Here is a 115,343-nt window from a genome sequence, read left to right on the forward strand (position 1 = left end):
GGGATCTGCCGCTCCGCTCAATGACCAGCTCCGCGCCAGCCCCCGTCGCTCACACCGGCCAGATCGGCCAAACCAACCGCCCGAGTCTACTTCACGCTGGATAGAAGTTGGGGGCAACGTCACCCTCGATACCCGAACAAACACGGGTCGTCGTAGGACTTGATCCGAGGACCCGTAGCGATGCACGCATTGGCCGGTGCCTGTCACAAGTGCTCTCGGGTCGAGCCCGAGGGCGGACCGGTGGGTGTTTGAACCAAACTGCTTTGGGGATCCCCCTGATCGGGGAGGAGCGCATCGAGTTTGGCTCACTCCCGGTAAAGACCCAAAATCCACTTTTCACCTCCTTCCGAGGGAAGTGGGTGGCAATGCACAATGCCGGTTGGCCGCTGCCAACCCATTTGCAACGTTCAGCTACATTCTGAATCCGCCTGAAGCCGGACGATCGAGACACGACGATCCTCAAGCACCGAAGGGCTCATCAACGTGATAATGTTCAGTGATCTAGTATGTCGCGAACCCTTGCAGCCAAGTCCGCATAGGCAAAAGGCTTGGTTATCAACTCCACCCCGGCGTCCAACCGCCCGTGATGCACGATCGCATTGCGCGCATATCCTGTGGTGAACAATACCTTCAGGTCTGGACGCAACTTCTTCGCCTTGTCGGCCAGAACTGCCCCTGTCATGCCGTTGGGCAAAACCACATCGGTGAACAGGAGGTCAATCCGGTCTGTCTTTCGTTCGAGCAGACGCAGGGCCGCTGGTCCGTCGGCTGCTTCTAAAACGTTGTAGCCAAGGTCCTGTAGCATCTCGACCGAGAACTCTCGCACCTGGGGATCATCTTCGCAAACCAGGATTGTTTCACTGCCTTCCCCATCCGGGATCGTATGAACCACCGTCTCATCATCCAGGCTGCTCGTGCGCAGCAGACGTGGCAGGTAAATCTTGACGGTCGTGCCATGTCCAGGCTCTGAGTAAACCTTCACATGCCCGCCAGACTGTTTGACAAAACCATATACCATCGAGAGGCCGAGCCCTGTGCCCTTGCCGACCTCCTTGGTCGTAAAGAACGGCTCGAACACCCTTTGCAATGTCATCGCATCCATGCCGGTACCGGTGTCCGAAACGCAAAGCAGAACGTATTGCCCAGGCGAAACTTCAGCATTGTGCCCGGCGTAAGATCGGTCAATGTGGGTATTTGCGGTTTCGATAGTAAGCTTGCCGCCTTCAGGCATCGCGTCGCGAGCATTGACCGCGAGGTTGAGCAGCGCGTTCTCGAGCTGGTTCGCATCAACCTCGGTCCACCAGATACCCGAAGCTAGAACGGTCTCAAGTTCTATAATCTCTCCAAGGGTCCTATGAAGAAGCTCCGACATGCCTGCCACGAGCTTGTTGGGCTCTACTGGGGTTGGTGCGAGAGGCTGTCTCCGAGAGAATGCCAGCAACCTCTCGGTCAGCACCGCTGCTCGTTTCGCACCTGCCATGGCGTTCTCCGCAGAGCGGATCAGCCGTGGTTCATCCTGCGGTAGTCTGCGCATCAGGATATCCAGGTTTCCGGTAATGACCTGAAGGAGATTATTGAAGTCGTGAGCGACGCCACCCGTCAGTTGGCCAACGGTCTCCATTTTCTGAACCTGATGAAGCGCCTCTTGAGCCTGCCGAAGGTCGTCGGCGGCCTGCTTCTCGGCGCTGATGTCTCGTCCAACAGCGTGGATCAGTTGCTCGTCCGGAACGGCGATCCACGAGATCCATCGGTACGTGCCGTCCTTGTGCCTGTAGCGGTTCTCAAAGCGAAGTGTGGACAAACCATCTGCAAGGCGCCCGGCCTCAGCCTGTGTCTCGGCGAGATCGTCGGGATGGACCAAGTCGAAGAAACTGCTACCAAGCAGTTCGTCTTCCTTCCAACCTATCAAGGTTGTCCAAGCTGGGTTCACGGCCGAGATGATACCATCGAACTTTGCGACCAACATGATGTCGGTCGACAGTCGCCACATTCGGTCTCGATCTGCCGTCCGCTCCGCCACGAGCGCTTCAAGATTGGCGTTAAGGTTCTGAACGTTCGCAAAGAGTCGGGCGTTGTCCATCGCCGTGGCTGCCTGTGCGGCTAACCCGACCATCAACCGCTCTGCGCGCTCCGTGAAAACGCCCGTATTGCCGTGACCAAAGAACAACCCACCAATGACCTCGCCCGATCGGGACTTCACCGGAACAGCAAGATAGCTGCGGACCGGAAGGTGACCTGCTGGCATGCCATGGTGCGGAGCGTTTTGGCCGTAACGAGGATCTTTGAGAATGTCGTCCGACCGAACGATACCGACCCCATTGAAAGTGGGAGCAAAGACATGGGTTTTGCGTGGAAGAGGGTAAGAGGAAAAGGCCTCCCTTGGCGCGCCAGAAAGACTGTAGAGAGTATAGCGCTCGCCTTCCGCGTCCACGTGATTATAGAAGAACGCGCCGAACTGGGCTCCGATCATTTCCACGCCAGCGTCAACGACCTTTTGAACCAGTGCGTCAAGGTTCAGGTAGCCGGACACTTCAGCCGCCGTGGCGTTCAGAAGCTCAAGCGTGCGGGTTTGATCCTGGAGCGCTTGAGAAGCCGCGAGGGAGTCAGTGACGTCAAAGCCTTCAACGAAGATACCCGTGACGCGGCCGTCACCGTCCCTGAGTGGCTGGTACACAAAATCGAAAAACTTCTCTTCGTGACCAGAAGCGGTTTGCAGACGCACGGAAACAGCTTGGCCAACGTAAGGTTGGCCCGTTCTATAGACATCGTCCAGAAGTTCGAAAAAGCCTTGATCGTTTAGTTCCGGTAAGGCTTCGCGCACAGGTTGGCCGATCAAGTCCCTCCCTGGAAGCAGCTTTTGGTAGGCGGGGTTGACCAGCTCAAAAATATGTTTTGGGCCACGGAGCATCGCCATCATGCCTGGCGCCTGCTCAAACATCTCTTCCATACGCCTACGTTCATCCCGCTGGCGACGCTCAGCCAAAACTTTCTCGGTCGTTTCTGTCGCCGCGCAAAGCATGCCACCTATTCCGCCGGTCTCGTCTCGAATAGGCGTATATGAGAAGCTGAACCAAGCGTCCTCCAAGTATCCATTGCGACGCATGGGAATCAGCAGGTCTTCATGCCAACTCGCTTCCCCGGCCATTGTTTGGTCAACGAGCGGTTTGATCTGCTGCCAGATGTCAGACCAGACTTCCGCAAATGGCTTTCCAAGAGCATCGGGGTGCTTCGCGCCGAAAATTGGCGCATATTTGTCGTTGTAGAGGAAAACCAGGTCTTCCCCCCACGCTACGAACATAGCTTGCTGCGCATCAAGTATGAGCTGGGTGTACAGTTTCAGGGCTGCGGGCCAGACGTTTGGCGCGCCCAGCTTGGTTCGGCGCCAATCAAGTTCGCGCATGCGGGCGCGCAGTTCCCCATCACCCTCAAAAATGGTCAGCGAACTCTCGGCTAGATCTTTATGCACGCCGTGTCCTATTCGTTGATTTAGCCGACAGAGAAAGAAACAGAGAAAGAAAGAGAGCGGTCGTTCGTTCGGAACTGCGACGCGCCCACCATGCTCACCGAAGGGCCAGGCTGCTTGACCGTTCGTTGACCAATTGCGAAACCGCCGTCACTAACTGTTCAAGAGCGAAGGGCTTGTGCAACATAACGCTCCCCGGCACGCCTTGGGCAGACCATTCCGAGGCCTTGTCGCCGCTGCAGTAGATAAGCGGAATATCTGGCTCAAGCTCGCGCGCCCGATGCCCGACATCCCAGCCCGAGCGCGGGCCCGGCATGCGGATATCAGTCACGACGGCCACGATCTTGTCATGGTCTCGTTGGAGTCGATCTATGGCTACCGCCGCGTTGCTTGCCAATTCAACCGTGAACCCAGCGTCAGTAAGAGCATCTTCTAAAGCCATAGCGATCATGGCTTCATCTTCAACCAGCAGAATGCGGCTTTTTACTATTTGCAAAGCAGAACTCGAAAATCAGGCCCACCTCGAGAAGGCAGGCCTAGAACGTGGCACAGACTGTTTGGAACGCCAGTCTCGTAATCGGGTTCCGTCTCCGCCGTGAAAATCTACCCGTTCCCTGGCAGAAACTGACTACTGTGGCGCCAGCTTACAAGGGTGCCCTCTTCCTACCCCACATTGACCCCATCCTCGCCTTCCCCTATTTTGTACGAACTAGTTAGTTCGTACAGGGCCGCCGCCATGAAAACCTCCATTGCTACCGTCTCGATCAGCGGGGATCTGCGGGAGAAGCTGGAGGCGATTGCGGCGGCGGGATTTGATGGGGTCGAGATTTTCGAGAACGACTTTCTGGCCTTTGACCGGAGCCCGGCAGAGGTTCGGGCTATGGTGGCAGATCTGGGGCTGGAGATCACGCTGTTCCAGCCTTTTCGTGATTTCGAGGGGTTGCCGGAGCCGCAGCGGGGGCAGGCGTTTGACCGGGCGGAGCGCAAGTTTGACCTGATGGGGGAATTGGGGGCGCCGCTGATGCTGGTCTGTTCCAGCGTGGCGCCGGCGGCCTTGGGTGGGATCGACCGGGCGGCGGCGGATTTTCGGGACTTGGGGGAGCGGGCGGCCAAGCGCGGGCTGAAAGTGGGTTACGAGGCGCTGGCCTGGGGGCGGCATGTCAATGACCACCGCGACGCCTGGGAGGTGGTGCGGCGGGCCGACCATCCACAAGTGGGGCTGATCCTTGACAGTTTTCACAGCCTGTCGCGGCGGATCAGCCCGGACACGATCCGCTCGATCCCCGGCGACAAGATCTTCATCGTGCAACTGGCCGATGCCCCAGCGCTGGACATGGACCTGCTCTATTGGAGCCGGCACTTCCGCAACATGCCGGGGGAAGGCGATCTGCCGGTGGTGGATTTCACGCGCGCCGTCATCGCCACGGGATATTCGGGGCCGCTGTCGCTGGAAATCTTCAATGACCAGTTCCGGTCCGGCTCACCGCGCACCATTGCGATGGACGGGCATCGCTCGCTGATTTTCCTAATGGACCAGGTGCGCGCGGCGGAGCCGGCAATTGCCCCGCTGGTGCCCGCCCTGCCCCCACGGGTTTCGGTGAAAGGCGTGAGCTTCGTGGAATTCACGGCCGACGAGACGGAAGCGGACGCCCTGCGGGTGTTGCTGGGCAAACTTGGCTTTGCGCGCACGGGCAAGCACAGGAGCAAAAGCGTCGAGCGCTTCAGCCAGGGCGAGATCAATATCGTGGTCAATACCGAGCGCGAGGGGCTGGCCCATGCCGCCTATCTCACCCATGGCACATCGGCCTATGCGATGGGGCTCTTGGTGGCGGATGCCAAGGCGACGCTGGCGCGGGCAGAGGCGCTGGGGGCGCAGGCCTTTGCGCAGCGGGTGGGGCCGGGCGAACTCTCCATTCCCGCCGTGCGCGGGGTGGGCGGCGGGCTGATCTATTTCCTCGACGACCACTCCGACCTCAAGCGGGTGTGGGATGTCGAATTCGGGGCCGAGCCGGTTGCGGGCGGCACGGATGCCGGGCTGATCGGCTTCGACCATGTCGCGCAGACGATGAATTACGAGGAAATGCTGACCTGGATCCTGTTCTACCGCTCGATATTCCTGGTGGACAAGGGACCGATGGTGGACGTGGTCGACCCTTCGGGGCTGGTGCGCAGCCAGGTGATCGAGAACAGCGAGGGAACGTTGCGGCTGACGCTGAACGGGGCGGAGAGCCATCGCACGCTGGCAGGGCATTTCATCGCCGAGACCTTCGGGTCCAGCGTGCAGCACATCGCCTTTTCGAGCGCGGATATCTTTGCGACGGCGCGTGCGCTCAAGGCCAATGGGCTGGTATCGCTGCAGATTTCGCCCAACTACTATGCTGACCTGGCGGCGCGGCTGGGGCTGGATGGTGAGACCATCGCTGAGCTGGAAGAGTACAACATTCTCTATGACCGGGACGGGGGCGGGGAATTCTTCCAGCTCTATACGCCCAATTTCGGCGAGGGGTTCTTCTTCGAAATCGTGCAGCGCAAGGGGGACTATGCGGGATATGGAGCGGTCAATGCGCCCTTTCGCATTGCGGCGCAGAAGCGCTCGATCCGCCCTGCGACGATCCCGGCAAAATAGGTTTGCGGATCAGGCCTCGTTATCGGCGGGCCGGCGCGGGGCGGCCTGATATTCGACGCCCAGTTCCTTGAGGGCGCGCCAGACGACGCGGCAGGGCTGCGGGCGATGGCCGGGCACGATCAGATCGAAGCGGTCGGGAATGCCGGTGACGCGGCCCACCTCGAGCTTGGCACCAGTCTCGGAGACGTTGCGCACTATGCAGGGGACGGTAGAAAAGCCCATGGCGATGCTCGCATGGATGAGCGTATTGCGGCGGGGGGCGATCCGGCGTTCGAGCAGCAGGGGGGAGGTCGCAGGAGAGCGGGAGGAACTGAATGCCATGGCCAAAGCCTAGCGAGGCCCTGTTGCCGCGCGCTTAACGGGATCGGCACAAGTCGATGGATCGGGCATGCGGCCCGCGTAAACCATTTGACAAGGAACACACAGACAAGGCCAACGCCGCCCGTTAAGGTTTCGTCAACCATAGGGAGGCGGCCATGCGGGTACCCAAGGCAGGACAGGCGCTGGATGAGCGCCGCATCGTGCGCGAAGGCAAGCGATTGGCCGAGGCGATGCTGGCTGGCTATTCGGACCCGCCGTCGCTGACCCTGCCGGGATTGATGATATGGGCAGCCCTGATGCGCCAGCAGCTTCGCGGCGCGCTGAACAATCGCCCGGTCAGATACTAGGCGCAGCTAGGCCCGCATCGCCTGCCAGCACATCTGCGCAATCAATGCCCGCTCATCGCCTGACAGGGGCGCGGGATTGTAGCGCCGGCGCTTGAGGGCGTTGCGAATGGCACCGCGCATGAAGCTGGCAATCATGGTGGGCGAGCCGGCGCGGATTTCGCCCGACGCCTGCCCATCGCCGATCATCTCGATCGCGTAATCGACAAAGGCGCCGAAAATGGCCTTGGCGTCATCCAGGGTGATCAGCGGGTTGTTTTCCAGGTAGTCGAAAAGCCGCGCCCGCTGCGGATCAATCCAGATGAAGTCGATATATTCAGCGATATAGTGCTGCACCCGCTCGGCCGGGGTCTTGTCCGGATCGGGCGGAACTGACAGGCGCTCGGTCATTTGCTGAGCCATGCGGCCATAGACGCCACGCACCAGCGCTTCCTTGGAATCGAAATAATTGTAGAGCGAGCCGGTAGCGACGCCCGCCTCCTCGGCGATGGCCGCCATCGAGCATTGCAGACCGTTTTTCACGATCAGCCTCGAGGCCGCAGCGATGATGCGCTCACGCTTGTTGGGGACTACATCCATAAACTGAATGAACCTTCATTCACCTGTCATGTAGGAAAGCTACCTAGACCAGCATTCCGGCGCAAGTGGGAAAACTTACTAGCTCATTCGCTGGTTCAAAATAGTCCCGGAAGCCTCTGATTTTCCGGTTCATGTCGCAGGAGAGCGCTATGTCCGAACCCGTCACTTTCGTTCATTTGACAGACTTGCACGTGGGCGACCCCAATGTGCCCGACGACCACCTCTATTCCGACACCAATGCAACGCTGGCGAGCATCCTCGCCGATGTGAAAAAGCTGGTTCCCAACCGAAATTCATCGTGGCCAGCGGCGACCTAACCAATCGCGGCGACGAAGCGAGCTATGAGGCACTCAAGGCGATCTTTGCCGAAGCAGAGCTCAGCATGCCGGTGCTGTTTGCGCTGGGCAATCACGACAAGCGCGAGGGGTTTTATCCGGCGATGCTGGGTAAGAATGACCACGCCATGGCGCCCTATGACCATGCGCAGGTGATCGATGGCGTGCATGTCATCGTCATCGATACCTCAGTGCCCAACAAGGTCGGTGGTTCGTTCGAGCCAGGCCAGCTTGACTGGCTCAATGCCGAACTAGGCCAGCATGCCGACCTGCCCAAGCTTATGGTCATGCATCACGCGCCCTCACTCGACGCCGATCCATCGATGGAATGGGAATCGCTATCGATCGCCGACACCGAAGCGCTGCGCCAGGCCGTCGCCGGCAAGAATGTCATTGGCATGGTTTCGGGTCATATCCACTATGACCGCGTGTCCAACTGGTACGGCATTCCGGTTGTGGTCGGCATCGGCCATCACGGCCCGACCGACGTGCTGTGGCTGCATGAGGGCCTGCGCATGCTCGAAGGCGCGTCCTTTGCCATCGGCACGGTGCGCCCCTCCGGCATGACGATCACCTTCGCCCCGCTGCGCAAGGGCCCTAAGGAGTTGATGAGCTTCCGCTTCGCCGACTTCGCCGACCGGCTCAAGCAGTACGAAGCCAGCCAGGCCGTCGCGGCCGAGTAGCTATCCCTTATCGGGGCGCCTGTGCAGGCGCTCCCTCCCCCATATCCAACCTGGAGCATTGCGATGAACCGCAAGTCCTTCCTGCTGGGCGCCCTGGCGCTCGCCGTGTCGACCCCAGTGCTGGCCCAGATGGCGCCGGCCATCGACGAGCCCGTCACCATCACCTTCTACAACTACAATCTCGCCAGTGCCGGCCTCGGCGGGCAGGCCACGCAGAACCTGATCGATGAGTTCATGACGGCCAATCCCAACATTACCGTCGAGGGTGTGCCGTATTCCAGTGCCGACGGCAGCCGTATCCAGGCCGATCTCGCTGCCGGCCTGCCGGTTGACCTGGTGCAGACGGTGTTCAGCGATCTCGACTTCTCAGTGACCAATTTCGGCGCCCAGGCGCTTGAAGAGATCACCACCGACGGCGAACTGGCGGCGCATCTCGAAGGCATGCACCCCAATGGCACCCAACTCGGCGTGCTGAACGGCAAAACCTATGGTCTAGCGTACACGTTCTCGACGCCGGTGCTGTTCTACAATGCGGACCTGTTTACCGCTGCCGGTCTCGATCCCGACAACCCGCCCCAGACCTGGGCCGAGATCAAGACGTCGGCTCTCGCCATCGAGGAAAATACCGACGCCGAGGGTTTTACCGGCGGCATTACCGGTGCGGGCGCAGTGGATTGGCTGTTCCAGGGCGTGGTGCGCTCCAACAATGGCGAAGTGATCTCGCGTGACCGCGTGACGCTGAAGTTCGCCGAGCCGGAATCGGTCGAGGCGGTAAAGATGCTGCGCGATCTCTACGATGCCGGCGCCTATGAAAACTACGACTTCGCCAGCGCCATCGAAGGCATGGCATCGGGCAATCTGGGCATGTACCTGCAGACCAGCGCTCTCCAAGGGTCGCTGGTGTCCGGCGCCGAGGGCAATTACGAGCTTCGCGCCACGACCATGCCACGCTTTGGCGACAAGCCGACCCGCCCGAACAATTCGGGTTCGGCGCTGACCATTCACACCGCAGATCCGCTCAAGCAGCGTGCGGCCTGGGAGCTGATGAAGTTCCTGACCTCGGAATATGGCTACACCATCATCACCTCGCAGATCGGCTATTTGCCGCTGCGCCCGGCCATCGTCGATGATCCGGCCTATCTCAAGGACTGGATTGCCGAGCACCCGCTGGTCGCACCGAACCTTGAGCAGCTCGATCGCCTCGAACCATGGGATCCGATGCCCGGCCCGAACTATCGCCAGATCGGCAAGACCATGATGGACGCGGTGGAAATGGCGATCTTCGGCGGCGCGGATGTGGAAGCCACGCTGGCCGACGCCCAGGCCAATGCCCAGGCGCTGATGCCCTGATGTCCCGGGGGTCCGCCCCCAGGCGGACCCCCCAACCGTTTCGTGGAGCGAAACATGGCCATTGCCTCATCTGTCCCGGCTGTTCGCCGCCGAATTACCCAGCCGCGCTGGTCGCCCTGGCTTTATATGGCGCCGGCCATCCTAACCCTGGTAGTGTGGATCTATTGGCCGCTGGTCGATGCCTTCCGCCTCAGCTTTTTCCAGTGGAACATGCTGCCCACCTCGCCCCAGACCTTTGTGGGCTGGGACAATTACCAGCGCATCTTCGCGCTGCCCAAGTTTTGGCAGGCGTTGCGCAATACCGGCGTCTATGTGCTGGGCCTGTTGCCGTTGGCCGTGCTAATCCCGCTGGCGCTCGCCATCTACACCCATGACCTGTCGCCGCGCTGGCGCAATATCTATCGGGCGATCATCTTCGTGCCGATGATCATCGCTCCGGTGGTTGCTGCCGCCGTGTGGCGCTGGCTGCTCGACCCGAACTACGGCATGGTCAACATGCTGATCGAATGGTTCGGCGCCCAGCCGATCAAGTTCCTCGGCGACCCGCGCGTTGCCATCTGGACCATCATCGCCATTACCGGCTGGAAGCTGATCGGGTTTTCGACGCTGATCCTCAGCGCCGCCAATGCCAATATCAATCCCGCGCTGGTCGAGGCTGCCCGCATGGACGGCGCCAGCAAGTGGGAGATCATCCGCGATATCCGCCTGCCGCTACTGAGCTCGACCGTGCTGTTCCTGGTGATGATGACTATCCTCCTCGGGGCGCAGTGGAGCTTTGGCTATATCAATGTGCTGACCGGCGGCGGTCCGCTGGGCGCCACCACCAACATCTATTACCTGCTGTGGGATTTCGGCTTTTCGACCATGTCGGTCGGCTGGGGCTCGGCGGCGGCGGTGATCCTGTTCTTCGGCTTTGGCGTCCTGGCTTTCGTGCTGTTCCGCCTCATCGACAGGTATTCCTTCCATGACAACTGATGCAATCAAGGCGCCACTCACCCTGGCGCGTCCGCTCCGCCGCAAGGCCGCACAGGGTGTCGGGCTCAACAGCGCCGCCGGCCATCTGGTCATGGTCCTGCTCTCGATCGTCTGCCTGTTCCCGGTCTATTGGATGGTCGCGACTTCGCTGCGCCCGGCCAATGCCATCTTCGAGACCAGCATATGGCCGACGACGATGTCGCTCGAAAATTACACCTATGCGCTCGACAGCATTCCGATCCTGCGCATGCTGATCAACACGCTAGTGGTGTCGGTCCTGACCACTGTGGTGCAATTGGCTACCGGGCTGTTGGCCGCTTATGCCTTTGCCCGCTGGACTTTCCGGTTCGACAAGCTGGTCTATACCGCCGTAGCGCTGACCTGGCTGGTGCCGTTCCAAGTGGTGATGATCCCCAATTATCTGCTGATCGCGCAGATGGGGCTGCTCGACACCATTGCGGCGCTGATCCTGCCCAATTTCGCCTCGGCGCTGGCCATCCTGCTGCTGGCGCAGGCGATGCGCAGCTTTCCCAAGGAGGTGGTGGAGGCGGCCCGCATGGACGGCGCCCGTAGCTGGCGCATCCTGTGGGAGGTCATGACCCCGAACCTGCGCGGCACCATCGCCTCGCTGGCCATCCTCATCTTCATCTCGACCTGGAACGAGTATTTCTGGCCCCTGCTGCTGACCCGCACGGCGGAGAACAGCGTCATCCAGATCGGCATCCAGATGTTCATGACCTCGGAAGGCAATCAGTGGGGGCCGCTGATGGCTGCCTCGACGCTGGCCAGCCTGCCGGTTCTGGTCATCTACATCGTGCTGCAGCGCCAGGTCATCCAGTCCTTCATGAAATCGGGAATCCGCTGATGAACATTCATCTCAACCGTCACCTGCCGGTCAAAGGCACTTTCAACGTCCGCGACCTGGGCGGCTATGCGACGCCCTCGGGTGAAACGCGCTGGCGGCGCGTGCTGCGCGCCGATGGCCTGCACCGTCTCGATGACGAGGGCATGGGCGCGCTGGTGGCTGAAGGCGTCACCACGGTCATCGACCTGCGCCACCCCGGCGAGCTCGAAACCCAGCCCAACCCGTTTCACGCCAACCCGGCGGTGCGATACCACAATGTGTCGCTGTTTGACTCGCTGGCGCCGGCGCCGGCGCCCGGCCAGGATGTCCTGCTTGAACTCTACAAGCTGGCGCTCGACAACCGGCAGAGTGCCGTGGCCGAGGTGCTGACCATCATCGCAGAGGCCCGGGAGGGCACGGTGCTGTTCCACTGCACCGCCGGCAAGGACCGCACCGGCATCGTCTCGGCACTGCTGCTGGCAGTGGCCGGTGTCGAGGCCGCGCTGATCGTCGACGACTATGCTCTGACCGGGCCGATGATTGCCCCGATGGTCGAGGACATCATCGCCCATGCGGTCGCTCGCGGCGCCGACGTTGAAACCTTCCGTCCCATGCTGGCCGCCGACCCGACCACAATGCTGGCGACCATTGCCCATATCGAAACCAATTATGGCTCTGCCTCGGCCTATCTCGAACGCATCGGCATGGACGCCGCCGCCATCGAGCGCCTGCGCCAGCGCCTTGTGGGAGACATCTGATGGCCGACCTGGTTCTCAAGCATTTGAAGAAGACCTATGACGCCAAACAGGTGCTGCATGGCATCGACGTGACTATACCCGATGGCAGCTTTGTCGTCATGGTCGGCCCATCGGGCTGCGGCAAGTCCACACTGTTGCGCATGATCGCCGGGCTCGAAGACATCAATGAGGGGACACTGACCATTGGCGGCGTCACCATGAACGACATCGACCCGGCCGACCGGGGCTGCGCCATGGTTTTCCAGAACTATGCGCTCTACCCGCATATGAGTGTGCGCCAGAATATCGGCTATCCGCTCAAAATCGCGAAAATGCCGGGGGCCGAGCGCGAAAAGCGCATCGCCGAGGCAGCCGCCATCCTCAATCTGACCGACTATCTCGACCGCCGCCCGGCCCAGCTGTCCGGCGGACAGCGGCAGCGCGTGGCCATGGGCCGCGCCATTGTGCGCGAGCCTGAGGTGTTTCTGTTCGATGAGCCACTGTCCAATCTCGATGCCCTGCTGCGCGTGCAGATGCGTATCGAGATCAAACGGCTGCACAAGCGGCTCAGGGCCACGTCGATCTTCGTGACCCACGATCAAGTCGAGGCCATGACCCTGGCCGACGTGCTGATCGTGATGAATGCCGGCCGCATCGAGCAGGTGGGCACGCCGGCCGAGGTCTATCGCAAACCCGCTTCGGTGTTCGTTGCCGGCTTCATGGGATCGCCGGCGATGAATCTGATGGAAGCGACCATGTGCGCCGATGAGCAGGTCGCGCTGGACGTGGGCATGGGGCGCCCGATGCTGCGCCTTGCGGGGCTGGCTGAAGGCACGCCGCTGACCGTTGGCGTGCGCCCTGAGGCGATCACGCTTATGCCAGAAGGCGCAGACGGCCTGCAGGCGACTGTCGAACTGGTGGAGGAACTGGGCGGTTCGCGCATTGCCTATTGTGCGCTCAGAGGCAGTGAGATTGCAGTGGTGCTGCCGCCAGGCGACGAACCTTACGAAGGCCGGCAGGTGACACTGGGCTTTGAGCAGCGCGACCTGCACCTCTTCGACCGGATCACGGGGTTGCGGGTTGAGATCGAACCGAGCAAGGCGAAGAAACCGGTGCGCGCGAAAGCCGCTGCACATTAAGCCAAAGGCCGGGGCGGCGGCGTCCCGGCCTTGTCCATAAGCCGGAAATCCAACTCCCAACTAGCTTCTCAATGCTCTAGTGTCCCCGGGCGAGGAGGACGCATGCGCATATTGCTGGTGGAGGACAATGAGGACCTGGGCGAAGCCATCGAGAAACGGCTGCGCTCGGCCGGGCATTCAGTGGAATGGGTGCGCGACGGCGACGATGTGGTGCCCACGGCCGAGGCCGACCAGTTCGACGCGGTCGCGCTCGACCTGATGCTGCCCCATCGCGACGGCATCAGCCTGATCGCGGAGCTGCGCAAGCGCAAGTTCAACGCGCCGATCCTGGTTATCACGGCGCGCTCGGAAATCGACGACAAGGTCAGCCTGCTCGATCTTGGGGCCGATGATTACCTGGTCAAGCCCTTCGACCTGCGAGAGCTGGAGGCGCGGCTGCGGGCGCTGTTGCGGCGCACCGGCGGGCAGGCATCGAGCACCGTAAGCGTGGGCAATCTGGAACTGGATCTGGCCGGGCTCAATGCTGCGGTCGATGGCAAGGCGCTGGAGCTGGGGCGCCGCGAATTCCGGCTGCTGGAAATCCTGGTTGCCCATTCCGGCAAGGTGGTCGCCAAGGAGCGGCTGATGAACCAGCTTTTCAATTTCGACGAAAATGTCTCGGTCAATGCGCTGGAGCTGCACATCTCGCGGCTGCGCAAGAAGCTCGAACACGCCAATGTCGAGATCGGGACGGTGCGCGGCGTGGGTTATGTGGTGCGGGTCAACGAGTAGAGCGCGGTGAGCGGCACACGACAAAAATCGTTCTCCATCCGCCGCCGCATTTTTGCGCTCGCCATGGCGCTGCTGGTGCTGGCGTCGGTAGTGCTGATCGTGTTCATCCGCGACTATGCCGAACGCGCCTCGGACCGGGCCTTCGACCGGTTGCTGGCTGCGTCGGCGCTGACCATTGCCGGCGCGGTACAGGTGGAAAACGAGGCGGTGGTGGTGGAAATCCCCTTCGCCGCCTTTGCCATGTTTTCGGGGCAGGACCGGGTGTTCTACGCCGTGGAAGACCCCGATGCACGCACTGTGACGGGCTATGAGGACCTGGCCGGGCAGATGGACGAGACGGCGTCCGCCGAGCCGCGCTTTGCCGACGTGGTCTATCGCGGGGAAGTCGTGCGCGTCGCCAGCGTGGGGCGGCTGATTTCAACGCCGAGCGATACGGGCTGGGTCACCATCCATGTGGCCGAGACGCAGAACCAGCGCGAGGCGCTGTCCAATGAAATCCTCTCGAACGCGGTGTTACCGGTAATCGCGCTGACCATTCTTGCGGTGGGGCTGGTGTGGTTCGGCATTTCGCGCATGTTCGCGCCGCTGACCGAGCTGGAGCACGAATTGCGGGCGCGGGCGCCGGACGATCTCTCGCCCGTCACCGTGCCGGTGCCAGTGGAGGTGGATCATCTGGTATCGGCGCTCAATGGATTCATGGGACGACTTCGCAATGCCATGGGACGGGTCAGCGGGCTGGTGGCCGAAGCCGCGCATGAGGTGAGGACGCCGTTGGCCTCACTTCGGGCGCAGGCGGAAGTTGCCATGGACGAGCAGGATCCGGATGCCCTGCGGCAACGCGTGGGGCGCATCCATACCGGAGCGGTGCAGGCCAGCCAGCTGGTGAGCCAGTTGCTGATGGAAGCCACAATTTCCCATCGCATGGAAAACCGGGAGATCGAGACCACGACGCTGGCTGCGGTGATCGAGGATGTGCGCCAGCGGCTGGACCCGGACCAGGCGCAGCGGTTGCAGATCGATCTCAGCAGCGAGGCAGGCAATGCCCCCCTGCGCGGCGACCGGGTGGCGCTGCGCGAGATGATGCGCAATGTGGTGGACAATGCGCTGGTCTATTCGGAAGGGATGGTGGACATCGCCGGGCACGCGGAAAAGGGGAGCCTGGTGATGGAAATCAGCGACCGGGGACCGGGCATCGAAGAGACGGAAAAGGCCAGCGTGCTGGAGCGGTTCAAGCGCGGCAAGGCCAGTGGCGGCAAGACCGGCTCTGGACTGGGCCTGTCCATTGTGGCGCGCGTGGCCGAGGCGCATCGGGGCAAGCTGAGGCTTCTCGACCGGCCCGGCGGCGGGTTGACGGTGTCGATCACCCTTCCCCTGCCCCCGTCCCGGCGTAGCGGTGGCTCGCTGGGGACGATTGCCGCCCTGATCATAGCGAGCACCCTGCTGCTGCCCCCTGCCCCGACAGAGGCCGCAACCACGATCTATCCGGCCCCCGACGGCTCGGACGACACCGTTCTCAACATTCTGGGCACCACGGATACACCGCTATTCGTGCACTTCGTCGAGACGTTCCAGGCGCAGCGGACCGAGGTCACCGTTGTCTATGAGGAAACCGACTCACTGCCCCTTTTCGAAAATTTCCTCGCCGGCACGCTCAAAGTGACGCCAGACCTGCTGATCAGCTCGGCTTCTGACCTGCAATTGAAGCTGGCCAATGATGGGCATGCACTGGCCTATGACAGCCCCTGGCTAGCCGATCTCCCGGACTGGGCGCATTGGCGCAATGAGGTCTTCGGGTTCACCTTCGAGCCGGCGGTGATCATCTACAATCCCAAACTGATTGCCGATAGCGAGGTCCCGCGTACCCACCTGACGCTGGCTGAACTGCTGGAAACCCAGACGGAGCGCTTTCGCGGCAAGATTGCCACCTATGACATTGCCCTTTCGGGCGTGGGCTATCTTCTGGCGGCGCAGGACCAGACCATTTCCTCGACCTTCTGGCGGCTGGCCAGCGCCTTTGGAAGGGTCAATGCGCAGTTTTCCGGCTCCAGCCCTGCCATCCTCAATGGGGTTGCCGATGGAACGCTGGCGCTGGGGTATAATGTGCTGGGCTCCTATGCCTTTGCGCGCCAGGCCGAAGGATCGCCCATCGAGATTGTGGTGCCTGACGATTATGTGCTGGTGCTGACCCGCTCGATGCTGATCCCGCGCGATGCGCCAAATGCCGAACTGGCCAAGGCTTTTGTGGACTTTGCGCTGTCGCCCGCCGGGCAATCGGTCGCCTCAGGCCAGACCGCGCTCGGCTCGGTGGTGCCGGAGGGAAGCGGCGAATGGACCAGCGAGGCCATCGCTGCCCGGGGTCGCGGGGTGATCCAGCCCATTCCCCTTGGACCCGGTCTCCTTGTGGCGCTCGATACGCTGCGTCGACAGCGCTTCCTCGATACCTGGAAAGAGATTGTTTCGCCCAAGCCATGACCTAACGGCATGGGTCAGTGACCTGAAGAGAAGATTTTCGCCCAGCGCATGGCTGGGGTGAGCAATCCACCCCTACCGCCGGGACGGAGATGGGACCATCTATCGGTCATGGAAAGCGACCCGACTGACCGGGTTGCAGGAGAAGGATTGACCGATGAGCACCCCGCGCAAGAACAAGTTCTTTGCGACCCTCGACACTTTTGCCACCGTGTTCGGCAGCGCCGCTGCTGTGTCGGCGGCAGTTGAAGCAGGACGGGCGCCCAAGGCCAAGCATCTCGACAACCTGGGCATCGACCCGGTCGCGTTCCGCAACATCGGCAAGTTCTAGGCTCCGCTTTCGAGCGTCGACTGCCAAGGCGCGGGGCCCGAGGCCCCTCCCTCCCCCGACCCAGCGCCGACCTGCCGGTACGACAAGCCCGGCTGCCAGATCCCTCCCTGGCAGCCGGGCTTCATTGCATCCACAGGTTGGATCAGTCCTCGTCGGTGGCAAGCTGGCCGAGGACACCGCCCTTGCCGCGCAACCGCATGATCATGGGCAGGCCAACGGCGATGATGGCCACGACATAGAGCACGATGGAGATCGGCGACTGGACCAGAACCATCAGATCGCCCTGGCTGATGGCGAGGGCGCGGCGCAATTGCTGCTCGGCCATGGGGCCCAGGATCAGGCCTACGACCACGGGCGCGATGGGATAGCCGAAGCGGCGCAGCATATAGCCGAGAACGCCAAAGGCCAGCAGCAGCACCAGTTCGAAGGAAATGCGCACCGGCCCGAAACCCATGGACATGGCGCCATTGGCCCCCAGCGTTCCGAGCGTGGCGAAGGTCAGGATGCCTGCGTAGAGCCAGTGTTTGGGGATGGTCAGCAGCCGCACCCAGAGACCGATCAGCGGCAGGTTGAGCACCAGCAGCATGAAATTGGCGACGAGGAGGCTCGCAATCAGCGCCCAGACCAGCGGGGCATTGTTGGCGAACAAGAGCGGTCCGGGCTGGAGGCCGAACTGCTGGAAGCCGGCAAGCATGATGGCCGCGGTGGCGGTGGTCGGCAGGCCGAGGGTCAGCAGCGGCACCAGCGTGCCAGCGGCCGAAGCGTTGTTGGCGGCCTCGGGCCCTGCGACGCCTTCAATGGCGCCATGGCCGAATTCTTCCGGCTTTTTCGAGAAGCTCTTTTCAGCGCTATAAGACAGGAAGCTGGCAACGTCGGCGCCGCCGGCCGGCATGGCACCGATGGGAAAACCGATAAAGGTGCCGCGCAGCCAGGACGCCCAGCTCCGCTTCCAGTCCTCCAGGGTCATCCAGACCGAGCCCTTGACCGCCATGACCTCGGAATCAACCTGGCTGCGGTCGGAGGCCGTCTTAAGGGTCTCGCCAATGGCGAACAGGGCCACGGCAAGGGTGGTGACTTCGATACCGTCGAGCAGGTCCATGACGTTGAACGCGAGGCGCGTCTGCCCGGTCTGCAAATCGATGCCGATCAGGCCCAAGCCCAGGCCGATGAACAAAGCCGTCAGCCCGCGCAAGGCGCTGTCGCCAAAGGCGGCCGAGACAGTGACGAAGGCCAGCACCATTAGCGCGAAATAGTCCCAGGGGCCGAAGGCCAGGGCGAACTTGACGACAAAGGGGGCGATGAAGGCGAGGCCGAGCGTGGCGAGCAGGCCCGCAACGAAGGAGCCGATGGCAGCGGTGGCGAGGGCTGGGCCGCCCCTGCCCTTACGGGCCATCTTGTTGCCTTCGAGCGCGGTGACGATGGAAGCGCTCTCACCGGGCGTGTTGAGCAGGATGGAGGTGGTCGAACCACCATACATGCCGCCGTAATAGATGCCGGCGAACATGATGAGCGAGCCGGCCGGGTCGAGCTTGTAGGTGACGGGCAGCAGCAAGGCCACGGTCAGCGCCGGACCAATGCCGGGCAACACGCCTACGGCGGTTCCGAGAGTTACGCCGATCAGCGCGTAGATAAGATTGTGGACCTGAAGCGCAGCAAGCAGGCCCTGACCGAGCAGATCAAAGGTCTCCATCAGAAGCTCCCGGTCGTGAGCAGGCGCTCAATCGGCCCCGAGGGGAGCGAGAGTTGCAGGCCCTTGGCGAAGATGAACCAAACCGCAAAGGCGAACACCGCGCCGATTGGAAAGGTCTGCCACAGCGGGCCGCGGCCGAAACCCCTGGCAGTGAAGGCGAACAATACGCCCGTGGCAATAGAGAAGCCGGCGGTTGAAAGCAGCAGCATCTGCCCCAAAAGGCCACCAACGATCCAGAAGATCGGGGTGTAATTGTCCCGGCTACGCTCGGGGAAGCTGCCGCGGATGGCGGAGACGACAGTGCCGATGGCAAGCAGGACAAGCCCACTGGCAATGACATAGGGGAATACAGTGGGGCCGACACGCTGTTGCATCGGGGGCAAGCGCATCTGGCTGGTCTGCCAGAAGATGATTACGGCGATGCCGGCCAGGATGCCGGCAATGACAAGCGCCGCCCCATCGGGGCGACGCTCGCGGCTGGAGGAGCCAGTTGTCATTGGACCAGGCCAATGTCTTTCAGGATGGTCTCGGTCGCCGCCTTGTCGGCTTCCAGCTGGGCGGCAAAGGCCTCGCCGTCCAGATAGGTGTCGACCCAACCCTTGGTCTCGAGCGCCGTCTGCCAGGTGGCGGACTCGGCCATGGCTTTCACGTCAGCGGTGATGGTGGCCTTCTGCTCATCGGTGATGCCGGGAGCGGCCGCAACCATGCGCCAGTTCTGGACGGCGACATCGACACCGGCCTCCATCAGGGTCGGCGCATCGAAGCCCGGCACGCGGGTATCGGTCGAAACGGCCAGAAGACGCAATTCACCGGCCTCGATCTGCGACGCGAACTCGCTCACACCAGAGACGCCGACGGTCACCTGGCCGCCAAGAATGGCCGCGAGGGCCTCGCCACCGCCCGAATAGGCAATGTAGTTCACCTGAGTGGGATCGACACCCACGGCCTTGGCGATCAGGCCGGCCGCAATATGATCGACGCCACCGGCAGAACCACCGGCCCAGGCGACAGCACCCGTATCAGCCTTGAGTCTGGCCACAAGGTCATCGACCGACATGATGTCGGAACTTGCCGGCACGACCAGCGCCACCGCTTCACCGGTGAGGCGGGCAATGGGGGTAACATTGTCGAGGGTCACCGGCGACATATTGGTCAGGATGGCGCCAACCATCACATAACCACCGACGATCAGGGCGTTGGGATTGCCGTTTTCCTGGGTGGCGAACTGGGCCAGGCCAATCGTGCCACCGGCGCCGGGGACGTTGGTGACCTGCACATTGCCCGAAATGCCTTCACCCTGCAGGGCTTCCTGCATGGTACGGGCGGTCTGGTCCCAGCCGCCGCCAGGGCCGGCGGGGGCCATGATGGTGTAATCGGCCGCGAAGGCGGGAGCGGAAAGGGCGCCGGTTACCAGCGCCGCGAGAAGCAGCTTGTTCATAGATCCTCCCAAGAACATAGCGGACGTCGTTACGTCCGTAGGGAGAAGCTTAGGCTCGCTCCCTGTCACTGTCCTGTCAGGGGAAGGCTACGCCTCTCATCCATAAGTCGGCAAGACCAATCCCGGTCCGCCAATGGCCTCGAAACCCCCAACAGCAAGGGTTTGACGCTCATTGGGGGCTACGCTGAAAGGGATGCTGCGCCCCTCGAAGACGATCTCGCCGCTGAGTGTCCGGCCGGAGAGCCCTTCGATTTCACGCAACTTGCCAACGCGGTCGGTGATGAGTCGCAGTCCGGCAGGGAAGCGGCAGAGGAGGTCGCCGTTGCGGTGAATTTCGCTGAATTCGGCTGTGTTGAGGAGTTCGAAGGCGGTGCCGTCGACTGTCCGCGCATAGGCGGTTTCCCAGAGTTCGTAACGATGGGTGGCCGGCTTGGGGATGAGGCCGGTGAACCAGAGCGATCCGTCAGGACGCGGCAGGATGCCGGAGAGCCGCTCGATAAAGTCGAGGAGGCAGAGGATGGAGGGCGAGTATTTTTCGGTGAAGCCCGCTGCGCCGGTATAGGGGCTGAGCGTCTGCGGGAAGCGGTCTGCCGTGAACAGCGCCGAGAGGGCCGGCTGCATGATCCAGGTCAGTTCGACGTCGTGCCCGTGATGCTCGAAGGCATGCGGCGTGCGGATGAGGGTGAGGAAATTACTCGGTCCGTTCCAGCTATTGTGGCCGAAAGTGGGGTCAAAGCGCGGATCATCGAGCGCAATCGAGGTCAGCGGGAATTTGGCGAAGAATTTGCGCGTGTTGAGCAGGTAGCGGTCCAGCGCCTCGGCAAAGCTTTCGGCGTCACCGATCTCGCAGGCTAGGACCCGCAGCAGGTTGTCGGACTGGATGCGAACCATGCGGCCATTGCGGTCGCGATCATAGAAAAAGGCGTCATCGGGATCATAGCATTGCGCGTAGAGCGCGGCGCGGCTGGCCTCGGCCTTGTCGCGCCAGGCATTGCCGTCGCCGCCGAGATGATCAGCCATGGCGCCGAGATAGCTGCGCTGGCAGGCGACGTTGGCGGTGAGATCCGGCGCGATGAAGGGCAGGATGGGATTGTCCGGATCGTAGCGCGTCGGGTCGTTGGCAAAGGGGCTGTCGGGCACATGCCAGAAGCGCGAGGAGAGGTCATGCCCGGTGTCATAGGTTGAAAAGGCCTCGACGGCGCCGGTGCCCAGCGTGTCGCGGTGGCGGGCGAGCCAGGCGTCGTAGCGCGCCATGGCGCCGAACATCTCGCTCAGCCAATCAGCGTCGATCCGGTTGAGGCGGAAGTGGTTCCATACCGAGCGTGCCAGTGGGGTGACCAGCTGGATTTGGTTATAGGACGGGCCCTGCGAGGTAATCTTGTAGGGGAAGAGGCCATCGTCGCGCTGATAGCGGACAAAGGCAGAATAGGTCGCGGTCGTCACCGAGGGCAGGAAGCGGCTGAGCAATTCCGCATTGATGGTGCCGGTGCTTTCGAGCCAGCAGCCGTGGTAGATGCCGCCTTCGTGCAGGATCGGCGTATCATCGGCGGCTGGAGCAATACAGTCGAACAGTTCGCGCACCGCGTCGTAATAGCGGCTGGTCAGTTGCTTGGCGCTGGAGACGAAGCGCACGCCGGAGCGTTGCCATTCGGCCAGCAGCGCAGCATCTTCGGGCCTGGCAAGTGGGCCGACCTGTTCGGCCACATCGATGGCACGCAATTGCGCAAGCAGAGGATGGATCACGCAGAGGCCTCGATACGGAGGCCCTCGGCATTGAAGAAATGCGCGTCATCGGCCAGGAAGCTGAGGGTCACAGTGTCGCCGCGTTGGTGCTGGGCGTGGCCCGGCGCCTGGGCCATCAGCGTCTGGCCGCTGCCCAAGGCGACATAGACGAAAAGTTCGCTGCCCAGATATTCGACCAGGGTAATGGTGCCCTCCACGGCGACGTCGCCCGGTGCGTTGATCGCCAGGTGCTCGGGGCGGATGCCGACGGTGACGTCTCCTGCGGCATCGAGCTTTGCCGCGAGGTTGCCGACACCGGCGAGGTCGATCCCCTGCCCTGACGCAACGCCCTTGAGCAGGTTCATCTTGGGCGAGCCGATGAAGCTGGCGACGAAGAGATTACGCGGATTGTTGTAGAGCTCGAAGGGCGTGCCGACCTGTTCGAGATAGCCCTTGTTGAGCACGGCGATGCGCGTGGCCATGGTCATGGCCTCGGTCTGGTCGTGGGTCACATAAATCATGGTGGTACCCAGCCGGTTGTAAAGACTGGCCAGTTCGACACGCATCTGCACCCGCAATTCGGCATCGAGATTGGAGAGCGGTTCGTCGAACAGGAAAAGCTGCGGTTCGCGCACGATGGCCCGGCCAATCGCGACACGCTGCTTCTGCCCGCCCGAAAGCTGGCGCGGCTTGCGTTCCATCAATTCCCCGATCTGGAGGATGCGGGCGGCATCGGCGACACGGCGGTCGATTTCGTCCCGGGGCATGCGAAGATTGGAGAGGCCAAAGGCCAGGTTCTTGCGCACGCTCATATGCGGGTAGAGCGCATAGGACTGGAAGACCATCGAGAGGTTGCGCTGGCTGGCCGGCAGGTCGTTGACCACGCGATCGCCAATGGAAACCGTGCCATCGGTGATTTCCTCGAGCCCCGCGATCATGCGCAGCAGCGTGGACTTGCCGCAGCCCGATGGGCCGACCAGGACGAGGAACTCGCCGGACTGGACCTCCAGATCGATGCCATGAATGACCTCGAGACCGGCATAGGCCTTGCGAACTTCGGAAAGGGTAACAGATGCCATTTCGGTTGCTTCTTACTTGAGGCCGCTCATCGCGATTCCGCGGATGATGAGCCGCTGGAAGATGATGAAGAACAGGAGGATGGGCAGGATGGAGAGGATGGACATGGCGAACATGGGACCATACTGGCTGACGCCGTCAGTGCTGATGAAGCTGCGCAGCGCCAAGGGCACGGTGTAGTCGGCCATGTCGTTGAGATAGACCAGTGGCCCGAGGAAATCCTCCCAGGTCCAGATGAACGAGAAGATCGCCGCCGTCGCCATGGCGGGCAGGCTCAACGGCATGATGATGGCCCAGTAGATCTTGAAGGGCGAGCAGCCGTCGATCATCGCCGCCTCGTCCAGCTCGCGCGGCAATTGGCGGAAGAACTGGATCATGAGGAAAATGAAGAAGGCATCGCCGGCGAGGAATTTTGGCACGATCAGGGGCAGATAGCTGTCCACCCAGCCGAGGTTGAGGAACAGGATATACTGGGGGATCAGCACCACGTGATAGGGGATCATCAGTGTCATCATCATCAGGGCAAACCACATGGTCTTGCCGGTGAATTCCAGCCTGGCGAAAGCGTAGGCAGCAAAGGAACAGGAGATGACGTTGCCGATCACCGAGAGCACGGTGACCAAGGTGGAATTCCAGAAAAAGGTCGTGAAGCTGATTGGCAGGGCATTCCAGCCGTCAGAATAGTTGTCCCACTGGAACTCGCTCGGCCATAGGCCCAGGTCACCAAAGATTTGATTGTCGGGCTTGAGCGAGGCGGCAAACATCCAGATCAGGGGGTAGATCATGACCAACGAGGTCAGTGTGAGAAAGACGTGCTTGAGAATGCCGGCGCGGCGGGCGTGGCGGGCCTTTTCGGCGCGGTATGCGAGGGCGATCTCGGCGGTGGTCTGAGTGGTGGTGGGTATTGTGGAGGCGGTCATGGCTCAGCCCCTCTCGTTCTCGTAGTGGACCCAGTATTTCGAGGTCCAGAAGGCGATGGCGGTGAAGGCGGCGATGATCAGCAGCAGGACCCAGGCGAGCGCCGAGGCATAGCCCATGCGCAGGAAGCTGAAGGCCTCGTTGTAGAGATAGACGGTGAAGAACAAGAGGCTATCGAGTGGGGCGCCGGAGCCGCCGGAGATGATGAAGGCGCCCGAAAAGCTCTTGAAGGCTTCGATCATCTGCAGCACCAGATTGAAGAAAATGACCGGCGCCAGGAGCGGCACGGTGATGGCGAAGAACTTCTTCACCGGCCCGGCCGCGTCGATCTCGGCGGCTTCGTAGAGCTCCTGGGGGATGGCGCGAAGGCCCGCCAAAAAAATCAGCATGGGCGAACCAAACTGCCAGATGGCCAGTACGATCAGTGTCCAGAGCGAATATTTGGGGTCAGCCAGCCAATAGGGACCATCGGCGCCGAACAGGCGCAGGATGGAGTTGATGACGCCGTCATAGTTGAACAATTGGCGCCACAGAATGGCAACGGCGATGGAGCCGCCAAGGATGGAGGGCAGATAGAACAAAGCCCGATACCAGCCGATGGCGCGAATGCCCTTATCGAGCGCCATGGCAACGCCGAGGGCAAAGATGAGCTTGAGCGGTACCGACACGACCACGAAGGTGAAGGTGACTTGCAAAGCCTTGTAGAAGCGCTGGTCGAACTGGACCATGTAGGCAAAATTGTCGAGGCCGATCCATTCCGGCGGCCGCACGACATTGTACTTGGTGAAGCTGAGATAGAGCGAGGCCAGGATCGGCCCGATGGCCAGCAGGAAAAAACCGATGAGCCACGGCGAGAGAAAAGCATAGCCGGCAAAATTGCGGCGGAAGAAACGTTGCACGCGTGGCTCCAGTCTCAGGTCAGGACCCCTGGCGGGGAGTATAGCGGGATGCGGCACCTGCCGCGACCAAAAGGCAGGTGCCGCCTCGTCCCGGGGAGAAATCCGCCGCCCCACGGGAGGGAGAGCGACGGACCGGGTGTCAGGAAAGCGACATGACGTGCCGGGTGCAGCGCTTCCCCTGCCGATCGCATCACCAGCGGCAAACCCGCTGCTGGTGATGCAATGATTTAGGCTCGGGCGAGGATCGCCTGGGCCTGAGCCAGGAAGTCGCTGGCGACTTCGGGGATCGAACGCTCGCCGAGCAGGACGTTGACGGCAAGACGCTCAAACGTCTGTTCGACCTCGTTCGAGCCGCTTGGCGGCGGTGGCGGCAATACAGCCGTCTTGCCCTGGATCTTGTCGAAGAACTCGACCGAAAGGGCCTCGACTTCCGTCAGCTTGGGCTGAAGGGCAGCGCGCACATCGCTCTGGCTGGGTATGCCACGTTCCAGTCCCAACACCGCCGTCATGTCAAGATCGTTGACGAAGGCGCTCATATAGGCCGTTGCGGCCTCGGGGTTGGCGCTATCGCGGGTCAGGCAGACGAACTGGCTGGGCTGCACGATCGAACCGGGGATCATGTCGGGCGTGTTGGGGTACATGGCGGCGCCGAGCTTGTCCTGCATCAGGCTCTGCACGCCAACAAGCTGGTTGCTCCAGAGATAGGTCATGGCCGTCTTGCCGGTGACCACGCCCATCAATGCCAGATCGGAGACACCGGCAAGGCCAGCGCTTTCCGGCCCCGGAGGGGTGCCGCCGGCATTGCGGATTTTCTCCCAGGTCGCCCAGTATTCCTCGACGATTTCCTGGGTCGGGCCGTAGGTGCCGTCCTCGTTGAACAACATAGCGCCCTTCTGGCCGACGAAGTCGGAGAAGTTCTGGTAGTCGGCGGTATTGTCGTCGGTGCCGGCGACGCCGGTGGCTTGCTTGATCGCGGCGGCGAATTCGGCCAGCTCGTCATAGGTGTAGCCATAGGGGTCGAAATCGGTGCCGGGGACGATGCCGGCTTCCTCGAACAGGCGCGTATTGAACATGGCCATGTGGCTGTTGGCGCCGATGGACAGGGCATAGAATTTGCCGTCCACGGTGCCAGCGTCGATGGCGCTCTGGTCCATCCTGGAAATGTCGAGGCTCGAGCCAACATATTCGTCCAGCGGCACGATGGCGCCGTTGGCGATATATTCGAACAGCACGCCATAACCCTGCTGGATCACGTCGGGCATATTGCCGCCGGCGATCTGGGTGGTCAGCTTGGTGAAATAGTCCGCGAAGCCAAGGGTTTCGCCGGTGACATTGATGTCAGGATTCTTCTCATTGAAGATGTCGATGACGGCAAAGGTGCGCTTGTCGCGTTCCGGATTACCCCACCAGAAATGACGGATTTCGGCAGACTGCGCTAAGGCCGGTCGGCCCATGGCCGCCAGGGCCAGCACGGAGCCTGAGGCTCCCAGAAAAGTACGTCTCGTCAGTTTGCTCATTGTGTTCCTCCCAGAGCGCTTCTTCGTTTGGCGGTCCGTCGGGTCCTCAACCGACAGTCCGCCGTCCCTCTTGCTGACTTACGTACCTCTTTGTACGGGTCAGCAAAATTCATACCCTCCAGACCGCCTAGCCGCTGGCGGCCAAAGGGGTCTTGTGCGGCATGACGATCCGGCGCCGCGCAGGCGTCAGCCGCGCCAGGAGGGCGGCGCTCGGAAGCATGTCATGCCGGAAATAGCCCCAACTGGGGCCATAGCGATAAACGGTCATCCGGCGCTGGCCGGGATTGGTGCGGCGGGCCGAGCCGTGCATGATGGCGTCCACGAACATCAGCGCGTCGCCAGCCTTGAGGTGAACCTCGACGGCGCCGGCGATACCGTCCACCGAAGTCTGCTCGTCGCGCTTGTCGACATCCACAGTCTGGGGATGGCGCAGATTGGATTTGTGGCTGCCGGGGATGACCATGGTGGCGCCGTCACCCGGACCGATATCATTGAGGGCAATCAGCACATTGACCTGGCCGCAATGAAACCTGCCCGCGTGGAAGCGGTATTGAGTGCGGATGGTGCCGACATGACCGCCCGAATGCAGGCGCAGCGCCTGGCCGGGGCCACGCAGCGATGCGAAGCACTCGTCGATGAAGGCGGGGCCGTGGTGGCCGTCAAAGTTCTCGGGGTCGTCCGAGCCGATGAAGTGCACGGCCTTGGCGAACCAGGACGGATGATCGATCAGGTTCTCCCAGACCGGACCGGCCTCATAGACCTGCTGCAGGACGAGGCCTTCCTGGCGAGCCGGGTCGTTATAGAGGCGCACATTGTCGTGCCAGCCATCGCCGGTGAAATCCTGATGCTGGTCGAGCGTGACATTGCAGGCGGTCACCTCGGCGGGTGACAGCGCGCCGGGGATGACCAGAAAACCGTTAAGGTCGAACAGGTAGCGCTCGAGATCGGTGCAAGCTGCACCCGGCGCCGTACCGGTCACCATCCCTTCCTCCCGCACTCTCTCGCCCTCTACCTGGGCGATGTTGATGCGGTGCTGCTGGGAAGGATCGTCCCGCCAACCGCGACCGCACGGTTGAGATCATTTTGCGGGCAACTCAGAAGGTCGATACGAGCAACTGTCCGTTGGTTGGTTCGGTCAGACAGCAGACGTACCGCGTAGCTCACGCTTTACCACATACCCTGGCTGGGCCCATGGGGCCCATGACGTGTCTCCGGCCGTTCCTGAGAGGTTTACCCCACTCAGATTGAGCACAAGATTGTCTTATCTTCCATACAAGTCAATAGGGTAGAGCAGCCATGGCTCGGCCAGCGACCCCGCGATAGGGGCTGTCGTCAGCAAATCCGGATCGGGCCGGCTTCGCGGAGCTGTTGCTTAAGAGCCCGGCACCGCAGCAATTTATTGCGCGATGCCGGACAAGAACGCATTCGCACGCTTTGAGAACGCGCGCTCGCAATGCTAGGTGAGCGGCCATGAAAATCCTGGCGCGTATCTTGCCCCATATGGTGGCCGTGAGCCCCGCAGAGCGGCTGCGGGCAGCCATTGGCGCGTTCGTGGGCATTCTGGCGACGGCGGGCGTTACGGCGCTGGCGCTGGGACAGGGGCCGGCACTGCCGCTGCTGATGGCCCCGATCGGCGCGTCCGCAGTATTGCTGTTTGCGGTTCCGGCCAGTCCTCTCGCCCAGCCCTGGTCGATCCTCGTGGGCAATTGCCTGGCGGCACTTGTCGGGGTGACGTGCGCACTGCTGCTCGGTGGCACGCCGATTGCCGCGGCGCTGGCTGTCTCTATCAGCATCGGATTGATGTTGACCTTCAAATGCCTACATCCGCCCAGCGGCGCCGTGGCGTTGACGGCCGTCATCGGAGGACCTGCAATCCTCGAACTGGGCTATGGCTTCGTTGCCTGGCCAGTCGGGATCAATTCGTTGCTGCTGCTGCTCGCGGCGATGGCCTTCAACCGGCTGACCGGCAAGGACTATCCACACATGCCGGCGGCCAACCCGGTGGCGGAGAGCAAAGTGCTACCCTTTGCGCCCCGAGTGAGCCTGGGGATTTCCGTGGAAGACCTCAAGACGGTCATTCGCGAGCGGGACGAGGTGGTCAGCGTCGACCCGGCCGATATCGAGGACATGATCGAACGCGCGGCCCTGCTGGCCTTTTCGCGCCGCTCAGGCGGGATCACGGCAGGCATGGTGATGTCGCGCGACGTGGCGCGCGTGCAGCCGGGCACCTCGTTACGGATTGCACTGCGTAGCCTGCGGACGCATGGCGTCAAGGCGCTGCCGGTGGTCGATGCGGAAGGGCTTGTGGTGGGCATCCTCACCCAGACCGACCTGCTGGAAAAGGCCGAATGGGGGCCGGTGCATGCGTCTTCGGGCCTCGGGTGGCGGCTGCGCTCGATGTCCAATTCGGACAGACCGCTGCGCGGCAAGGTGCGAGACGTGATGACCAAGGACGTGGCGACCGTCACCGAAGCCATGCCGATTGCACTGGTGATGCGGCTGATGCTGGATTCGGGTCACCACCACCTGCCGGTTGCCGCCGATAATGGCGCGCTGCAGGGCATGGTGACCCAATCGGACCTCATTGCCGCGCTGTTCGGCAGCGACGCCTTCGAGCAGGCGCTGATCGCCTGAGACCCGGGCGCGCTTTCCCCCTAACGGGCGGGATTGACCAGCACCCTGCCCTTCACCTCGCCCTTGAGGATTTGCGCGGCTTTATGCGGCAGCGCTTCGAGCCCGACCTCCTCGACATTGTCACCATAGGCGCCGAAGTCGAAGATGCCGGCGAGGCGGGACCAGGCGGCCATACGCGCATCGAAGGGCTGCATAACGCTGTCTATACCGGCGAGTGTCACGCCGCGGAGCAGGAAGGGCAGCACATTGGTGTTGAGGTTGATCCCCGCCGCATTGCCCAGACTGGCAACGGCGCCGCCGTAGGCGATCTGGCGCAGCAGCTTGCCAAGAATATCGCCGCCCACACAGTCGATGGCAGCGGCAAAGCGGGCGGTTTCGAGCGGCTTGTCGGGCTGGGCCATGAATTCCGCGCGATCGATGACGCTGGCGGCACCGAGGGATAGCAGCATGTCGGCGTGCTGGGGCCGGCCGGAAAGCGCGGCCACGGTGTAGCCGAGGCGCTTTAGCATGGCCACCGTAATGGACCCAACGCCACCGGCGGCGCCGGTGACCAAGATATCGCCGCTTGATGGCTTGATGCCCTCGGCTTCCAACCGGTTGATGGCCAGCATGGCAGTGAGACCCGCCGTGCCCATGATCATGGCGTCGCGCGCCGTGAGGTTGACGGGCAAGGGCACCAGCCAGTCGGCCTTGACCCGGGCTCGCTGGGCATAGCCGCCCCAATGCGCCTCCCCGACGCGCCAGCCGGTAAGTACCACCGCATCACCCGAGCGGTAGCGGGAATCACTGCTGTCGAGCACCGTACCGGCGAAGTCGATACCCGCGACATGGGGATAGGTCCGGACCAGCCCGCCCTGCCCGGTGAGGCAAAGTCCATCCTTGTAGTTGAGGCCCGCCCAGGCCACGTCGACAGTGATGTCACCTTCAGGAAGGCGATCATCGGACAAGGACTGGACGGATGACGCGATGGTTCCGTCTTCGGCCTTTTCGGTGAGCAGGGCGCGAAAGGTCATGGGTTTTCTCCACTTGTGCCATCCAGGTGACAGCGACAGCATGGCGCAAAGCGGTGGCAGGCGAAAGGCTTACCCCGCCGCCTCGGTGGCCGCGATAGCGGCCATGTTGACGATGCCGCGCGAGGTCACGGTGGGCGCCAGGATATGCGCGGGTTTTGCCGTGCCCATCAGGATGGGGCCGATATGGAGGCCATTATTGAGCTCCTTGAGCAGGGTCATAGAGAGATTGGCGGCCTCCAGATTGGGGAAGATCAGGAGATTGGCTTCGCCTTTGAGCACTGAATCGGGGATGTAGCGCTCGCGCAGTTCGGCGTTGACAGCAAGATCGCCTTGCATTTCGCCCTCGACCACCAGATCGGGCGCGGCAAGCTTGAGACTGTCATAGACCGTCCGCATCTTTTCGCTGCTCTCGCCGTCGCGCGAGCCGAAATTGGAGTAGCTCAGCAGCGCCGCCTTGGCCTCGATATTGAAGCGCTTGAGGTGATCGCGGGCCTGGAGGGCGATGGAGACGAGTTCGTCGGCGCTGGGGTCGATATTGGCATAGGTGTCGGCCAGGAAGAACACGCCGCGGTTGAGGATCAGCATGGAGAGCGCCGATAGCTGGCGCGCGCCCGGGGCGATGCCGATGACCGAGTGGATGTCCCGGGCATGCTTGATGAACCGACCCTGCAAGCCGCAGATCAGCGCATCGGCATCGCCGCGCCGCACCCCGAGGGCGCCGATCACGGTGGTATTGGTGCGCACGATGGTGCGGGCGGTGTCGGGCGTGACGCCCTTGCGGCCGACCAGCGCATGGAAATCGGCGACATAGTCGCGATAGCGCGGATCGTCCTCGGGGTTGATGACCTCGAAATCTGTGTCCGGCCGGATGGTGAGGCCGAAGCGTTCAAGACGCGTTTCAATGACCGATGGACGGCCGATGAGAATGGGCTTGCCGATGCCCTCTTCAAGAATGACCTGGGCGGCACGCAACACGCGCTCGTCTTCGCCATCGGCGAAGGCGATGCGCTTGTCGGCGGCCTGCGCCCGCTCGATCATGGGCTTCATCACCATACCTGAGCGGAAGACAAAGCGGCGGAGCGTGTCGCGATAGGCGTCGAAATCGGTAATCGGGCGAGCAGCAACACCGGACTCCATGGCCGCCTTGGCGACCGCCGGAGCAATGCGCAGGATCAGCCGCTGGTCGAAGGGATTTGGGATGAGATAGTCGGGACCGAAGATGGCGGGAACGCCATGGGCCGTCGCCTCCAGCCCCGGCTCATGCGCAAGCTTGGCGATGGCATGGGCCGCAGCAGCCTTCATTTCCTCGTTGATGGTGGTGGCGCCGCAATCGAGCGCGCCGCGGAAGAGGAAGGGGAAACAGAGGACGTTGTTGACCTGATTGGGATAATCCGAGCGCCCGGTGCAGACCATGGCATCGGGGCGGGCCTCCTTGGCCAGTTCGGGCATGATTTCGGGGATGGGATTGGACAACGCCAGGATCAGCGGATTGGGCGCCATGTTCTTCATCATTTCGGGCTTGAGGGCGCCAGCCTTGGAGAGGCCGACATAGATATCGGCCCCGGCCATGACCTCTGCGAGCTCGGTCTTGTCGGTGTCCTGAGCGAAGGCGCCGCGCCAGCGATCGACGGAATTGTCCCGAGCCCTGGTCACCAGGCCCTTGCTGTCAGCGATCCAGATGTTTTCCCGCTTGGCGCCGACGGCGATGAGCATGTTCATGCAGGCGATAGCCGCGGCCCCTGCCCCGGAGGTCACGATCTTGACCTTGCCGATATCCTTCTTGACCAGCCGCATGGCGTTGATGACGGCGGCCGCCACGATGATGGCGGTGCCGTGCTGATCGTCATGAAAGACCGGGATATTCATACGCTCGCGCAGCGCTTCCTCGATCTCGAAGCATTCCGGCGCCTTTATGTCCTCAAGATTGATGCCGCCAAAGGTGGGTTCAAGCGGTGCCACGATTTCGATGAAGCGCGCGGGGTCCTGCTCGTTGACCTCGATGTCGATGCTGTCGATGCCGGCGAACTTCTTGAAAAGGACCGCCTTGCCTTCCATCACCGGCTTTGACGCCAGAGCGCCGATATTGCCCAGGCCGAGCACGGCGGTGCCATTGGATATGACCGCGACCAGGTTCCCCTTGGAGGTGTAGCGATAGGCGTTGGCTGGATTGGCGGCAATTTCCTCGCAGGGGGTGGCGACGCCGGGCGAATAGGCCAGGGACAGGTCACGCGTATTGGCCAGCGGCTTGATCGGCGTGATTTCCAGTTTGCCGGGCCGCGGGAATTCATGGAAATGCAGCGCGGCTTCCCGCAGGCTTGTCGCCTTGTCGTCGGACATCGATCTCTCCCTACCTTGGCTACGGACAGCACCCGCACCGCGCGCCGCGTCTTCGAACGGCAAATGTTCTCAAGAACAGGTCTGCCCAATCAAGCCAAGCTATGCCTTAGTCGCATTTCCGATGTAATCCAAAATTCGGGATCGAACCCAATATTGGGCTGTTTCTGATTGATCGGTTCAGTTTTCCTGATAGACAATTATTCTGTTGTCTCCCAAAAACGAGCTGTATTGCCCTCATGAGCCGCAATTTCCTTGTTATCGATCCTGAAGAAGACATCGAAGTCCTCAAGGGTCTGGCATCGCCAATCCGGGTCAAGATGCTCAAGTTGCTGCATATCGAGGGGCCGCTCAATGGCAATGATATTGCCGAACGCCTGGGGCTACCGCAGTCAACCGTATCGACGAATTTGCAGACACTTGAAGGCGCAGGCCTGATCCGGACGGAGACGCAAAAGGCCCGCAAGGGCAACCAGAAGATCTGCCACTCGACGTTCGACGAAGTGCTGGTGATGTTCAAGGATGACATCAAGCCATTGCGCGCCAACACGATCGAGGTGTCGATGCCGCTCGGGCTCTATACCAGTTGTGAGGTCTCGGCGCCCTGCGGGCTGTGCTCAACCGAGGGCATTATCGGGCTGCTCGATGTGCCCGATACCTATCTCGACCCGGATCGCATGAAGGCCGGGTTGATCTGGTTCACGCGCGGGTTCCTGGAGTACCAGTTCCCCAATAATGCCAAGTTGGCCCAAAACACTATTGAATCGATGGAATTTTCGCTGGAGCTGAGCTCGGAAGTGCCGGGAACCTCAGCGGACTGGCCCAGCGACATCACGCTTTCTGTCAATGGCACCGAGATCGGGACCTGGCTGTCGACCGGTGATTTCGGCGACAAGCGCGGCGTCTATACGCCGGACTGGTGGAAACTCAAGGGCAGCCAATATGGCAAGCTCAAAAGCTGGCGCGTGACCATGGACGGCACCTATGTGGACGGCATGAAGATCTCGCCGGTGTCCCTGCATGACCTGGACCTGGCCAATCACCACTCGATCCGCCTGCGTATCGCGGTCAAACCGGACGCCAAGCATCCCGGTGGCATCAACATTTTCGGCAAGGGTTTTGGCAATTACGATCAGGACATTATCCTGCGCCTGCAAACCACGCCCTGACTTGTCCCCGCCCGCGGCCGATCAGATATAGTTGTGAACCTCATGGTCGCCGATCCTGACCCGGCATCACAAAAATCATATTTTTGAGCTTGCACGGCCAGCGACCCACAGCTAAAACCGACTTAATGATATAAATCAGAAAAACGGAATTAGTGGAGGGGCTGGTGAAAGCGTCCGCGATTGCAAACAAGGATTACACGATCGCCAAAATTGACGATCGTGTCTATGGGGCCTTTCTGGAGCACCTGGGCAGGGCGGTCTATGAAGGCATCTACGAGCCGGACCATCCGAGCGCCGACAAGGACGGCATGCGCGGCGACGTGATCGACCTGGTCAAGAAGCTCAATGTGCCCGTGGTGCGCTATCCGGGCGGCAATTTCGTATCCGCCTATAACTGGGAAGACGGTATCGGCCCGCGCGAAGAGCGCCCGGTGCGCCTTGACCTTGCCTGGCACACTTCCGAAAGCAATGCGGTCGGCGTGCACGAGTTTGCGGATTGGTGCGCAAGTGTTGGCACCGAGATGATGCTGGCGGTGAACCTTGGTTCGCGCGGCGTCGACGAGGCCCGCAACTTCCTCGAATATGTCAATCATCCCGGCGGTTCCTACTGGTCCGACCTGCGCATCAAGAACGGGCGTAAGGAACCCTGGAACGTCAAAATGTGGTGTCTTGGTAATGAGATGGACGGCCCTTGGCAGGTCGGACACAAGGATGCCGACGAGTATGGCAAGCTTGCCGCCAACACGGCGCGGGCGATGCGCATGTTCGACAAGTCGCTAGAGCTGATCGTCTGCGGGTCATCGCATATGGACATGCCGAGCTTTCCCGACTGGGAGCGCATCGTGCTCGAGCATACCTATGAACATGTCGACCATATCAGCCTGCACATGTATTTCGCCAATCGCGACGACAATACGCCGAACTATCTGGGCCTGAGCGCCAAGCTGGACCGCTATATCGAGACAGTAGCGGCGACGATCAAGCAGGTGAAGGCAAAGAAGAAATCGAAGAAGGACATCTATATCTCCTTCGACGAATGGAATGTCTGGTACCATTCCAACAAGAAGGATCGCGAGATCCTGGATGGTGATGGCGGCTGGCCGCATGCGCCGGGATTGCTGGAGGACATCTACAATTTCGAAGACGTCCTGATGGTGGGGCTGATCCTCAACACCTTCATTCGCCGCTCGGATGTGGTGAAGATCGCCTGTATCGCCCAATTGGTGAATGTGATCGCTCCGATCATGACTGAAAAGGGCGGCCCGGCCTGGGCGCAGACGATCTACTATCCTTATTATTTTGCTTCGGTTTTTGGCCGCGGGACGGCGTTGCAACTGGTGACAAACTCGCCGGGCTACGAGACCACCCACGCCAAGGACACACCTTTTGTGGATATCTCCGGGGTGCATAGTGAGGAGGATGGCACGCTCAGCTTCTTCCTCGTCAATCGCCATACCAGCGAAAGCATCGAATCCGAAATCAGCCTACAAGGCTTTGGAAACGCTACGGTAATCGACCATCAGGTGATGACCCATCCCGATCTCAAGGCGGTCAATACGGCCGGCAAGCAGGATGAAGTCGCTCCCAGGAAGGGCTCTGGCGCCACGGTCGGCGGTGGCAAGCTCACCGTCAGCCTGCCGCCCTATTCCTACCAGATGGTTCGGGTCAAGATCTGAGGCCAGGCCGGGGTCCAGGACCCCGTTGATGAACGGACATGAGCAGCCATTTTGAGTGAGGCGCGCCCCGAAAAGGTGCCCCTTACTGCTTTTTGTATCATGGTAATGGATTTACATCAGAAAACGCATTGACAGTCGATTACCCCTAGTTAAGTATGACTTATCGAAGGGTTGAGGAGCCCTTTGGAAGGGAGCGCCAAAAGGTGTTCCACATGGGAGGAAATCAATGGACAGACGCAATTTTCTGATCGGCACGACCGCGGTCGGCGCAATCATGGCCGCCGGCAAGGGGCTGGCCTTCGCGCAGGAAGCCGAGGGCTCGGCGCCGGACCTGGCGCAGTTCCCGCGCAATGAAACTGTTATCGTTCACAACCCGGAAGGCACGATCCGCAATCCGGGTTGGTTCAACCTGTGGGCCAATGGCGGCGGCGGGCTGAGCACCGGTCTGCAGCAGCTGACGGCAGACACCTTCTGGTATATCGATCCGGATGCCGGCATACCGGAAGCCAGCGAGAACGCCATCTATTATTCCCTGGCGGAAGGCCCGTGGGAGTATAATGACGACTTCTCGGAAATGACCGTGAACCTGCGTAAGGGCATCATGTGGAGCGACGGTGTGGAATTCACCGCCGACGACGTGGTGTTCACTGTAGAAAAGCAGGCGGCAACGCCGGGCACCGGCTGGTATGGCGCCTTCTCGACGCAGATCGAGAGCGTGACGGCAGTCGACCCCTATACCGTCCACTTCGTGCTCAAGAATCCGAATTCGCGCTTCCACACCACCTTCTCGGTGCGCTGGAACGCCGCCTGGATCATGCCCAAGCATGTGTTCGAGGGCGTCGAGGACATCGTGGCCTTCGAGAACAACCCGCCGGTCAGCCTTGGCCCCTATACGCTGCATTCGTTCGATCCGAACGGCACCTGGTATATCTGGGAGAAGCGCGCCGACTGGGACAAGACCACAATGGCGCTGGTGGGCGAACCCAAGCCCAGATATGTTATCTACCGGAACAATATTTCGACCGACAATCGCCTGATCGAAATGCGCAACGGCAATCTGGACATGATCCACGACCTGTCGCCGGAAGGCACGTTCTCGATTGTGCAGCAAGATCCGGACGTGCAGGGCTGGTTCCCCGGCTTCCCCTATGCGCACCCCGATCCGACCCTGCCGATGGCGGTGTTCAACCTGCAGAACCCCAAGTTCCAGGACAAACGGGTCCGCTGGGCACTCACCCTCATGCTCGATGCGCGCGCCATGTCCATGGCGTCCTATCGCGGCGCGGCGACGCTTTCGGCAATCTCCATCCCGCCGACCGGCACGCATCCGCGCGATTATCACGCGCCGCTGCAGGACTACCTGGTCAATTTCGAGCTCGACACCGGTTCGCGCGTCATCAAGCCCTACGATCCGGATGTCGGCCTGCAGATCGCCGAAATGGTACGTCCGCAATTCGGTGACCAGGTTCCGACCGATCCTGAAGCGATCCGCAATTCGTTCGGCTATGGCTGGTGGAAGACCGATGTCCAGGCTGCCGAAGAACTGCTGACCGCCGCCGGTTTCACCAAGAGCGGCAACCAGTGGATGCAGCCCGACGGCACGCCATTCACGATCAGCGTGCTGGTCCCCCAGGAAGGCGTTATCAACCGTCTCGGCGTGATGATTGCCCAGAGCTGGAGCCAGAACGGCGTACAGGCTACGGCGGAAGTGGCCACGGACATCTGGGATCGTACCGGTGCGGGCGACTTCGAGGTGGAGATCGGCTGGGCCGTGGAAACCTATGGCGGTCATCCCGACCTGGCGTTCTTCCTCGACAGCTACCACTCGTCCTTCGTGGTGGAGCCAGGCGAGACCCAGCCGGGCCGCAACTGGATGCGCTGGAAAGATCCGCGCCTTGACGAGATCATCAACAAGGTTCGCGGCATCGACTTCAACGATCCGAAGGCCATCGAATACGGCCATGAGTTCGTCAAGCTCCACCTCGAGGAGATGCCGAACATCCCGATCATGTCCTACAACGTGTTCTCCATCCAGTCGAACCGGTTCTGGACCGGCTGGCCCAATGCAGAAAACCCCTATGCGAACCCGGTCACCAACTGGTCGAATGCGAAGTATATCTTCACGCAGATCAGCCCGGTCGAAGGCGCTTCCTGAGGTTCTCCCGGGAGGTCCGGCGCAAGCCGGGCCGCTCGGAGGGGCGTGCCTACGGCACGCCCCTCCTGTAATTTGCTCCCAGACGGCAAGACCGTGGGAGTGGCGAGCAGGCCGATGCAGACATCCCCACCTGCTTTATTCAATGGACCTGGCCAGAGGCCAGATCCTAGCCCGCTTCCCTCCGCACATGGGGAGGGTGATATCGTGATTATGGAGAGGCTGGGCCATTCGTCCGCAGGACTTGTGGTTGTCTCTCCTTAAATCGCTCTACCGGAGCGATTGCCCTTTCGGGACGGTTCGAAGATGCACGGTTATCTCTGGTTTGTCGGGAAGCGCCTGCTGCAATTGGCGGCGGTGATCTTCTTCGGCGTTTCTGCGACGTTCCTCGTGACGCACCTGTCACCCATCAACCCGGTCGAGGCTGCGCTAGGCCGCATGACGGCCAGATCCGTTTCCAATCCCGAAGCGATCACCGCGATGCGCGCGGCGCTGACTGAACTCTACGGGGTCGAAGAACCGATCTGGAGCCAGTACATCAATTTCTGGAGCAGGCTCGTGCAGGGCGATTTCGGCCCTTCGCTGCTGGCCTTCCCGACGCCGGCCATGACCCTGGTTATGCGCGCCCTGCCCTGGACAGTGACGCTGCTGACCCTGGCGACCCTGATCACCTTTGCGGTCGGCAATTTCATGGGTGGACTGGCCGGCTACTACCAGGACAACAAGTTCCTCAAGTCTTTTGGACTGGTTGCCATCGGCATCCAGCCGATCCCCTATTACGTGGTCGCTTTCATCCTGCTGATCGTGTTCGGCTTCCTGTGGCCGATCCTGCCGATCTCCGGCGGATTTGCGATGAATGTCACGCCGGGCATGAACTGGCCTTACATTTCGTCGGTCATCCAACACGCCACCCTGCCCGCCATGTCGCTGGTCCTCGTCGGCTTCGGCGGCTGGTTCCTGGGCATGCGGGCGCTGGTGAGCAATATCGTCACCGAGGACTATGTGACCTATGCCGAGTTGGCGGGCGTCAACCGGGGCACCATCGTGACTAGCTATGTGATGCGCAACGCCCTGGTGCCGCAATTGACCGCCCTAGCCATGGCGCTGGGCGGGGTGTTCTCCGGGACGGTGATTACCGAGCAGGTGTTCAATTATCCCGGGCTGGGGTCGCTGCTGATCGATGCGGTGAATGCCGGGGACTATTCGCTTGTGCTGGCGGTCGCGAGCGTTTCGGTAACGGCGGTCGCGGTCGCCATCTTCATCGTCGACCTGCTCTATCCCATTCTCGATCCACGCGTGCGGGCGGAGTAAGTCCATGTTTGCCGTTTTCCGCGATCTCATCCGCTACAATATCGAATTCGCCATCGGGCTGATCCTGGTCGGGACGGTGGTGGTGTTTGCCTGCCTGAGCTTCTTCTCGCCGGTGGACCCGAGCCTGATCTACATGACCATCCCGGACCAGCCGCCTTCGGCGCAATACTGGTTCGGCACCAATTCGCGCGGCCAGGACATGTTCTGGCAGTTGTCCGCCGCGTTCCGGAACAGCCTAGCCTTCGGGCTGACCGTGGCGGTGCTGAGCCGGGTGATTTCCATCGCGGTGGGGCTGACGGCGGGGTATCTCGGCGGCTGGGTCGACCGGGTGCTGATGTTCATCAACGACATCTTCGTGGCAATTCCGATCTTCCCGGTGCTGGTGCTGTTCTATTTCGTGCTGCGCAACAACATGGACAGCCTGACGCTGGCGCTGATCATGGCCTGTTTCGGCTGGCCGTTTGACGCGCGGCTAATCCGTTCAGTGGCACTGGGGCTGAAGCATCGCGAATTCACCCGCCATGCCGTTTTTGCCGGGATGAGCACGCGCAAGATCCTGCTCGAAGAGCACCTGCCCTATGTGATGCCGATCGTATTCTCGACCTTCATGAACAACATGCTGTGGTCGATCGGGCTGGAGGTGACGCTGGCGGTGCTGGGGTTCACCAATATCAACAATCCCACCATCGGCACCGCGCTCTACTGGGCCAATTCGCATTCTGCCATGGTGGTGGGTGTGTGGTGGTGGATCACCATTCCGGTGATCCTGATGGTGATGACATTTATCGGCCTGTTCCTGCTGGCCATCTCGATGAACGAATATATAGACCCGCGCAGCCGGTTGCGCCGCATGGGAGCCTGAACCATGGCCGAAGAAAACGAAATCATTCTCGAGGTCGAGGGGCTCAAGGCCTATTACCAGATGAACTATTTCGGCGTCAGCCGGGAGGTTCGGGCCGTCGACGACATCACCGTGACCATGCGCAAGAACGAGGTCTATGGCATTGCCGGGGAAAGCTCCTCGGGCAAGACCAGCTTCATCAAGGTGCTGGCCGCCGCCATCCGCCCACCGCTGCGGGTGGTGGAAGGTACGGTAAAATACAATTTCAAGAACGGGCCCATCGATGTGGCCCATGCCACGCCGGAGCAGATTGAATCGGTACGCTGGAAGCACCTGAGCTACATCATGCAGGGCTCGATGAGCGTGCTCAACCCGGTGCGGCGGATCGGGCGGACCTTCCAGGACTTTGCGCAGCGCCCGCTGGGACTGACGGGGGCTGCGTTCGAGGAACGCGTGGTCAATCACCTGGCGCGGCTGAAGCTGCCAGCGGATGTGCTGCGCGCCTATCCGCACGAGCTTTCAGGGGGCATGCGGCAGCGCGTGACCATCGGGCTGGCGACGGTCTGCCACCCCGAATTCATCATTGCCGACGAGCCGACGACGGCGCTGGACGTGGTGGTGCAGAAGGAAGTGCTGAACCTGATCCGCGACATCCAGAAGGAAATGGGCGCCTCGGTGGTGTTCGTGACCCATGACATGAGCGTGCATGCCAATGTCGCCGACCGGGTGGGTATCATCTATGCCGGGCGGCTGGTCGAGGAAGGGCCGACGCGGCAGATGTTCTTTGCGCCCAAGCATCCCTATACGGCGCATCTGGTGGCGAGCCTGCCGCGCATTGGGGATACACAACAGCGCCCTGCCCTGGATGGTCGTCCGCCCAATCTGGCAGACCCGCCGCAGGGATGCCGGTTCCACCCGCGCTGTCCGCTGGCGGTGGACAAATGCCGGAAAGAGGTGCCGCCAATGGAACTGGTTGGTCCCGATCATCGCACCGCGTGCTGGCGCTGGCAGGACGTCAAGCCGCTGGTCAATGTGGCAGCACCGGCGGGAGTGATGGCATGACGACCCTGCTCGACATTCGCGACGTGTCCAAGCGCTTCACCATGGGCGGCCTGTTCGGCCGCAAGATTGTGGATGCGGTCATGGACGCCAATTTTTCGCTGAGCGCGGAAAAGCCGGAAATCTTCACCATTATCGGGGAGAGCGGTTCGGGAAAAACGACGCTAGCCCGCATGATCCTCGGGCTCGAGGACCCCACCAGCGGGGAAATCATGTTCCGCGGCGAAAAGGTGGACCGGCACGCTGGACGTGCCAAGCGGCTGGAATTCATGAGCCGGGTGCAGCCGGTGTTCCAGAACCCGTTCGAGGCCTTTAATCCGCTCAAGCAGATCGAGCGCTATCTCGAAAGTACGGCGCGGCGGTTCCTGGGCACGGGCGAGAAGGCGGTTATCGACAAGGCGATGGACGAGGCGCTGCAGAAGGTGGGGCTGAGCCTGGCGGAAGTGCGGGGGCGGTTTCCGCATGAAATGAGCGGCGGGCAATTGCAGCGCTGCGCCATTGCGCGGGCGCTGATCCCCAATCCGCCGCTGCTGATCGCCGACGAGCCGGTGTCGATGGTGGATGCGAGCCTGCGGATGAGCATCGTCAACCTGCTCAAGAGCCTGCGCGACGATCTCGGGGTCAGCGTGATCTATATCACCCATGATCTGGCGACGGCCTATTACATCTCCAACCGGCTGATCATCATGCAGCGCGGGCGGATCGTGGAAATGGGCGATGCGCGCACCGTGCTCGACAGTCCCGAACATCCCTATTCACGACTGCTCAAGGCCTCGGTGCTGTCGACCGACGATGCGGGGGCGGGCAAGCTCATCACCGACCCGGGCATGGTCGAGGCCGCCAATGACAGCATGGGCCAATCTGGCCGACTGGTGGAAAGGGCTGACGGACGCAGCGTGCGGGTCTATGAAGGGGCATGAGCGCACCCATATTTCGTGATCCTATTGAAGATGGCGCGGCGGACCCGGTGGTGGTGCGCCGCGAGGGCACTGACGAGTGGTGGATGTTTTACACCAGTCGCCGGGCCGGGGCCGAGGGCCCCCGATTCACCTGGATTCATGGATCGGCCATCGGGCTGGCGATGAGCGTGGATGGCGGCGCCAGCTGGCACTATCGCGGCACGATCGAGGGGCTGGATGCGCCCGGGGACGAAGGGCTCAATACGCATTGGGCCCCGGAGGTGATCTTTGCCGAGGGGCAATATCACATGTACCTGAGCTACATCACCGGCGTGCCGGATGACTGGCGCGGCATCCCCCGGACCATTACCCATTTCACCAGCGAGGACCTCATCCACTGGAAGCGGGTCGGGCCGCTGCAATTGTCGAGCAAGCGGGTGATCGACGCCTGCATTTATCACTGCCCGGATGGGCTTTGGCGTCTGTGGTACAAGGATGAAAGCGCCGGATCGAGCACCTGGAGCGCGGCAAGCAGCAATCTCTTCGACTGGCAGATCGAGGGACGCGTGCTAGCGGGATCGCCCTATGGCGATCCGCATGAGGGGCCCAATGTGTTCGAGCTGGGCGGGTATTTCTGGTTGATCGTGGACGAATGGCGCGGCCAGGGCGTCTATCGCTCGGACAATGCGCGGCTATGGACCCGCCAGGGGATCATCGGGAATGCGCCGGGTAGTCACGACATGGACCACCGCCTGGTCCGGCACGCCGATGTGGTGGCATTCAAGGATTATGCGGCGATCTTCTATTTCACCCATCCCGAATGGGACGAGCGCAGCCAGGCCGAAGGGCCACCCGATTTCAAGGCGCGACGGACGGCCATCCACCAGGGGCGGCTGAGTGTGGTGAATGGGGTGCTGATGCTGGATCGGGATGTGAAGGCCGGAGCCGGGTTGCTGGGCTGAAAGCGCCGACGCTGTCGAAATCGGGGCGGCCCGTTCGTCATGAAGGCAAAGCCCGGAGTATGCACGATGACCACTTTTACCGACGATGACCTGACGGCCTTTGCGGAAGCTGGCCCGCCTGCCCTGCCCGCAGGCGGCGGTTATATCTACCGCGACGGTGTCGGCCTCTGGTATGGCGATTATGGTGCCGGTCCAGCAGTGGTCATGGCTCATGGCGGGATGGGAAATGCCGGCAATTTCGGGCATCAGGTCCCGGCTCTGGTTGAGGCCGGGTATCGGGTGATCGCAGTGGACAGCCGTGGCCAGGGTCGCAGCGGCTGGGACGGCACGGCAATGTCCTACGCGCAATTTGCCGGCGACGTGCTGGCTGTGCTCGACCATCTCGGCGTCGAGAGGGCGGCGATCGTGGGTTGGAGCGACGGCGCCTGCACCGGGTTGGCGCTCGCAACATCAAATCCCGAGCGTGTATCCGGCGTGTTCTTCTTTGCCTGCAATGTCGATGGCACCGGCGTGTGGCCATTTGAAATGACCGACGTGATCGGCAATTGCCTCACGCGACACCAAAAGGACTATGCCGTCCTCTCCCCGGCACCGGATGGCTTCGAGGCAATGAGCGCGGCGCTGCAAGTCATGCAGGGAAGCCAGCCGAATTATAAGGGGAGCGATCTCAGGACGGTCAGCGTGCCGGTGACGGTTGCATGGGCCGCGAAAGACGAATTTATTCGCCCCGACCATGCTCGCTTTATCGCCGAGACCATCCCCGGCGCCCGACTGCTGGAGTTGCCAGGTGTCAGCCATTTTGCGCCCGTGCAGCGGCCGGAGGTCTTCAATGCGGCAGTACTGGATTTCCTGCGAAGCTTATCGGGCTGAGAGCCCTTTCGACCGCCGGCTTATGTCTCCGGTTTCCAGGTCGGGTCGGCTTCGCGTTTGAGCGGGGCCATCCGGGTGATGTCGTCGCCGCGGCGCATTGAGATGTTCATGCGGAAGGAATTGCCGATGCGTTCGGAGCGCTCGATGAAGAGCGCGGCAATGTCGGGCGGGCAGATTTCTGTCACTGTTTCGCGGAAGAGGCGCAGCCAGCGCATGAAATGGGCGTCGGAGAGTTCCGGGATGGCCATGTGCCTGGGCATGGGGCGGCCGGTGTAGCGGCCGGAGCCGAGGAGCATGGAACTCCAGAAATCGGTGATCTTGTCGAGATGGGATGGCCAGGCGGCCTCGGGAATGACCCGATTGAAGACCGGGCCGATGACATCGTCGCGCCGTGCGCGGGCGTAGAACTCATCGACCACGGCGCGGATCATGGCTTCGTCGAGGCCCTCGGGCGTCTCCCAACCGATGCGGTGGAGCCGGGTGCCGACGGGCGGGCGATCAGGCAGGGACAACGGCTATGGCCTTGATGGAATAGGAGCAGCGGCGGCCGCCCGCCACGATATGGTCCTGCCGCTCGATAGCGACTTCGGGACCGAGCACCGTGCGAAAGACCTCCAGTTCGGCGCGGCAAAAACCCTGGCAGGCGGCGGCAGCGGCGCAAATGGGACAGTGATTTTCGACCAGCAGCAGGGAGCCGTCGGGTTGCTCGCTCCAGGCCGCCATATAGCCCTCCTGGCTGCGCAGATCGGCAAGGGCCGCGACACGGGATTTCAAGTCCGGCGCGGGTGCAAGTGCGGCCTCATAGGCCGCGCGGGTCTCGACCTCGCGCACGGCGATGATGGCATCGAGCGCCCCCTCGCCCAGCTGGTTGCGGACAATGTCGAGCAATTGCACGGTCAGAGCGGCGTGGGTATCGGGGAAACGGGCTTGGGCCGCCGGGGTGAGGCTCCAGAGCTGGGTCGGGCGACCGACGCCGGCCGAGGCGCTGCGGGCCTCCACCAGGCCCTCCTCGGCCAGCCGCAAAAGCTGCTGGCGGGCCGCCTCGCTGGTGGTTCCCAGCTTATTCCCCAGAGCGGCAGCGGAGAGCGAACCCTGCATCTTCAGCGCCATGAGAATGCGGTCGCCGGGACTGCGCGGCGACCAGCTGGTGTTTTCCAAGCCTGAGCTTGACATATCTGCGGAAAGGGTTTTCAAAGCCATTGCTTGGAAATTAACCCGGCTTCGCTCAACTTGCAAGCCGGTGCTGAAAGGACCTTCGACATGACCTTCTCGCTCCCCACCCTGCCCTACGCCCCCGCCGCCCTTGCCGAACGCGGCATGAGCCAGGAAACGCTGGAACTGCACCATGGCAAGCACCACCAGGCCTACGTGACAGCGCTGAACGGTTTCGTCGAGAAGAACCCTGACCTCGCCGGCAAGTCTCTCGAGGAAATCGTGGCCTTTGCCAAGGACAGGCCGGATCTTGCTCCTGTGTTCAATAATGCCGGCCAGCACTGGAACCACCTGCATTTCTGGCAGGCGCTGAGCCCCAATGGTGGTGCGTTGCCGGGCAAGCTGGAAGCCAAGATCGTGGAAGACTTTGGTTCGGTGGATGCATTCAAGGACAGCTTCAAGACCGCCGCCACCACCCAGTTCGGCTCCGGTTGGGCATGGCTGGTGCTGGGCAATGACGGCAAGCTCAAGACCACCAAGACCCCGAACGGGTCAAATCCGCTGGCCACTGGCGAGGGCAAGGTGCTGTTGGGGCTGGATGTGTGGGAGCATTCCTACTATGTCGATTTCCGCAATCGCCGCCCGGACTATGTGAGCAACTTCCTCGACAAGCTGGCGAATTATGAGTTTGCAGAAGCCAATCTGGGATGAGCCAAGTCTATCTTGCAGATGGCCAGAGGTCAGAAGCGACAGATACTATATTGGAGCGTGTGAGCGCGTGGCGCATTCCCTCCCAACCTCTCCCGTCAAGGGGGAGGAGCCGGCGCAGTGGTTGCCATCAAATGTTGTCCACGCGTTTGCTCCACCAAGAAACAAGCGATAATGACTTCCTTTATGCCCGATTTCGAGCTTCCCGATACCATGGCCCTGCGGCCGCTGCGCCGGCCCAGTGTCAGCGACGCGGAATTTCGTGCGGCCATGTCGGGGCTGGCTTCGGCCGTGCATGTGGTGACGGCGCGGCGTGGCGACGAGCGTGTGGGCCGGACGGCCACCTCGGTGCTGTCGCTATCGGCACAGCCACCGACCATCCTCGTATCGATCGACATTGTCAGCCGCCTGGCTGACCTTGTCGCCAAGACCGGCGGCTTTTCGCTGGCCATGCTGTCAAATGACCAGAAGGCGGTCGCGGACGCCTTTGCGGGACAGGTGCCGCCGGAAGAACGCTTCACGCTGGGCCATTGGGACGCCTGGCCTTCCGGGCATCCGAAATTGCGCGACGCCGTCACGGTGCTCGATTGCGAGGTGATCGGCGCCATGGAAACCGGCACCCATGTGCTGTTTGCCGGTGCTATCATCGAGGCGGAAACCGATGACGGACGCAGCCCGCTGATGTGGCACCGGCATGGCTATCGTGAGCTGGGCGGGGTCGACTGACGCACGGCGTGGTGCCAGACTGGCAGGCAGGCCGGCAACGATTTGCCGCCATTCCACGTTCAACCCGGATAACGGGGACTGATCCTTGCCACGCTATTATTTTCACTACCGCACCGAAGAAGCCCTGATCCGAGACGACCGGGGTAGCGAGCACGAGAGCCTGGAGGCTGCGGAGCAATCAGCGGCCGAAATGGGTCGTGCAATCATCGAGAAGGTAGCTGGCGAAGGCGGCGAGATCGATGCGCCGCGCTCCATCGAGATCACCGACGCCAAGGGCCAGGACCTGCTCTATGTGGTGTTCTGGGCCGGGCCCAAGGTCGGGGACGGACCGGCTACGCCCATCGAGCCCGCTACCGTGCATTGAAAAGGCCGCCTGGAGGTGGGCACAAAAATGGCGGCCTTTCGGCCGCCATGGAAACCTCGAAACTCAACGCACTTGAAGATCAGAACTGCATGCCTGCGAGCACCGTCACGGCAAAGCCGACGAAGAGCGCGGCGGCGAGCGCCGTGTAGGATGCGTACTGCGATAGCTTGGGCATGGATGCACCTGCGTTTGAACCTGACGATAGACTACCACGTTAGTAGGGTTTAACAAGCCGTAAACTATTGCGGCGATGGCGTGGCAGGAAACGCTTTGCCTGATTGTGACGTTCCCATGAAATAAGCTGCTCCGGCTGGACTTCGACGAGCGCCGAGCGCTGCCCGTCCGGATTTTCCCGCGCTCAACATTCTGCCGCCCGAGCGGTGCAGACAGTGTCATCTGCTGCGCCTAAGGTATTGTCTGCGAGTCACGGGAGCACGGCATGACCACTGCAGTTGCGGCGCATTATCTGGAACAGGCGCGAACCAGGGCAAGCAAGGATGCAAGCCTGCTGCTGCTGCTGACCAGTGCGATAAAAGCCATAGACGCAGATGACCTGGCCACACACGAACCCGCCGGGCTGATCGAGGCGCTGGTTACCAGCCATGAGCGCGTGATCACAGGCCGCGTGGACGCGACGCGCGTGCTCGCGACGCCGCCCAGGGAAGCAGGTGGGCCGCTGATCCTCGACATCATCAGCCCCGACATGCCCTTCATCGTAGACAGCGCGCTGGCGGCACTGCGATCGTTGGGGGGAGCCATACGGTTGTTTGCCCATCCGGTACTGCATGTTGCCAATGGCCGGGTGGTAGCCGAAGGAGGCACGGCGGTCAGCATGTTGCATATCCAGAGCGACCCGGTGGCCGACCCCGAGGCACTGGTGGCCGAACTGGAGGCGACTCTGCGCGATGTGGCCAATGCCGTGGCCGACTGGCAGCCCATGCTCGAACGGGTGCGGCGCGCCGCGGCGGGACTCGAGGTACTCAAACCTGCGCAAAGGGACGAGGCGGAGCGGTTCATCGAATGGCTGACCGAGCATAATTTTACGTTTCTGGGCCTGCGCGAATATCGGCTGGAGGGAGAAGGGCTGGTGCCGCGCGCGGACACGGGCCTGGGCATATTGCGCGACGACGCCCTTCGCGTGCTGCGCAGCGGGCCGCATTTTGTCGAAAGCACACCGGAACTGGTAGCCTTCATCAACGGGCCCGAGCCATTGCTGGTGACCAAGGCCAATGTGCGGTCGCGCGTGCATCGGCGGGCGCATATGGATTATGTGGGGATCAAGCTGTTCGGGACGGACGGGCAGGCCTGTGGCGAGTTGCGGGTAGTGGGGCTCTTTACGGCCCAGGCCCAGGCAACGCCCCATACCGAAGTGCCGATCATCCGCCGCAAGATCGCGGAAGTGATGCGACATTCCGGCGTCGACCCGCTGGGCCATGCCGGGCGGACGCTGCTGGGGGCGCTCGACGCGCATCCACGCGACGAGCTGTTCCAGATCGACACCGCGCAACTGGCCGAATTCGCCGAGGCTATTGCGGGACTTTACGACCGGCCACGTGTGCGAGTGCTGCCGCGAACCGACCGGTTCGACAATTTCGTCTCCATCCTCGTCTATGTGCCGCGCGACCGCTATGACGGGGCGGTGCGCGCCAGGATCACCCGCTATCTCGCCGACATTTTCGACGGGCGCGTCTCGGCCTATTATCCGCATTTTCCCGAGGGTGAATTGGTGCGCCTGCACGTCATCATCGGGCGCAATGGCGGAGCAACGCCGCAGCCGGACCGTCGGGCGCTGGAAACCGGCGTCGAGGCCCTCACCCACGACTTCTCCGACATGCTGATGGCGGCGGCGGCGGAGCCAGGGGCGGTCAATGACTGGAAACAGGCGTTTTCAGGCGCCTACCAGAGCCGCAACGATGCCGAGGCGGCGCTGCGCGATATTGGGGTGTTTCGGACCCTGGGCGATGATGGCATCGCCATTCGCCTCGCCCCTCGCAGCGGCGCCGATGGCGCGCTGGGCCTCAAATTCTATCACGAAGGCACGGCCATTCCTCTGTCGGATCGGGTGCCCATGCTGGAGCATTTCGGCTTTCGCGTCATTGACGAGCGGACCTATACCATCGTGCCGCGCGATGGGGTGGAGCGCTATCTCCACGACATGGTGGTGGAACTGGGTGAGGACACTAGCCTGGACGCATTGGAGCGCGCGCCCGATATCGAGGCCGGGCTGCTGGCCGTGTGGGCCGGGGAGGCCGAGAGCGACCAGCTCAACTCGCTGGTCACACTGGCAGGCCTGGGCTGGCGCGATGCGGCGCTGCTGCGGGCGCTGTCGCGTTATCTCCGGCAGGTGGGGACATCATACTCGCAGCGCTATATCGCGCAGGTGATGGTGACGCAGAGCGCTGCGGCACGGGGACTGATTGACCTGTTTGCCGCCCTGCACGACCCGTCGGTGGACGACCGCGAAGGCGTGGCGGATGCGGCGCGGGCCGCTATTGCCGGCCAGCTCGACCAGATATCTTCGCTGGACGAGGACACCATTGTGCGCCGGTTCCAGAACCTTATCGAGGCCTCGCTGCGCACCAATGCCTGGCAGCAGGACCCCAAGGGGGCACAACGCCCAGCGCTGGCGATCAAGTTCGACAGCAGCCGGATCGAGGGCATGGTGGCACCCCGACCCTATCGGGAAATCTCGGTCTATTCGCCGCGTGTCGAAGGCGTACACCTGCGCTTTGGCCCCATTGCCCGTGGCGGCATCCGCTGGTCGGACCGGCCGGAGGATTTCCGCACCGAAGTGCTGGGGCTGGTCAAGGCGCAGCAGGTCAAGAATGCGGTAATCGTGCCGGTGGGCGCCAAGGGCGGTTTCGTGCCCAAGCGGCTGACTGCGGGAATGGCGCGTGACGCCTACATGGCCGAGGGCAAAGCCAGCTACAAGGTGTTCATCGGAGCGCTGCTGGACGTGACCGACAATCTGATGGCGGGCGAAGTGATCCCGCCGGAAGAGACAGTGCGGCGGGATGGCGACGACCCCTATCTGGTGGTGGCGGCGGACAAGGGCACGGCGAGCTTCTCGGACCTAGCTAACTCCATCGCCACGGGGCGCGGCTACTGGCTGGGCGACGCCTTCGCCTCGGGCGGGTCGGCAGGCTATGACCACAAGAAGATGGGCATTACCGCGCGGGGCGGCTGGGAGGCGGTGAAGCGGCATTTCCGCGAGATGGACCGCGATATCCAGGAAGAGCCCTTCACAGTGGCCGGCGTGGGCGACATGAGCGGCGACGTGTTCGGAAATGGCATGCTGCTCTCGCCCCAAACCCGGCTCGTGGCGGCTTTCGACCACCGCGACATCTTCATCGATCCCTATCCGGATCCCGGAGCCAGCCATGCCGCGCGGGAGCGGCTATTCAAGTTGCCTCGCTCCAGTTGGCAGGACTATGAGAAGGGCCTGATCTCGCAGGGCGGCGGTGTGTTTTCGCGATCGCTCAAGTCCATTCCGCTCAGCGCCGAGATGCGCAGGCTGCTGGGGATCGACAAGGACGCGGCGGCGCCGGCCGAGGTGATGAAGGCGATCCTCATGGCGCCGGTGGACCTGCTGTGGTTCGGCGGCATCGGCACCTATATCAAGGCGGCCGAGGAGGACGATGCGTCCGTTGGTGACCGCGCCAATGACGCGATCCGCGTCAATGCGGCGGAGGTGCGCGCCAAGGTAGTCGGCGAAGGCGCAAATCTGGGCGTGACGCAGCGCGGGCGCGTGGCCTACGCACTCAAGGGCGGACGCATCAATAGTGATGCCATCGACAATTCGGCCGGCGTCAATTCGTCGGACCTTGAGGTCAATATCAAGATCGCGCTGGCGCCGGTGGTGGCTTCGGGACAATTGGGCCTTGAGCAGCGCAACGCTTTCCTTGTCACCATGACCGAGGAAGTGGCGGCGCTGTGCCTGAGAAACAACTACCTGCAGACCCTGGCCATCTCGCTGGCCGAGCGCGCGGGGCTGGCAGAACTGCCGGATCATCGCGTGCTGATCGAAGGGCTGGAAGCGCGGGGGCTGCTCAACCGCAAGGTGGAATTCCTGCCCAGCGATGCGGTACTCGACGCCCGCGCTGCCGAAGGCAAGGGGCTGGCGCGACCGGAGCTGGCGGTGATCCTGGCCTATGCCAAGCTGACGCTATTCGATGATCTGCTGGGTGGGACAGCCATCGACGATCCCTATCTGGCGGGGGAATTGTTCCGCTATTTCCCGGAAACGCTGCATCGGAGCTATCCCGAAGCGGTTGAGAGCCACCGGCTGCGGCGCGAGGTGATCGCCACGGTTCTGGCCAATGCGATGATCAATCGCGGCGGCCCAGCCTTCGTTTCCGAGTTGACCGCGGCGACCAGTGCCAGCGCCGGCGAAGTCGCGCTGGCCTTTGCCGCAGTGCGTGACGCCTATGGACTAAGCGGGCTCAATGCCGAAATCGACGCGCTGGACGGGCAGGTGCCGGGGGCCGTGCAACTGGCGCTCTATGCTCAGGTGGAGGCGCTGCTGCGCCAGGAAGCCCTGTGGTTTCTGCGCAATGGATCGGTGACCGAAGGCCTCGCCGGGCTGGTCGCTCGGCATAGCGAGGGCGTCAGGCAATTGGCGGCTGCCGAGGGTCTTCTGCCCGAGGATCAGCGGCGGGCGCTGGAGGTGCGGATCAGCGGGCTGATCGCCCATGGCGTCCCCGAAGGGCTGGCGCGGCGGATTGGTGAGTTGCCCTTTCTCAGCCATGCCAGCGATATCGTGCTGGTGGCGGAACGCTGCAGGGTCGAAACGCTGGGTGCCGCAAAGGCGTTTTTCGGCGTCGCGGGGCTGTTCGACCTGTTCCGCATCATCGAGGAAGGGCGCGCCATCGTCCTGGGCGACCGGTTCGACCGCATGGCGCTCGACCGGGCGCTCGCCAATTTGATGCGGGCGTTGCGCGATCTGACCGCCGATGTGCTGTCGGTGGGGGGCGTAGACGATTTCGTTGCGCAGCGCTCGGTTGCCACGGCGCGCAGCGTCGCAGCGATCGGGGAACTGACGGAAGGCAATATCACGGTGTCGCGGCTGAGCGTGGCGGCAGGCCTGCTGGCAGACCTGGCGCGGGAAGGGTAACGTCTGGACTGTGAACGCCCCTCACCCGTCTCGGCCTTGGGCGATCCGCCCTCTCCCACAAGCGGCGAGGGTGACTGCCGATGGCCGCTGGGTCTACCCGAAAGTCGGACTTGTATGGCTGATGCGGCTGGGGCTTTTGGATGCCAGCAATGGAGACCTGCCGATGATCGATCTTGCCCAGTGGCTGACGACCCAGACAAATGACACAGAGCTTGCCAGCGTCATCGCTTCCATGGCCGATGCCGGGGCGGAACTGGCGGCCGTGCTGCGCGCGGCGCCCATTACCGGACAGATCGGGCTGGCCGGGTCGGAAAACGTGCAGGGCGAGGCGCAGAAGGCGCTCGACGTGATCTCGAACGACATTGTTTTGAATCACTTGCGGCAAAACCCGGCCATTTCGATTCTGATATCCGAAGAGCTGGATGAAGCTGTTGATATCTCGAGTCAGGGCCGGTTCATTCTGGCGACCGACCCTTTGGACGGATCTTCAAATCTGGACGTAAACGTCACTGTGGGCACGATTTTTTCGGTTCTGCCCAGCGCTGGCGGGCTGTTGCAGAAGGGCCGCGCGCAGGTGGCGGCCGGCTATGTCGCCTACGGCCCGGCAACGAGCCTGGTGGTGCGGATCGCGAGGGAAACCAGCGTCTTCACGCTCGACAATGACCGGCACTGGCAGCAGACCATGGCGGCGGCGAGTGTGCCGGAGGCCTCAGGGGAATTCGCCATCAACACGGCGCGCGAACGCTTCTGGGATGCGGCAACGAGCGGCTATGTGAAGGAGAGCGTGGCCGGGGAGAGCGGGCCTGCGGGCAAGCGCTATAATATGCGCTGGGTGGGATCGATGGTGGCCGACATCCATCGCATCCTGATGCGTGGCGGCATCTTCCTTTATCCGCTCGACAGCGAGACGATGAGCAAAGGCGGACGGTTGCGGCTACTCTATGAAGCCAATCCAATGGCCTGGCTGGTGGAGGGCGCCGGCGGGCGTTCGACGACGGGGCGGCAGGGAATGCTGGAGGTCGAGCCGACCGGTATCCATCAGCGGGTGCCGGTGATCCTGGGGTCGGCGGATGAGGTGAAAAGGGTAGAGGATTGGTACGGGCGGGTGTGAAGCTCCCCAATCAACCTTCCCCTGAGAGAGGGAGGAGCCGCACCGCGATGGCGGCAACACCGATGTCATCGACAGGGTTTGCAACGTTGCTATCGTTTGGATAGAACCCAGGCGAGATGAGCCGGTGAGTGGTTTTCACCGGAAGGGAGCCAGCATGAGCCACGACGCAACCGCCCTGCCTGCCACCAATAGGGGCGCCTGGCAGAGCCGACCGTTCCACCGCCAATATCTTATGATGCAGGCGAGCCGGCTGTTCGACTTCTTCGAGGCGGCGTCCATCAATCCCAAGGGCGGGTTCTTCGAGCTTTCCGATGAGGGGCAGGCGATGTCGCCGGAAAACGGCCTGCGCCAGATTCACGTCACGGCCCGCATGATCCACTGTGCCACGATCGGCAGCCTCATCGGGCGGCCCGGCTCGGACGAGATCGTGGATCATGGCATGCGCTATTTGTGGGAAAAGCACCGGGACCAGCGCCATGGGGGCTATGTCTGGTCGCTCGATGACAATGGCTATGTCGATGACAGCAAGCAGGCCTATGGCCATGCCTTTGTGCTGCTGGCCGGCTCGAGCGCCAAACTGGTGGGGCACCCGATGGCCGACCAGGTGATTGCGGACGCCACCGAGGTGATCGAGCGCCGCTTCTGGGACGACAAGGCTGGCGCCGTGCGCGAGGAATTCGCCAATGATTGGCGGCAGATCAGCACCTATCGCGGCCAGAACTCCAACATGCACCTGACCGAGGCGCTGATGGCCGCCTATGAGGCGACGGGGAAAACGGACTATCTCAAGAAGGCGACGCGCATTGCCGACCTGATCATCAATCGCAATGCGGCTAGGCTCGACTATCGCGTGGCCGAGCACTTCCACGAGGACTGGCGCCTCGACAAGGACTATGTGGGGTCCGAGATGTTCCGCCCTTCGGGCACCACGCCCGGCCATGCGCTGGAATGGTCGCGTCTCTTGTTCCAGCTGTTCGTGCTGTGCCGCAAGGAGCACAGCTGGATGACCGAGAGCGCCAGGGGCCTGTTCCGCCAGGCCATCGAACTGGGCTGGGACAAACAGCATGGCGGGTTCTTCTATACGCTGGACTGGAACAACCGGCCGATCATGCGCGAAAAGCTGTGGTGGCCGGTGGCAGAGGCGATCGGCGCGGCCGCCTATATCGGCGCCCATGACCATGACGACTTTTTCCAACTTTGGTACCGCAGGCTCTGGGATTTTGCCGAGAACCACGTCATCGACCATGTGCGTGGCGGCTGGCATAGCGAACTGACCGAGCAACTGGTGCCGACGTCGCGCCTGTTTGTGGGCAAACCGGACCTCTATCACGCGCTCCAGGCGTGCCTCATTCCGCTCTATCCGGCGACCGGCAGCCTGACGCAGGGAATTATCGAGGCAGACCACCCCAAACGGCTCTAAGCTTTTGTAATGTCGCCGGCACGCAGGCAGCAGTTCAACCAATGCGTGTCTCCCGCGTTGCGGTTCCAGAACACGGAGAATGAGCAATGGCATTTCTGGACGGCAAGGTCGCACTGGTAACGGGCGCGGGGTCGGGGATCGGCAAGGCAACTGCCTTGAAGCTGGCGCGCGAGGGCGCGGCGGTGGTGGTCATGAGCCGGACACGAGCGGAAGTAGAGGCGACGGCCTCCGAAATCGAGCAGGCGGGCGGCAAGGCCAAGGCCATCACGGCCGACGTGACCGATGACGCGGCCATGAAGGCGCTGGTGGCCGAGACGCTGGGCCATTACGGGCGGCTCGACATCGTGGTGGCGAATGCCGGGATCAACGGCGTCTGGGCGCCGATTGAAGACCTGATGCCGGAGGAGTGGGACAAGACTATCGCGGTTAATCTGCGCGGCACCTATCTCACCATCCATCATGCCGTTCCGGCGCTGGAAGCCGCAGGCGGTGGCGCCATTGTGGTGGTCTCTTCCATCAACGGCACGCGCACTTTCACCACGCCGGGGGCCAGCGCCTATTCGGCAACCAAGGCGGGCCAATTGGCGATGGTGCAGCAATTGGCGCTGGAACTGGGGCGGCGCAAGATCCGCATCAACGCCGTGTGCCCGGGCGCCATCGAGAGCTCGATCAAGGACAGTACGGAGCACAGGAACAGAGAAAAATCGGGCATTCCCGTGCATTTTCCCGAGGGTGACATTCCCCTGACCGGTGGCGCCAAAGGCAAGGCCGCCGACGTTGCCGACGTCATTGCGTTCCTGGTTTCAGACGCGGCACGGCATGTCACCGGGAGCCCGGTGTGGATCGATGGAGGGCAGAGTTTGCTGCGCTAGCCAGCTTGCGCACAAATCCATACCCCTGCGGGCTGTTGTCAGGGCCGGGCCTGCGTCGTAAAGCACAGCCGGATCAAAGATTTCGGTGAACCACAATGACCGCCCTGCCCGCCCAATTGCCGCGTCTGCTGGTTGAGCGCGCCGTCGCTGCAGCGCTGGAAGAGGATCTGGGCCTTGCCGGCGACCTGACCAGCCAGGCGACCTTGAAGCCAGACGCATGGGCCACAGCCACGCTTTCGGCCCGCGAGCCGGGGGTGATCGCCGGGCTGGACCTCGCTGCGGCGGCCTTCCGGCTGGTGGGAGACGGGGTCAGCTTTCAGCCACGACTGGCCGATGGCGACCAGGTGTCGGCGGGCGGCATCGTCGCCGAGGTCTCCGGCCCGGCGCGCCTGGTAATGTCGGGCGAACGGGTGGCGCTCAATTTTCTCAATCACCTGAGCGGCATTGCCTCGCTGACCCGCATCTATGCAGACGCCATCGCCGGGACCGGGGCGCGCATCTGCGACACCCGCAAGACTACGCCAGGGCTGCGGGCCTTCGAGAAGTTCGCGGTGCGCTGCGGGGGCGGCGCTAATCACCGCTATGCGCTCGATGACGCTATCCTGATCAAGGACAATCACATTGCTGTCGCCGGCAGCGTCACGGCGGCATACCAGGCAGCGGAAGCCTTTGCGGGGCATCTGGTGGCCATCGAAATCGAGGTCGCTTCGCTCAGCGAACTGGAAGAGGCCCTGAAGGCCGGGGCGCGGATCGTGCTGCTCGACAATATGGACAATGAGACACTGCGGCAGGCCGTGGCCATCACTGCCGGACGGGCGCGGCTGGAGGCATCGGGAGGCGTCAAGCTCGATCGGGTGCGCGCCATTGCCGAGACTGGCGTCGACTATATTTCCACCAGCCAGATCACCATGGGTGCGACGCCGCTCGACCTGGGTCTCGACGTGACGATTGGCGGGACGAAATGAGCCTTCAAACCGAAGCCCCTGCCCTGTCGCTGACCGGTCTGGCCGTTGAGGCCGCCATTGCGGCGGCCGAGGTGATCTGCGCCGTCTATGACCGTCCGATCCATGTGGTGACCAAGAACGATGGTTCGCCGGTGACCGAGGCCGATGAAGCGGCCGAGGCGGTGATCATCGAGCATCTGCGGCGTACAGGACTGCCGGTTCTGGGCGAGGAAAGCGTTGCGGCGGGAATCATCCCGGTTCTGGGCGAGCGCTATTTCGTGGTCGACCCGCTCGACGGTACCAAGGAGTTCATCAAGCGCAATGGCGAGTTCACGGTCAATATCGCGCTGGTGGAGCATGGGCGCCCAGTGATGGGTGTGGTTTTGGCACCGGCCAGTGGCGAGATTTTCGTTGGCGATGTGACCGGCGCATGGGCCGGCAAGGTGGCCGGGGGCGCCGTGGTCGACAAGCGGGCGATCAGCGTCGGCCTGTTGCCGCGCCCGCGCATCGTTGCCAGCCGCAGCCATGGCCACGCGGCGCTGGAGAAGCTGTGCCGGACGCTGGACGTGGAAAGCGATGTGTCGGTCGGCTCATCGCTGAAGTTCTGCCTCCTGGCGCGGGGCGATGCGCAGCTTTACCCCCGCTTTACCCCGACCTGCGAATGGGATACCGCCGCCGGGCAGGCCGTGCTTGAAGCAGCGGGCGGCGCGGTTGTCACCCTGGATGGAGCGCCGATGCGCTATGGGAAGAGGGACCTGAAATTCCTCAATCCCTATTTCGTAGCCGCAGCCAGCCTGGCGATGGCCGAGGCCGGCGCCTCCGAAATGCGCCGCCTGCTCGCAGAGTGACGTTTGGTCGCGCTTCCTTCATGGCAAGAGTGGAAGCGGTTGTTTCGACATCTGTTTGATACTGGATATGCAATCAGCGCTTAACTGATCTGCGCGCATCCTGCCCTCGTTAAGCTTGCAGCAGGCAGGCGAGACATATATACGCCGAGCATATATTGGACCGGAATATGAGCTCGGGGTCGCGATCATGAACGTCAGGACATTGTGCCTCTCCATTCTCTACGATGGGGAAGCCAGCGGTTACGATATCCGGCGCATGTGCACGGAAGGCAATTTTGCCTATTTCGTCGAGGCCAGCTACGGCTCCATATACCCCGCGCTGGCCAAGCTCGAGGATGATGGCCTGGTCACCAGCCGCAGCGAGCAGCAGGACGGCAAGCCGGCCCGCAAGGTCTATACCATCACAGATTCCGGCCGCGCCGCCTTTGCCGACCAGCTCGGCGAACCGCTGGGCGAAGATATGTTCCGCAGCCCCTTCCTGCTGTTTGCCCGGTTCGCGCACATCCTGCCGCGCGAACTGGTGGAAGACCGGTGCAATGAATTCCTGCGGCGGTCTATTGAAGGCCGCCAGCAACTTGACCAGGCACCGGCCGAACATAACTGCAGTCCGGCTGATTTGTGGGTCATCAACTATGGACGTGCAGTATTGGAGGTTGCAGAGAAGCATTTCCGCACCCATATGCACGAACTGATCACAATGGCGCGAGCCGAGTCGCGTAAAGACGCGGCTGAGTAAGGGGCAAGATTTTCTTCATGCGTGCACTGTTCTCCTATGGCCTGGCCCTTGTGATGCTGCTGCTGGCAGCTGGTTGGCTTGCAACCGGAACTCTTGTTCAGGGCGGACAGGGCCCGGGTAATGGCGAAACGCCGATCATCTCGGTGATCGAGGGCGAGGACCATGGTCCACTCGCCACTGCATTAGGCGAAGCCGGCGTGCTTGCCGAGCACCATGAGCCTGAATACGATCCGACCCTGACCATCGCCCAGCGTAGTGAAGAGACCACGGGCGCCAATGCACCGCTGCAAAACGTGCGCATCCAGCGCTTTATTGCCGAAGCCATGCCTATCGAGGTTCCGTTGCGCGGCCGAACCCAGGCCAAGGCGACGGTAACTGCCGTAGCCGAAACTTCCGGTGCGGTCGACGTGATGCATGTGAGCAAGGGACAGCGCGTGGAGGTTGGTGATGCCCTGTGCACGCTTGACCAGGGCACCCGCGCAGCTGCGGTGGCGCAGGCCGAGGCTGGCGTGGCGCAGGCCGAAGCCGCCCTCGCCCAGGCGCAGCTCAACTATGATACCAATGCCGACCTGCGCCAGCGTGGACTGGCTGCAGCCAACACCGCCAATGCGGTCGAGGTTGCATTGGCCCAGGCCCGGGCCGGCGTCAGCCAGGCGGCTGCGGGGCTCGACAATGCCAAGGCCGAACTGGACCGTACCGAAATCGTTGCCAAGGTTGCGGGTCTGGTGCAGGATCCAGTGGCAACGGCAGGCGCCATGCTCAACGCCGGATCGCCCTGCGCAACCATCGTGCAGCTCAACCCCATGGTGTTCACCGGAATGGTGCCCGAGGCCCATATCGGGCTGGCGCGCACGGGCTTGGAAGCCACGATCGAGACCGTCACCGGGCACAGCGTTGAGGGCAAGGTAACCTATGTGTCGTCGGTCGCCGACAATGCGACGCGCGCCTTCCAGGCCGAAATCGAGATCCCCAATGACGATTTCGCCATTCGTGACGGCGTGACCGCAGAGGCGATCGTAACCATAGGCACGGCTCCGGGCCATCTGCTGCCGCAGTCCGTCCTGACGCTGGACGATGATGGCGTGCTGGGTGTTCGCACGGTGGAGGACGGCGTCGTCGCTTTCTATCCCGTCACCATCATCAGCGACACGCGCGAAGGCGTGTGGGTGAGCGGCCTGCCCGTGGTCTCGGACGTGATCACCATCGGCCAGGAAAATGTGAGTGCGGGACAGGCCGTGGAGGCCAGCCCGGTGACTGAAGCCGAAACCTCCGCCAGCTAAGGACGCCAGCGATGCTCGATTTTATCGAAAAAGTCCTCAGGATGCCGCGCGTGGTCCTGACGATCATGGTTATCGTGCTTGCCGCCGGCGCGGCCGCCTACACATCGATGCCCAAGGAAAGTTTCCCGGCCATCGACGTGCCCTATCTCTATGTGTCGATCAGCCAGACAGGCGTTTCGCCGCGCGATGCGGAAAACCTGCTGGCCAAGCCGGCCGAGGAAGAACTGGCAAACCTGCCGGGCCTTGCCAATATCAGCTCGACCGCGACCACCGGCCACGCCTCGGTGTTTCTCGAATTCGACATCAATACCGACAAGGACCAGGCGCTGGCAGACACCCGCGCGCGCATCGACGCGGTCAAGGCCAAGCTGCCCGATGACGCCAGCGACCCAACCGTCAGCGAAATCGACCTGGTTGGCATGCCGATCATCTCGGTCGCCGTCTATGGCTCGGCGCCGGAAAAGGAACTGGTTCGCCGCGCCGAAATCCTGCAGGAGGCCATCGAGGGCATTGCCGAGGTGCGCGAAGCCACTCTTTCCGGCGCCCGCAAGGAACAGCTTGAAATCCGCATCGACCTTTTGCGCCTCGAAGCCTATGGGCTGACGGCCAGCCAGTTGTTCGACGCTCTGTCGCGTAACAATATGGTTGTCGCCGGTGGCACGCTCAACACCGGGCAGGGTTCGTTCAATGTCGAAGTGCCCGGCCTCATCACCACGGCCGAGGATGTATTCAGTCTGCCGCTCAAGACCGATGGCGACACCATCGTGACCTTTGGCGATGTGGCAACGATCACACGCACGCTCGCCGACGCGACCGAGTATACCCAGGTGAACGGCTCCCCTGCCCTGATCATTGGCGTATCCAAGAAGCTGGGCACCAATATCATCGACGTTTCCGACAAGGTGCGCGCAGCGACCGCGGAAGCCGCCAAGGACTGGCCGGCCGGTGTCACCTACTCGTTCTTCCTTGACCAAGCCGAAACGACCACTGCCCTGTTCCGCTCTCTCGAGGCGGCGGTGCTGACGGCCGTGGCGTTGGTGCTGATCACCTGCGTGGCAACGCTGGGCGTTCGCCCCGCCATCATGATCGGCATGTCGATCCCGCTCTCATTCATGATGGCGTTCCTGGTGGCGCAAGGCCTCGGCATGACCATCAACATGATGGTGATGTTTGGCCTCGTGATCGCCGTGGGCGTGCTGGTCGACGACCCCGTGGTGGTTGTCGAATATGCCGAGCGAAAGCTGCAGGAGGGCATTCCCAAGCGGGAAGCCTTCATCATGGCCATGCGCAAGATGTTTGTGCCGGTGGTGGGCGCGACGGCAACCACGCTGGGCGCCTTCATTCCGCTGCTGTTCTGGCCCGGCATTATCGGCAAGTTCATGAGCTACCTGCCGATGATCGTGATCATTGTCATGGTGGCCTCGTTCATCTCGGCGCTGATCTTCATGCCGGTGATCGGCTCGATCATCGCCTCGACCCATGTCGACGAGAAGGCCAAGGCCAAGGCCGATATCGTGATGTATCCGGACAAGTTCGACTCCAAGAAGGTGGGCGGACTGACTGGTCTTTATGTGCGGTTGATGGAAAAACTGCTGCGCTGGCCGCTGCCGACACTGGCCGTGGGCTTTGGTATCATCGTCGCCATCTTTGCGACCTACGCCATGAACCCGACCGGATCTGAAGCCTTTCCGGCGTCCGAACCTGAATTCGCTACCGTGGCCGTGGTGGGCAAGGGCAATTATTCGCCTGAGGAAGTCCGTGACATGCTCATGGAAATCGAGGACGAACTGATCCAGGTCCGCGGCATCCAGGACGTGATCATGCAGTTCGGCTCGACCGGCGCCTTCTCGAGCACGCCGCCGGACACGATCGGCAATTTCCAGTTGCAGCTGACCAACTGGAACCATCGTGTTCCGGCGTCGGAAATCTTTGCGGAAATCCGCGAGCGCGTGGCAGGCTTTGCCGGTCTCGATATTCAGCTGCTGGCGGCCGAGAACGGCCCGCCCGCTGGCAAGGATATCAACATGCGGGTGGAGAGCACCAATTACGACGACCTAGTGCCCGTGGTGAGCGCCATCCGCGATCACCTTGCAACCTGGCCCGAAGTCGTCGACGCCGAAGACGGCCGTCCCTCACCCGGCATCGACTGGCAGATCACCATCGATCGGGCCGAGGCCGGCAAGTACGGCATTGGCGTGCGCGAACTGGCCCCTTATGTGCAGCTTGTCACCTCGGGTGTGAAGCTGGGGACCTACCGCGACGATGTGACGGGCGACGAACTCGACATCAGGGTGCGCCTGCCCGAAGACGAACGCACATTCGATGCGTTCGACTCCATGCGCATTGCCACGGCTCAGGGCCTGATCCCGGTCAGCAATTTCATCGAGCGGACGGCCGTGCCCAAGGTTGCCAGTATCCAGCGCCGCAACCAAGTCTACACTATGGCTATTGCTGCGGGGCTGACCAATCTGCCCGAAGGCGTCTATGCCGCCGACAAGGTGGAAGAATTACAGGGCTGGATCGCCGAGCAGGATTTCCCCGACCGGGTGAATGTCGAGTTCGGCGGCGCCGAGGAGCAGATGGGTGACGCCAACGCCTTTATCGGCCAGGCACTGATGATGGCGATGGCGCTGATCTTCTTCATCCTGCTGCTCGAATATAACAGTTTCTACCAGGTGATGGTGACGCTGACGACGGTGGTGATGTCGGTGGCTGGCGTGCTGCTGGGCATGTTGATTACCGGAATGACGTTTTCGGCCATCATGACAGGCCTCGGCATCGTGGCGCTGGCTGGCATCGTGGTGAAGAACGGCATCGTGTTGATCGACACCTATAATGACTATCACCGCCACCAGAACGTGGAAGCCGTGAAGGCAATGCTGTTGACCGTGAGCCAGCGCGTACGGCCGGTGCTGTTGACCGCGTTCCTGACGGCGCTGGGCGTGATCCCGATGTGGGCGAATGTGGAGTTCGACTTCATCCGACGCGAAGTCGTGGTGGGCGGTATCGCCGGCTCGTGGTTCATCCACCTCTCAGCCGCGCTGGTCTCAGGCCTGTTCTTCTCAACTATGCTGACGCTGATCATGGTGCCGGTGATGATCACCGCGCCCACCGTGATGTGGAGCCAGATCAAGTGGCTCGGCGGGCTGTTCGCAGCCCTGGGCGGCTGGATTACCAGCCCGTTCCGTAGTGGCCAAGCCGTCGCGGCCCCCGCAGGCTTTGACGGCATGGCTGTGGAAGTTCCGGACGACGCGGACAGTTCCAAGCGGTTCATCGTCTCCAAGGATGCCGGGCTGAAGGAAAAGGAAGCCAATGGCGTGACCGTGGTCAGCCGCAGGGACGCGGCGGAGTAAACGACCCTGCCATTCGATCACAGGTCTCATGGCCCTTCTCACTCGAACCGCGCCACCGGCGCGTTTCACGAGACGCTCGCAGGCCCGCAGAGATGCGGGTCTCTTGTTTCTTTAGCTGAAATAGCTAAATTGGACATGGCGTATCGCAAAGGAGCACCCAATGAGCACCATGTCCGCTACCGAAGCCAAAAACAAGTTCGGCCAGTTGCTGGAAATGGCCCAGGCGGAGCCCGTGCGTATCCAGAAAAATGGCCGGGATGTTGGTATCCTGATTTCGCCAGAGCAGTTTGCAGCAATGCAAAAGGATAGCACGGCGCCACGCGTGAATCCGCTGATACAGAAATTGCACGAGGACAGTGTCAGACGCTGGGGGAAAGTTTACGAAGCGTTGGCAAAATAGACGATGGTGGAGCGTGTCTATCTCACACTCGTTGACGTGCTGTGGATTCACCAGGAGCAAATTCGTCTATTTGGTGGGGCGTCAGGCGTTCGGGATGAGGGCTTAGTCCTCTCAGCGCTCTTGAGGCCACAAACCGGCTACTACTCGGATTTGACCGAGGAGGCCGCCGCTCTCTGGGAGAGCCTTGCAATGAACCATGGGTTCATTGACGGCAATAAACGCGTGGCATTTGCCAGCGCTGCGCTCTTCCTACAAGCGAATGGTATGGAACCCACAGGCACTGAAGAGGAATGGATAGATTTCATCTATGCCAATCTCGAAGCTGGCACCTTCCGAAAGGAGGTGCTGGACGCATGGTTGCGTGAACACACATCGCCGCTCGACCCGGGCGCTACGCCATAAGTTCATGAAGCGACCAGACGTCGCCGTCGAAGTGGATGTCGCGCGGGGGTGCTGACTTGTCCGCAAGCGCCCCGCCCCAGAATTCTCCCGCCGCGCGGTCGGCTTGGGGGACGGCGATATGCCAGGCGCCGGGGTGAGCGGTCAGTGCCAGAGTCAATGCAGCCTTGCCGACGCGCCCCTTCCCCGATAGGCCTTGAGAACAAAGAACTCGGCCATGAACCAGCAGGGCGCGCGGCCGGTGAGCGGGCATTCGTCGACGACGAGTGCGAAGCCGGCAATCTCATCTCCGGACATGATGAAATAGGGACACCGCCAGAAACGGTCGAGGAAATCGTATGCGAAGCGCCCATCTGGCCCGACGGGGAACGGCATGAACTCGGTCATGTCGTGGAGATAAAGCTGGATGAGATTAGCGATGGCAGGCTTGTCACCGACCATCGCGCGACGCAGGGTTATCGTCACTACGCCACCTGTTCGGTGAAGGCATCAAACAGGGCGCGGATGCGGGCCGTCTGCCGTAGTTCCATGGGCGTGAGCATCCAGATGCCGATGGAGAACGCCACATCATCGGACAAGATGACGAGGTCGGCGGCTTGCTCGGCCAGGACAGCGGGCACGAGCCCAGCCCCCAGGCCACATTCGACCGCCCGAAGCATCATCAGGGGCGTGGGCACGGCAGCTTGTGGCCGCACGGATGGATGGGCACGGCGCAACCAGCGGGAGGCCGGCTGGCTGCAATCGCGGTTGCCATATTCAAGCCAGGGCATAGCCGCCGGGTCGGCAGCGAGGTCGGCGCGGGCATAGGGGTAGAAGTCCAGTTGTCCCAGCTTGCGGCCGAACAGGTGGTCGTCGGGGCTATTGGTGGCGCGCAGAGCCACTTCCGCCTCGCGCCGGGAAAGATTGCGCAATTCCGAGCCGATCTCGACGGCAAGGTCGATCTGGGGATGGCGGGCGCGGAAGCGCGATAGGGTCGGCATGTAGAGCCAGGCGAGCGCATCCACCGTGGTCAGCTTGATATGCCCTGTCAGCCGATGGTCGCGACCAGTGATGTCGCGTTCGAGGCAGGCCAGTTCCGCCTCAATGCGGCGGGCGCTTTCGAGCAGCCTTTCCCCCTCTGTGGTGAGGACCACGCCATCATCGCGCCGGTCCGCGAGGCGGGCGCCGAAATGGGCCTCAAGATCCTTGAGCTTGCGCGACACGGTGGTGTGCGCGACGCCGAGAACACGCGCGGCACCGGTGAAGGTGCCCGCGCTCTCCAAAGCAGCTATGATCGACAGGTCCGTTAGTTGCATTGAACTATTTTGCACACTGATCGCGCTTTATCGCGCGTTGACGGTGCAACATTGAAGCACAATAGTCGGGTCCTGACCAGACGGGATCATATCAATGCATGCCTCCATCGCTCTTCTTGCCGCCGGACTGCTCGTCTTCCTTTCGGCTGCGGTGCAACATCTCAACACGATCGGCTCCAAAGGGCTGGGCTTCATTTTCACCGACCGCGCGACGCCATTGAGCCGCGAGGGCTTTGCCGGCCGGGCGGCGCGGACGCTGCAGAACAATCTGGAGTCGATGGGCATGGTGGTGCCGGCGGCGGTGATATTGCTGGTGCTCGGCGCCGAGAGCGTCGTCGTCACCGGCGCCGCGCTGATCTACTCGGCAGCGCGCACCGGCTTCACGTTGAGCTATTGGGCCGGCATCAGCAGGCTGCGCTCGTTCTTCTGGGGCCTTGGCATGGTGATGATCGCCCTGCTGACGATCAATGCGGGAGTTGCCCTGCTAGCTTAGGAGGGCGCCCGACCTATTCTGCAGCCGGCATGCCGCGGCGGACAAAGCCGTCGGGATCGTCCTGGGTGCGGGCGAGTAGTTCGGCGGCCTCGCTGGCCTCGCGCTGGCGGTTCCACATCTGGGCGTAGAGTCCTTCCTGCCCCAGAAGGTCGAAATGGCTACCGCGCTCGGCGATCTGGCCGTCGCGCAGGACGAGGATTTCATCAGCATTGACCACGGTGGAGAGGCGATGGGCGATAACCAGTGTGGTGCGGTTGCGCGAGACTTCGTCCAGTGCGGCCTGGATGTCGCGCTCGGTCTTGGTATCGAGGGCCGAAGTGGCCTCGTCGAGAATGAGGATAGATGGGGCCTTGAGGATGGTGCGGGCGATGGCGACGCGCTGCTTTTCGCCACCGGAGAGTTTCAGGCCGCGCTCACCCACCGGGGTTTCGTAGCCCTTGGGCAGAGTGTCGATGAAAGAGCCGACCTGGGCCATAGCGGCGGCCTCGCGGACGTCGGCCTCGGACGCGCCGGGGCGGCCATATTCGATGTTGTAGCCGATGGAGTCGTTGAACAGAACGGTGTCCTGCGGCACCATGCCGATGGCGGTCCTCAGGCTTTCCTGGGTCACGTCGCGCAGGTCCTGGCCGTCAATAGTGATGCGCCCGCCAGTGACGTCATAGAAACGAAACAGCAGGCGCGAAATTGTGGATTTTCCAGCGCCGGTCGGGCCAACGATGGCAACGGTCTTGCCGGCCGGCACTTCGAAGCTGACGCCCTTGAGAATGGGGCGATCGGGATCGTAGTGGAAGGTGACATCCTCGAAGCGTACCACCGGGCCGGTGACGGCCAGCGGGGTAGCGCCGGGACTGTCGATGATCTCGGGATCCTGATCGAGGAGCTTGAACATTTCCTCGATGTCAGTGAGGCCCTGACGCAGTTCGCGATAGACGAAGCCGATGAAGTTGAGCGGCCGGTAGATCTGCATCAGGAAGGTGTTGAGCAGCACGAAATCGCCCAGCGTCAGCGTGCGGTTCATGACGCCGAGAATAGCCATGATCGAAATGATCAGGAAACCGCCATAGAAGATTACAGCTTGGCCGAAATTGAGAAAGCCAAGCGAGGTCCAGATGCGAATGGCCGAGCGCTCATAACCCGCCATGGCCTTGTCGAAGCGCTGGGCCTCCATCTGTTCATTGGCGAAATACTTGACGGTCTCGAAGTTCAGGAGGCTATCGATGGCCTTACCATTGGCGTCGGTATCGCTGTCGTTCATGTCGCGGCGAATGGCGATGCGCCAGTTGGAGGCCTTGATGGTGAAATAGAGATAGGCCCAGATCATCACCACCAGCACGCCGAGATAGCTCACCCCGAACAGCCAGACGAAGATGACCGCCACCACGACGAATTCGACCATGGTGGGCACGATGTTGAGCATGGCGAAACGGACAATAGTCTCGATGCCCTTGGTGCCGCGCTCGATGACGCGGCTAAGGCCGCCGGTGCGCCTTTGCAGGTGGAAGCGCAGCGACAGGCGATGCATGTGGTGAAAGGTTTGCAGCGCCAACTTGCGCACGGCATGCTGGCCGACGCTGGCAAAGAGCACGTCGCGCAATTGCTGGAAACCCGCGTCGATGATGTTGCCCAACACGTAAGCGATGACCAGCACCAGCGGCACGGCGAGGCCAAGCACCAGCGTGGAATCGGGATTAGTGCCGTCGAGGCTGTCGATGATGCCCTTGTAGGCAAAGGGAATAAAGGTGGTGGCGACCTTGCTGAGCAGCAGGGCCGAGAGCGCCAGCACCACCCGCAGCTTCAGGTCGGGCCGGCTCTCGGGCCACATATAGGACCACAGATTGCGGATTGTGGAGAAGACTGAGCCCTCGTCCGCGCTGACGGACGGGGACTTCCCATTGCTGTCTTGAGCCATCAGGCCGGTTCCGTTTCCTTGTTGGCGGCGATGGACGCCAGCCCCTTGAGGAGACCGCCAAAGGCCGAATTCAACTCGGCCAATCTATCGTGGCGGATACAATAGCGATTGCGCGTGCCGTGCGACTTGCGCTCGATCAGCCCGGCGTCGTGCAGCACCTTAATGTGCTGACTGACGGTGGACTGAGCCAGGGTGAGGCTCTCGGTGACGTCACCGCAGCAGCATTGACCCTGTTGCTGAGTGGCGAGAATGCGCAGGATTTCCAGCCGCACCGGATGGCCCAAAGCGCGCATGATATTGGCAATGTCGTCGTCATGCATGGCGCAACACTCGTTCGCTCAACACCTGGTCGAGCGCAACCAGGAGCTCGGCGCGCTTGATCGGTGAATTACGATGGAAGATGGGGTGTCTTGCAGCGAAAATCAATAGGCAAGGAGAAACGGCGCCCGAAGGCGCCGCTTCTTTTTTCTATTGTGCCAACAGCCCCTCTGGCAAGTCGAACACCTGGCCGGGATAGATGCGATCCGGGTCCCGGATCTGTCCGGTATTGGCCTGGTAGATGGTGGTGTATTTCAGGCCCTCGCCATAGACCCGACGAGCGATGGTCCAAAGATTGTCGCCGCGGCGGATGATGGCCTTGCCCGAAACGAAGCGCTGCGTTTCGGGATCGCCCAGTGACACGGCCACCATGGTGGGCACAGAGGGTTCCTGCGGAGCGAGTTCGGTCGGCGTCTGGGCGACAGCCGCAGGTTTGGGTGCAGGGGCTAGCTCGGTCACGGGCTCAGCCGTGGCCGCAGGTTCAGCCGCGGCTGCAGGTTCAGTGGCGGCTGCAGGTTCAGCGGCGGCTGCAGGTTCGGTTGCGGGCGTGGCTTCGGCAATTACCGCCGGGGCGGGTTGCAGTGTCGAAGCGGGCTCGGCAGCCGGTTCTGCAACTGGTTCTGCAGCCGATTCTTGGGCGGCAGTTCCGGCAGGCTCGGGCTCGGGCTCGGTCTCCGGAGCAGCGGCGGGAGCCTCGGCAATCGCCACCGGCTCTTCGGCAGTGGGCACATCGACGACAAAATCCACCTCGGCCCGGGCGATCACGCTTGCCGAGTTGGGTGGCAATAGATCGACGCGAACCCGCTGGGTGGGCTTGCCGAGAACCGGGCCGGCCTCGATCAGCCAGCGACCGCCCTCGATGACGGTATCGGCGACAAAAGCATCGTCGACATAGAGACGGACGATGCCGCCATCCGGACCGGCACCGGCAAAGAAGGTGCGGTCCGTCTCGATTTCGATGGCATCGATGCTGGGCGGCACATCGGCAAGCTGAACCGAACCGGCCGGCGCAGGCTCGGCAGCCGGCACGGCCGTAATGGCCGGTGCAGGCTCTTCGTCCACGGCGGCCTCGGGAGGCTCAATGGCCACAGGTTCTTCGGCCGGTGTTGGCGCCTCAGCGGCAGTTGGCAGTTCTGCGACCGGTGCTGGCGCAACGGGCGTAGTTGCTGTTGCTGCTGGTTCAGGAGCAGGCGCAGCAGGCGTAGTTGCTGTTGCTGCCGGTTCAGGCGCCGGTGCAGCAGGCGTATTTGCTGTTGCTGCTGCTTCAGAGCCAGGTGCAGCAGCGTCCGGCGCCGATGCGGCGGGCGTTGGCAATTCCGCAACCTGCATGGCAGATTCTTCCACCGGCTCGGCAGCCGACTGGTCTTCTGATGGCTCGGCAGACGAGGTCTCTTCGGGTTCAACGGCAGCCGTCATGGCCGAAGATTCAGCACCGAGCGGCTCCTCTTCGGGCGCAGAAGCCATTTCCGTTCTTGCGGGTTCCGGCTCGGCGGCGGGGGGTTCGTCCACCGGAGCGAGAGGGGCCATAGGTTCGCTCGCCTCGGCCATAGCGGTCGGTGCAGTCAGCCCTTGCAGGACTTCGCTGGCCTCGCCGGGTTTGCTGGCGACCACCAGCGGCTGACTGGTTTTGTCCTCGTCGATGACGACGATGAAGGAATCATCGGCTGTACCGGCAATGCCTTCTTCGCCAAGGGTGATTTCAAGGCCGCCCGGCGGGAGGGGTGCATCGGGGACGAAGACCCAGTCACCGCTGGCTTCCACTTCCACCGTGCCCAGCAGTTCGCCATTGGCGAAAACCTGTACATTGCTGCCCGGCCTGCCGCTACCGGCGATAACGACCGAGCCATCGGGCTCGGCGCGCAATAGGCCGAAGGTGGCCGCGACCAATTGGTCGACATCGGCTTCGGCTTCGGCTTCGGCGTCTGCTTCGGCCGGGGCGGCCGGGATCACGTCCAGTGCGGGCTCGGCTGGAACAGCTTCCTCAATGCTGGCGGCAGTTTCTGCGGCCGGCGCCGCCACGTCGGCCACTTGAGGCGCGGGCGCCGCGGGGATGAGGCCCACCTCGGCCATCTTGCCGCGCAGGCACTGCCCCATGCCGTCAGGGCTGTTGAAACAGGTCGCGATCGAGGGACCGGAGAGGACGCCAAGTATGACGAGAAGGGTAACTGCCGCTGCCCCGATAGTCAGAGCCAGAGGTCGTTTCGGAGCGGTTTCGGCCAGTTTGCCCTCCCGGTAATTTCGTTCAGCCGGCGATCACCTTCGCTCGGCCAGTTCCTGCACGAGCACAATTAGCCGAAAGAACCGAAGTTCAGTTTTCCGGATCATGCCCTGTTTGCCCGCACTGTCGAATCCTGCGCTGCCTCAGTTTTCAACAGCTTGTATGTGATTGATTCATACAGAGCTTCAAACGAGGCATCAATGATATTGGGCGAGACACCGATGGTTACCCATCGTTCACCGCTGCCATCGCGGCTTTCCACCAGTACACGGGTGACCGCGCCCGTGCCGCCGTCCAGGATACGCACCTTGAAATCGGCAAGCTCCAGATCCTCGATTCGGGACGAATACTTGCCGAGATCCTTACGCAGGGCCTGGTCGAGCGCGTTGACGGGGCCATTTCCTTCGGCAACCGACATCAGCAACTCACCATCAACCCGGATCTTCACCACGGCCTCGGTGACAGTGACCTCGTCCCCCATGGCGTTGTGCCGACGCTCAACCATGGCGCGATAGTGCTCCACGTCGAAAAAGTCCGGCAGTGTCCCCAGCACGCGGCGGGCCAGAACGGCAAATGAGGCGTCGGCGCCGTCGTAGGAGTAGCCGCGCGATTCGCGCTCCTTGACCGTGGCAAGCAGCTTTTCGAGCCGCGAATCGTCTTTTTCGATTGCGATATCGTGCCGGGCTAAAGCCGTCAGCAGGTTGGACTTGCCGGCCTGCTGGCTGACCATGATCGAGCGCTCATTGCCCACGCTCTCGGGCGGTACATGCTCATAGGTGGAAAAATCCTTAAGCAGGGCCGACGCGTGGATGCCGGCCTTGGTGGCGAAAGCCGACGCCCCTACATAGGGCGCCTGCCGCGCCGGAGCGCGATTGAGACGATCGTCGAAGGCGCGCGAAACATGCGTGAGGCGTTCGAGGTGAGCCGGAGTTATGCCGGTCTCGAAGCGTTCGGCATAGAAGGGCTTGAGAACGAGAGTCGGGATCAACGTCACCAGATTGGCATTGCCGCAGCGTTCGCCCAACCCGTTGAGCGTACCCTGAATCTGGCGCACGCCAGTTTCGACCGCCGCCAGTGCATTCGCCGCTGCCTGGCCCGTATCATCATGGGGATGGATACCGAGGCGGTCGCCGGGCGCATCCCTCATTACGGCGCCGACAATTTCGCGCACTTCGGCGGGCATGGTTCCACCATTGGTGTCGCACAGCACCACCCAGCGGGCTCCAGCGTCGAGCGCGGTTTTCACGCAATCGAGCGCATAGGCCGGGTTGGCTTTGTAGCCATCGAAGAAATGTTCGAGGTCGATCAGCGCTTCCTTGCCCGCTGCAGCGGCCGTGCGGACCGTGTCAGCGAGCGCCTCAAGGTTCTCTTCGGTCGAGATTCCAAGGGCCAGTTCGACCTGATAGTCCCAAGCTTTGGCGACGAAACAGGTGGCATCGGCCGCCGAATTGATGAGCCCCTGCACGCCGGGATCGTTTGCGGCAGAGCGCCCTGCCCGCTTGGTCATGCCGAATGCCGTGAAAATGGCTTTCTGGGTCCGCTTCTTCTCAAAAAATGCGGTGTCCACCGGATTGGCGCCGGGATAGCCACCCTCGATATAATCCACACCCAGCTCTTCGAGCATGCCGGTAATGGCGATCTTGTCCTCCAGCGAGAATTCGATGCCGGCGGTCTGCGCGCCATCGCGCAATGTGGTGTCGAAGAGATAGAGGCGGTCGCGGGACATTGGGGGCCTAACTCGGGTTACTGCCTTGGGGGCCAGACTTCGGTGTCGTGGTCAGGGTGCTGGTGATTGGTTGCCTTTACGGCACCCCACCAGTCCTGACTTTCGTCTTCAGTTTTTCCGCCATGCTCGATGGTCGGCAGAGTATCAAACCAGGGGACGCGGCTTTCATTGCCGGTATTGGCATGGGGCGGGAACATCTCGGGATGATCGAGCGAGCCGATGGTGAAATTGACCCGGTTACTTTCAACGTCGTCATAGAACAACGGCGTGCCGCATTGGGCGCAGAAGCCGCGATCGACATGTTCGGAACTGCGGAAGCGGGCGGGCTTGCCGCGGGTCCAGATGATCGTCTCGCGCGGCGCGGCGACGAGCGCGGCAAAGATGTTACCCACCGCCTTCTGGCACATGCGGCAGTGGCAGATGTGGGAATTGTCCAGCATCTCGGTTGCGTGATAGCGCACGGCACCGCATTGGCAGCCGCCGCTGACTTTGGCCTTGTAGCGCTCCATCAGGTTTCCTCCCTGGGCGGCCAGTCGGCCGTATCATGATCCGGATGCTGGTTGGAATGGATGCCGGCCATGAAGTCGCGCCACTCGTCGCTGACCTCCTGACGCTCGGGCAAGGTGCTGAGGCCGGAAAAGAAGGGCTGGCGGTCAGTCAGGTTGACCTGGATCTGCGGCGCCGCCACCGCGGGATCGTCAAAGGCGCCAATGGCAAGTTCGAGGCCGAAGCGGGTTTCATAGGCCAGCGGGGTACCGCAATCGCCACAAAAGGCGCGGCGGGCGGCATTGGAGCTCTGGAACCATTTGGGTTCGCCACGAGTCCAACTGGCATTGTGCGCCGTGACCAGGGGGCCGAAAAAGCCGCCAAAGGCCTTCTGGCACATGCGACAGTGACAGATGGAGGGGCGGCCGAGGCGTGTGACGCGGAAACGAACCGCGCCACACTGACAACCACCCGTATAGGATTCAGCCTGGGGCATGACACACCGCTTCGACATTGTTGCCGTCGGGATCGACGACAAAGGCACCATAGTAATTCTCGTGATAATGCGGGCGCAGGCCCGGCGCACCATTGTCCACGGCGCCAGCAGCCATGGCGGCCGCATAGAAGGCGTCGACCTCGGCGCGGGATTTTGCCGCAAAGGCATAGTGGCGGCCAGGGCCGGTCTCACTGGCTTCGGTCAGCCAGAAATCGGGCGAGGACGCGCCATACCCGCCGACCTTGACCCCGCCGGTGAATTCCACGGGCACTTCATTGAGCAGGGTAATGCCCAGCGGGGCGAAAGCGTCATCGTAAAAGGCCTTGGCCTTGTTCCAGTCGGCAACGAGAATTCCAACGTGATCAAGCATGTTTGCTGCTCCGGTTTGAGGAACGGGCAATTGACGAGAGTCGGATGACAGGGAGTGGCAGGAGGGTCATCAGCGCTTCACCTCCCATTTGGTCTGACGGGCGCCGGTCTCGTCCTTGTAGTCCATCAGCGCGATGCCCTGCTCGGTAAGTTCGTTGCGGATGGCGTCGGCCTTGGCAAAGTCCTTGGCGTTGAGGGCGGCGAGGCGGGCGGCGATCTGGTGCTCAAGTACGGCCATCTTGGTAGAGTCTGTCCAAGCATCGTCGACTAAGAAGAAACCGGGCATAAGGATGCCAAGCAAGTTGGCAGAGGCCAGGAAGGTATCAAGGTCCATTGTACCGTTCCGAACTGAAGACGCAGCGGACTGCAGGTGCTGAATTGCCGCAGGTGTATTCAGATCTTCGGCAAGGAACGTCACTATCTCGTCTGAAGGTTTTGCATCAACCGACGCCACATGCTGCTCGGCAATTCGCCTTAGTGACACACCGATGGAGTAGGCCTCTTCAAGGCGCTTTATGCCGAAATCAATCGGTTGCCGATAATGCGTCATCAGCATGGCGAGCCTGAGCACTTCGCCGGGCCATTTGCGGCCACCGAAGGCGTCGGTCTCAAGCAGGTCATGGATGGTGAAGAAGTTGCCGAGCGACTTGCTCATCTTCTGGCCTTCCACCTGCAGGAAGCCGTTGTGCATCCACACGTTCGCCATGGCGTGGGAGCCATGGGCGCAGCGGGATTGGGCAATCTCGTTTTCGTGGTGGGGGAAGATGAGATCGAGGCCGCCGCCATGGATGTCGAAGGTTTCACCCAGATAGCGCTCGGACATCGCAGAGCATTCGATGTGCCAGCCGGGGCGGCCGCGGCCCCAGGGGCTGTCCCAGCCTGGCTCGTCGGGCGAGGAAAGCTTCCAGAGCACAAAGTCGGCGGGGTTGCGCTTATGAGTGTCGATGGCGATGCGGGCGCCGGCGAGATTGTCTTCGAGATTGCGGCCCGAAAGCTGGCCATAATCGGGCATGGAGTCGACGGCGAACAGCACCTCGCCGTCCGCCTCATAGGCATTGCCCTTGTCCAAGAGGCGCTGGATCATGGCCTGCATTTCGCCGATATTTTCGGTCGCGCGCGGCTGGATGGTGGGCTCCAGGCAGCCCAGCGCGGCGACATCCTTCTGATATTGGGCGGCGGTGGTTTCGGTGACCTTGCGGATGGCCTGGTTCAGCGGCAGATCGGGGAAATCGCGCAGGGCGCGCGCATTAATCTTGTCATCCACGTCGGTGATGTTGCGCACATAGGTGACGTGATCGGCGCCATAGGTATGACGCAGGACGCGAAACAGCAGGTCGAAGACGATGGCGGCGCGGCCGTTGCCGATATGGGCGAAGTCATAGACCGTGGGGCCACAGGCATAGAGGCGCACATTGCTCGCATCCATGGGCACAAAGGGCGCCTTGGAGCGGGTGAGCGTGTTGTAGAGGGAAAGCTGCGGCTTTGCCGTGGTCATGGGGCGTCCTGTGGGCCAGACAATAGTGTGCTCTGGCGGGGAGCCTCTATCCATTGCGCAATTTCAGGATGAAGAAGACCGCTCCGCCAACGTTGGTTAGCAGGTAATAATGCAGACGATAATGGTGCATTTGGTCTTCATGGCGCGGAGATTGACCGCGGTGCGGCAAGAAATCAAGTCATTTTGGATGGCCAAAACAAAAGAGGGCGACCCCGAAGGGCCGCCCAATCGCTTTGGAGGCGATAGATTGTGCCGCTGACCGCCACTCGACCGTAGGTCTCGTGGCCTGACTTGCTAAAATCGCTCCACCGGAGCGATTTTGCCCTTTGGGCCGTGCGTCAGCTGCGGAATTGCCCGTGGCACTGCCCGCAAGTGCCCATGAGTGTTTGCACAGCGGTTGAATAGGCGGCGGCATTGCCGGCTTCAGCAGCCGCGATTCCAGCTTCGGCCGCTGCAACGCCCGTGTCGACTATGGCAGTGAAGGCCTCCCAATTCTCCCAGATGGCGGGGAGCGCATCAGAATCCCCGACAGTCGAGCCTTCCGGGAAGAGCGCCGGGATATGGCTGTAATTGTCGCGCAATCTTGTCATGGCAGCGATGGCTTCGGCGCCTGAGGCATCGCGGGCCGTGCGCAGGATGCCGCCATCTTCGCGCATAAGCGCCTGACGCATGGCGACGGCTTCCTCAGGCGTGGCTGGCGGGATAAATGCGTCCTGGGCGAATACACCGGCAGCACCGGCAACAAGAATGGCAGCGAAGCCAAGTGTGGAGGCCTTGCGGAAGAGCATCAATATTTTCCCTCAAATATGACGTGCACCGGAAACGGACCCCTCTTCCGCCAAGCGGCACAGTTACATGGCTTGATCGCGACCCCAACGGGCACACGGGAATGTTATTGATCAGTCGGGCGGCAACGCGACGAACTGATCGATGTCGCCAAAAACCGAATTGCCTGAGCCACTTATAGCGCCGATGCGGACCTGGTCGCCGGGCTTGAGGAAGGGCGTGCGGGCGCGGCCATATTTGGCTTTCTCGGCGGTCCTGGCCTCGGCAATGCAGGCAAAGCCGATGCCGTCGGGCTTGATGGGCAGGGTCTGATCATGCGGATTGGAGACCGTGCCGCCGCCGATAATCGTGCCGGCCGCAAGGTTGCGGGTACGGGCGGCCTCGACGATGAGATCGGCAAAGTCGAAATGCATGCCGATACCGGCATTGGGCTGGCCGTAAAGCGTGTCATTGACCTCGATACGGATCGGCAGGTGCAGACGATTGTCGCGCCAGGCGTCGCCCAAGCTGTGCGGCGTGATGACCACCGGCGCAAAGCTGGTGGACGGCTTGGCATGGAAGAAGCCGAAGCCGTTCTGAAGGTCATCGACCACCAGGCGTCGCAGCGACACATCGTTGAGCACGGTCACCAGCCGGATGGCGGCGGCAGCCTCCTCGCGCGTTGCGCCCATGGAGACGTGATCGATAATGACGCCGACTTCGGCCTCGAAATCGAGCGCAAGATCCTCGCCGGGAACCAGGATGGGCGCGGTGGGCGCACTAAGCGAATCGGAGGCGCCCTGATAGAGCAGCGGCCGGATCGATTGCAGCTCCTCGTCCTTGCTGCCCTTGAGCGAGCGGACCCGTTCGAGATGGCTCATATAGGCAGAGCCGTCGATCCACTGGAAAGCCCGCGGCAGCGGCGCGTGGGCCGCCTTGGAGTCGAATGGCTGTCCGGTGATCTCCCCGGCATCCAATTGGCGGGCCAGATCGGCCAGGGCCGGGGCGGCGCGCTCCCATTCGTCGAGCGCCACCTGCAGGGTAGGTGCGATTCGGCCTGCCGATACGCAGCGCGCCAGGTCGGCGGAAACCACCACGAGCTGGCCGTCCGGGCGGCCGTTGCGCAAAGTGGCGAGTTTCATGCCGATGTCTCCTTTGGTCCGGTGTTGCCCGGACGCGCTACCGCCGGGCAAATCACATGGCTATAATATTGCCACGGACCCTAGAGCATTATCCATTGCGATTGAATCGGAATGGCTGCATCAGGTCCCTGCCTTGTCGCGTTATCGAATATGGCGGCCTGGCGATGTTGCAAGGGCCGTGGCAGTAGCGGCGTGCAAACGGGAATTTGGCGTGAATTTCACCTTGAACGGGTTTCGACCCTTTATCCTGTTGATCTTGGGCCTATTGGTCATGGTGCTGGACGTCCAGACGGCACATGCCCAGGCGGCGCAGTGTGCACAATTGCAGGGGGCGCTGGCGCAGTTCGACAGCAATAGCGAATTCCGCCAGATGGGCAGCAATTCCAACGCGGCGCGGCAATTGCAGCGTCAGGTGCAGCAGGCCGAGAGCCGTTATATCCGCGATGGATGCAATGACGACGCCCGCGCCGGGCGTCAACTGACCCGTGCCTGCCAACTCATCGCCCGCGACGTTCTGAGCCTGCGCGACCAATATGCGCAGGTCAGCCAGGCCGTGGAAACGGCCAATGCGGTTGGCCAGCAGCGCGAGGCCATCCTGCAGGAAATGGCGCGCTTTGGCTGCAATGCCGGGTCGAGTGCCAGCTTCACCAATGACCGGCAGAATGTCTTCGACCGCATCTTCGGCACGACGTCCGAGGGCGACTTCACCGATGGCGACTTCATCGACGGCGGCGATTACTGGGGCTTTTCGGGCTATGATACCGTGCGCACGGTCTGCGTACGGCTCAGCGACGGCTATTTCTGGCCCATCAGTTATTCGACCCTACCTGACTATATCGGTAATGACGCCATGAGCTGCCAGCAAATGTGCCCCAATACGGCGGTCGAGCTTTATTATTACGCCAATCCCGGGGAAGAGCCCGAGCAGATGCGCAATATGAATGGCTCGCCCTATAGCGCGCTGCCGACTGCCTTTGCCTATCGCGATGCCTTCGACAAGAGCGCCAGTTGCGAGGCTACTCCGGTGGCCGATGGCTCGGTGACCATTGCCAGTGCGGCCGATGGCAGCAATAGGGCGATGCTGGAAATCAATGGATTGCGCATTCCGCTGCCGCTACGTGATCCGCGCGGGGTCGCGCCGGTTCAGCCGGCGGTGATGGAGACGGTGGCCGCCGTGGCGCTGGTGGATGTGCCCCTGCCGAGACCCCGCCCTGCTGGTCCGGGCGAAGTCGCGCGCCGGCCGACCGCCCCGGTGGAGCCGGAATTGCGGATCGTCAAGTTCGGGGGCAGGAGTGTCAGGGTAGTCGGTCCAGACACGCCTTACGCCCAAGCAGGACGAGCAGGGACTTGAGTTCGGGTCCGTCGTGACGGCCGGTCAATGCCAGCCTGAGAGGCATGAACAATGCCTTGCCCTTGCGCCCGGTGGTGGTCTTGAGGGTCCCGGTCCACTGCCCCCAAGTCGTGTCATCCCAGGGTTCGGGCGGCAGCAGGGCCTTGGCCAAAGCGAGGAAATCGCGATCCTCATCGGCAATTACCGGTTCGACCGGCCCAGTGAGCAGCTTTGACCATTCCGCAATGTCGGAGAATTTCGTCAGGTTCTCGCGCAGCAACAGCCACATGACTTCGCCTTCGAGTCCCATGGAGGACAGGCGCGGCGCCGCCTCGGCGTAGGGCATGGCGTGCAGCATACGGGCGTTGAGGGTATCGAGTTCGGCGGGATCAAAGCGCGCCGAGCCGTGCGAGATCATCGAGAAATCCAGCTTTTCGGCAATGGCATCTAGGCTCTCATAGGGCTCGACCGAGAGGCTGGTACCGGTGATCGTGGCCGCAATGGCAATGGCCAATGGCTCATATCCTTCCGCCCGGAAATCGGCGATGGACTGGCTGCCGAGGCGCTTGGAAAAGCCCGCACCCTGCGCGTCGGTCAGCAGGTTGTGGTGGCCGAAGACCGGCACCGTCCCGCCCAGCGCCTCGAAAATCTCGATCTGCGTACCGGTATTGGAGACATGGTCCTCACCGCGGATGACATGAGTGATGCCGAGGTCAATATCGTCCACTACGGAGGGCAACGTGTAGAGATAGGAGCCATCGGCGCGGATCAGCACCGGATCGGACATGGAGGCGGTGTTGACCGTCTGCGGTCCCTTGACGAGGTCGTCAAAGTGAACCGGGCGACCATCAAGCCGGAAGCGCCAATGCGGGGTGCGTCCCTCGGCTTCGAGCCGGGCTCGGTCCTCGTCGGTGAGGGCAAGCGCGGCGCGATCATAGATGGGCGGCTTGCCCAGTAGCCGGGCGCGAGCGCGCTTGCGGTCGAGTTCGTCCTCCGTTTCGTAGCAGGGGTAGAGACGGCCGGCAGCGACCAACCGGTCGCGGGCGGCGTCATAGAGTGCGGTGCGTTCGGACTGGCGGACCAGCAGGTCCGGCTTAATGCCGAGCCAGTCGAGATCAACCTCGATGCCATCGGCGAATTCGCGGGTGGAGCGCGCGATGTCCGTATCGTCCATGCGCAGCACATAGTGGCCGTTATGGCGGCGGGCAAAGAACCAGTTGAGCAAGGCTGGACGGGCGTTGCCCAGGTGAATATTGCCGGTGGGGGACGGTGCCCAGCGAACGGTGACGCTCATCCGATGGTCCCGTCCCTGTAGCCATTGGTGATGGGGTATTTGCGGCCCTGGCCAAAAGCGCGCGGCGTGATCTTGGGACCAGGTGCCGACTGGCGACGCTTGTATTCGGCAATGTTGAGCAGACGCTCGATGCGCTTGACCAGCGCGGCGTCATGCCCGCGCTTAACGATGTCGCCCAGCGCCATCTCCTCCTCGACCATGCAGAGGAGGATGTCGTCCAGCACCGGATAGGGCGGCAGGCTGTCCTGGTCGGTCTGGTCGGGGCGAAGTTCGGCGCTCGGCGCCTTGTCGATGATGGACCGGGGGATGACCTCGCCCGACCGCCCAAGGCAGTCGCCCGGCATGTTGGCATTTCGCCAGGCGGCAAGGGCATAGACGTCCATCTTGAACATGTCCTTGAGCGGATTGTAGCCGCCATTCATGTCGCCATAAATGGTGGCGTAGCCCACGCCCATCTCGCTCTTGTTGCCGGTGGTCAGCAGCATCGAACCGAGCTTGTTGGACACGGCCATCAGGATGGTGCCGCGCATGCGCGACTGAATATTTTCCTCGGCGGTGTCGATGGGGCGATTGCCGAAAATGGGCTGGAGTTCGGTAAGCGCGCTGTCTACCGGATCACCAATGTCGACGACATCATAACGCACCCCGAGGCGATCGGCACAGTCACGCGCATCGCGGATGCTGGCTTCGGACGTATAGCGATAGGGCAACATGATGGCGTGGACCTTTTCGGGCCCGAAGGCATCGGCAGCCATGGCGGCGACCACAGCGCTGTCGATGCCGCCCGAGAGGCCGAGCACCACATGGGAAAAGCCGTTTTTGAGGACGTAGTCGCGCAGGCCGAGCACACAGGCGCGCCAGGGGGCCTCCTCGACCGAGGGCAACTCCTCAATGCGGCCATTGGTGCAGGTCCAGCCGGCCTCGGTACGGGTCCAGTCCGAAACGATGAAATCGGGCTCGAACGAATTGCCCTGCAGCACCAGCCTGTCGCCGGGCTCCATGGCGAAGGAGGCACCGTCAAAGACCAATTCATCCTGGCCGCCCACCTGGTTGAGATAGAGCATGGGCACGCCATCCTCGGCGACGCGGGCGCGCACCAGATCCTTGCGGATGTGCTGCTTGTTGGTCCAGTAGGGCGAACCATTGGGGCACAGCATGATTTCGGCACCGCGCATGGCGAGATGCTCGCAGACAGCGGTATGCCACACATCCTCGCAGATCGGGATGCCGACAGAGACGCCCTTGATGGTGACGGGCAGCGGCAGTGGTCCGGAGACGAAATAGCGCGGCTCGTAGAAGACATCGCTATTGGGTAGTTCGCGCTTATAGCGGATGGCGGTGATCTCGCCCTTCTCGGCTACCAGCACGGCGTTGTGGAGACCGGTTACATCGAGCCAGATGGTGGGCAGGACCAGCACGACATCGCTGCCCTTCGTCTCGACCACGAGAGTGCGCGCGGCGGCAATGGCGTCCTTGATGAACTGTTCTTTGAACAGCAGATCGTCGGGGAAATAGCCGGTGAGGAATAGCTCGGAAAGCATCAGGATATCGGCCTTGGCCGATCGGGCATCGTCCAGCGCCTTGCGAGCCAGGGCCAGATTGCCCGTGAGGTCACCCACCTTGGGATTGAGCTGAGCGAGCGCGATGCGGAGCTGGTCGGTCAATTGATGCCTGGCCTGGTGTGAGAAAAGTGGCTACCCGGTGGCTGGTCGGATGCGGCGCAAGGATTAGCCGCTCACCCTCACCAGGGCAAGCGGCAGGGACGGGTGGCCGGATGCGGCTAGGCGGGCTTACTCGCCCGCAGCCGCCAACCGGTGTGGTGGTTTCTGCGCATGCACTTCCTCGGCGACAAGGAAGGCCAGTTCCAGAGCCTGACTGGCATTGAGGCGCGGGTCGCAATAGGTATTGTATCGATCCGACAGGGTCGCCTCAGTGACGGCGGATACGCCGCCGACGCATTCGGTGACATCGTCGCCTGTCATCTCGATATGCACACCGCCGGCATAGGTGCCCATCTCACGGTGGACGTCGAAGAAGCTCTTCACCTCCGACAGGACCCGGTCGAACGGGCGAGTCTTGAAGCCCGTCGAAGCCTTGACGGTATTGCCGTGCATGGGGTCGCAGCACCAGACAACGGTGCGGCCGGCCTTCTGCACGGTCTCGACCAGGCGCGGCAGATGCTCGTGCACCTTGTCGGCGCCGAAACGCGAAATCAGAGTTATGCGGCCGGCCTCGTCGGTCGGATTGAGCCGGTCCAGCAGGCGCAGCAGGTCGTCGCTGGCAAGACTCGGGCCGCACTTGATGCCAATGGGATTATGGATGCCGGCAAAATATTCGACATGCGCTTCGTCCGGGTCGCGGGTGCGATCGCCGATCCAGAGCATATGGCCGGAGGTGGCGTACCAGTTATTGGTAATGGAATCCCGGCGGGTCAGGGCTTCCTCGTAGCCGAGCAGCAGCGCCTCATGACTGGTATAGAAGCTGGTCTGCTTGAGGGCCGGGGTGTTTTCGGGCGTGAGGCCGAGCGCGCCCATGAAGGTGATGGCGTCGTCGATGCGGCGGGCCACTTCCTCAAAGCGTGCATCCCAGCTGGAGCCCTTCATGAAGCCCATGGTCCATTCATGGATGCGGGTGAGTTCGGCATAGCCACCCATCGAAAAAGCGCGCAGCAGATTGAGCGTGGCCGCCGACTGACGATAGGCCATCAGCAGGCGCTGAGGATCGGGCACACGAGAGGCTTCGGTAAAGGCGATGTCGTTGATGATGTCGCCGCGGTAGGAGGGCAGTTCGACGCCGTCGATCACCTCGGTATCGGCAGAACGCGGCTTGGCAAACTGGCCAGCCACGCGGCCGACCTTGACCACGGGCTTGGAGGACCCATGGGTCAACACAACCGCCATCTGCAGGAAGACGCGGAAGAAGTCGCGGATATGGTCGGCGCCATGTTCAGCAAAACTTTCGGCGCAGTCGCCGCCCTGGAGCAGGAAGGCCTCGCCACGAGCAACGGCGGCCAGGCGCGTCTTGAGTTCGCGGGCCTCACCGGCAAAGACCAGGGGCGGAAAGGTGCCCAACTGGCGTTCGGCTTCGGCCAGAGCGGCGGCGTCCGGATAGGCCGGAACCTGCTTGATCGGCTTGTCGCGCCAGGAACTTGGGGTCCAGGTGGTCATAGTCTGTCTCGCTTGCGCCGGGCAGGAAGGGGTGGGGGCGATCTACCAAGCCCTGAGGCTCATGCCAAGGAGAAAGGATCAGACGCGCTTGCAGTCGCGGTAGACATAGGTCGGAGCCTTGAAGGTCACCAGCTCTTCGGCGGCCGATGGATGAAGCGCCATGGTGCGGTCGAAATCGGCCTTGGTAGCGCCCATACCGACGGCAATGCCGACCAATTGGATCATTTCGCCGGCGCCTGGACCCAGAATATGAACGCCCAACACCTTGCCGGCATCCTTTTCGGTGATGAGCTTGAGGACCATGCGTTCGGTTCGATCAGACAGGGTGTTCTGCATGGGGCGGAAGCGGGCCACATAAACATCGACATCGCCATGGGTGGCCGCCTCCACCTCGGTAAGACCAATGGTGCCGATTTCGGGCTCGGAGAAAACGGCGGTAGGGATCAGCGAATGATCCACCTTGAGAGGATTGTCGTTGAACACGGTTTCGGCGAAATACCACCCTTCGCGGATGGCCACCGGCGTCAATTGCGCCCGGTTCGTCACGTCGCCCACCGCGTAGATGTTGGGCACGGACGTCCGGGAATATTCATCCACGGCGATGGCGCCGCTTTCGGTGAGCGAAACACCGGCGGCTTCGAGACCGAGATCCTTGATATTGGGACGGCGACCGGTGGCAAACATTACGGCGCCGAACGGCGCGGAGACACCATCGCTAAAGGCTGCCGTGATATCCTCGCCGGTTCTCGACAGGGAATCGATATTGGTCTGATAGATGAGGCGGATACCGCGCTCGATGAGACCCGCCTCCAGCCCACGCCGCATATCCTCGTCGAAGCCGCGCAGCAGGCAATCGCCGCGATAGATGATAGTGGTATTGACGCCAAGGCCGGCGAAAATGGTGGCGAATTCCACCGCCACATAGCCACCACCCTCGATGAGAATGGAGTGCGGCAGGGTCGGTAGATCGAATGCCTCATTGGAGGAAATACCCAGCTCCGCACCCGGGATATCGGGAATGAACGGGTGGGCACCGGTGGCGATGAGCAGGTATTTGGCGCTCAGTTCCCTGCCGTCGCGCAAAAGGCGGATGCCGTTGGGACCGGTGACCACGGCCCGGTCCTTGATGATTTCGACACCGGGCTTTTCCAAATTGCTGGCATAGCCATGCTCAAGCCGGGTAATTTCCTTTTCCTTGGCGGCGACCAGGGTCGGCCAGTCGAAACTGGCATCGACCTGCCAGCCAAAGCTTTCGGCGACGTCGAACTGGTCCTTGAAACGCGCGGCATAGACATAGAGCTTCTTAGGCACGCAGCCGCGGATGACGCAGGTGCCGCCGACGCGGAATTCTTCAACGATGGCGACCTTGGCCCCATATGTCGCCGCCATGCGGGCCGCACGAACGCCGCCTGAGCCGGCACCGATGACGATCAGGTCATAGTCGAAGTCCATTAAAGCCCCCTGCTCCCGCTGGCCGGCAGTCGCAACCGCCAATCATCGTCTAGTGCCGATGGATATAGTGTCGGCTTCGCATAAAAAAAGACCCCGCACAAGGCGGGGTCAACAAGCCAATGGATCGGCAGATCAGAGTTCGACGCCCTGCTCGCGCAGCCCGGCGCGCACCTTGGCAAAGAACTCGGTGCGCAGATTATTGGTATAGACCTGCAGGACACGGCGGACATCGGCGTTGAGATCGGCATTGGCCTGCGCCAGCTTCTGGCCGGTCGGTGTCTCATAGAAGGCCACGATCTCGGTCAATTCCTCGAGCGAGAAATAGATCGCGTAGACCCGTGCGAACTGATCGAGCAGTTCGCCCTTGCGACCATTATATTCCTTGATCACGTCGCCGATGACCGTGTTGGTCTGATCGGAAATCTCCGGGTTCTGCGTCACGATCTGGCGCATGGTGTCGATACCGACTTCGACTACGGTGGTCTCGAAAACGGCGCCACGATCCGTCAGGTCGATATATTTGCGCGCCAGGGCCAGTTGCTCGGGAGCGACTTCCTGCGCCAGGGCGGGGACAGAGGCTCCGACCGTCCCGACAACCATTGCGGCCAGCGCCATCAGCCGGACGCCCTGCGCCCAATTGCGAATATTCCAGAAAGCCATCTTGTCCCGTTCCACCCTGGTCAGTTGCCCTTGAGAAGTGTTTCTACGCCATTCGGCGTCGCCACATAAGCCTTGCGGCACATTTTGAGGAAAAGCCCATGCTGGACCACGCCCGGAATGTCCAGAAGGTCGATTGAGAGCGCTTCTGGCTGCGAAATGCGGCCAAAAAAAGCATCGAGAATGAAATGCCCGCCATCAGTCTGGTAGGCTTTGCCCGCATCTTCGCCCCGCAGCTTCACCCAGCCATCCACGCCATGGGTGTCGACGAGGCGCTGTACCAGCGCACGGGTGGCTCCAAGGCCGAAGCGGTTGACCTCGATTGGCAGAGGGAAGCGCCCGCCAAGCGTATCGACGATCTTGGTATCATCCGCGATGACGATCATGGCGTCGGATGCCGCCGCGACGATTTTTTCGCGCAGCAATGCCCCGCCAGCCCCCTTGATGAGATTGAGGTCGCCATCGATTTCGTCGGCGCCATCCACGGTCAGGTCCAGCCGGGCCAGCGTATCGAGGTCCGAGAGCGGGATATTCAGTTCCCGGGCCTGTTTGGCTGTGGCTTCCGAGGTGGGGACGCCGACGATATCGAGACCGCCCGCGACCCGCTCGCCGAGCAGTTCGACGAAATGGCGCGCGGTCGAGCCCGTGCCCAATCCGACCTTCATGCCTGACGCGATTTCGGCAACTGCGCGCGCTGCAGCCTCGCGCTTGAGTGCTTCACTCATGGCGTCATTTCCTCCAAAACGTATGGGGGTTTGGCAGCCACGCGCCTGCGCTGTCAAGCCGACCTTGGTCGCTCAATCACGCTTTGGTGACTAGCTGGTGTAACCGGCTAGCAACACAATAAGGCGATGATATCGCACTTGCGGCCAAAAAGAGGCACAACTCTTCCGGCTGCATCGCATTCAAAGTAAACAGCGCAAGTCGTCGCCGGCAGAATCATGCCAGCGCATTCAGAGGCCAAGTGGAAGCATGAGCATCTATAGAATTGCATTGGCAATCGGCATGGCGGTTTTGCTGGCAGCGACCAGCACGCTGCCCTCCAATGCCGCCCTGTGGTATAACCCGGACACGAACCAGTTCGAGGATCGCGCCGCCAGTGCCAGCCGGGGCGGCAGCTCCATCCGCAAGCAGATAGTGGATTACGAAACCACCCAGAAGCCCGGCACGATTGTCATCGAGACCGGCGAACGCCGCCTCTATCTGGTGCTCGAAGACGGCAAGGCCATGAAATATGGTATCGGCGTGGGCCGCGACGGCTTCACCTGGTCCGGCACCCACCGCATCACCCGCAAGGCGGAATGGCCCGGCTGGACCCCGCCCCCGGCCATGCGCAAGCGCGTTCCCGACCTGCCGGCCTACATGCCCGGCGGCCCGGACAATCCGCTCGGCGCCCGCGCGCTCTATATCGGTTCGACGCTCTATCGCGTGCACGGCACCTCTGAGCCGTGGTCGATTGGCCAGGCCGTGTCGTCGGGCTGCATCCGCCTGACCAATGAGGATGTCACCGACCTTTACGAGCGTGTCCAGGTTGGTGCCCGGATCGTGGTCAACCACTGATCCGAGTAAAGACTTCGTAAAAGGCCGCCAGATTGGCGGCCTTTTGTTTTTTGGGCGCTTTGCGCCGGGAACGATGACGACTAGATTGGCCCCATGACCGGTTCGCCTTCCCAGCAGCGCCCCCTGATCGACAGCTTCGGCCGGCGCATATCCTATCTGCGCATCTCGGTGACCGACCGGTGCGACTTCCGCTGCGTCTATTGCATGGCCGAGGACATGACGTTCCTCCCCAAGAAGGACGTGCTGAGCTTCGAGGAAGTCGAGGCCATTGCCGGCGCCTTTATCGCCCGGGGGACGACCAAAATCCGGCTGACTGGTGGCGAGCCGCTGGTCCGGCGCGATATCATGGCGCTGGTGCGCAGCCTGGGCGGCAGGATTGGGAATGGTCTTGATGAGCTGACCATCACCACCAATGGCAGCCAGTTGTCAAAGCATGCCGAAGGGCTTTTCGCTGCCGGCATACGTCGGATCAATGTGTCGCTCGATACGCTGGATGCCGATCGCTTCAGCCAGATCACCCGCCGCGGTCACATCGAGGATGTGCTGAGGGGGATCGACGCGGCGCAGGTTGAGGGCATCGCCATCAAGATCAACATGGTCGCGATGCGCGGCGTCAATGACGACGAGATTGAGCCGATGATGGCCTGGGCCCATGGCAAGGGCATGGGCCTGACGCTGATCGAGGGCATGCCGCTGGGCGAGGTCGGGATCGACCGCATCGATACCTATCTGCCACTGCGCGAACTGCATGAGCGGCTGGCACGGCGCTATACCTTCGCGAAGCTGGACAAGCGCACCGGCGGTCCTGCCCGCTATGTGCATGTGGCCGAGACCGGCGGCACGCTGGGCTTCATCACCCCGATGAGCCATAATTTCTGCGAGAGTTGCAACCGCGTCCGCCTGACGGCGACCGGACAGCTGTTCCTGTGCCTGGGCCAGGATGACCAGGTCAATCTGCGTGACGCCTGGCGCGAGGGCGGGGCCGCAGCGCTGGATGCGGCGTTGGATCACGCCATGATCATCAAGCCTAAGGGCCATGATTTCGTGCTGGATCGGACGCAGGGTGCACCGGCCGTGGCACGGCATATGAGTGTCACGGGTGGCTAAGCCACAAATCGACGGCGGCGCGCTCAGAGACCGGCTGACCAAGACCTTCTCCGACGTCTCGCCTCTCTTCCCCCTTGTGGAGGGCGTAGAGTCCCAGGCCTTTGCCTTCGACGCGGATGGTGGCGCATTCGTGGTCCGAGTGAACGCATTGGCCGGCGGTTTTGAGAAGGACCGGTTGGCGCATGACCGGTTCAATCGAGCGCAATTGCCCGTTCCCGAAGTGCTGCTGATCGCCGAATGCGGCCCGCTGCACTGGTACTGCGTGTCCCGCCGCGTGACCGGAGACACCTTGCAGGCGCTGCCGACGGGGAGCGCCTTTCGTTATGGCAAGGCGGCAGCCAGGTTGCTCGATGCCCTGGCCAAGAATGCGATGGACCCAGCGGCGGGCGCCGGACCATTCGACGGGACTGGCCAGGCCAGCTTCACCCGTTGGCCGGACTATGTGTCTTCAGTGTCAGGCTGGGACTGGTCGGCACTGCCCGGCGCGCAGCGCCAGTCGGCCATGGAAGTCGTGGGCCAGGTCTGCCGCATGGCCAACGACCTCCCGGACTTGAGGCGGCTCGTTCATGGTGACTTCGGATCAAACAATGTTCTGGTGCAGGATGGCGTCGTCATCGGCCTGATCGACTGGTCGGAGGCGATGATCGGCGATCCAGTTTATGATCTGGCCAATCTCCTGTTCTGGCGGCCATGGCTCGATTGCATGGAGCAACAATGCCGGTTCATCGAAGAGCATGAAAGCTGGCGGCTCAGCGAACGCGACGCCCTCACCTGCTACCAACTTCGGATCGGGCTGGGCGTTCTGCGCGATGCCGTGCTGGACGGAGATACCGCGATGGCGAACTGGTCGCTGGCGCGGTGCATGGCGATAGCGGCGGGATAGTTAGCGCCCCGGCGCCCGCTCGATCAGTTCCACCAGAATGCCATCGGGATCGCGGACAAAGGCCACGCGGCGGATCATTTCGGAATTGCAGGCATTCCGAGGGCGCTCGGCGACTTCGACGCCAGCCGCCTCAAGAAACTCGACCATGGCGTCGACATCGTCATAGGCCAGGGTCAGGTGGCGCATGCCTGCTTCGGAATGGGGCACTTCGCGGAAGCCACCCACCTCGTGGACGGGTGCAGCAACTTCCAACATGCCACCGCCCGCGTCGAGGAAAGCAAGCTCGCCGCCGGCGGTGGTCTTGCGCAGTGCTAGGCGCAGGCCCAGCAGGCCGCAATAGAAATCGATGGCGCGATCCATGTCGCTGACCGTCATACCGATATGTTCGAAACCAATCAGCATTGGCGGTGCGGACCTATTTATCGTCGTCCGAGATGATGGCGAAGTCGAGCGGCAGGGCCGTGGTGTATTTGATCTGCCCCATGGCGAAGGCCGAGCTGACATCGGTGAGATTGATCTTGCCGATCAGACGCTTGTAAAAAGTGTCATAGGCGCCGATATCGGGCACGACCACACGCATGAGATAATCGACATCGCCGCTCATGCGATAGAACTCGACCACCTCGGGAAACTCGTCCACCACGCCCGAGAACTTGCGCATCCAGGTGTCGTTATGCTCGTTGGTCTTGACCGAGACGAAGACGGTGACGCCGACATTGACCTTGGCGGGATCGAGGACGGCGACGCGGCGCTGGATGACCCCGTCCTCCTCCATCTTCTGGATACGCCGCCAGCATGGCGTGGTGCTCAGGCCGACCTTGCGGCCGATTTCCGCGACCGGCATGGTCGCATCCTTCTGCAGAAGCGTCAGGATCTTGCGGTCGATCTTGTCCAAAGCCATTCCGGCCCCTTGAAATCAGATTTTACTTTAGACGCCATTCGCGCGCCGTGGCGACAGAAGAAGTGCCATATCGCCCAGTATGGCGCAATAAAATTGCTCATTGCAATGTATTTGGCCTGCGCAACACCATCTTAACCCTAGCGCCAGCGCGACCGCCAGCACTTTTCCCTGGCGACGCAATGCATCCCGGTTGCCGGGTCGCTTCCAGGGAACTCGGTTTCACGCGCTGTTAACCACGGCACCCCTAAGGTCTGATCGTGAGCGTCGCGAGCGCGTTTTTGTTCGCATCATCGAGTAACGAGTAAGACTTTCCATGCCGGTTCCCGACGCCGATATCCGTGCCCAATCCGGGCGTGACGGCAAGCGAGCAGCACAGAAAACCGTGCTAGAGGCCCGTCAGCGGCTGACCTCCAGCTCCGGTACGCGCGCAGATTTCGATTTCGAACTGATGCATGACTATGCCGATAGTCGCATCGCCGCGGCCCTGCCCATGGCGGCCATCGTTTTCATCCTGGCCATCGTCGCCAGCTTTTGGGTGCCGATCACCGTCACGGCCTTGTGGGCGGGGCTGGTCATCGCCAGCCTGCTCGTGGTGGTGTTGACGGCCAGGCGCTTCAAGTCCGTCGACCCGGGCAAGTTCAATGCCGCCCGCTGGACCACCAGTTTCGTGGCAGCCGAAAGTGTTGGCGGGCTGGCGCTATCATTGCTGGCGCTTTTTACCCTTGTCACCGACCCCGAAGCGCTGGCCCCAGTGATGTTCGCCATGGTGCTGGTCAGCATCGCGTCGAACGCGGTGGCGACCCATACCCTGCCCCCGGCGACGCTGATGAGCACCCTTCCTGTCACCACAACCGTCTCCATCTCGCTGATCGCCCTGGGCGGCACGCTCAATTATACGCTGGCGGCCGTGGCCGTCTGCGGTGAGGTGTTCTTCGTCTATCTGGCGCGGCAGCTGCACAGCTCCGAGCTCGAAACCATCTCGCACCAGGCCGAGAAGGACACGCTGATCTACGAACTGGAAGAAGCGCGCAACATGTCGGACGAAGCTCGCCGGCATGCGGAGCAGGCCAATATCGCCAAGAGCCAGTTCCTGGCCACCATGAGCCATGAATTGCGCACTCCGCTCAACGCCATTATCGGCTTTTCCGAGGTGTTGAAATCGGAACTGCTGGGGCCCCACCAGGTGCCGCAATACAAGGAATATGCCGGCGACATCCATTCCAGCGGCCAGCACCTGCTCAATCTGATCAACGAGTTGCTCGATCTCAGCCGTATCGAGGCGGGCAAATACGAACTCAACGAGGAAGTGGTGTCGCTGGTCGACATCGCCTCGGACTGCCGCCGGATGATGGAATTGCGCGCCAAATCCAAGGGCATCGACCTGGTTTTCAGCGTCGGCGACAACCTGCCCAGGCTCTGGGGTGACGAACGCGCCATCCGCCAGGTGGTGCTGAACCTGTTGTCCAATGCCATCAAGTTCACCCCCCAGCAGGGCAAGATCGTGCTGGTGGTGCAGCGGAGCGGCGATGGCGGGCAGCTCATCTCGGTCAAGGACAACGGTCCGGGCATTCCCGAAAACGAGATCGAGACGGTGCTCTCGTCCTTCGGCCAGGGGTCGCTGGCGCAGAAGACGGCGGAACAGGGGGCCGGCCTTGGCCTTCCCATCGTGCAGAAGATCATGGACCTGCATCAGGGCCGGTTCGACCTCTATTCCAAGCTCCGCTTCGGCACCGAAGTCATCGCCACGTTCCCCCGCGCCCGGGTCATGGACGCGCTGGCGCCGGTGGTCGAGAAGCGCAATCGGCTCGAAATCTACTCAGAAGTGGGCTGAGGGCTGGCAAGGCCGCTCCTGCGCCGAAATTTGGCCGCTTTGGTCGTGATGTTCGGGCGCATGGAGTCCTGATGATCAAGCATTCGATCCTTGCTACCTTGCTTCTCGTGCTCGTGCCGCTGAATGTGGCCGCACAACCCGCCGAACAGGCTGCACCAGCTGCCGAAAGTTCCGTTGAGACCGTCTTCGACACCAGTTACCGCCCCTCCCCCTCGGTGTCCGCACGCTTGCAGCGCGAATTCCTCGACGGGGTGCGCTGGTCGGCCGGTGTCGAGGCTCGCGACAGCCTGACAGAGGCCTTTGCCGAGCGCTCCCCGACCGAAATCTGGCAGGAACTGGTTGCGTCTGACGGGCTCACGACCAATAACGTCACAGATGCACTGACATCCTATTGGGTGCTCAACTGGGTGGCGGCCAATGGCGCCTATGCGGTCAAGGTCGACAGTGCCCCCGTGCAAAGGCAATTGCAGATTGCTTTCGCCAATGACCCCAATTTTCATAAGATGGGCGACCAGCAGCGGCAGGAACTGGCGGAGGGCTATATCCTCAACTTCCTTGTCGAGCACGCTGCGCTCAACACCGCCGTCGAAAAGCGCGACGTGGAGACCCTCAACCGCCTCGCGGCGGCGGCCGTCGCACGGTTCCGGAGGGACATGAAGGTGAACCTGCTTGCCCTCGTACCGGGCCCCGATGGATTTGCGGCGCGGCCGGTGGTGGCCGAGTAGCGCCAGCTAGGCAGACTTGCCGCTGACGGCGGCGCTTTCGAAGGTCGCCATATTGTCGTGCAGGTGCAGCGCCGTCTTGGCCATAACGGCGGCCAACGCCGCGCCGCTGCCTTCACCCAGCCGCATGCCCAAATCGAGCAGGCCGGTCTGGCCCATTTTGTCGAGCGCCCTGGCATGGGCACTTTCGGCCGAGACATGGGCAAAAAGGCAATGGTTGATGGCTGCCGGATTGACGGCCTGGGCAATTGCTGCGGCCGCCGTGGCCACATAGCCATCGACGATGACCGGCACCTTCTGGTGGCGGGCGGCCACCAGGGCACCGAGCATGGCGCATATCTCGCGGCCGCCAAGGCGGGCGAGAATGGCGAGTGGATGATCGAGTTGGCCGGCATGCAGGGCAAGGGCGCGATCCACCGCATCCGCCTTGCGCTTGAGGCCCGCATCGTCCACGCCCGTACCGCGACCCACCCAGTCGGCTCCGGTGCCGCCATAAAGGGCGGCATATAGTGCGGCGGCGATGGTGGTGTTGCCGATGCCCATTTCACCCAGGCAGATCAGGTCCGGCTTGCCAGCCACCGCCTCCATACCGTAGGCGATGGTGGCGGCGCACATCTGGTCATCAAGCGCGGGCTCGACGGTAATGTCCCCTGTGGGCAGTTCGAGCGCCAGTTCGAAGACGCGCAGGTTGATTTCATGCAGGGCGCAGATCTGCGAAATGGCCGCGCCGCCGTTGGTGAAATTGGCGACCATCTGCGCGGTCACCTCGCGGGGGAAGCTCGACACACCCTGATCGGTCACGCCGTGATTGCCGGCAAAGATAGTGACCATGGGATTGTCGAGACGCGGTTTTGCGCGATGCTGCCAGCGCGCCAGCCATTCCACCAGTTCTTCCAGGCGCCCCAGAGAGCCCGACGGCTTGGTCAGTTGCGCATCGCGCGCGCGCACGGCGGCCACAGCCTGTTCGTCGCCATCGGGCACGGCCACGAGCAAATCAATGATGTCGGAAAAGGCAGGATTGAGTGGCATGGCAGGTCCGGCGCGATGTGTTAGGAAGGGGTTGTCTTGTTGCCCATAACGGAGCGAAAAGCAATTGACGGACGGGTCGCCAGAGACCAGCGCAAACGACAGGATCGATGCCGAAAACCGTGACGCCTACAGACCCCGGCCGGAGCGCGGCGGGCTCGGGCTGAAGGACGATCTGGTGATGGCGCTGCGTTTTTTTTCGCGCCTGCCGACGGGGGATGGCCCGCATGAAAGGCCCGATCTGGGCCGGATCGCCATGGCATTACCGGTAGCATCGGTGGTGATGGGACTGGTCCCGATTCTGCTGCTGGCCGGGGTGTGGCTCGGCCTGCCAGGATACTTTGCCGCCACGCTCGCCGTGGGCGCCATGGTGCTGGTTGGGGGCGGCATGATGGAGGATTCGCTGGCCGATGCCGCAGATGGCCTCTTCGGCGGATCGACGCGCGAGCGGCGCCTGGAAATCCTCAAGGACAGCCGCCATGGCACTTATGGCGTGGCGGCACTGTGCCTTTTCCTGGTGCTGCGAGTAACGGCCATTGGCAGCGTGGCTGCACTCAATCCGCTCGCGGCAGCTGCACTGTGGCTGGCGGCCAATGTGGCGGGACGATCCGGCGCCCTGTGGGTGGCCGTGGCCCTGCCTCCTGCCCGCGCCGATGGCGCGTCTGCCTCTGCCGGGGCACTCCCGGTCTCGCGCTTTGCGGTTGGAGCTGCACTGGCGGCGCTGCTAGTCCTCGTCATCGGCGCGCCAGCATCGAGCCTTGTCGGAGCAATCATTGCCCTTTTGGCGGTTGCGCTCGTGGTGGTGGGCTGGGCGGCCCTCTGCCAACGATTGGTCGGTGGGCAGACGGGTGACCTGATTGGCGCTGCGGCGGGGGTGGGCGAGATTTCGGCGCTCACCGTGTTGCTGATCTTTGCCTGACGCCTTGAAATCGCCGCGCCGTCTTCCTTAATCGACAGGGTAGCAGCAGAAGGGGCAAGGACAGCATGATCTTTATCGGCATCGCCCTTCTGGTTGCGGCTGGCCTGGTGCTGCTGATCAGCGCCGATGCGGGGAGCCTTGTCGGCCTGGGTCAGATGCAGACAGCCCAGTTGATCCCGCTGGTCGTGCTGCTCATTATTTTCGCGGGCGGATTGTTCACGCGTCGCCATCGCGTTTCCGAACTAGTGGGGGGCCTGTTCCTCTGGGCCGGGCTTTTTGCCGTAGCCATGGTCACCTACGCCTATCGCGATGAACTTCTCGGCGTTGTGGGGCGGGTGGCCGGGGAGTTCCAGCCAGGCGTGGCCCTGATCGACAGCGCAGACGGCACTTCGACCTTCCGTCGTGGCATGAGCGGTCATTTCGAGGTCAATGCCACAATCAATGGCCATACCACGCCGATGATCTTCGATACCGGCGCCAGCGCCGTGGTGCTAACCGTCGAGGATGCCAGGGCGGCGGGCGTCAATGTGGCGGGGCTGCGCTATACCGTGCCGGTCTCCACGGCCAATGGGCAGGGCATGGCGGCGCGCACGCGGCTCGACTCTATCGAGGTGGGCGGCATCATGCGGCGCAACCTGACCGCCTTCGTGACCGAAGCAGGCGCGCTCGAGACCAGCCTGCTGGGGATGACCTTTCTCGAAACGCTGAGCCAATACAGCGTGACACAGAATTCGCTGGAACTGGTGGACTAGCGTCTTTGTGATGTCGCGCTTCCGAACCGCAAAACCGTTGCCACTTTTGCTGGAAACGCTTTAGCCCGCCATCGCACGATCTTCGACCACGGCCAGCGCGCGCCTGAACACTTCCGGCCCGGCATTGGGGCGGCAGGCGTCGACGCTCATGATCTGCCGGAACTGTCGGGCGCCGGGGCGGCCATTGGCGAGGCCGAGCATGTGGCGGGAAATGTTGTTAAGCCGAACATCCTGGCTGCGCTGGGCTTCGGCATAGTCGGCCATTGCCTGCATAATGCCAGTCAGGTCGGGCACGGCGTGAGCATCCCCGAAGAAACGGGCATCGACTTCGGCAAGCAGCATGGGATTGTGATAGGCGGCGCGGCCAAGCATGACCCCATCCATATGGGCGAGATGCTCCTCGGCCTGTTCAAGCGTCTCTATACCCCCATTGATCATCGTCGGCAGCGACGCGAGGCGCGCGCCCAGGCGATAGACGCGGGGATAATCGAGCGGCGGGATGATGCGGTTTTCCTTGGGGCTCAGGCCCTGCAGCCAGGCCTTGCGAGCGTGGACATAGAGCGCGTCAACGCCTGCCGCGACCATAGCATCGGCGAAGCGGTCCAGGCTCTCCTCGACATCCTGATCATCGATTCCAATGCGGCATTTGACCGTGACCGCGCGATCCGTGACCGCGCGCATGGCGCGGACGCAATCAGCGACAAGGTCCGGCTCGGCCATCAGGCAGGCGCCGAAGCGGCCTGACTGCACCCGGTCGGAAGGGCAGCCGACGTTGAGGTTGATTTCGTCATAATCGAAATCGGTGGCAATGCGGGTGGCCCTGGCCAACTCGGCCGGATCGGAACCACCCAGTTGCAGGGCGACAGGATGTTCGACGGCGTCAAACCGCAGATGCCGCTCGGCGTCGCCATGCACGATGGCGCCGGAATTGATCATTTCGGTGAACAGCAGGCTATGGCGCGTGAGGAGGCGATGCAGGAACCGGCAATGGCGGTCCGTCCAGTCCATCATGGGGGCGACGGAGAATTTCCTATTCTTTTCAATCACTTAATATTATTCTGCCTCTGAAGCTAGAAAATTTTTGCGCTATATTTCGATAAGTCATCTAATTCCGACTTTTTTCCGTCGGTTTCGTTTGTGGCCCAATGTGCCATATCAGCGGGCCGTGTACCAATTCTATGGGATCAAGGAGATCGGTCAAATTCACGTCTGATGGGCACAGGCCCGCCGGTCGACTGCGCAGCGACTGCAGCAGAAGCGTCGACCCAGTCACGTCGCGATCAGCTACGTCTACTAACTGACCGGGCCACAACCTGCCCTGCAAAGTCGCCCGCTCCACGATCGGAGAGGAAGCGGCCCGCCTGACCTCCTCGACCCAGACCGCGGCTTCGCCCGCGAACAGGGTATGCTCGAGGTCGTTCGCATAATTGTCAGTCTTTTCCGCGTCGTAGGCCTCGCTGTCCGGATCATCCCACATCACGTCACCTGCCAGCTTGGAAACGGATCGGGTAGCCGCGCCCAAGCCGCTGGCGTGAAGCATTGTGCCGTAACTAGGCACGCATCAAGCGCCTTTCGGAGGGCCTGCTCGTCCATTGGATCCATGCCGATAAACACCAGCTCCTGGCGACGATCACCCCATTCTGGATCCAGATAAGATTTCATCGCGGTGCGCCACTCGTCGTCGTCAGGCCAGCGATCCTGCGGGACCGAGGCCCACCACCGACCACGGCGCGAGGTGCGCGTCAGGGCGCCAGCCTGGCTCAGTTCGCCGACATGCTGCGGCCGCGTGGCCAGCCAGAAAAAGCCCTTGGACCGCACGACACCGGGCCAGGGCGTGTTGATGAACTCAGCCAGCAGCATCGGATTAAAGGGCCGCTTGGCCCGGTAGACGAACGAGCGAATGCCATATTCCTCGGTTTCGGGAATATGGTCGGTGAAACCGTTGAGCTCCTTGAACCAGAGAGGGTTTTCCTGCGCACGGTCGAGGTCGAACAGACCCGTATCAAGGACCGCGTCGAGTGGAACATCGGCCCAGTCCGTCTCAATGATACGGGCCACTGGATTGAGAGCCCTGATGATCTTGCGGGCCGCATCGCGATCCCATTCCTGGGCCATGGAGATCTTGTTGAGGATGATGACGTCGGCGAACTCGATCTGCTCGACCAGCAGATCGACCAAGGCGCGCTCATCGCCGCCACCCATGGTTTCGCCGCGATCGCGCAGGAAATCGTGCGAGCTGTAATCCTTGAGAAGATTGGCGGCATCGACCACGGTGACCATGGTGTCGAGCCGAGTAAGGTCGGACAGCGACACGCCTTTCTCGTCACGGAACTCGAACGTGGTCGCAACCGGCAGCGGCTCAGCGATGCCGGTGCCTTCGATCAGCAGATAGTCATATCGGCCGCTTTCGGCCAAGGCACGGACCTCGCTGAGAAGATCGTCGCGCAGCGTGCAACAGATGCAGCCATTGGAGAGTTCGACCAGCTTCTCGTCGGTGCGACTGAGATTGGCGCCGCCCTCGCGCACCAACTCGGCGTCGATATTGATCTCGCTCATGTCGTTGACGATCACCGCGACGCGGCGGCCGGAGCGATTGTTGAGAATGTGATTGAGCAGCGTCGTCTTGCCCGCGCCGAGAAAGCCGGAGAGGACGGTGACCGGAAGCTTCCGGCTGGGATCAGTCTGGGCGGTCATGACGGGGTCCTGTGTTTTGCTGCCTATGGGCTGCGCCCGGCCTGAGGCTGGGCGCAGCAAGTTTGCGGGAGACGACGCGCCTAGTGAGCGATCATCTCCTCGACGATCTCGTCGGCCCCAAGGAATGATGGATAGTAAGTCGGCCAGTTGGTGAGTTCTTCGAGCAGGGCCGCCCGGTCATCACCCCAATAGAGGTGATAGTGGTCGGCCTTGGCGGGAGCGATCTTATGGTCACTGAACTGGATGAACTGCGGCGCAGCGTCGTCGCCGGACACCTTGGCAAAGATGGCGCGAACGCCGCGATTGCCCTTTTCATAAGTCAGGATTTCGTAGCCGTCATAGGCATAGTCAGCGACCATGGGCTCGCCGTCGGCATAGAAGGAGACAGTGTTACCCTCGATGGTAATGCGGTCGACTTCGGTCTGGTAGCCGATGGTGTAGTACGCCGTGTATTCCTCGGCCGTCATGGTGCCACCTTTGGCCTTGTGCTCCATTACCGGTGCCAATTTGCCGTCCTGCAGCAGCGGGTAAACCGATTGCCAGTCACCGGCCCAGTCGGCCAGCGTCCGGTCTGCGATCTGGTCGTCCTCGAAATAGCCCTTATAAACTTGGCTGTCGTGATCATGATCATGGGCTTCATCGCTGTGATCGTGTGCCTCATCGCCGTGGTCATTACCTTCGTGGTCGTGCTCTTCGCCTTCGGCATGCTCATGCACGGTGCCGGTGCCGCCGACGGCCACGACGTTGAACGGCGTGCCATCGATGGCGATCTCGCCGTCCTGCTGGAAGCTCTCTGCGTCGACTAGGAGCAGCTTTCCGGCAAGCGGATCGGTGACGACGATGTGGTCACCCGCGACAGCCACGCGCGGACGCGGGTCGCTCCAGTGGCCGTCCATGGAGTAGGGGTCCGTCAGCGCCAGAGATTTAGTCACTTCGCCCGCGATGACGTCCAGTTGATGAAGCTGACCGTCTTCGGTGAAGACATAGGCGAAGCGCGCCCGGATCGGATCGACGGCGAAGGTGACGCGACGGGTTGGCAGTTCAACCAGACGGAAGGCGTCTTCTTCACTTGGGTCGATCAGCACCACGGCGCTCGGACCGTAATTGCCCAGGAAGTACTGTAGGCCGCGACCGCCTACCAGCGTCGTGCTCTTGCCCTTCGGCAGGGCGTCAGAATAGGCGACATGCTCGATCGTCGGAGCGCCGCCCTGGCCGGGGGTAACGACAAGCAGGCCGGTGGCGCAGGCGAAAGCGACCTGGTTGCCCGAGGTGGCTTCGCCATGCAGGTCCAGGCACTCGGCGAGCTCACCGACTTTATTGCCGTCGCGATCGAGCGTCTTGATGCCGATGGGCAGGTTGGACGGGTCCTCCAGATGTGGTTCGGACACGAGGTCGAAATTGCCATACGGCACCACCACGCCGTGATGCGGCGCGCCCGAATTGACCTCGCGGGTGTGGACATGACCTTCACGCGCCTCGTGCTCCTCGAACACGCGGGCCAAGCCTTCCTTGTCAAAGAAAGCCGCCCAATGGCCGTCATGCTCAACGAAGTGGACGGGATAATCGCCCGTGATCTCGGCGCCGGCCAGCGCTGCATCTTCGACATCTATGTCCGCGTGATCGCCATGATCGTGAAAGGCGATGCCGGTCTTGATGGTCGTGACCACGTCGGCATCGCCCTGCACGGCATATACTGCTTCGCCGCTGTCGCTGCGATAGAGCGAGGCCGGGCCTTCAATGTCGAACGTCGACAGCGCATCGCCATCGACAGCGTCGATCGCATAAACGACTGGCTTGGCATGATCGGACACGAACAGACGCCATGCTGTTAGGTCTTCAGCCATGGCTGTGCTGCCGAGCCCGGCCAGCAGGGCGAACGTCGAAATACCCAGACTTAGTCTTCTCATTGGTTTCTCCTTGGTTTGATAGGGGTGCGGGGTCGCTCCACGCGGGTTCACTGCGCGGCGACGGCCGCGGTGATGGTGGCGACATTGGTACGGATCAGGTCGATGTAGGTCGGCGCCGGACCGTCAGGGCCGGATAGGGCGTCGGAATAGAGGACGCCACCGAGGGCGAGTCCGGCTTCGGTCGCGATTTGCTCAACAAGGCGGGCGTCCGAAATGTTCTCGGCAAACACGGCCGAGGCGCGTTGTTCGCGAACCTGCCGGATCAGCCCGGCAACATCGGCGGCAGAAGCCTCAGATTCCGTCGAAACGCCCTGGGGCGACAGGAAGGTGATGCCATACTCGTCTTCGAAATAACGGAAGGCGTGGTGAGCCACGACCACGACGCGCTTGTTCTCGGGTAAGGCGGCGATTGTGTCACGTACCTCGCCGTCGAGCGCAGAGAGGTCTTCCGTATAGGCGGCAGCATTGGCCCAATAGGTTTCGCAGCCATCCGCATCGGCAGCGCAGAAGGCGTCAGCGATGTTGCCAACATAGACCTGGGCTGCTCGAACAGCCTGCCACGCATGCGGGTCAAAGGGCGCCGCATGGAACACTGCTTCGCCATTGACAAAATGGTAGTGCCCGCCCAGCGGGTCCTCGACAATGTCGACACCCTCGGTCAGCTCGATGATTGGCGCTGTCGTGCCACTCGCCTCGATCAAGCGGGACAGAAATCCCTCGAACATCAAACCGTTCACGAGGACGACGTCGGCACGCGCCAGGGCGATGGCATCGGACGGTTTGGGCTCATAGACATGAGCATCCCCATCGGCACCGACGAGCGTCTTGAGCTCGATGCGGTCGCCACCGACCTGGCTTGCGAAGTCGCCAATGATAGAAAAGGTGGCCGCGACCGCCATCTTGTCCTGGGCAAAGCCGGGCGTGACGGCAGCGCCCAATGATATAACAGAACATGCCAAGAGGCGTTTGAACCGGGAGGTCATGGTAGTTCCTTCTTAGGCTGTACGGTGAGAGGTGCGGGGCCGCATGGTCGCAAGCACACCGCGAGGGCCGGTCAGCACTGAGACGGCATAGACTACGCCTGTCGACAGGATGATCGCCGGACCGGATGGCAGGCTGAAATGATAGGAGAGCAACAGCCCGCTGATGGACGACAACAGGCCGATGGCGATGGCGACCACGCACATGGTTTCGACGCGGCTGGTCCAGAAACGAGCTGCCGTGGCCGGCAACACCATCAAGCCAACCGAAAGCAGCGTGCTGAGCGCCTGAAACCCGGCAACGAGGTTGATCACAACAAGGCCCAGAAAGACGAAGTGGACCGGCGAGCCCAGTTTGGAAACCGACCGCAGAAACAGAGGATCAAGGCACTCGGCGATCAGGGCACACCGGAACACCAACATCGTTACCAGGGTCACGACCGTCACCAACCCGATCAGCGTCAAGGCATCGGTATTGAGCGCCAGCACGGTCCCGAACAGCACATGCATTAGATCGATGCTGGAGCCGCGCATGGAGACCATCACCACCCCGACTGACAAAGCAATCAGGTAGAAGGCGGCCATGGAGGCATCCTCCTTCTGCACGGTGAAGCGTGACACGGCCCCAGCACCCAAGGCAACGACCATGCCTGCAACCAGTCCACCGATGGTCATCGGCACCAATTCAAGGCCGTAAAGCAGGAAGCCGGCGGCGGCCCCAGGCAGGATCGCGTGCGCCATTGCATCGCCAGTTAGGCTCATGCGCCGCAAAGTCAAGAATACTCCGACTGGTCCGGCGCCTATCGACAGCATCAACGAGCCCAAAAGGGCAGGCTGCATGAAGCCGAACTCGACGAATGGGACGACGAAGAAAAGGTAGAGCGCGTTCATGAAGCACGGCGCTCCCCGGAGTGAGTGTGCCCATGATCATCCTCGGGCTGACACCACGGGCGTTCTCGTCCCAGGCTTCGTGAAAACGCCGGGCCCGCAGCAGGTTTTCCGGCATCAGCGTTTCGCGCGCCTCACCCCATGCCACGGGCCGGCGAGCCAGCAGCAGTGCCTGCGGAAAGTGCTCGCGGACCAGATCGAGGTCGTGGACGACCACCAGCACGGTACGCGCCTCGCCATGCCAGCGCTTGATCAGAGCGATGAGGTCACCCAGCGTCCGGGCATCGATGGCGTTAAAGGGCTCGTCGAGCAGGATGAGGTCGGCATCCTGCGCCAGTACCCGGGCGAACAGCGCCCGTTGCAGCTGGCCACCGGACAGGGTCTCGATGGACCGCTTTTCGAAGCCCGCCATGCCCACCGCGGTCAGCGCCTTGCTCACGGCGTCACGATCCTCATTACGATGCCGGCCCAGGAGTCCGCGACGTGGCCAGAGGCCAAGCGACACCAGATCGATGACGCGGGCGGGAAAAGAGCGATCGAGTTCGGATTGCTGCGGTAGGTAGGCAACGCGGGTCCCCGCTGTCACCGTGCAGGATCCGGTCATCGGCGGCAGCATGCCGACAATCCCCTTCATCAGGGTCGACTTGCCAGATCCATTGGCGCCAACCACAGCGGTTAGCGAACCCCTGGGCACCGCTCCAGACAGGTGATGCACTGCCGGATGGCCGGCATAGCCGAGTGTCAGATCGGAGAATGTCAGACAGGGATCGGCCATGCAAAACCTTGAAACTAACGCTTGAGTGTCGAGACGCGTGACGTTATTACATTACAAAATTCATCCCACAAGACGGTTTTTCATATGCATGTCGAGCCGACCCTCACCGCCAATCAACAACTGGTCTTCAAGGCTTTCGGAGAGGCTGCAGCGCCGCTCAGCGCCTAAACAATTCTTGAGCGGCTGCAGGGAAAGGGCATCAAGGCGCCGCTGCAAGTTTATCGCGCGCTGGAGAAGCTCATCGATTTCGGCCTGGTGCATCGGCTTGAGAGCCTCAATGCCTTGGTGGTATGCGACCACCAAGGCGATCACACCCAGCATCCCGTAGCCTTTGCCATTTGCGATGCCTGTGGCCTGGTTTCCGAGTTCATAGACCTGTCGGTTCAGGAAGGGCTGAACCGTTGGACCACGGGACATGCCTTCCGGCCCAAGTGGGTGACGGTTGAGCTCCGTGGCCTCTGTGAAAGCTGCGACGGAGCCTCCAAATGACAGAACTTGGCCTGGACCATGCCGCGCCCATACCCGTCTTTTTGCTTACCGGTTTCCTGGGCTCGGGGAAGACAAGCCGCTGGGCGAGATCGACACGGCGCCCGAAGTGCTTGAGCAGCTGGCGTTTGCCGATCTGGTGGTGATCAACAAGACCGATCTCGTTAGCCTTGAGGAGTCGGCAGCCGTCGAACCCCGCATCCGCAGCGTCAATCCCATGGCCGCCATCGAGCACGCCGAACGCTGGGACCTAGCGCTGGACAAGGTCCCTCGGCCGTGACGCGTTCAACCTCCAGCGCGTGCTCGAGGTCGAGCCGGAATTCCTCACCGAAGATCACGCGCATGACCTTGGCGAGGAAATCGGCAGCCTGTCGCTGGTAAGCGACAAAGCCCTCGATGAGCGAATGTTTTCGACTTGGTTCCGGAAGGTGTGAATAGCCCCGCGTTCCGTCAACCGGTGCCGCTCGTCACTGCGCGACGCCCGCGTAAGGTGTCCGGCTTCCCGCCTTTAAGTTCGGTCGGCTGATGAATAGGGGCTATTGCCTAGCAGCGCGACTGGTGGAGAGATGCGTGTGCAGCACAAATGGAACTTTCGCGCTCGGAGGTAGTTAAGGTCGTATCGGGGTGGTGTATCCTGATGGCGGCCGGGGACTTTGCCGAACCATGTTAAGGGAGCCTTATGTCCAATATCACTGATTTTCCGAGCGCTGGCCGCCAGTTATCGGAATATGAGGCACTTGTCGCGGCCGGACCGACAGTGCTCGATGCTATCCCGGGCGCTGTTTATATCTGCGACCATGACGGATGGCTGGTTCGCTACAATGCAGAGGCGGCCGCACTGTGGGGCCGCGCACCTGATCTCGGCGGGACCAGGGAGCGTTTTTGTGGCTCCCTCGCTTTATTCTTGCCTGACGGGACCCCTCTCAGGCACCAAGATTGCCCTATGGCGGAAGCGGTGCTCACAGGGGACGAAACCAGAAATGCCGAAGTCATAATCCAGCGTCCGGACCAATCCCGGATCACGGCCCTTGTCAACATCCGCACTCTTCGAGATGCCCACGGCAACATCCAGGGCGCCATCAACTGCTTTCAGGACGTTTCGGCGCATAAGGCGGCTGAAGAAGAGCTCCGTCGCAAGAACAATGACCTCGAGGACTTCTTTGAGAACAGCGCCGTCGGCCTGCATATTGTCAGTGGCGAGGGCATCATTGTACGCGCCAATCAAGCCGAGTTGAAACTCCTGGGGTATGCAGCTGACGAGTATGTCGGCCGTCACATTGCTGAATTCCACGCCGACGCGCCGGTTATTGGCGACATTCTTCAGAAGCTTTCAAATGGTGCCAAACTCGACCGCTACGCGGCACGGCTACGTGCCAAGGATGGCTCGATCAAGCATGTCCTCATCACCTCAAACAGCCGCTTCAAAGATGGCAAATTCGTCAATACCCGCTGTTTCACCATGGACGTCACGAACCTCCGTGACGCCGAGCGCGCGCACCGTGATAGCGAGGAGCGCCTCGCTGCCACCTACGAGGCGGCGACGATCGGCATAGCCGAGGCGGACGAAAGCGGACACCTGATCCGAGTTAACGACGCGATCTGCCAGATGCTTGGGCGATCGCGCGAAGAACTGCTGGGTATGACATTCTTTGACTATACCGAAGAGGACGATCGTGTCGAAGACGCGGCCCTGTTTTCTCGCCAAGTGAAAGGGGAGCTCGGAAACTACGCCCTTCGCAAAAGGGCGCGCAAGCCCGATGGAACGATAGTCTATCTCGATGTGAGTGGCTCGGCCGTGCGGGACGATAACGGCAAGTTTGTCTATGCCGTCCGGGTCATTCAGGACGTGACAGAAGCAAAGCACATGGAGGACAGGATAAGGGAGAGTGAGCGGCACCTGCGCAACCTCCTCGAAGCCTTGCCGGCAGCGGTCTACACCACGGACGCAGAAGGCAACATCACATTCTTCAACAAGGCCTGCATCGATATAGCCGGTCGCATTCCGGTGATTGGCGACAAATGGTGCGTGACCTGGCGCCTCTACACAGCCGACGGGATTCCCCTGCCCCATGACCAGTGTCCGATGGCGGTGGCTCTGAAGGAAGATCGGCCTGTGCGTGACGTTGAGGCCATGGCGGAGCGGCCGGATGGGAGCTTCGTGCCCTTCATGCCCTACCCCACGCCGTTGCATGACGCCGACGGCAACCTGACCGGCGCCATCAATATGCTTGTCGACATTACTGAACGAAAGCGGTCCGAAAGCGCGCAAAGGGCGCTCATCGACGAGCTGAACCACAGAGTAAAGAACACCCTTGCGACCGTTCAGTCGCTCGCCGTGCAGACCGTACGTCACTCCGGTAGCCTGAAGGAATTTGCGCCACATTACGAAAAGCGCTTGCTGGGATTGGCCCGGGCGCATGACCTGCTAACAACGCGAAACTGGGAAAATGCACCCCTGGACATGCTGACACGGGAAGTGATCGATCCCATCTCAGGCGCTATGGACCGGCGGGTGCACTTTGAAGGACCAACCGTTGCGCTTAATCCTCGCGCGGCGCTTAGCCTCACCATGGCGCTAAACGAACTCGCCACTAACGCTGCGAAGTTTGGGGCGCTGTCCTCAGATCAGGGAAGCCTTTCTCTGGTGTGGAGAGTTCTGGACAGGGCGGGGCAGCGGTGGGTGGAACTGGTCTGGCAGGAAGCCGGCGGACCGCCGGTGAACGCGCCAAGCCGCCGCGGATTTGGGACACGCTGGATCGAGAGGTGCCTCGAACGCGATCTTGGCGGAGAACTGGACCTGGTTTTCGATCCGGCTGGGCTGCGCTGCCAGGTATGCTTTCCTCTAAGGGAAATGTCGCAGGCATGAATGAACTCGCCGGGAAGCGAATACTCGTCGTCGAGGACGAGGGGGTGGTGGCTCTGCTCATCGAGGACATGCTCGAGGATCTAGGGTGCGAGGTGATCGGTTCGGTTGCGACTCTGAGCAAGGCAATAGAAGCCGCTACCAGCCAAACGTTCGATCTGGCCATGCTGGACGTAAACCTTGATGGTCAGCTGGTCTTTCCTGTCGCCGAAGTCCTGCAAAGTCGGCAGTTGCCATTTTTGTTCAGCACAGGTTATGGCCGTCTTGGCGTACCGGACAAGTTCAAGGCATACGAGGTTTTGAACAAGCCTTTTGCAAAAGAAGAACTGGAGCGAAAGCTCCGCGCCGCACTTCAAGGCCGCTAGATTGCGGCGTTCAACTGTACTGCTCGGTCAACTGGAGACGTGAATGAACCTGGACGGCGTCGGCGTTTTCCTGGTCGAAGACGAACCCTTGCTGGCGATGTCTGTGGAGGACATGATCATCGAGTTGGGGGGTAAGGTCACAGCCAGCGCTGCCAGCTTGACCGAGGCAATGGAAAAGGCCGGCGCCGAGAGGTTCGATTGCGCGCTGCTCGACATCAATCTGGGTGGCCGCGAGGTTTTTCCAGTTGCCAACATTCTGGCCGAGCGCGGCATTCCGTTTGCGTTTTCCAGCGGCTATGGAGCCTCCGGGTTGCCAGAAGCATATAGCGCCCGCCCTGTGGTGTCCAAGCCCTATAATATGGACCAACTATCTGCCGCGTTGCGAGCAATGCTTGCGCGTTGACGCTTAGCACGAGACTGATGTTGCACAAAAGCCCCGTCACCTCGCCAGATCGAAGCGCTCGTCCCTGATACCATTTTGGTCAGGTCCGCTTACTGCCTCGGCGCTCATCGTCAGCGCCTTTGTCATTCTTACACAGCCGAAGCGAGTTTCGTCTGGAAAGTTGATCTGCGTCACCTCCTGCACCAGGTATCCAAGCCGCTCGTAGAGCGGTACGCCCGAAAGGGTAGCCGTCAGGCCCAACAACCGGACACCATGGAAGGCAGCATCGTCTTCCACGCAGCGCATGATCGCCGATCCGACGCCGCGACGTGCAATTGCAGGATCGACGAAGACGCTGCGCACCGTCGGCATAGCGGCTGTTGGTCCTGTTGCTGTCATGCCCGTGGCATAGCCCGGCTTGGCGCGTGACCACGCACCGCTGGCGCGGATCGCGCCGCCGGGATCTTCGGCAATAAAGAAGTGCCCCTCGATCACGAGCGCGTCGTCCATCGTGCCAAATATATTCAAGAAGTTCGCGATTTCTGCCTCTGTGTAGAAGTCCGCTCCCAATCTCCACATGGAGCGTGCCTGCATCGCGCGAATTACCGGGATATCGCTGACACGGGCATGGCGGATCGCGTATCGGCAGAGGTTCGTATCTGTAGTCACTTTTTCTACCTTTGGGTCAGGTCCCGGCTTCGTCCACTCGGGATGGCGCTCCAGTGTGATTCAGGCAGCCCCGGCCGCCGCCGGTGCACTCCCTTCGAGATGGGGCGCAGGCTTTATGCGCTGCGGCGGTCGCGATGCCTAAGGCACCGCGACCCTCATTGATCGATACCGTCACCGACATACGCACCGCGGTTCCGCGGGCCGATCGACCAGTTACTGCTCCGCGCCATGCCCCTCCAACGCAAAGGTGGCGCGCAAGCCCATGAACGTGCCCCAACCGAGAAATGTTTGGCCGATGTCACCGTCGTGGTCAGCAAAACCACCAGTCGCGCCCGAAATTGCACGCAGAAGCTCGACATTCTCGTCGATAATCTCGGGACCGTCCGAGACAAGCATGTCGCCTTCGTTTAGTACGACAGTCTGGCGCGAGATCAGGAACACACCGGTCTCTGCTTTCATCGCCGGGCCCACCATGAAGCCGTCACAGGTCCAGGTGCCCAGCACCAGGGCGGGGAACGCGGGGGAGCCATCCTCGTTCACGCCATCGACACCCGGCTTCAGCGTGCCGACGGGGTACACATAGCCCTGGGTAATGAAGGGGTTGCCGTGTGCCGGCATTCCCTCTGCATCCACCGGAGTAGGTTGAAACACGAAACGCGTGTGGTCTTCCGCCACGTCGAAGGCGATCGGGGCCGCGAGGGCACCGCTCGAGGCGAGCGCTCCAGCAATGGCGAGAGCGGTCAGGTAGATGGACTTCATGGTCATATCCTTGATTGAAGGGTTGAGTGTTGAACGATCCGCCAGAAAGCGGGGCGTGGTGTACCGCGACGCATGTCCGTGCCGGACGCGCTGTCGCAATGGGGGGGTGGCGCCAAGGCCTGGCTCTTGTCAGCGGCCGGGCTGGTTCCGGCCAGCTCGGGCGCGACCGACCAGAACCGGGGATCATCGATCGAGCGTGGCTCGTGGAGCCCGATGTCTCTGAGCATGTGGTCACTGAACTGGTGCAGCATCAGGATCGTGTCACGGCGTGCACGCCTGCGCCTACGCACGTCGCTCCAGCGCATCGATATGGATTTGATAATTCTCAACATCATTCGGGCCGCCCTTATGTTCGGCGCAGCGGGACAAGGCGGGGCAAAGTGGCATCGTCCGGCAAGAGAGCAATCAGCAATGGCGAGCCGTTATGCCGACGCTAGACAAGTGATGCAGATCTGCTCGACATGGCGGTGATCGGTGCCACAACAACCGCCCAGTACAGACAAGTTGGGCAGCTTCTGCCTGAGGCGCAGATAATCTTGCGCAAGTTCGAAGCGATCCCCAGGGTCAAGCACGTCCGAGCTATCGAGTTCGGCATGGCTCTTCCTTGAAGCGTTGGCGCGGATGCCGCGAATGCGCGAGCGCCATTCGCCTTCTCCCAGGGCGCCGGCGAAGTGATCGGGATGAGCGCAATTGATCATGTAGTAGACCGGCGCAGCGTGCGTCATCTCGTCAACCTGCTCGATAGCTTCGCGCAAAGTCTCGCCAGAAGGGAGGCGACCATCTGTTTCTGTTGTGAATGAAATCACGACAGGCATGCTGACCGAGGCAGCGGCGCGCGCCGCCCCGATCGCCTCGCCGGTATGGGTCATGGTGACCACGGCCACCATGTCCGCTGCCGTTTCGGCGAAGATCTCGATTTGATGGCTATGATAGTCCTGCGCGTCATCGGGGCTGAGCAGGGCATTGGGGGCATAGCCATCCCCCCGCGGTCCGATGTTGCCGGAGATCAGAACAGGGGAGGCCGTCCGGGCTTCCTGCCGCAACTCTTCCATCAGCTTGATGGCATTTCGATTAAAGGCTTCGATCTTGCTGGCATCGTGTCCCAGCTTGACGCCCCAATCGCGAGAACAGCGCCAGGTGGGGCTTTCCAGGATAAAGCCAAGGTCGCGCTTTTCGGCAATCTCGAGATAGTCCCGATAGTAGCGCTTGATCGCCTCTCGCCCGCCGACTTGGTCGAGCAAGGGGTAAGATGCAAACAGGGGCAGATCGAGGCCGCGATCAAAGATCAAAGTAGTCTCGATCCCGCCATCAGTCAGGAAAATGTTGCCACTCAACTGCGGAAGTCGATGTCTGTAGTCACTCACGCACGTTTCCTCTAAGTTTGGACGGCAGCAGAACGCTGATCCGTCTGCCACGGTCGTTTGCTGATTTCTGCAGGTGCACTGCGCACATTTGCTGAGGCGCGGAAGTAGACCTGAGACGGCCTCCGCGGCAGGGGCAAAGTTGCCGCGACTATGCGAGTTGAGCCAAGCAGAGGAAGAAACATTGCCCAAGCGCGTCAGCATTGTCGTTTTTCGAGAATGTGATCCCTCGATCATCTACGGCGTCTTCGACACGCTGTGGGCGGCGGGGCGGTTTCTAAAGAACTCGGGCGGCGAGCCGTTGTTCGCGCCGCGCATCGTGGCAGCAAGCCGCGAGCCGCTTGAACTCATAACGGGCGTCAGCATTGTCCCGCAGGCATCGATCGAGGAGATCGAGCAGACTGACATCGTCTTCGTTCCAAATGTGATCGTATTTACGCCCAAAGAGCTCCACGCGCTGGACCGCCGGCTGATCGATTGGGTGGCAAGGATGCATGATCGGGGTGCGGTGATCTGTTCGGCCTGCGGTGGCTCGCTGATCCTGGCGGCCGCAGGACTGTTATCCGGGCGCGAGACCACCACCCATTGGAGCCATGTGCCAGTGTTCCGGCGGGAGTTTCCAGATGTGAAACTGCATGAAGACCGTATCCTGGTACAGTCCGGGGAAGGACACAGCATCATTTCATGCGGGGGTGCTTCCTCCTGGCAAGACCTCGCTCTTCTGTTGATCGCCCGCTATGGCAGCGGCGAGGAAGCGATCCGGATCTCGAGGCTGTTTCTCTATCAGTGGCACCGCGACGGCCAACTCCCGTATGCTTCCATGGCGGTGAACGTCATCCACGGAGATGCGGTGGTTCTCAAATGTCAGTCATGGCTTGGCGAGAACTATCAGCGCGCCGATGTGATTGCCGAGGTCGCGCGAATTTCAGGCTTGCCCAAGCGTACCTTCGATCGTCGGTTCAGGGCCGTCACAGGTTACTCGCCGCTTGCCTACGTCCAGGCACTGCGGATCGAAGAGGCAAAGCAGATGCTTGAGACAGAGTCGGTCTCAGTGGATGCTATCGGACGCGAGGTCGGGTACGAAGATGCCTCCTCGTTCAGCCGTCTCTTCCGGCGCATTACCGGCATATCACCAGGCGACTATCGGAAGCGGTTCAAGATACCAGACTTTTTGGTGCCGGTTTCGATGAGCGCGAACTCCAAGTAGTTCAGGGCATTTGACTTCTTAAGGGCTCGCACCTGACCTCCAAATAGTTGCGCTTCATCGCCGCCATCCGGAAGAAGATGAGTGGCGTTTCTCTCGTCCAAATCTCCACTTCCGGCCAGACAGCTGCCGGCCCCCACCCTGCCTGTCTTCCTTGTGCCCGTTACCTTGGGTACTGCTGAGGGACCGTGGCTGTAAATGAGCCTAGGGCAGCAAAACTCGCGAATTAAAACACTCCTCATTCACTTGGAATTTGGCACAAGGAGGAGGCGATTATCCTTTTGATTTACGAATTCAACCTCCGTCCGGTCGGCCCATCATCGGCGCGATGGACAAGCGGCGGGCACGGTCCAGCGGGGTCGCGATCTTTGAGGCCGCCTGCGCCAAAAAGGTCAGATGCTCCGTTGTTCACATAAAGCCAGCGGCGCGTGGTCGCTGCGTAATCGAGATAGGATTGCCCGAAGGCGTGCTCAATGCGGCGTTCCTCTACCGGAATGACGAAACGGTCAAGAGCGAGCCACAACAAGGGCAGCAGGACAACGGCCCAGTCGAGGCCGAAGCCAATCACTGCGCCAGCCACCAGCAGCAGGAGGCCGCAATAGAACTAGTTGCGGGACCAGCTGAATACGCCTGTAGTCACAAGGGCGTCAGGGGCGTGGTAAGGCAGGGTCGAGGTGCCGCCATGGTTCAGGGCACAGGCGGCCGCGATTTCAAGCCCCGGCCCGGCTAGTGCCAGCACCAACGCGATCGAGACGAACGGCCCCCAAAATTGTAGGCGCCGGCAGGAGTGAGATTGGCGAGCCACTCCAGCGCGATCGCGCCGGCCAGCGCCAGCAGGACGCAGCCATCGGGCGGGATGGGCATGGTTTGGTGACCGGGATAGGACGGGCTGCCCCAATAGGCAGCCCGACTGATCTGGATCAAAGCGGGAGGTGATGCGTTGGTCTAACGTGGGAACATAGTCACGGGGCAAAGGAGTTCACCATGTATTCCAATATCGTCTGCGCCATCGACGGGTCGGAGCTCAGTTCCAAGGCGCTGCGCCATGCGTTAGGCCTGGCGGCCAAGACTGGCGGCAAGGTGACAGCCGTCACCGTCACCGAACCATCCATCATCGTGGCGCCCGGCGCCGAAATCATGATGGTCGACACCAGTACGATTATCGACGATCTCGAAAAGGCGAAGGCAGAGACCGCAAAGGGCATTCTTGATGACGCGGAGGGCGTCGCAAAAACCGCTGGGGTCACGATGGCGGGCATGCATGTGGCCAACAGCACTGCCGCGGATGGCATCCTGCATGCCGGAAAGGAGATCAAGGCCGACCTTGTGGTGATGGGATCGCATGGCCGGCGCGGTCTCGGGCGCCTGCTGCTGGGCAGTCAGGCCGCCGAGGTACTGGCGCATGCCGAGATCCCGGTGCTGGTGATCAAATAGGGCTAACATGTCAGTGGTGGCGCGGTGGGACGAAATGGGCTAAGGCCGGACATCGATCCCACCGGGCCGGCCATGAGCAAGACCACACCCCGCCACGTCGCAGTCATCGATATCGGCAAGACCAATGCCAAGGTCGTGCTAATCGACAGCCAGACCCGCGCGCAACTGGCTGCGGAGGGCACGCCGAATAGCGTGCTGCGTGACGGCCTCTATCCGCATGCCGATGTAGAGCGGCTATGGGCCTTCATAGCGGGGCGTTTGCGGGCTTTTCATGCCGCGCATCGGATCGACGGCATTTCCATCACCACGCATGGGGCTACCGGAACTCTGCTGGCGGGGAGCGAACTGGCGCTGCCGGTGCTCGATTATGAATTCGACGGACCTGAAGAGACCGCCGGGGACTATGCGGCTGTCAGACCGGGCTTTGCCGAAACGCTCTCGCCCCGCCTGCCCAATGGTCTCAATTGGGCTGCACAGCTCTACTGGCAGGCGCAGCGCTTTCCCGACGAATTCGCGCTAGTGACGGCCATCGTGCCCTATCCGCAATATTGGGCCTGGCGGCTGACCGGAGTGCTGGCAAGCGAGGTTACCTCGCTGGGGTGTCATACCGATCTCTGGGCACCGGACCGCAGCGATTTTTCCAGTCTGGTCGATGCCATGGGCTGGCGCACGCTATTCCCGGCGATACAACCGGCGGCGTCGGTCCTCGGCACGCTTTTGCCACAGATCGCTGCCGAGACGGGACTGCCCGCAGCAATTCCCGTGACCTGCGGCATTCACGATTCCAATGCCTCGCTGCTGCCGCATCTGGGCCGGGAGGAAGCGCCCTTCACCATTGTCTCGACGGGGACGTGGTCGATACTGATGACGGTGGGTGGCGATACCGGGGCGCTCGACCCGGCGCGGGATAGCCTCGCCAATGTGGACGCCCATGGCCGCCCCGTGCCGACGGCGCGATTCATGGGTGGGCGGGAATTCGATGCGTTAGTGCCGGAGATCGTGGAGCCGAGCGCCGAGGATATCGCGCATGTGATTGCCAATGGCGTGCAGGCACTGCCCAGCTTTGCGCCGGGGGTGGGACCATTTGGAGGCCGGCACGGGCGCTGGACTGTCGAGGCGGACAGTCTAACGCCCGGTCAGCGAACCGCAGCGGCCTCCCTCTACCTGGCACTGGTAGCGCGGGCCTGCCTCGATCTCTGTGGGTTGGGGCGCAGCATCACGCTCGAAGGGCCATTGGCGCGAAACCACCTGTTTGGCGCCACACTGGCGCGCCTGACCGGGATGCCTGTATTCGCCTCGGGCGATGCCACCGGAACCAGCCTGGGCGCCAGCCTGTTGTTCGAGGGCAGCGTGCCCGAAGCAGGCAGCAGCCATGCGATTGTTCCCCTGCAAGCCGACGGATTCGATGCCTATGTTTCCGCATGGCGTACAAGGGTAAGTGGCTGACCAACGTCAGGGCCAGACAGGCCTCGTGCCAGCAAGGAGACCGCCATGGCAAAAGGCAGACAAAGGGTCGTCATTGTGGGCGGCGGTTTTGGCGGGTTGGCGGCGGCAAAGGCCCTCAAGCGTGCTGATATCGATCTCACTCTGATCGACCGGCGCAATCATCATCTGTTCCAACCCCTGCTTTACCAAGTCGCGACGGCGGCACTGAGCCCCTCGGAAGTCGCCTGGCCCATCCGCCATCTACTGAGGCACCAGGATAATGCCAGGGTGCTGATGGCGACGGTCGTCGGCATCGATAAGGACAAGCGTGACGTGCTGCTCGAAGATGGCAGTCGCGAGCCCTATGACATGCTGGTGCTGGCGACAGGCGCACAGCACGCCTATTTCGGCCATGACGAATGGGAGAGATATGCCCCCGGCCTCAAGACCGTCGAGGATGCCACCGCCATTCGCCGTAAGCTGCTGCTGGCCTTGGAAGCGGCCGAGCGCGAGAAAGACCCCAAGCGGCGTCGGGCGCTGCTGACCTTTGCCATTATTGGTGCCGGCCCCACCGGGGTGGAAATGGCGGGGGCGATCATCGAACTGGGACGCGCGAGTCTCAAGGGTGAGTTTCACACACTTTCGCCGGGCGACCTGCGCGTGGTGCTCATCGAGGGCGCCGACAGGGTGCTGCTCAATTTCCGCGAGGAATTATCGACCTATACGCTCAAGGCCTTGCAGGACATGGGTGTCGAGGTGGAACTGGGACAGATGGTCAGCGGCATAGATGCCGAGGGCGTGAGCTTTGGCGACAAGCGGGTCGAGACGCGCACGGTGATCTGGGCGGCGGGGGTGGCGGCATCGCCAGTGGGAAAGTGGCTGGGAATTGACGGCGACAAGGCGGGGCGCATCGAGGTATCGCCGGACCTCTCCGTACCAGGGCACGCCGAAATCTTCGTCATTGGCGACGTGGCCAGTATTGCGCAGGAGAGCGGAAAGCCTGTGCCGGGCGTGGCGCCGGCGGCCAAACAGGCCGGGCAACACGTGGGCAAGGTCATTCGACGCCGGATGGCCGGCGACCACTCATCGCTGCCCTTTCGATACGAGCATGCCGGAGACCTCGCCACCATCGGCAAGAGCGCCGCGGTGATCGACTTCGGCGCGATAACGCTCAAGGGGTGGTTCGCCTGGTGGGTCTGGGGCGTAGCTCACATCTATTTCCTGGTGGAAACGCGCACCCGCATCATCATCACCATGAGCTGGCTTTGGATCTATCTCACCGGCCAGCGTAGCGCCCGGCTGATTACCCATGGAGAGGCCACCAAGGCCAAGCCGCTCGAGGAAGTGGACGAGGACTAGCGTTCCGTCGCCACCACCGTCTCAGGCTTGGAGAGCATGCGTTCGCGCATCCAGATGTAGAGGCCCGAGCCGATGACTATGGGTGCGCCGAAATAGAGCCACACATCAGGCGGCTGCCGAAAGATCAGCCAACTGGCGGCAGCGAGAAAGAAAATCTGGAAGTAGGAGAACGGCGCCAGAACTGTCGCCGGGGCAAGGCCGGAGGCGACGGTGATCAACTGGTGACCAAGAAAGCCGAAGACGCCCACGGAAAAAAAGACGAACCAACCATCGGGCGACGACGGCAGGCTCCAGGAAAACGGCACGACGGGCAGGAGGGCGAGGGTCGCGAAGATGCCTACATAGAACTGGCTGGTAGCGGCACTGTCATAGCCCGACACCTTGCGGGTCAGCAGCATGTAGAAGGCGGTGCTGAGCGCCGCCACGAGGCATAGCAGCGTCGCGGGGTGAAAGGCATCCGTACCGGGCCGCACGATGACCAGCACGCCCAGAAAGCCGACGGCGATGGCGCTCCAGCGGCGCCAGCCGACCTGTTCGCCCAAAAGCGGCACGGAGAGGGCGCAGATCATCAGGGGCACTGTGAAGGCAATCGAACCGGTGACCGTCAGCGGCAGATATTGCACGGCGAGGAAGTTGCAGCTCGTGGCGCCGAGCAGGGCCAGCGCACGATAGAATTGCAGCTTCAGGTTGGCTGAGCGCAGCATGGTGCGCCCGTGGCGCGGCAGATGGATAGTGGCGACCAGCACAAGATGGATCGCATAGCGCAGAAACACGATCTGCACGAAGGAAATCCCGATCAGTCCCAGCCATTTGGCGGATGAGTCGATGCCGGTGAACATGAGATAGGCCGCCAGCGCCAGGCCGATGCCCAGAAGGCGGTGCTCGGCAGGCCGAGCATAGGGTGCAGACATCAATCAGATCCAGCAGCCGCGAGGGATTTGCGACCGGGTGCAAAGCTGGACAAGAGGGACGGTCAAGTCAATGTCCGGGCGGGAAATTCTTGTATGGAAGTCTGCCAATTTTGGTAGGGAGCGGCATCCCCCTCACCCGTCTCGGCCTTTGGCCGATCCTCCCTCTCCCCATCGAGGAGAGGGAGGCGCGAAGCGCCGGAAGAGGGGGCGCCCGGACCTAGAAGGTTTCCGCCAGATGCCGGACCTTGAGCGATGCGGCCAGATCGGCGGACTCGACCGCCGCCCCATGGCGAGGATGGAATGTCAATTCCACCGGCCTGCCCGGCAGCAGGGTCAGCGCATTGTCGGAGAAATAACCCGGCACATCGACCGTTGCCGTGGCGAAGAAGGCCGGGTTGTCGGTTTCGAGCGTCAGCACGGCCTGGCCGTCGCGTTCGGACCAGCTTGTCGTGACGCTGGCAGGGACAAGGTCATAGGCCTTGTAGGGCTTGGGGAAATAGTCGTTTTCGCCCAATGCCTTCCCCTGCGAATCCTTCCAGCTGAAGAACAGGAATTCATCGGCGGCCAGATCGGCAATCGACAGGCTCGACACGGTAATGGCGGCGTCGGGGCCGACAGCGCTATTGCCGGAAAACACCACGCGGCTTTCGCCCGTAACCTTTACAGCGCGGGCCTCAAGGGCAATCGAAACTGGACGCCCGGTATCGTTGATGGCCCTGAGCGCGATCTCGGAATTGTCGGCATTGGGAACAGCCACGACATTGATAAGATTGTAGAAGCGGCGCGCCATGTAGTGCATCAGCTTCCACTGTCCGCCATAGTCCAGACTCGACCAGCTGGCCACCGGCCAGATGTCGTTGATCTGCCAGTAGAGCGTGCCCATGCAGCGCGGCTTGGTGGAGCGCCAGTATTCGATGGCGGTCTTGATGGCCAGGCCCTGCTGGATCTGGCTCAGGAACACCATCTGTTCGAAATCGCGCGGGAAGCGGAAATAGCGGTTCATCGTCTCGATGATGCGCGCATTGCCGCCATTGTTGCGCTGATGGTTTTCCATCACCGGCGAGGAGGGATTGCGGTCCTTGGGCTCGGCAAAAGTCTCGATGACATTCATCGAGGTGAAGGACTGGAAGCCGAATTCGGAAGCGAAGCGCGGATTGATGCCACGATAGGCGTCCAAGCTCTTGGCCGAATGCCAGACATCCCAGTAGTGGAGGTCGCCGCGCGTATCCGAATGCCAACCATCGGAGAAGTCGAGATAGCCCAGCGATGGCGACGATGGCCAGAAGCGGCGGATCGGGTCTTCGTCCTCGACAATGCGGTGCAGCAGCGAATTCAGCCGGTCGTAATTGGCGATATAGCGCCCCAGATCGTTCTTAGTCTCGGGGTACCAGCCAAGCGAGCCGATGACTTCGTTGTCCCCGCACCAGAGAGCAATGGAGGCGTGGTGGCTGAGGCGGCGCACCTGCTGGGTGATCTCGGTTTCTACCGAGGCGAGGAAGGTCCGGTCGGATGGGTAGCTCATGCAGGAGAACATGAAGTCGTGCCAGATGAGGATGCCCAGCTCGTCGCACAGGTCGTAGAACCAGTCCGGTTCATACTGTCCGCCGCCCCAGATGCGCAGCATGTTCATGTTGGCGGCCTTGGCGCTTTCGAGCAGGTCGCGGACGACCGCAGGATTGACGCGTGACGGGATGGCGTCGGCGGGGATCCAGTTGGCGCCCATCATGGTAATGTCGCGGCCATTGATGCGGCACTTGAACGAGTGATCGATCTCGTCCTTCTCGATCACCCAGGCGAGATCGCGCAGGCCGATCTGGCGGGTGGTGATTTCGCCTTCGAGATTGGTGGTGAGTTCGTAGAGCGGCTGGGCGCCCTGCCCGGCCGGCCACCAGATTTTCGGATTGTGGATGGTGACGTTGTGAGTGAAGACGTTCTCGCCTTTTTGCACCACGAGTTTGTCGGTGATGACCTGTCCATCGATGGTGTGTTCAAGT

General features: G+C 62.0%; 102 protein-coding genes and 4 pseudogenes (1 of these 106 running past the window's edge). 53 read left to right on the forward strand and 53 right to left on the reverse strand.

Annotated features, from left to right (window positions below; genetic code table 11):
* Positions 1–493: 493 nt before the first annotated feature.
* Both ACXYMS_RS06105 and ACXYMS_RS06110 read right to left on the reverse strand, forming a co-directional pair.
* Complete coding sequence (locus tag ACXYMS_RS06105) at positions 494–3,466, reverse strand: PAS domain-containing protein (protein ID WP_458904629.1); 2,973 nt, start codon at positions 3,464–3,466, stop codon at positions 494–496.
* Between the two features lie 94 nt (positions 3,467–3,560).
* Positions 3,561–3,959, reverse strand: a complete 399-nt coding sequence (locus ACXYMS_RS06110) for a response regulator (protein ID WP_458904630.1) — start codon at positions 3,957–3,959, stop codon at positions 3,561–3,563.
* Positions 3,960–4,199: 240 nt separating this feature from the next.
* Between ACXYMS_RS06110 and ACXYMS_RS06115 the strand changes: the two genes are divergently transcribed.
* Positions 4,200–6,089 (forward strand): bifunctional sugar phosphate isomerase/epimerase/4-hydroxyphenylpyruvate dioxygenase family protein, encoded by a 1,890-nt coding sequence (locus ACXYMS_RS06115; RefSeq protein WP_458904632.1) that lies wholly within the window; start codon positions 4,200–4,202, stop codon positions 6,087–6,089.
* Positions 6,090–6,098: 9 nt separating this feature from the next.
* On the opposite strand, the gene ACXYMS_RS06120 is transcribed toward ACXYMS_RS06115, so the two are convergent.
* A complete protein-coding gene (locus tag ACXYMS_RS06120; protein ID WP_458904634.1) occupies positions 6,099–6,410 on the reverse strand; it encodes a PilZ domain-containing protein in 312 nt (103 codons plus the stop codon).
* 155 nt (positions 6,411–6,565) lie between these two features.
* Between ACXYMS_RS06120 and ACXYMS_RS06125 the strand changes: the two genes are divergently transcribed.
* Positions 6,566–6,757 carry a hypothetical protein gene (locus tag ACXYMS_RS06125; RefSeq protein WP_458904636.1) on the forward strand — a complete coding sequence of 64 codons (192 nt, stop codon included), beginning with the start codon at positions 6,566–6,568 and terminating at the stop codon, positions 6,755–6,757.
* A gap of 6 nt (positions 6,758–6,763) precedes the next feature.
* On the opposite strand, the gene ACXYMS_RS06130 is transcribed toward ACXYMS_RS06125, so the two are convergent.
* Complete coding sequence (locus tag ACXYMS_RS06130; RefSeq protein WP_458904637.1) at positions 6,764–7,333, reverse strand: TetR/AcrR family transcriptional regulator; 570 nt, start codon at positions 7,331–7,333, stop codon at positions 6,764–6,766.
* 149 nt (positions 7,334–7,482) lie between these two features.
* Here ACXYMS_RS06130 and ACXYMS_RS06135 point away from each other — a divergent pair.
* The 9 genes and pseudogenes from ACXYMS_RS06135 to ACXYMS_RS06175 all read left to right on the forward strand — a co-directional run bounded on the left by ACXYMS_RS06135 (position 7,483) and on the right by ACXYMS_RS06175 (position 16,967).
* Positions 7,483–8,351: pseudogene (locus ACXYMS_RS06135) on the forward strand (metallophosphoesterase).
* A gap of 63 nt (positions 8,352–8,414) precedes the next feature.
* The gene (locus ACXYMS_RS06140; RefSeq protein ID WP_458904639.1) at positions 8,415–9,701 is read left to right on the forward strand and encodes an ABC transporter substrate-binding protein; all 1,287 of its coding nucleotides are present in this window, start codon (positions 8,415–8,417) and stop codon (positions 9,699–9,701) included.
* A gap of 54 nt (positions 9,702–9,755) precedes the next feature.
* Positions 9,756–10,676 (forward strand): carbohydrate ABC transporter permease, encoded by a 921-nt coding sequence (locus tag ACXYMS_RS06145; protein ID WP_458904641.1) that lies wholly within the window; start codon positions 9,756–9,758, stop codon positions 10,674–10,676.
* Complete coding sequence (locus ACXYMS_RS06150) at positions 10,666–11,541, forward strand: carbohydrate ABC transporter permease (protein WP_458904643.1); 876 nt, start codon at positions 10,666–10,668, stop codon at positions 11,539–11,541. Before ACXYMS_RS06145 ends, ACXYMS_RS06150 begins: the two co-directional genes overlap by 11 nt.
* Positions 11,541–12,278: a tyrosine-protein phosphatase gene (locus tag ACXYMS_RS06155; protein WP_458904645.1), complete on the forward strand. Its 738-nt coding sequence runs from the start codon at positions 11,541–11,543 to the stop codon at positions 12,276–12,278. Before ACXYMS_RS06150 ends, ACXYMS_RS06155 begins: the two co-directional genes overlap by 1 nt.
* Complete coding sequence (locus tag ACXYMS_RS06160) at positions 12,278–13,396, forward strand: ABC transporter ATP-binding protein (protein WP_458904646.1); 1,119 nt, start codon at positions 12,278–12,280, stop codon at positions 13,394–13,396. Before ACXYMS_RS06155 ends, ACXYMS_RS06160 begins: the two co-directional genes overlap by 1 nt.
* 102 nt (positions 13,397–13,498) lie before the next feature.
* Positions 13,499–14,167, forward strand: coding sequence for a response regulator transcription factor (locus tag ACXYMS_RS06165; RefSeq protein WP_458904648.1), 669 nt, complete (start codon positions 13,499–13,501; stop codon positions 14,165–14,167).
* A 6-nt stretch (positions 14,168–14,173) separates the two neighbouring features.
* A complete protein-coding gene (locus ACXYMS_RS06170) occupies positions 14,174–16,639 on the forward strand; it encodes a sensor histidine kinase (protein WP_458904649.1) in 2,466 nt (821 codons plus the stop codon).
* A 154-nt stretch (positions 16,640–16,793) separates the two neighbouring features.
* Positions 16,794–16,967: a hypothetical protein gene (locus ACXYMS_RS06175; RefSeq protein ID WP_254674845.1), complete on the forward strand. Its 174-nt coding sequence runs from the start codon at positions 16,794–16,796 to the stop codon at positions 16,965–16,967.
* Positions 16,968–17,109: 142 nt separating this feature from the next.
* On the opposite strand, the gene ACXYMS_RS06180 is transcribed toward ACXYMS_RS06175, so the two are convergent.
* The 9 genes from ACXYMS_RS06180 to ACXYMS_RS06220 form a co-directional block, all read right to left on the reverse strand.
* Positions 17,110–18,657: a tripartite tricarboxylate transporter permease gene (locus ACXYMS_RS06180; RefSeq protein WP_458904652.1), complete on the reverse strand. Its 1,548-nt coding sequence runs from the start codon at positions 18,655–18,657 to the stop codon at positions 17,110–17,112.
* Positions 18,657–19,154: a tripartite tricarboxylate transporter TctB family protein gene (locus ACXYMS_RS06185; RefSeq protein WP_458904654.1), complete on the reverse strand. Its 498-nt coding sequence runs from the start codon at positions 19,152–19,154 to the stop codon at positions 18,657–18,659. Before ACXYMS_RS06185 ends, ACXYMS_RS06180 begins: the two co-directional genes overlap by 1 nt.
* Complete coding sequence (locus ACXYMS_RS06190; protein ID WP_458904656.1) at positions 19,151–20,095, reverse strand: Bug family tripartite tricarboxylate transporter substrate binding protein; 945 nt, start codon at positions 20,093–20,095, stop codon at positions 19,151–19,153. The genes ACXYMS_RS06185 and ACXYMS_RS06190 overlap by 4 nt, the downstream gene beginning before the upstream one ends.
* Positions 20,096–20,191: 96 nt before the next feature.
* Complete coding sequence (locus ACXYMS_RS06195; protein WP_458904658.1) at positions 20,192–21,838, reverse strand: MGH1-like glycoside hydrolase domain-containing protein; 1,647 nt, start codon at positions 21,836–21,838, stop codon at positions 20,192–20,194.
* Positions 21,835–22,896 (reverse strand): ABC transporter ATP-binding protein, encoded by a 1,062-nt coding sequence (locus ACXYMS_RS06200; protein ID WP_458904660.1) that lies wholly within the window; start codon positions 22,894–22,896, stop codon positions 21,835–21,837. The genes ACXYMS_RS06195 and ACXYMS_RS06200 overlap by 4 nt, the downstream gene beginning before the upstream one ends.
* Positions 22,897–22,908: 12 nt before the next feature.
* Positions 22,909–23,814 (reverse strand): carbohydrate ABC transporter permease, encoded by a 906-nt coding sequence (locus tag ACXYMS_RS06205; RefSeq protein WP_458904661.1) that lies wholly within the window; start codon positions 23,812–23,814, stop codon positions 22,909–22,911.
* 3 nt (positions 23,815–23,817) lie between these two features.
* Positions 23,818–24,711 (reverse strand): carbohydrate ABC transporter permease, encoded by an 894-nt coding sequence (locus tag ACXYMS_RS06210; RefSeq protein WP_458904663.1) that lies wholly within the window; start codon positions 24,709–24,711, stop codon positions 23,818–23,820.
* Positions 24,712–24,938: 227 nt separating this feature from the next.
* Positions 24,939–26,228, reverse strand: coding sequence for an ABC transporter substrate-binding protein (locus tag ACXYMS_RS06215; RefSeq protein WP_458904664.1), 1,290 nt, complete (start codon positions 26,226–26,228; stop codon positions 24,939–24,941).
* Positions 26,229–26,355: 127 nt separating this feature from the next.
* Positions 26,356–27,210 carry a phytanoyl-CoA dioxygenase family protein gene (locus ACXYMS_RS06220; RefSeq protein ID WP_458904665.1) on the reverse strand — a complete coding sequence of 285 codons (855 nt, stop codon included), beginning with the start codon at positions 27,208–27,210 and terminating at the stop codon, positions 26,356–26,358.
* A gap of 488 nt (positions 27,211–27,698) precedes the next feature.
* Here ACXYMS_RS06220 and ACXYMS_RS06225 point away from each other — a divergent pair, with 488 nt between their 5' ends.
* Positions 27,699–28,862, forward strand: a complete 1,164-nt coding sequence (locus ACXYMS_RS06225; RefSeq protein ID WP_458904666.1) for an HPP family protein — start codon at positions 27,699–27,701, stop codon at positions 28,860–28,862.
* Positions 28,863–28,882: 20 nt separating this feature from the next.
* On the opposite strand, the gene ACXYMS_RS06230 is transcribed toward ACXYMS_RS06225, so the two are convergent.
* Complete coding sequence (locus tag ACXYMS_RS06230; protein ID WP_458904668.1) at positions 28,883–29,875, reverse strand: acrylyl-CoA reductase family protein; 993 nt, start codon at positions 29,873–29,875, stop codon at positions 28,883–28,885.
* A 69-nt stretch (positions 29,876–29,944) separates the two neighbouring features.
* A complete protein-coding gene (locus tag ACXYMS_RS06235) occupies positions 29,945–32,212 on the reverse strand; it encodes an NADP-dependent malic enzyme (RefSeq protein WP_458904670.1) in 2,268 nt (755 codons plus the stop codon).
* A gap of 236 nt (positions 32,213–32,448) precedes the next feature.
* Here ACXYMS_RS06235 and ACXYMS_RS06240 point away from each other — a divergent pair, with 236 nt between their 5' ends.
* The 9 genes from ACXYMS_RS06240 to ACXYMS_RS06280 all read left to right on the forward strand — a co-directional run bounded on the left by ACXYMS_RS06240 (position 32,449) and on the right by ACXYMS_RS06280 (position 43,148).
* The gene (locus ACXYMS_RS06240) at positions 32,449–33,378 is read left to right on the forward strand and encodes an ArsR/SmtB family transcription factor (protein ID WP_458904672.1); all 930 of its coding nucleotides are present in this window, start codon (positions 32,449–32,451) and stop codon (positions 33,376–33,378) included.
* 164 nt (positions 33,379–33,542) lie between these two features.
* A complete protein-coding gene (gene arfA / locus ACXYMS_RS06245) occupies positions 33,543–35,054 on the forward strand; it encodes an arabinosylfuranosidase ArfA (protein ID WP_458904674.1) in 1,512 nt (503 codons plus the stop codon).
* A 274-nt stretch (positions 35,055–35,328) separates the two neighbouring features.
* Positions 35,329–37,209 (forward strand): ABC transporter substrate-binding protein, encoded by a 1,881-nt coding sequence (locus tag ACXYMS_RS06250; RefSeq protein WP_458905917.1) that lies wholly within the window; start codon positions 35,329–35,331, stop codon positions 37,207–37,209.
* A 303-nt stretch (positions 37,210–37,512) separates the two neighbouring features.
* Entirely contained in the window at positions 37,513–38,517 is a 1,005-nt protein-coding gene (locus ACXYMS_RS06255; RefSeq protein WP_458904676.1) for an ABC transporter permease, read from the forward strand.
* Positions 38,518–38,521: 4 nt separating this feature from the next.
* Complete coding sequence (locus ACXYMS_RS06260) at positions 38,522–39,379, forward strand: ABC transporter permease (protein WP_458904677.1); 858 nt, start codon at positions 38,522–38,524, stop codon at positions 39,377–39,379.
* Positions 39,380–39,382: 3 nt separating this feature from the next.
* Positions 39,383–40,420, forward strand: a complete 1,038-nt coding sequence (locus tag ACXYMS_RS06265) for an ABC transporter ATP-binding protein (protein ID WP_458904679.1) — start codon at positions 39,383–39,385, stop codon at positions 40,418–40,420.
* The gene (locus ACXYMS_RS06270; protein WP_458904681.1) at positions 40,417–41,337 is read left to right on the forward strand and encodes an ABC transporter ATP-binding protein; all 921 of its coding nucleotides are present in this window, start codon (positions 40,417–40,419) and stop codon (positions 41,335–41,337) included. Before ACXYMS_RS06265 ends, ACXYMS_RS06270 begins: the two co-directional genes overlap by 4 nt.
* Complete coding sequence (locus ACXYMS_RS06275; protein WP_458904683.1) at positions 41,334–42,278, forward strand: hypothetical protein; 945 nt, start codon at positions 41,334–41,336, stop codon at positions 42,276–42,278. Before ACXYMS_RS06270 ends, ACXYMS_RS06275 begins: the two co-directional genes overlap by 4 nt.
* A 66-nt stretch (positions 42,279–42,344) precedes the next feature.
* Positions 42,345–43,148, forward strand: a complete 804-nt coding sequence (locus tag ACXYMS_RS06280) for an alpha/beta fold hydrolase (RefSeq protein WP_458904685.1) — start codon at positions 42,345–42,347, stop codon at positions 43,146–43,148.
* Positions 43,149–43,168: 20 nt separating this feature from the next.
* Here ACXYMS_RS06280 and ACXYMS_RS06285 read toward each other — a convergent pair whose 3' ends face one another.
* Both ACXYMS_RS06285 and ACXYMS_RS06290 read right to left on the reverse strand, forming a co-directional pair.
* A complete protein-coding gene (locus ACXYMS_RS06285) occupies positions 43,169–43,660 on the reverse strand; it encodes a group III truncated hemoglobin (RefSeq protein WP_458904687.1) in 492 nt (163 codons plus the stop codon).
* Complete coding sequence (locus tag ACXYMS_RS06290; RefSeq protein ID WP_458904688.1) at positions 43,647–44,321, reverse strand: helix-turn-helix transcriptional regulator; 675 nt, start codon at positions 44,319–44,321, stop codon at positions 43,647–43,649. Before ACXYMS_RS06290 ends, ACXYMS_RS06285 begins: the two co-directional genes overlap by 14 nt.
* Positions 44,322–44,408: 87 nt before the next feature.
* On the opposite strand from ACXYMS_RS06290, the gene ACXYMS_RS06295 reads away from it, so the two are divergent.
* From ACXYMS_RS06295 to ACXYMS_RS06360, 14 genes are all read left to right on the forward strand, one after another.
* Positions 44,409–45,011, forward strand: a complete 603-nt coding sequence (locus ACXYMS_RS06295) for a superoxide dismutase (RefSeq protein WP_458904690.1) — start codon at positions 44,409–44,411, stop codon at positions 45,009–45,011.
* A gap of 171 nt (positions 45,012–45,182) precedes the next feature.
* The gene (locus ACXYMS_RS06300) at positions 45,183–45,734 is read left to right on the forward strand and encodes a flavin reductase family protein (RefSeq protein ID WP_458904692.1); all 552 of its coding nucleotides are present in this window, start codon (positions 45,183–45,185) and stop codon (positions 45,732–45,734) included.
* Between the two features lie 85 nt (positions 45,735–45,819).
* On the forward strand, positions 45,820–46,098 hold the full coding sequence (locus tag ACXYMS_RS06305; protein WP_458904693.1) for a DUF6894 family protein: 279 nt from the start codon (positions 45,820–45,822) through the stop codon (positions 46,096–46,098).
* Between the two features lie 439 nt (positions 46,099–46,537).
* Positions 46,538–51,211, forward strand: a complete 4,674-nt coding sequence (locus ACXYMS_RS06310) for an NAD-glutamate dehydrogenase (RefSeq protein ID WP_458904694.1) — start codon at positions 46,538–46,540, stop codon at positions 51,209–51,211.
* Between the two features lie 163 nt (positions 51,212–51,374).
* Positions 51,375–52,322, forward strand: coding sequence for a class 1 fructose-bisphosphatase (locus tag ACXYMS_RS06315; RefSeq protein WP_458904696.1), 948 nt, complete (start codon positions 51,375–51,377; stop codon positions 52,320–52,322).
* Positions 52,323–52,476: 154 nt separating this feature from the next.
* On the forward strand, positions 52,477–53,742 hold the full coding sequence (locus ACXYMS_RS06320) for an AGE family epimerase/isomerase (protein ID WP_458904698.1): 1,266 nt from the start codon (positions 52,477–52,479) through the stop codon (positions 53,740–53,742).
* Positions 53,743–53,828: 86 nt separating this feature from the next.
* On the forward strand, positions 53,829–54,614 hold the full coding sequence (locus ACXYMS_RS06325) for an SDR family oxidoreductase (RefSeq protein WP_458904699.1): 786 nt from the start codon (positions 53,829–53,831) through the stop codon (positions 54,612–54,614).
* Positions 54,615–54,709: 95 nt separating this feature from the next.
* Positions 54,710–55,579, forward strand: coding sequence for a carboxylating nicotinate-nucleotide diphosphorylase (gene nadC / locus ACXYMS_RS06330; protein ID WP_458904701.1), 870 nt, complete (start codon positions 54,710–54,712; stop codon positions 55,577–55,579).
* Positions 55,576–56,406: a 3'(2'),5'-bisphosphate nucleotidase CysQ gene (gene cysQ, locus ACXYMS_RS06335; RefSeq protein WP_458904703.1), complete on the forward strand. Its 831-nt coding sequence runs from the start codon at positions 55,576–55,578 to the stop codon at positions 56,404–56,406. The genes nadC and cysQ overlap by 4 nt, the downstream gene beginning before the upstream one ends.
* 187 nt (positions 56,407–56,593) lie before the next feature.
* Positions 56,594–57,142 carry a PadR family transcriptional regulator gene (locus tag ACXYMS_RS06340; RefSeq protein WP_458904704.1) on the forward strand — a complete coding sequence of 183 codons (549 nt, stop codon included), beginning with the start codon at positions 56,594–56,596 and terminating at the stop codon, positions 57,140–57,142.
* A 17-nt stretch (positions 57,143–57,159) separates the two neighbouring features.
* Entirely contained in the window at positions 57,160–58,422 is a 1,263-nt protein-coding gene (locus ACXYMS_RS06345; RefSeq protein ID WP_458904706.1) for an efflux RND transporter periplasmic adaptor subunit, read from the forward strand.
* Positions 58,423–58,433: 11 nt separating this feature from the next.
* Positions 58,434–61,775: an efflux RND transporter permease subunit gene (locus ACXYMS_RS06350; RefSeq protein WP_458904707.1), complete on the forward strand. Its 3,342-nt coding sequence runs from the start codon at positions 58,434–58,436 to the stop codon at positions 61,773–61,775.
* A gap of 160 nt (positions 61,776–61,935) precedes the next feature.
* Complete coding sequence (locus ACXYMS_RS06355; protein ID WP_458904709.1) at positions 61,936–62,175, forward strand: type II toxin-antitoxin system Phd/YefM family antitoxin; 240 nt, start codon at positions 61,936–61,938, stop codon at positions 62,173–62,175.
* A gap of 3 nt (positions 62,176–62,178) precedes the next feature.
* On the forward strand, positions 62,179–62,577 hold the full coding sequence (locus ACXYMS_RS06360; protein ID WP_458904710.1) for a type II toxin-antitoxin system death-on-curing family toxin: 399 nt from the start codon (positions 62,179–62,181) through the stop codon (positions 62,575–62,577).
* A 153-nt stretch (positions 62,578–62,730) separates the two neighbouring features.
* Here ACXYMS_RS06360 and ACXYMS_RS06365 read toward each other — a convergent pair whose 3' ends face one another.
* Together ACXYMS_RS06365 and ACXYMS_RS06370 are read right to left on the reverse strand one after the other, a co-directional pair.
* Positions 62,731–63,039: a GNAT family N-acetyltransferase gene (locus ACXYMS_RS06365; RefSeq protein ID WP_458904712.1), complete on the reverse strand. Its 309-nt coding sequence runs from the start codon at positions 63,037–63,039 to the stop codon at positions 62,731–62,733.
* Positions 63,039–63,869, reverse strand: coding sequence for a LysR family transcriptional regulator (locus ACXYMS_RS06370; protein ID WP_458904714.1), 831 nt, complete (start codon positions 63,867–63,869; stop codon positions 63,039–63,041). Before ACXYMS_RS06370 ends, ACXYMS_RS06365 begins: the two co-directional genes overlap by 1 nt.
* A 94-nt stretch (positions 63,870–63,963) precedes the next feature.
* Between ACXYMS_RS06370 and ACXYMS_RS06375 the strand changes: the two genes are divergently transcribed.
* Positions 63,964–64,362 (forward strand): MAPEG family protein, encoded by a 399-nt coding sequence (locus ACXYMS_RS06375; RefSeq protein ID WP_458904716.1) that lies wholly within the window; start codon positions 63,964–63,966, stop codon positions 64,360–64,362.
* 13 nt (positions 64,363–64,375) lie between these two features.
* Here the strand turns inward: ACXYMS_RS06375 and ACXYMS_RS06380 are convergent, their stop codons facing one another.
* The 10 genes from ACXYMS_RS06380 to ACXYMS_RS06425 all read right to left on the reverse strand — a co-directional run bounded on the left by ACXYMS_RS06380 (position 64,376) and on the right by ACXYMS_RS06425 (position 75,286).
* Positions 64,376–66,271 carry an ABCB family ABC transporter ATP-binding protein/permease gene (locus ACXYMS_RS06380; protein WP_458904717.1) on the reverse strand — a complete coding sequence of 632 codons (1,896 nt, stop codon included), beginning with the start codon at positions 66,269–66,271 and terminating at the stop codon, positions 64,376–64,378.
* A complete protein-coding gene (locus ACXYMS_RS06385; RefSeq protein ID WP_458904719.1) occupies positions 66,271–66,591 on the reverse strand; it encodes an ArsR/SmtB family transcription factor in 321 nt (106 codons plus the stop codon). Before ACXYMS_RS06385 ends, ACXYMS_RS06380 begins: the two co-directional genes overlap by 1 nt.
* A gap of 148 nt (positions 66,592–66,739) precedes the next feature.
* Entirely contained in the window at positions 66,740–68,683 is a 1,944-nt protein-coding gene (locus ACXYMS_RS06390; RefSeq protein WP_458904721.1) for a LysM peptidoglycan-binding domain-containing protein, read from the reverse strand.
* Between the two features lie 227 nt (positions 68,684–68,910).
* Positions 68,911–70,533, reverse strand: a complete 1,623-nt coding sequence (cimA, locus tag ACXYMS_RS06395) for a citramalate synthase (protein ID WP_458904722.1) — start codon at positions 70,531–70,533, stop codon at positions 68,911–68,913.
* A 17-nt stretch (positions 70,534–70,550) separates the two neighbouring features.
* Entirely contained in the window at positions 70,551–71,042 is a 492-nt protein-coding gene (locus tag ACXYMS_RS06400; protein WP_458904724.1) for a GFA family protein, read from the reverse strand.
* Positions 71,042–71,515 carry a GFA family protein gene (locus ACXYMS_RS06405; RefSeq protein ID WP_458904726.1) on the reverse strand — a complete coding sequence of 158 codons (474 nt, stop codon included), beginning with the start codon at positions 71,513–71,515 and terminating at the stop codon, positions 71,042–71,044. The genes ACXYMS_RS06400 and ACXYMS_RS06405 overlap by 1 nt, the downstream gene beginning before the upstream one ends.
* A complete protein-coding gene (locus ACXYMS_RS06410) occupies positions 71,502–71,885 on the reverse strand; it encodes a VOC family protein (protein WP_458904728.1) in 384 nt (127 codons plus the stop codon). Before ACXYMS_RS06410 ends, ACXYMS_RS06405 begins: the two co-directional genes overlap by 14 nt.
* Before the next feature lie 69 nt (positions 71,886–71,954).
* The gene (cysS, locus tag ACXYMS_RS06415; protein WP_458904729.1) at positions 71,955–73,433 is read right to left on the reverse strand and encodes a cysteine--tRNA ligase; all 1,479 of its coding nucleotides are present in this window, start codon (positions 73,431–73,433) and stop codon (positions 71,955–71,957) included.
* Between the two features lie 284 nt (positions 73,434–73,717).
* Complete coding sequence (locus ACXYMS_RS06420; protein ID WP_458904731.1) at positions 73,718–74,167, reverse strand: c-type cytochrome; 450 nt, start codon at positions 74,165–74,167, stop codon at positions 73,718–73,720.
* Between the two features lie 111 nt (positions 74,168–74,278).
* Positions 74,279–75,286 carry a fumarylacetoacetate hydrolase family protein gene (locus ACXYMS_RS06425; protein WP_458904732.1) on the reverse strand — a complete coding sequence of 336 codons (1,008 nt, stop codon included), beginning with the start codon at positions 75,284–75,286 and terminating at the stop codon, positions 74,279–74,281.
* Positions 75,287–75,497: 211 nt separating this feature from the next.
* Between ACXYMS_RS06425 and ACXYMS_RS06430 the strand changes: the two genes are divergently transcribed.
* The gene (locus ACXYMS_RS06430) at positions 75,498–76,637 is read left to right on the forward strand and encodes a DUF2865 domain-containing protein (protein ID WP_458904734.1); all 1,140 of its coding nucleotides are present in this window, start codon (positions 75,498–75,500) and stop codon (positions 76,635–76,637) included.
* Here ACXYMS_RS06430 and gltX read toward each other — a convergent pair.
* From gltX to rpiA, 6 genes are all read right to left on the reverse strand, one after another.
* The gene (gene gltX / locus ACXYMS_RS06435; protein WP_458904736.1) at positions 76,582–77,910 is read right to left on the reverse strand and encodes a glutamate--tRNA ligase; all 1,329 of its coding nucleotides are present in this window, start codon (positions 77,908–77,910) and stop codon (positions 76,582–76,584) included. The genes ACXYMS_RS06430 and gltX overlap by 56 nt on opposite strands.
* Positions 77,907–79,574: an NAD+ synthase gene (locus tag ACXYMS_RS06440; protein ID WP_458904738.1), complete on the reverse strand. Its 1,668-nt coding sequence runs from the start codon at positions 79,572–79,574 to the stop codon at positions 77,907–77,909. Before ACXYMS_RS06440 ends, gltX begins: the two co-directional genes overlap by 4 nt.
* A gap of 126 nt (positions 79,575–79,700) precedes the next feature.
* Positions 79,701–81,077, reverse strand: coding sequence for a class II 3-deoxy-7-phosphoheptulonate synthase (locus tag ACXYMS_RS06445; RefSeq protein ID WP_458904739.1), 1,377 nt, complete (start codon positions 81,075–81,077; stop codon positions 79,701–79,703).
* A gap of 78 nt (positions 81,078–81,155) precedes the next feature.
* Entirely contained in the window at positions 81,156–82,529 is a 1,374-nt protein-coding gene (gene gor / locus ACXYMS_RS06450) for a glutathione-disulfide reductase (protein WP_458904740.1), read from the reverse strand.
* 132 nt (positions 82,530–82,661) lie between these two features.
* Positions 82,662–83,189, reverse strand: a complete 528-nt coding sequence (locus tag ACXYMS_RS06455) for a DUF2059 domain-containing protein (protein ID WP_458904742.1) — start codon at positions 83,187–83,189, stop codon at positions 82,662–82,664.
* 20 nt (positions 83,190–83,209) lie between these two features.
* Positions 83,210–83,911 (reverse strand): ribose-5-phosphate isomerase RpiA, encoded by a 702-nt coding sequence (gene rpiA, locus ACXYMS_RS06460; RefSeq protein WP_458904744.1) that lies wholly within the window; start codon positions 83,909–83,911, stop codon positions 83,210–83,212.
* Positions 83,912–84,158: 247 nt separating this feature from the next.
* On the opposite strand from rpiA, the gene ACXYMS_RS06465 reads away from it, so the two are divergent.
* The 3 genes from ACXYMS_RS06465 to ACXYMS_RS06475 all read left to right on the forward strand — a co-directional run bounded on the left by ACXYMS_RS06465 (position 84,159) and on the right by ACXYMS_RS06475 (position 86,736).
* Positions 84,159–84,746 (forward strand): L,D-transpeptidase, encoded by a 588-nt coding sequence (locus ACXYMS_RS06465; protein ID WP_458904745.1) that lies wholly within the window; start codon positions 84,159–84,161, stop codon positions 84,744–84,746.
* Between the two features lie 93 nt (positions 84,747–84,839).
* Positions 84,840–85,853: a GTP 3',8-cyclase MoaA gene (gene moaA, locus ACXYMS_RS06470; protein ID WP_458904747.1), complete on the forward strand. Its 1,014-nt coding sequence runs from the start codon at positions 84,840–84,842 to the stop codon at positions 85,851–85,853.
* Between the two features lie 76 nt (positions 85,854–85,929).
* Entirely contained in the window at positions 85,930–86,736 is an 807-nt protein-coding gene (locus tag ACXYMS_RS06475; protein WP_458905918.1) for a phosphotransferase family protein, read from the forward strand.
* Here the strand turns inward: ACXYMS_RS06475 and ACXYMS_RS06480 are convergent, their stop codons facing one another.
* Positions 86,737–87,138 (reverse strand): VOC family protein, encoded by a 402-nt coding sequence (locus ACXYMS_RS06480; protein ID WP_458904748.1) that lies wholly within the window; start codon positions 87,136–87,138, stop codon positions 86,737–86,739. It lies immediately after the preceding gene.
* 13 nt (positions 87,139–87,151) lie between these two features.
* Positions 87,152–87,631 carry an Lrp/AsnC family transcriptional regulator gene (locus ACXYMS_RS06485; protein ID WP_458905920.1) on the reverse strand — a complete coding sequence of 160 codons (480 nt, stop codon included), beginning with the start codon at positions 87,629–87,631 and terminating at the stop codon, positions 87,152–87,154.
* Between the two features lie 319 nt (positions 87,632–87,950).
* Between ACXYMS_RS06485 and ACXYMS_RS06490 the strand changes: the two genes are divergently transcribed.
* Together ACXYMS_RS06490 and ACXYMS_RS06495 are read left to right on the forward strand one after the other, a co-directional pair.
* Positions 87,951–89,468, forward strand: coding sequence for a sensor histidine kinase (locus ACXYMS_RS06490; RefSeq protein WP_458904750.1), 1,518 nt, complete (start codon positions 87,951–87,953; stop codon positions 89,466–89,468).
* 71 nt (positions 89,469–89,539) lie between these two features.
* Positions 89,540–90,193: a DUF6683 family protein gene (locus ACXYMS_RS06495; RefSeq protein WP_458904752.1), complete on the forward strand. Its 654-nt coding sequence runs from the start codon at positions 89,540–89,542 to the stop codon at positions 90,191–90,193.
* Positions 90,194–90,199: 6 nt separating this feature from the next.
* Here the strand turns inward: ACXYMS_RS06495 and cobT are convergent, their stop codons facing one another.
* Positions 90,200–91,219 (reverse strand): nicotinate-nucleotide--dimethylbenzimidazole phosphoribosyltransferase, encoded by a 1,020-nt coding sequence (gene cobT, locus ACXYMS_RS06500; protein WP_458904754.1) that lies wholly within the window; start codon positions 91,217–91,219, stop codon positions 90,200–90,202.
* A 64-nt stretch (positions 91,220–91,283) separates the two neighbouring features.
* On the opposite strand from cobT, the gene ACXYMS_RS06505 reads away from it, so the two are divergent.
* Both ACXYMS_RS06505 and ACXYMS_RS06510 read left to right on the forward strand, forming a co-directional pair.
* Positions 91,284–92,135 carry an adenosylcobinamide-GDP ribazoletransferase gene (locus ACXYMS_RS06505; RefSeq protein WP_458904756.1) on the forward strand — a complete coding sequence of 284 codons (852 nt, stop codon included), beginning with the start codon at positions 91,284–91,286 and terminating at the stop codon, positions 92,133–92,135.
* A gap of 65 nt (positions 92,136–92,200) precedes the next feature.
* A complete protein-coding gene (locus tag ACXYMS_RS06510; protein ID WP_458904758.1) occupies positions 92,201–92,887 on the forward strand; it encodes a retropepsin-like aspartic protease family protein in 687 nt (228 codons plus the stop codon).
* Between the two features lie 60 nt (positions 92,888–92,947).
* On the opposite strand, the gene dusA is transcribed toward ACXYMS_RS06510, so the two are convergent.
* The 7 genes and pseudogenes from dusA to aztA form a co-directional block, all read right to left on the reverse strand.
* The gene (dusA, locus tag ACXYMS_RS06515) at positions 92,948–93,934 is read right to left on the reverse strand and encodes a tRNA dihydrouridine(20/20a) synthase DusA (RefSeq protein ID WP_458904760.1); all 987 of its coding nucleotides are present in this window, start codon (positions 93,932–93,934) and stop codon (positions 92,948–92,950) included.
* A 429-nt stretch (positions 93,935–94,363) separates the two neighbouring features.
* Positions 94,364–95,581 carry a zinc metallochaperone GTPase ZigA gene (gene zigA, locus ACXYMS_RS06520; protein WP_458904761.1) on the reverse strand — a complete coding sequence of 406 codons (1,218 nt, stop codon included), beginning with the start codon at positions 95,579–95,581 and terminating at the stop codon, positions 94,364–94,366.
* Positions 95,582–95,661: 80 nt separating this feature from the next.
* Complete coding sequence (locus ACXYMS_RS06525; protein ID WP_458905922.1) at positions 95,662–96,297, reverse strand: metal-binding protein ZinT; 636 nt, start codon at positions 96,295–96,297, stop codon at positions 95,662–95,664.
* A 21-nt stretch (positions 96,298–96,318) separates the two neighbouring features.
* A pseudogene (gene aztD, locus ACXYMS_RS06530) lies at positions 96,319–97,488 on the reverse strand (zinc metallochaperone AztD); the annotation flags it as partial.
* Positions 97,489–97,535: 47 nt separating this feature from the next.
* Complete coding sequence (aztC, locus tag ACXYMS_RS06535; RefSeq protein WP_458904763.1) at positions 97,536–98,471, reverse strand: zinc ABC transporter substrate-binding protein AztC; 936 nt, start codon at positions 98,469–98,471, stop codon at positions 97,536–97,538.
* Positions 98,472–98,483: 12 nt separating this feature from the next.
* Positions 98,484–99,359 carry a zinc ABC transporter permease AztB gene (gene aztB, locus ACXYMS_RS06540; protein ID WP_458904765.1) on the reverse strand — a complete coding sequence of 292 codons (876 nt, stop codon included), beginning with the start codon at positions 99,357–99,359 and terminating at the stop codon, positions 98,484–98,486.
* Positions 99,356–100,131: pseudogene (gene aztA / locus ACXYMS_RS06545) on the reverse strand (zinc ABC transporter ATP-binding protein AztA). Before aztA ends, aztB begins: the two are co-directional and overlap by 4 nt.
* Positions 100,132–100,215: 84 nt before the next feature.
* Here aztA and ACXYMS_RS06550 point away from each other — a divergent pair.
* From ACXYMS_RS06550 to ACXYMS_RS06570, 5 genes and pseudogenes are all read left to right on the forward strand, one after another.
* A pseudogene (locus ACXYMS_RS06550) lies at positions 100,216–100,620 on the forward strand (Fur family transcriptional regulator).
* Between the two features lie 106 nt (positions 100,621–100,726).
* Entirely contained in the window at positions 100,727–100,897 is a 171-nt protein-coding gene (locus tag ACXYMS_RS06555) for a GTP-binding protein (RefSeq protein WP_458904766.1), read from the forward strand.
* A 399-nt stretch (positions 100,898–101,296) separates the two neighbouring features.
* Entirely contained in the window at positions 101,297–103,483 is a 2,187-nt protein-coding gene (locus ACXYMS_RS06560; protein ID WP_458904768.1) for a PAS domain-containing sensor histidine kinase, read from the forward strand.
* Positions 103,480–103,845, forward strand: coding sequence for a response regulator (locus ACXYMS_RS06565; protein ID WP_458904770.1), 366 nt, complete (start codon positions 103,480–103,482; stop codon positions 103,843–103,845). Before ACXYMS_RS06560 ends, ACXYMS_RS06565 begins: the two co-directional genes overlap by 4 nt.
* Before the next feature lie 43 nt (positions 103,846–103,888).
* Complete coding sequence (locus ACXYMS_RS06570) at positions 103,889–104,248, forward strand: response regulator (protein ID WP_458904772.1); 360 nt, start codon at positions 103,889–103,891, stop codon at positions 104,246–104,248.
* 36 nt (positions 104,249–104,284) lie between these two features.
* Here the strand turns inward: ACXYMS_RS06570 and ACXYMS_RS06575 are convergent, their stop codons facing one another.
* The 4 genes from ACXYMS_RS06575 to ACXYMS_RS06590 form a co-directional block, all read right to left on the reverse strand.
* The gene (locus ACXYMS_RS06575; protein ID WP_458904774.1) at positions 104,285–104,896 is read right to left on the reverse strand and encodes a GNAT family N-acetyltransferase; all 612 of its coding nucleotides are present in this window, start codon (positions 104,894–104,896) and stop codon (positions 104,285–104,287) included.
* A 213-nt stretch (positions 104,897–105,109) separates the two neighbouring features.
* The gene (locus ACXYMS_RS06580) at positions 105,110–105,655 is read right to left on the reverse strand and encodes a hypothetical protein (RefSeq protein ID WP_458904775.1); all 546 of its coding nucleotides are present in this window, start codon (positions 105,653–105,655) and stop codon (positions 105,110–105,112) included.
* 2 nt (positions 105,656–105,657) lie between these two features.
* Positions 105,658–105,990 (reverse strand): DUF1127 domain-containing protein, encoded by a 333-nt coding sequence (locus ACXYMS_RS06585; RefSeq protein WP_458904777.1) that lies wholly within the window; start codon positions 105,988–105,990, stop codon positions 105,658–105,660.
* A gap of 87 nt (positions 105,991–106,077) precedes the next feature.
* On the reverse strand, positions 106,078–107,019 hold the full coding sequence (locus ACXYMS_RS06590) for a homocysteine S-methyltransferase family protein (protein WP_458904779.1): 942 nt from the start codon (positions 107,017–107,019) through the stop codon (positions 106,078–106,080).
* 181 nt (positions 107,020–107,200) lie between these two features.
* Between ACXYMS_RS06590 and ACXYMS_RS06595 the strand changes: the two genes are divergently transcribed.
* Positions 107,201–108,223, forward strand: a complete 1,023-nt coding sequence (locus tag ACXYMS_RS06595; RefSeq protein ID WP_458904781.1) for a GlxA family transcriptional regulator — start codon at positions 107,201–107,203, stop codon at positions 108,221–108,223.
* 283 nt (positions 108,224–108,506) lie between these two features.
* On the opposite strand, the gene ACXYMS_RS06600 is transcribed toward ACXYMS_RS06595, so the two are convergent.
* Together ACXYMS_RS06600 and ACXYMS_RS06605 are read right to left on the reverse strand one after the other, a co-directional pair.
* Complete coding sequence (locus tag ACXYMS_RS06600; protein ID WP_458904782.1) at positions 108,507–108,788, reverse strand: hypothetical protein; 282 nt, start codon at positions 108,786–108,788, stop codon at positions 108,507–108,509.
* 158 nt (positions 108,789–108,946) lie between these two features.
* Positions 108,947–109,084 carry a hypothetical protein gene (locus ACXYMS_RS06605; protein ID WP_458904784.1) on the reverse strand — a complete coding sequence of 46 codons (138 nt, stop codon included), beginning with the start codon at positions 109,082–109,084 and terminating at the stop codon, positions 108,947–108,949.
* Between the two features lie 120 nt (positions 109,085–109,204).
* On the opposite strand from ACXYMS_RS06605, the gene ACXYMS_RS06610 reads away from it, so the two are divergent.
* The 3 genes from ACXYMS_RS06610 to ACXYMS_RS06620 all read left to right on the forward strand — a co-directional run bounded on the left by ACXYMS_RS06610 (position 109,205) and on the right by ACXYMS_RS06620 (position 112,438).
* Positions 109,205–109,654 carry a universal stress protein gene (locus ACXYMS_RS06610; RefSeq protein ID WP_458904786.1) on the forward strand — a complete coding sequence of 150 codons (450 nt, stop codon included), beginning with the start codon at positions 109,205–109,207 and terminating at the stop codon, positions 109,652–109,654.
* 72 nt (positions 109,655–109,726) lie between these two features.
* Positions 109,727–111,100: an FGGY-family carbohydrate kinase gene (locus ACXYMS_RS06615; RefSeq protein ID WP_458904788.1), complete on the forward strand. Its 1,374-nt coding sequence runs from the start codon at positions 109,727–109,729 to the stop codon at positions 111,098–111,100.
* A gap of 45 nt (positions 111,101–111,145) precedes the next feature.
* Positions 111,146–112,438, forward strand: coding sequence for an NAD(P)/FAD-dependent oxidoreductase (locus ACXYMS_RS06620; protein ID WP_458904789.1), 1,293 nt, complete (start codon positions 111,146–111,148; stop codon positions 112,436–112,438).
* Here the strand turns inward: ACXYMS_RS06620 and ACXYMS_RS06625 are convergent.
* Complete coding sequence (locus ACXYMS_RS06625; protein ID WP_458904791.1) at positions 112,435–113,349, reverse strand: DMT family transporter; 915 nt, start codon at positions 113,347–113,349, stop codon at positions 112,435–112,437. The genes ACXYMS_RS06620 and ACXYMS_RS06625 overlap by 4 nt on opposite strands.
* Before the next feature lie 217 nt (positions 113,350–113,566).
* Positions 113,567–115,343 carry the 3' portion of a beta-mannosidase gene (locus ACXYMS_RS06630; RefSeq protein WP_458904793.1) on the reverse strand. The gene runs 698 nt beyond the window's last position, so only the last 1,777 of its 2,475 coding nucleotides appear in the window; its start codon lies off the right edge, out of view — the gene reads right to left on this strand; the stop codon is at positions 113,567–113,569.

Source organism: Devosia sp. CAU 1758, assembly GCF_054482695.1.

Coding starts and splice junctions, on each gene's coding strand:
- ACXYMS_RS06290 (WP_458904688.1), bottom strand. CDS start 44,321: ATGTCAAGCTCAGGCTTGGAAAACACCAGCTGGTCGCCGCGCAGTCCC.
- ACXYMS_RS06220 (WP_458904665.1), bottom strand. CDS start 27,210: ATGGTGACCGGTACGGCGCCGGGTGCAGCTTGCACCGATCTCGAGCGC.
- ACXYMS_RS06400 (WP_458904724.1), bottom strand. CDS start 71,042: ATGGAGCGCTACAAGGCCAAAGTCAGCGGCGGCTGCCAATGCGGTGCC.
- ACXYMS_RS06495 (WP_458904752.1), top strand. CDS start 89,540: ATGATCAAGCATTCGATCCTTGCTACCTTGCTTCTCGTGCTCGTGCCG.
- moaA (WP_458904747.1), top strand. CDS start 84,840: ATGACCGGTTCGCCTTCCCAGCAGCGCCCCCTGATCGACAGCTTCGGC.
- ACXYMS_RS06295 (WP_458904690.1), top strand. CDS start 44,409: ATGACCTTCTCGCTCCCCACCCTGCCCTACGCCCCCGCCGCCCTTGCC.
- ACXYMS_RS06490 (WP_458904750.1), top strand. CDS start 87,951: ATGCCGGTTCCCGACGCCGATATCCGTGCCCAATCCGGGCGTGACGGC.
- ACXYMS_RS06385 (WP_458904719.1), bottom strand. CDS start 66,591: ATGCATGACGACGACATTGCCAATATCATGCGCGCTTTGGGCCATCCG.
- ACXYMS_RS06280 (WP_458904685.1), top strand. CDS start 42,345: ATGACCACTTTTACCGACGATGACCTGACGGCCTTTGCGGAAGCTGGC.
- cysQ (WP_458904703.1), top strand. CDS start 55,576: ATGAGCCTTCAAACCGAAGCCCCTGCCCTGTCGCTGACCGGTCTGGCC.
- cysS (WP_458904729.1), bottom strand. CDS start 73,433: ATGGATAGAGGCTCCCCGCCAGAGCACACTATTGTCTGGCCCACAGGA.
- ACXYMS_RS06120 (WP_458904634.1), bottom strand. CDS start 6,410: ATGGCATTCAGTTCCTCCCGCTCTCCTGCGACCTCCCCCCTGCTGCTC.
- ACXYMS_RS06185 (WP_458904654.1), bottom strand. CDS start 19,154: ATGACAACTGGCTCCTCCAGCCGCGAGCGTCGCCCCGATGGGGCGGCG.
- ACXYMS_RS06130 (WP_458904637.1), bottom strand. CDS start 7,333: ATGGATGTAGTCCCCAACAAGCGTGAGCGCATCATCGCTGCGGCCTCG.
- ACXYMS_RS06115 (WP_458904632.1), top strand. CDS start 4,200: ATGAAAACCTCCATTGCTACCGTCTCGATCAGCGGGGATCTGCGGGAG.
- ACXYMS_RS06300 (WP_458904692.1), top strand. CDS start 45,183: ATGACTTCCTTTATGCCCGATTTCGAGCTTCCCGATACCATGGCCCTG.
- ACXYMS_RS06140 (WP_458904639.1), top strand. CDS start 8,415: ATGAACCGCAAGTCCTTCCTGCTGGGCGCCCTGGCGCTCGCCGTGTCG.
- ACXYMS_RS06480 (WP_458904748.1), bottom strand. CDS start 87,138: ATGCTGATTGGTTTCGAACATATCGGTATGACGGTCAGCGACATGGAT.
- ACXYMS_RS06370 (WP_458904714.1), bottom strand. CDS start 63,869: ATGCAACTAACGGACCTGTCGATCATAGCTGCTTTGGAGAGCGCGGGC.
- ACXYMS_RS06320 (WP_458904698.1), top strand. CDS start 52,477: ATGAGCCACGACGCAACCGCCCTGCCTGCCACCAATAGGGGCGCCTGG.
- ACXYMS_RS06240 (WP_458904672.1), top strand. CDS start 32,449: ATGAGCCGCAATTTCCTTGTTATCGATCCTGAAGAAGACATCGAAGTC.
- aztB (WP_458904765.1), bottom strand. CDS start 99,359: ATGAACGCGCTCTACCTTTTCTTCGTCGTCCCATTCGTCGAGTTCGGC.
- ACXYMS_RS06200 (WP_458904660.1), bottom strand. CDS start 22,896: ATGGCATCTGTTACCCTTTCCGAAGTTCGCAAGGCCTATGCCGGTCTC.
- ACXYMS_RS06265 (WP_458904679.1), top strand. CDS start 39,383: ATGGCCGAAGAAAACGAAATCATTCTCGAGGTCGAGGGGCTCAAGGCC.
- gor (WP_458904740.1), bottom strand. CDS start 82,529: ATGGACTTCGACTATGACCTGATCGTCATCGGTGCCGGCTCAGGCGGC.
- cobT (WP_458904754.1), bottom strand. CDS start 91,219: ATGCCACTCAATCCTGCCTTTTCCGACATCATTGATTTGCTCGTGGCC.
- ACXYMS_RS06375 (WP_458904716.1), top strand. CDS start 63,964: ATGCATGCCTCCATCGCTCTTCTTGCCGCCGGACTGCTCGTCTTCCTT.
- ACXYMS_RS06340 (WP_458904704.1), top strand. CDS start 56,594: ATGAACGTCAGGACATTGTGCCTCTCCATTCTCTACGATGGGGAAGCC.
- ACXYMS_RS06275 (WP_458904683.1), top strand. CDS start 41,334: ATGAGCGCACCCATATTTCGTGATCCTATTGAAGATGGCGCGGCGGAC.
- ACXYMS_RS06255 (WP_458904676.1), top strand. CDS start 37,513: ATGCACGGTTATCTCTGGTTTGTCGGGAAGCGCCTGCTGCAATTGGCG.
- ACXYMS_RS06190 (WP_458904656.1), bottom strand. CDS start 20,095: ATGAACAAGCTGCTTCTCGCGGCGCTGGTAACCGGCGCCCTTTCCGCT.
- zigA (WP_458904761.1), bottom strand. CDS start 95,581: ATGACCGCCCAGACTGATCCCAGCCGGAAGCTTCCGGTCACCGTCCTC.
- rpiA (WP_458904744.1), bottom strand. CDS start 83,911: ATGAGTGAAGCACTCAAGCGCGAGGCTGCAGCGCGCGCAGTTGCCGAA.
- ACXYMS_RS06510 (WP_458904758.1), top strand. CDS start 92,201: ATGATCTTTATCGGCATCGCCCTTCTGGTTGCGGCTGGCCTGGTGCTG.
- ACXYMS_RS06425 (WP_458904732.1), bottom strand. CDS start 75,286: ATGAAACTCGCCACTTTGCGCAACGGCCGCCCGGACGGCCAGCTCGTG.
- ACXYMS_RS06360 (WP_458904710.1), top strand. CDS start 62,179: ATGGTGGAGCGTGTCTATCTCACACTCGTTGACGTGCTGTGGATTCAC.
- ACXYMS_RS06565 (WP_458904770.1), top strand. CDS start 103,480: ATGAATGAACTCGCCGGGAAGCGAATACTCGTCGTCGAGGACGAGGGG.
- ACXYMS_RS06380 (WP_458904717.1), bottom strand. CDS start 66,271: ATGGCTCAAGACAGCAATGGGAAGTCCCCGTCCGTCAGCGCGGACGAG.
- ACXYMS_RS06445 (WP_458904739.1), bottom strand. CDS start 81,077: ATGACCACCTGGACCCCAAGTTCCTGGCGCGACAAGCCGATCAAGCAG.
- ACXYMS_RS06345 (WP_458904706.1), top strand. CDS start 57,160: ATGCGTGCACTGTTCTCCTATGGCCTGGCCCTTGTGATGCTGCTGCTG.
- ACXYMS_RS06610 (WP_458904786.1), top strand. CDS start 109,205: ATGTATTCCAATATCGTCTGCGCCATCGACGGGTCGGAGCTCAGTTCC.
- ACXYMS_RS06615 (WP_458904788.1), top strand. CDS start 109,727: ATGAGCAAGACCACACCCCGCCACGTCGCAGTCATCGATATCGGCAAG.
- cimA (WP_458904722.1), bottom strand. CDS start 70,533: ATGTCCCGCGACCGCCTCTATCTCTTCGACACCACATTGCGCGATGGC.
- ACXYMS_RS06465 (WP_458904745.1), top strand. CDS start 84,159: ATGAGCATCTATAGAATTGCATTGGCAATCGGCATGGCGGTTTTGCTG.
- ACXYMS_RS06260 (WP_458904677.1), top strand. CDS start 38,522: ATGTTTGCCGTTTTCCGCGATCTCATCCGCTACAATATCGAATTCGCC.
- ACXYMS_RS06455 (WP_458904742.1), bottom strand. CDS start 83,189: ATGGCTTTCTGGAATATTCGCAATTGGGCGCAGGGCGTCCGGCTGATG.
- ACXYMS_RS06420 (WP_458904731.1), bottom strand. CDS start 74,167: ATGCTCTTCCGCAAGGCCTCCACACTTGGCTTCGCTGCCATTCTTGTT.
- ACXYMS_RS06350 (WP_458904707.1), top strand. CDS start 58,434: ATGCTCGATTTTATCGAAAAAGTCCTCAGGATGCCGCGCGTGGTCCTG.
- ACXYMS_RS06620 (WP_458904789.1), top strand. CDS start 111,146: ATGGCAAAAGGCAGACAAAGGGTCGTCATTGTGGGCGGCGGTTTTGGC.
- ACXYMS_RS06355 (WP_458904709.1), top strand. CDS start 61,936: ATGAGCACCATGTCCGCTACCGAAGCCAAAAACAAGTTCGGCCAGTTG.
- ACXYMS_RS06605 (WP_458904784.1), bottom strand. CDS start 109,084: ATGCCCATCCCGCCCGATGGCTGCGTCCTGCTGGCGCTGGCCGGCGCG.
- ACXYMS_RS06560 (WP_458904768.1), top strand. CDS start 101,297: ATGTCCAATATCACTGATTTTCCGAGCGCTGGCCGCCAGTTATCGGAA.
- ACXYMS_RS06145 (WP_458904641.1), top strand. CDS start 9,756: ATGGCCATTGCCTCATCTGTCCCGGCTGTTCGCCGCCGAATTACCCAG.
- ACXYMS_RS06270 (WP_458904681.1), top strand. CDS start 40,417: ATGACGACCCTGCTCGACATTCGCGACGTGTCCAAGCGCTTCACCATG.
- ACXYMS_RS06580 (WP_458904775.1), bottom strand. CDS start 105,655: ATGAAGTCCATCTACCTGACCGCTCTCGCCATTGCTGGAGCGCTCGCC.
- ACXYMS_RS06250 (WP_458905917.1), top strand. CDS start 35,329: ATGGCCGCCGGCAAGGGGCTGGCCTTCGCGCAGGAAGCCGAGGGCTCG.
- ACXYMS_RS06215 (WP_458904664.1), bottom strand. CDS start 26,228: ATGAGCAAACTGACGAGACGTACTTTTCTGGGAGCCTCAGGCTCCGTG.
- ACXYMS_RS06235 (WP_458904670.1), bottom strand. CDS start 32,212: ATGTCCGACGACAAGGCGACAAGCCTGCGGGAAGCCGCGCTGCATTTC.
- ACXYMS_RS06175 (WP_254674845.1), top strand. CDS start 16,794: ATGAGCACCCCGCGCAAGAACAAGTTCTTTGCGACCCTCGACACTTTT.
- ACXYMS_RS06310 (WP_458904694.1), top strand. CDS start 46,538: ATGACCACTGCAGTTGCGGCGCATTATCTGGAACAGGCGCGAACCAGG.
- ACXYMS_RS06125 (WP_458904636.1), top strand. CDS start 6,566: ATGCGGGTACCCAAGGCAGGACAGGCGCTGGATGAGCGCCGCATCGTG.
- ACXYMS_RS06160 (WP_458904646.1), top strand. CDS start 12,278: ATGGCCGACCTGGTTCTCAAGCATTTGAAGAAGACCTATGACGCCAAA.
- ACXYMS_RS06165 (WP_458904648.1), top strand. CDS start 13,499: ATGCGCATATTGCTGGTGGAGGACAATGAGGACCTGGGCGAAGCCATC.
- ACXYMS_RS06150 (WP_458904643.1), top strand. CDS start 10,666: ATGACAACTGATGCAATCAAGGCGCCACTCACCCTGGCGCGTCCGCTC.
- nadC (WP_458904701.1), top strand. CDS start 54,710: ATGACCGCCCTGCCCGCCCAATTGCCGCGTCTGCTGGTTGAGCGCGCC.
- ACXYMS_RS06325 (WP_458904699.1), top strand. CDS start 53,829: ATGGCATTTCTGGACGGCAAGGTCGCACTGGTAACGGGCGCGGGGTCG.
- ACXYMS_RS06155 (WP_458904645.1), top strand. CDS start 11,541: ATGAACATTCATCTCAACCGTCACCTGCCGGTCAAAGGCACTTTCAAC.
- ACXYMS_RS06405 (WP_458904726.1), bottom strand. CDS start 71,515: ATGCCCCAGGCTGAATCCTATACGGGTGGTTGTCAGTGTGGCGCGGTT.
- ACXYMS_RS06205 (WP_458904661.1), bottom strand. CDS start 23,814: ATGACCGCCTCCACAATACCCACCACCACTCAGACCACCGCCGAGATC.
- ACXYMS_RS06225 (WP_458904666.1), top strand. CDS start 27,699: ATGAAAATCCTGGCGCGTATCTTGCCCCATATGGTGGCCGTGAGCCCC.
- ACXYMS_RS06315 (WP_458904696.1), top strand. CDS start 51,375: ATGATCGATCTTGCCCAGTGGCTGACGACCCAGACAAATGACACAGAG.
- aztC (WP_458904763.1), bottom strand. CDS start 98,471: ATGACCTCCCGGTTCAAACGCCTCTTGGCATGTTCTGTTATATCATTG.
- ACXYMS_RS06390 (WP_458904721.1), bottom strand. CDS start 68,683: ATGGGGCAGTGCCTGCGCGGCAAGATGGCCGAGGTGGGCCTCATCCCC.
- ACXYMS_RS06230 (WP_458904668.1), bottom strand. CDS start 29,875: ATGACCTTTCGCGCCCTGCTCACCGAAAAGGCCGAAGACGGAACCATC.
- ACXYMS_RS06585 (WP_458904777.1), bottom strand. CDS start 105,990: ATGATGTTGAGAATTATCAAATCCATATCGATGCGCTGGAGCGACGTG.
- gltX (WP_458904736.1), bottom strand. CDS start 77,910: ATGAGCGTCACCGTTCGCTGGGCACCGTCCCCCACCGGCAATATTCAC.
- ACXYMS_RS06410 (WP_458904728.1), bottom strand. CDS start 71,885: ATGCTTGATCACGTTGGAATTCTCGTTGCCGACTGGAACAAGGCCAAG.
- ACXYMS_RS06570 (WP_458904772.1), top strand. CDS start 103,889: ATGAACCTGGACGGCGTCGGCGTTTTCCTGGTCGAAGACGAACCCTTG.
- ACXYMS_RS06180 (WP_458904652.1), bottom strand. CDS start 18,657: ATGGAGACCTTTGATCTGCTCGGTCAGGGCCTGCTTGCTGCGCTTCAG.
- ACXYMS_RS06625 (WP_458904791.1), bottom strand. CDS start 113,349: ATGTCTGCACCCTATGCTCGGCCTGCCGAGCACCGCCTTCTGGGCATC.